The 97,414-nt window shown below is 58.8% G+C and carries 87 protein-coding genes and 8 pseudogenes (1 of these 95 cut by a window edge); 52 read left to right on the top strand and 43 right to left on the bottom strand.

Annotated elements, in window-relative coordinates; all coding sequences use genetic code 11:
- Window positions 1-297: 297 nt before the first annotated feature.
- Window positions 298-1,836: pseudogene (gene tnpC / locus AC2YJX_RS24740) on the top strand (IS66 family transposase); the annotation flags it as partial.
- A gap of 96 nt (window positions 1,837-1,932) precedes the next feature.
- Here tnpC and AC2YJX_RS24735 read toward each other — a convergent pair.
- Complete coding sequence (locus tag AC2YJX_RS24735) at window positions 1,933-2,388, bottom strand: GNAT family N-acetyltransferase (protein WP_487257567.1); 456 nt, start codon at window positions 2,386-2,388, stop codon at window positions 1,933-1,935.
- A gap of 103 nt (window positions 2,389-2,491) precedes the next feature.
- Between AC2YJX_RS24735 and istB the strand changes: the two genes are divergently transcribed.
- A complete protein-coding gene (gene istB / locus AC2YJX_RS24730) occupies window positions 2,492-3,259 on the top strand; it encodes an IS21-like element ISThsp10 family helper ATPase IstB (protein WP_487257576.1) in 768 nt (255 codons plus the stop codon).
- A gap of 9 nt (window positions 3,260-3,268) precedes the next feature.
- Here the strand turns inward: istB and AC2YJX_RS24725 are convergent, their stop codons facing one another.
- The 15 genes from AC2YJX_RS24725 to AC2YJX_RS24655 form a co-directional block, all read right to left on the bottom strand.
- A complete protein-coding gene (locus tag AC2YJX_RS24725; RefSeq protein WP_487257566.1) occupies window positions 3,269-3,511 on the bottom strand; it encodes a transposase in 243 nt (80 codons plus the stop codon).
- A 163-nt stretch (window positions 3,512-3,674) separates the two neighbouring features.
- Window positions 3,675-4,406, bottom strand: coding sequence for a 4'-phosphopantetheinyl transferase family protein (locus tag AC2YJX_RS24720; RefSeq protein WP_487257565.1), 732 nt, complete (start codon window positions 4,404-4,406; stop codon window positions 3,675-3,677).
- 9 nt (window positions 4,407-4,415) lie between these two features.
- On the bottom strand, window positions 4,416-5,714 hold the full coding sequence (gene ectB / locus AC2YJX_RS24715) for a diaminobutyrate--2-oxoglutarate transaminase (protein WP_487257564.1): 1,299 nt from the start codon (window positions 5,712-5,714) through the stop codon (window positions 4,416-4,418).
- A 17-nt stretch (window positions 5,715-5,731) separates the two neighbouring features.
- On the bottom strand, window positions 5,732-6,958 hold the full coding sequence (locus AC2YJX_RS24710; protein ID WP_487257563.1) for a pyridoxal-dependent decarboxylase, exosortase A system-associated: 1,227 nt from the start codon (window positions 6,956-6,958) through the stop codon (window positions 5,732-5,734).
- Window positions 6,955-8,562, bottom strand: coding sequence for an acyl-CoA ligase (AMP-forming), exosortase A system-associated (locus tag AC2YJX_RS24705; RefSeq protein WP_487257562.1), 1,608 nt, complete (start codon window positions 8,560-8,562; stop codon window positions 6,955-6,957). Before AC2YJX_RS24705 ends, AC2YJX_RS24710 begins: the two co-directional genes overlap by 4 nt.
- Before the next feature lies 1 nt (window position 8,563).
- Entirely contained in the window at window positions 8,564-9,520 is a 957-nt protein-coding gene (locus tag AC2YJX_RS24700) for an acyl-CoA dehydrogenase family protein (RefSeq protein ID WP_487257561.1), read from the bottom strand.
- A complete protein-coding gene (locus AC2YJX_RS24695) occupies window positions 9,520-10,641 on the bottom strand; it encodes an acyl-CoA dehydrogenase family protein (RefSeq protein WP_487257560.1) in 1,122 nt (373 codons plus the stop codon). The genes AC2YJX_RS24700 and AC2YJX_RS24695 overlap by 1 nt, the downstream gene beginning before the upstream one ends.
- Window positions 10,642-10,730: 89 nt before the next feature.
- Complete coding sequence (locus AC2YJX_RS24690; protein WP_487257559.1) at window positions 10,731-11,033, bottom strand: pentapeptide repeat-containing protein; 303 nt, start codon at window positions 11,031-11,033, stop codon at window positions 10,731-10,733.
- 10 nt (window positions 11,034-11,043) lie between these two features.
- Window positions 11,044-12,432: an MATE family efflux transporter gene (locus tag AC2YJX_RS24685; RefSeq protein WP_487257558.1), complete on the bottom strand. Its 1,389-nt coding sequence runs from the start codon at window positions 12,430-12,432 to the stop codon at window positions 11,044-11,046.
- Complete coding sequence (locus AC2YJX_RS24680) at window positions 12,392-13,351, bottom strand: hypothetical protein (protein WP_487257557.1); 960 nt, start codon at window positions 13,349-13,351, stop codon at window positions 12,392-12,394. The genes AC2YJX_RS24685 and AC2YJX_RS24680 overlap by 41 nt, the downstream gene beginning before the upstream one ends.
- A gap of 73 nt (window positions 13,352-13,424) precedes the next feature.
- A complete protein-coding gene (locus tag AC2YJX_RS24675) occupies window positions 13,425-13,712 on the bottom strand; it encodes an acyl carrier protein (RefSeq protein ID WP_487257556.1) in 288 nt (95 codons plus the stop codon).
- 28 nt (window positions 13,713-13,740) lie between these two features.
- On the bottom strand, window positions 13,741-14,964 hold the full coding sequence (locus AC2YJX_RS24670; protein ID WP_487257555.1) for an ATP-grasp domain-containing protein: 1,224 nt from the start codon (window positions 14,962-14,964) through the stop codon (window positions 13,741-13,743).
- 7 nt (window positions 14,965-14,971) lie between these two features.
- A complete protein-coding gene (locus tag AC2YJX_RS24665; RefSeq protein WP_487257554.1) occupies window positions 14,972-15,877 on the bottom strand; it encodes a hypothetical protein in 906 nt (301 codons plus the stop codon).
- Between the two features lie 137 nt (window positions 15,878-16,014).
- Window positions 16,015-16,962 carry a beta-ketoacyl-[acyl-carrier-protein] synthase family protein gene (locus tag AC2YJX_RS24660; RefSeq protein ID WP_487257553.1) on the bottom strand — a complete coding sequence of 316 codons (948 nt, stop codon included), beginning with the start codon at window positions 16,960-16,962 and terminating at the stop codon, window positions 16,015-16,017.
- Between the two features lie 617 nt (window positions 16,963-17,579).
- Window positions 17,580-18,497 (bottom strand): 3-oxoacyl-[acyl-carrier-protein] synthase III C-terminal domain-containing protein, encoded by a 918-nt coding sequence (locus tag AC2YJX_RS24655; protein WP_487257552.1) that lies wholly within the window; start codon window positions 18,495-18,497, stop codon window positions 17,580-17,582.
- Between the two features lie 391 nt (window positions 18,498-18,888).
- Here AC2YJX_RS24655 and AC2YJX_RS24650 point away from each other — a divergent pair.
- Window positions 18,889-20,004, top strand: a pseudogene (locus tag AC2YJX_RS24650) (IS5 family transposase).
- A 117-nt stretch (window positions 20,005-20,121) separates the two neighbouring features.
- On the opposite strand, the pseudogene AC2YJX_RS24645 reads toward AC2YJX_RS24650, so the two are convergent.
- Window positions 20,122-20,658 (bottom strand): annotated as a pseudogene (locus tag AC2YJX_RS24645) (DUF4158 domain-containing protein); the annotation flags it as partial.
- 94 nt (window positions 20,659-20,752) lie between these two features.
- Entirely contained in the window at window positions 20,753-21,178 is a 426-nt protein-coding gene (locus AC2YJX_RS24640) for a recombinase family protein (protein WP_487257575.1), read from the bottom strand.
- A 314-nt stretch (window positions 21,179-21,492) separates the two neighbouring features.
- Here AC2YJX_RS24640 and AC2YJX_RS24635 point away from each other — a divergent pair, with 314 nt between their 5' ends.
- The 10 genes from AC2YJX_RS24635 (at window position 21,493) to AC2YJX_RS24590 (ending at window position 30,352) form a co-directional block, all read left to right on the top strand.
- Window positions 21,493-21,729, top strand: a complete 237-nt coding sequence (locus AC2YJX_RS24635) for a hypothetical protein (RefSeq protein WP_487257551.1) — start codon at window positions 21,493-21,495, stop codon at window positions 21,727-21,729.
- Window positions 21,730-21,934: 205 nt separating this feature from the next.
- The gene (locus AC2YJX_RS24630) at window positions 21,935-22,444 is read left to right on the top strand and encodes a hypothetical protein (RefSeq protein WP_487257550.1); all 510 of its coding nucleotides are present in this window, start codon (window positions 21,935-21,937) and stop codon (window positions 22,442-22,444) included.
- The gene (locus AC2YJX_RS24625) at window positions 22,441-23,037 is read left to right on the top strand and encodes a CDP-archaeol synthase (protein WP_487257549.1); all 597 of its coding nucleotides are present in this window, start codon (window positions 22,441-22,443) and stop codon (window positions 23,035-23,037) included. The genes AC2YJX_RS24630 and AC2YJX_RS24625 overlap by 4 nt, the downstream gene beginning before the upstream one ends.
- The gene (locus AC2YJX_RS24620; protein ID WP_487257548.1) at window positions 23,037-25,625 is read left to right on the top strand and encodes a PEP/pyruvate-binding domain-containing protein; all 2,589 of its coding nucleotides are present in this window, start codon (window positions 23,037-23,039) and stop codon (window positions 25,623-25,625) included. Before AC2YJX_RS24625 ends, AC2YJX_RS24620 begins: the two co-directional genes overlap by 1 nt.
- Window positions 25,603-26,238, top strand: a complete 636-nt coding sequence (locus tag AC2YJX_RS24615) for a hypothetical protein (RefSeq protein ID WP_487257547.1) — start codon at window positions 25,603-25,605, stop codon at window positions 26,236-26,238. The genes AC2YJX_RS24620 and AC2YJX_RS24615 overlap by 23 nt, the downstream gene beginning before the upstream one ends.
- Window positions 26,239-26,242: 4 nt before the next feature.
- Window positions 26,243-26,701, top strand: a complete 459-nt coding sequence (locus tag AC2YJX_RS24610; RefSeq protein WP_487257546.1) for an SAM-dependent methyltransferase — start codon at window positions 26,243-26,245, stop codon at window positions 26,699-26,701.
- 21 nt (window positions 26,702-26,722) lie between these two features.
- A complete protein-coding gene (locus AC2YJX_RS24605; protein ID WP_487257545.1) occupies window positions 26,723-26,965 on the top strand; it encodes a methyltransferase domain-containing protein in 243 nt (80 codons plus the stop codon).
- Window positions 26,965-27,198 (top strand): hypothetical protein, encoded by a 234-nt coding sequence (locus AC2YJX_RS24600; RefSeq protein ID WP_487257544.1) that lies wholly within the window; start codon window positions 26,965-26,967, stop codon window positions 27,196-27,198. Before AC2YJX_RS24605 ends, AC2YJX_RS24600 begins: the two co-directional genes overlap by 1 nt.
- Window positions 27,180-27,911, top strand: coding sequence for a lysophospholipid acyltransferase family protein (locus tag AC2YJX_RS24595; protein WP_487257543.1), 732 nt, complete (start codon window positions 27,180-27,182; stop codon window positions 27,909-27,911). The genes AC2YJX_RS24600 and AC2YJX_RS24595 overlap by 19 nt, the downstream gene beginning before the upstream one ends.
- The gene (locus AC2YJX_RS24590; RefSeq protein WP_487257542.1) at window positions 27,908-30,352 is read left to right on the top strand and encodes a thioester reductase domain-containing protein; all 2,445 of its coding nucleotides are present in this window, start codon (window positions 27,908-27,910) and stop codon (window positions 30,350-30,352) included. Before AC2YJX_RS24595 ends, AC2YJX_RS24590 begins: the two co-directional genes overlap by 4 nt.
- Window positions 30,353-30,628: 276 nt before the next feature.
- On the opposite strand, the gene AC2YJX_RS24585 is transcribed toward AC2YJX_RS24590, so the two are convergent.
- Complete coding sequence (locus tag AC2YJX_RS24585) at window positions 30,629-31,126, bottom strand: Lrp/AsnC family transcriptional regulator (RefSeq protein WP_487257541.1); 498 nt, start codon at window positions 31,124-31,126, stop codon at window positions 30,629-30,631.
- A gap of 98 nt (window positions 31,127-31,224) precedes the next feature.
- On the bottom strand, window positions 31,225-31,341 hold the full coding sequence (locus tag AC2YJX_RS24580; protein WP_487257574.1) for an integrase: 117 nt from the start codon (window positions 31,339-31,341) through the stop codon (window positions 31,225-31,227).
- A 247-nt stretch (window positions 31,342-31,588) separates the two neighbouring features.
- On the opposite strand from AC2YJX_RS24580, the pseudogene AC2YJX_RS24575 reads away from it, so the two are divergent.
- The 3 genes and pseudogenes from AC2YJX_RS24575 to AC2YJX_RS24565 form a co-directional block, all read left to right on the top strand.
- Window positions 31,589-32,083 (top strand): annotated as a pseudogene (locus tag AC2YJX_RS24575) (ATP-binding protein); the annotation flags it as partial.
- Window positions 32,084-32,137: 54 nt separating this feature from the next.
- Window positions 32,138-32,458, top strand: a pseudogene (locus AC2YJX_RS24570) (transposase); the annotation flags it as partial.
- A 327-nt stretch (window positions 32,459-32,785) separates the two neighbouring features.
- Window positions 32,786-33,829: a CHAT domain-containing protein gene (locus AC2YJX_RS24565; protein ID WP_487257540.1), complete on the top strand. Its 1,044-nt coding sequence runs from the start codon at window positions 32,786-32,788 to the stop codon at window positions 33,827-33,829.
- Window positions 33,830-33,835: 6 nt separating this feature from the next.
- Here AC2YJX_RS24565 and cap4 read toward each other — a convergent pair whose 3' ends face one another.
- The 4 genes from cap4 to AC2YJX_RS24545 are packed head-to-tail and all read right to left on the bottom strand — an operon-like array spanning window position 33,836 to window position 38,427.
- The gene (gene cap4 / locus AC2YJX_RS24560) at window positions 33,836-35,233 is read right to left on the bottom strand and encodes a CD-NTase-associated endodeoxyribonuclease Cap4 (protein WP_487257539.1); all 1,398 of its coding nucleotides are present in this window, start codon (window positions 35,231-35,233) and stop codon (window positions 33,836-33,838) included.
- Entirely contained in the window at window positions 35,230-35,673 is a 444-nt protein-coding gene (locus AC2YJX_RS24555) for a Mov34/MPN/PAD-1 family protein (RefSeq protein ID WP_487257538.1), read from the bottom strand. Before AC2YJX_RS24555 ends, cap4 begins: the two co-directional genes overlap by 4 nt.
- A gap of 1 nt (window position 35,674) precedes the next feature.
- Window positions 35,675-37,435 (bottom strand): ThiF family adenylyltransferase, encoded by a 1,761-nt coding sequence (locus AC2YJX_RS24550; RefSeq protein ID WP_487257537.1) that lies wholly within the window; start codon window positions 37,433-37,435, stop codon window positions 35,675-35,677.
- On the bottom strand, window positions 37,432-38,427 hold the full coding sequence (locus AC2YJX_RS24545; RefSeq protein ID WP_487257536.1) for an SMODS domain-containing nucleotidyltransferase: 996 nt from the start codon (window positions 38,425-38,427) through the stop codon (window positions 37,432-37,434). The genes AC2YJX_RS24550 and AC2YJX_RS24545 overlap by 4 nt, the downstream gene beginning before the upstream one ends.
- A gap of 282 nt (window positions 38,428-38,709) precedes the next feature.
- Here AC2YJX_RS24545 and AC2YJX_RS24540 point away from each other — a divergent pair, with 282 nt between their 5' ends.
- From AC2YJX_RS24540 to AC2YJX_RS24530, 3 genes are read left to right on the top strand one after another with little or no spacing between them, the layout of a single operon-like run.
- Complete coding sequence (locus AC2YJX_RS24540) at window positions 38,710-39,096, top strand: helix-turn-helix domain-containing protein (protein WP_106447559.1); 387 nt, start codon at window positions 38,710-38,712, stop codon at window positions 39,094-39,096.
- Window positions 39,097-39,966 carry an ImmA/IrrE family metallo-endopeptidase gene (locus AC2YJX_RS24535; RefSeq protein ID WP_487257535.1) on the top strand — a complete coding sequence of 290 codons (870 nt, stop codon included), beginning with the start codon at window positions 39,097-39,099 and terminating at the stop codon, window positions 39,964-39,966.
- A 43-nt stretch (window positions 39,967-40,009) separates the two neighbouring features.
- The gene (locus AC2YJX_RS24530; protein WP_487257534.1) at window positions 40,010-40,657 is read left to right on the top strand and encodes a hypothetical protein; all 648 of its coding nucleotides are present in this window, start codon (window positions 40,010-40,012) and stop codon (window positions 40,655-40,657) included.
- Between the two features lie 206 nt (window positions 40,658-40,863).
- On the opposite strand, the gene AC2YJX_RS24525 is transcribed toward AC2YJX_RS24530, so the two are convergent.
- Window positions 40,864-45,444, bottom strand: a complete 4,581-nt coding sequence (locus AC2YJX_RS24525; RefSeq protein ID WP_487257533.1) for an NACHT domain-containing protein — start codon at window positions 45,442-45,444, stop codon at window positions 40,864-40,866.
- A 39-nt stretch (window positions 45,445-45,483) separates the two neighbouring features.
- Between AC2YJX_RS24525 and AC2YJX_RS24520 the strand changes: the two genes are divergently transcribed.
- On the top strand, window positions 45,484-47,055 hold the full coding sequence (locus AC2YJX_RS24520; RefSeq protein WP_487257532.1) for an argininosuccinate lyase: 1,572 nt from the start codon (window positions 45,484-45,486) through the stop codon (window positions 47,053-47,055).
- Window positions 47,056-47,208: 153 nt separating this feature from the next.
- Here the strand turns inward: AC2YJX_RS24520 and AC2YJX_RS24515 are convergent, their stop codons facing one another.
- The 3 genes from AC2YJX_RS24515 to AC2YJX_RS24505 all read right to left on the bottom strand — a co-directional run bounded on the left by AC2YJX_RS24515 (window position 47,209) and on the right by AC2YJX_RS24505 (window position 52,023).
- Entirely contained in the window at window positions 47,209-47,640 is a 432-nt protein-coding gene (locus tag AC2YJX_RS24515) for an H-NS histone family protein (protein ID WP_487257531.1), read from the bottom strand.
- A 193-nt stretch (window positions 47,641-47,833) separates the two neighbouring features.
- Window positions 47,834-48,409, bottom strand: coding sequence for a hypothetical protein (locus AC2YJX_RS24510; protein WP_487257530.1), 576 nt, complete (start codon window positions 48,407-48,409; stop codon window positions 47,834-47,836).
- Between the two features lie 77 nt (window positions 48,410-48,486).
- A complete protein-coding gene (locus AC2YJX_RS24505) occupies window positions 48,487-52,023 on the bottom strand; it encodes a P-loop NTPase fold protein (protein WP_487257529.1) in 3,537 nt (1,178 codons plus the stop codon).
- 325 nt (window positions 52,024-52,348) lie between these two features.
- On the opposite strand from AC2YJX_RS24505, the gene AC2YJX_RS24500 reads away from it, so the two are divergent.
- The 6 genes from AC2YJX_RS24500 to AC2YJX_RS24475 all read left to right on the top strand — a co-directional run bounded on the left by AC2YJX_RS24500 (window position 52,349) and on the right by AC2YJX_RS24475 (window position 58,840).
- Entirely contained in the window at window positions 52,349-53,950 is a 1,602-nt protein-coding gene (locus AC2YJX_RS24500) for an esterase/lipase family protein (protein ID WP_487257528.1), read from the top strand.
- A gap of 29 nt (window positions 53,951-53,979) precedes the next feature.
- Window positions 53,980-55,686: a hypothetical protein gene (locus AC2YJX_RS24495; RefSeq protein ID WP_487257527.1), complete on the top strand. Its 1,707-nt coding sequence runs from the start codon at window positions 53,980-53,982 to the stop codon at window positions 55,684-55,686.
- Between the two features lie 255 nt (window positions 55,687-55,941).
- Window positions 55,942-56,586 (top strand): hypothetical protein, encoded by a 645-nt coding sequence (locus AC2YJX_RS24490; RefSeq protein WP_487257526.1) that lies wholly within the window; start codon window positions 55,942-55,944, stop codon window positions 56,584-56,586.
- A 304-nt stretch (window positions 56,587-56,890) separates the two neighbouring features.
- Window positions 56,891-58,255: a hypothetical protein gene (locus AC2YJX_RS24485; RefSeq protein WP_487257525.1), complete on the top strand. Its 1,365-nt coding sequence runs from the start codon at window positions 56,891-56,893 to the stop codon at window positions 58,253-58,255.
- Window positions 58,248-58,451, top strand: coding sequence for a hypothetical protein (locus AC2YJX_RS24480; protein ID WP_487257524.1), 204 nt, complete (start codon window positions 58,248-58,250; stop codon window positions 58,449-58,451). Before AC2YJX_RS24485 ends, AC2YJX_RS24480 begins: the two co-directional genes overlap by 8 nt.
- A 191-nt stretch (window positions 58,452-58,642) precedes the next feature.
- On the top strand, window positions 58,643-58,840 hold the full coding sequence (locus tag AC2YJX_RS24475) for a hypothetical protein (RefSeq protein WP_487257578.1): 198 nt from the start codon (window positions 58,643-58,645) through the stop codon (window positions 58,838-58,840).
- Window positions 58,841-59,136: 296 nt separating this feature from the next.
- Here AC2YJX_RS24475 and AC2YJX_RS24470 read toward each other — a convergent pair.
- Window positions 59,137-59,477, bottom strand: a pseudogene (locus AC2YJX_RS24470) (IS110 family transposase); the annotation flags it as partial.
- A gap of 153 nt (window positions 59,478-59,630) precedes the next feature.
- On the opposite strand from AC2YJX_RS24470, the gene AC2YJX_RS24465 reads away from it, so the two are divergent.
- Together AC2YJX_RS24465 and AC2YJX_RS24460 are read left to right on the top strand one after the other, a co-directional pair.
- Window positions 59,631-60,611: a 5'-nucleotidase C-terminal domain-containing protein gene (locus AC2YJX_RS24465; protein ID WP_487257523.1), complete on the top strand. Its 981-nt coding sequence runs from the start codon at window positions 59,631-59,633 to the stop codon at window positions 60,609-60,611.
- An 87-nt stretch (window positions 60,612-60,698) separates the two neighbouring features.
- Window positions 60,699-60,857, top strand: a pseudogene (locus AC2YJX_RS24460) (HU family DNA-binding protein); the annotation flags it as partial.
- Window positions 60,858-60,981: 124 nt separating this feature from the next.
- Here AC2YJX_RS24460 and AC2YJX_RS24455 read toward each other — a convergent pair.
- Window positions 60,982-61,251, bottom strand: a complete 270-nt coding sequence (locus AC2YJX_RS24455) for a hypothetical protein (protein WP_487257522.1) — start codon at window positions 61,249-61,251, stop codon at window positions 60,982-60,984.
- Between the two features lie 78 nt (window positions 61,252-61,329).
- Here AC2YJX_RS24455 and AC2YJX_RS24450 point away from each other — a divergent pair, with 78 nt between their 5' ends.
- The gene (locus AC2YJX_RS24450) at window positions 61,330-61,791 is read left to right on the top strand and encodes a helix-turn-helix domain-containing protein (protein WP_487257521.1); all 462 of its coding nucleotides are present in this window, start codon (window positions 61,330-61,332) and stop codon (window positions 61,789-61,791) included.
- 42 nt (window positions 61,792-61,833) lie between these two features.
- Here the strand turns inward: AC2YJX_RS24450 and AC2YJX_RS24445 are convergent, their stop codons facing one another.
- Window positions 61,834-62,070 (bottom strand): MbcA/ParS/Xre antitoxin family protein, encoded by a 237-nt coding sequence (locus AC2YJX_RS24445; RefSeq protein ID WP_487257520.1) that lies wholly within the window; start codon window positions 62,068-62,070, stop codon window positions 61,834-61,836.
- Window positions 62,071-62,530: 460 nt separating this feature from the next.
- Here AC2YJX_RS24445 and AC2YJX_RS24440 point away from each other — a divergent pair, with 460 nt between their 5' ends.
- On the top strand, window positions 62,531-62,665 hold the full coding sequence (locus tag AC2YJX_RS24440; protein WP_487257577.1) for a hypothetical protein: 135 nt from the start codon (window positions 62,531-62,533) through the stop codon (window positions 62,663-62,665).
- Here the strand turns inward: AC2YJX_RS24440 and AC2YJX_RS24435 are convergent.
- Both AC2YJX_RS24435 and AC2YJX_RS24430 read right to left on the bottom strand, forming a co-directional pair.
- Complete coding sequence (locus tag AC2YJX_RS24435; RefSeq protein WP_487257573.1) at window positions 62,624-63,133, bottom strand: HAD domain-containing protein; 510 nt, start codon at window positions 63,131-63,133, stop codon at window positions 62,624-62,626. The genes AC2YJX_RS24440 and AC2YJX_RS24435 overlap by 42 nt on opposite strands.
- Before the next feature lie 13 nt (window positions 63,134-63,146).
- Window positions 63,147-63,668 carry a hypothetical protein gene (locus tag AC2YJX_RS24430; protein WP_487257519.1) on the bottom strand — a complete coding sequence of 174 codons (522 nt, stop codon included), beginning with the start codon at window positions 63,666-63,668 and terminating at the stop codon, window positions 63,147-63,149.
- A gap of 66 nt (window positions 63,669-63,734) precedes the next feature.
- On the opposite strand from AC2YJX_RS24430, the gene AC2YJX_RS24425 reads away from it, so the two are divergent.
- Window positions 63,735-64,037: a helix-turn-helix domain-containing protein gene (locus AC2YJX_RS24425; protein ID WP_487257518.1), complete on the top strand. Its 303-nt coding sequence runs from the start codon at window positions 63,735-63,737 to the stop codon at window positions 64,035-64,037.
- A gap of 439 nt (window positions 64,038-64,476) precedes the next feature.
- Here the strand turns inward: AC2YJX_RS24425 and AC2YJX_RS24420 are convergent.
- Window positions 64,477-65,307, bottom strand: a pseudogene (locus tag AC2YJX_RS24420) (MFS transporter); the annotation flags it as partial.
- 583 nt (window positions 65,308-65,890) lie between these two features.
- On the opposite strand from AC2YJX_RS24420, the gene hsdR reads away from it, so the two are divergent.
- The 8 genes from hsdR to AC2YJX_RS24380 all read left to right on the top strand — a co-directional run bounded on the left by hsdR (window position 65,891) and on the right by AC2YJX_RS24380 (window position 78,582).
- On the top strand, window positions 65,891-69,295 hold the full coding sequence (gene hsdR, locus AC2YJX_RS24415; protein WP_487257517.1) for a type I restriction-modification system endonuclease: 3,405 nt from the start codon (window positions 65,891-65,893) through the stop codon (window positions 69,293-69,295).
- A 23-nt stretch (window positions 69,296-69,318) separates the two neighbouring features.
- A complete protein-coding gene (locus AC2YJX_RS24410) occupies window positions 69,319-70,902 on the top strand; it encodes a class I SAM-dependent DNA methyltransferase (protein ID WP_487257516.1) in 1,584 nt (527 codons plus the stop codon).
- Window positions 70,899-71,978, top strand: coding sequence for a PDDEXK nuclease domain-containing protein (locus AC2YJX_RS24405; RefSeq protein WP_487257515.1), 1,080 nt, complete (start codon window positions 70,899-70,901; stop codon window positions 71,976-71,978). The genes AC2YJX_RS24410 and AC2YJX_RS24405 overlap by 4 nt, the downstream gene beginning before the upstream one ends.
- The gene (locus tag AC2YJX_RS24400; protein ID WP_487257514.1) at window positions 71,971-73,545 is read left to right on the top strand and encodes a restriction endonuclease subunit S; all 1,575 of its coding nucleotides are present in this window, start codon (window positions 71,971-71,973) and stop codon (window positions 73,543-73,545) included. Before AC2YJX_RS24405 ends, AC2YJX_RS24400 begins: the two co-directional genes overlap by 8 nt.
- Window positions 73,532-75,142, top strand: a complete 1,611-nt coding sequence (locus tag AC2YJX_RS24395; protein ID WP_487257513.1) for an AAA family ATPase — start codon at window positions 73,532-73,534, stop codon at window positions 75,140-75,142. The genes AC2YJX_RS24400 and AC2YJX_RS24395 overlap by 14 nt, the downstream gene beginning before the upstream one ends.
- Entirely contained in the window at window positions 75,126-75,980 is an 855-nt protein-coding gene (locus AC2YJX_RS24390; RefSeq protein ID WP_487257512.1) for an HNH endonuclease family protein, read from the top strand. The genes AC2YJX_RS24395 and AC2YJX_RS24390 overlap by 17 nt, the downstream gene beginning before the upstream one ends.
- 4 nt (window positions 75,981-75,984) lie before the next feature.
- Window positions 75,985-76,989: a DUF5655 domain-containing protein gene (locus AC2YJX_RS24385; RefSeq protein ID WP_487257511.1), complete on the top strand. Its 1,005-nt coding sequence runs from the start codon at window positions 75,985-75,987 to the stop codon at window positions 76,987-76,989.
- 336 nt (window positions 76,990-77,325) lie between these two features.
- A complete protein-coding gene (locus AC2YJX_RS24380; RefSeq protein WP_487257510.1) occupies window positions 77,326-78,582 on the top strand; it encodes a Fic family protein in 1,257 nt (418 codons plus the stop codon).
- A 132-nt stretch (window positions 78,583-78,714) separates the two neighbouring features.
- On the opposite strand, the gene AC2YJX_RS24375 is transcribed toward AC2YJX_RS24380, so the two are convergent.
- Both AC2YJX_RS24375 and AC2YJX_RS24370 read right to left on the bottom strand, forming a co-directional pair.
- Window positions 78,715-79,359, bottom strand: a complete 645-nt coding sequence (locus tag AC2YJX_RS24375; protein ID WP_487257509.1) for an NADPH-dependent F420 reductase — start codon at window positions 79,357-79,359, stop codon at window positions 78,715-78,717.
- Window positions 79,360-79,474: 115 nt separating this feature from the next.
- A complete protein-coding gene (locus AC2YJX_RS24370; RefSeq protein ID WP_487257508.1) occupies window positions 79,475-80,311 on the bottom strand; it encodes a pirin family protein in 837 nt (278 codons plus the stop codon).
- 116 nt (window positions 80,312-80,427) lie between these two features.
- Between AC2YJX_RS24370 and AC2YJX_RS24365 the strand changes: the two genes are divergently transcribed.
- Window positions 80,428-81,348 (top strand): LysR family transcriptional regulator, encoded by a 921-nt coding sequence (locus tag AC2YJX_RS24365; RefSeq protein WP_487257572.1) that lies wholly within the window; start codon window positions 80,428-80,430, stop codon window positions 81,346-81,348.
- 140 nt (window positions 81,349-81,488) lie between these two features.
- The gene (locus tag AC2YJX_RS24360; protein ID WP_487257571.1) at window positions 81,489-82,898 is read left to right on the top strand and encodes a DUF2130 domain-containing protein; all 1,410 of its coding nucleotides are present in this window, start codon (window positions 81,489-81,491) and stop codon (window positions 82,896-82,898) included.
- Window positions 82,899-83,007: 109 nt separating this feature from the next.
- On the opposite strand, the gene AC2YJX_RS24355 is transcribed toward AC2YJX_RS24360, so the two are convergent.
- Window positions 83,008-83,607, bottom strand: coding sequence for a flavin reductase family protein (locus tag AC2YJX_RS24355; RefSeq protein WP_487257570.1), 600 nt, complete (start codon window positions 83,605-83,607; stop codon window positions 83,008-83,010).
- A gap of 172 nt (window positions 83,608-83,779) precedes the next feature.
- Here AC2YJX_RS24355 and AC2YJX_RS24350 point away from each other — a divergent pair, with 172 nt between their 5' ends.
- Window positions 83,780-84,169 carry a VOC family protein gene (locus AC2YJX_RS24350; RefSeq protein WP_055401124.1) on the top strand — a complete coding sequence of 130 codons (390 nt, stop codon included), beginning with the start codon at window positions 83,780-83,782 and terminating at the stop codon, window positions 84,167-84,169.
- Between the two features lie 40 nt (window positions 84,170-84,209).
- Here the strand turns inward: AC2YJX_RS24350 and AC2YJX_RS24345 are convergent, their stop codons facing one another.
- Both AC2YJX_RS24345 and AC2YJX_RS24340 read right to left on the bottom strand, forming a co-directional pair.
- Window positions 84,210-84,896, bottom strand: coding sequence for a Vgb family protein (locus AC2YJX_RS24345; protein ID WP_121508925.1), 687 nt, complete (start codon window positions 84,894-84,896; stop codon window positions 84,210-84,212).
- Between the two features lie 120 nt (window positions 84,897-85,016).
- A complete protein-coding gene (locus AC2YJX_RS24340) occupies window positions 85,017-86,252 on the bottom strand; it encodes a helix-turn-helix domain-containing protein (protein WP_487257507.1) in 1,236 nt (411 codons plus the stop codon).
- A gap of 124 nt (window positions 86,253-86,376) precedes the next feature.
- Here AC2YJX_RS24340 and AC2YJX_RS24335 point away from each other — a divergent pair, with 124 nt between their 5' ends.
- The 3 genes from AC2YJX_RS24335 (at window position 86,377) to AC2YJX_RS24325 (ending at window position 88,550) form a co-directional block, all read left to right on the top strand.
- The gene (locus AC2YJX_RS24335) at window positions 86,377-86,985 is read left to right on the top strand and encodes a methyltransferase domain-containing protein (RefSeq protein WP_487257506.1); all 609 of its coding nucleotides are present in this window, start codon (window positions 86,377-86,379) and stop codon (window positions 86,983-86,985) included.
- Window positions 86,982-87,761 (top strand): tRNA-uridine aminocarboxypropyltransferase, encoded by a 780-nt coding sequence (locus tag AC2YJX_RS24330; RefSeq protein WP_487257505.1) that lies wholly within the window; start codon window positions 86,982-86,984, stop codon window positions 87,759-87,761. The genes AC2YJX_RS24335 and AC2YJX_RS24330 overlap by 4 nt, the downstream gene beginning before the upstream one ends.
- 366 nt (window positions 87,762-88,127) lie before the next feature.
- Window positions 88,128-88,550, top strand: coding sequence for a hypothetical protein (locus AC2YJX_RS24325; RefSeq protein WP_055401120.1), 423 nt, complete (start codon window positions 88,128-88,130; stop codon window positions 88,548-88,550).
- 156 nt (window positions 88,551-88,706) lie between these two features.
- Here the strand turns inward: AC2YJX_RS24325 and AC2YJX_RS24320 are convergent, their stop codons facing one another.
- On the bottom strand, window positions 88,707-89,555 hold the full coding sequence (locus AC2YJX_RS24320) for a hypothetical protein (protein WP_487257504.1): 849 nt from the start codon (window positions 89,553-89,555) through the stop codon (window positions 88,707-88,709).
- 191 nt (window positions 89,556-89,746) lie between these two features.
- Here AC2YJX_RS24320 and AC2YJX_RS24315 point away from each other — a divergent pair, with 191 nt between their 5' ends.
- The 4 genes from AC2YJX_RS24315 to AC2YJX_RS24300 all read left to right on the top strand — a co-directional run bounded on the left by AC2YJX_RS24315 (window position 89,747) and on the right by AC2YJX_RS24300 (window position 92,345).
- On the top strand, window positions 89,747-90,625 hold the full coding sequence (locus AC2YJX_RS24315; protein ID WP_055401116.1) for a PA4780 family RIO1-like protein kinase: 879 nt from the start codon (window positions 89,747-89,749) through the stop codon (window positions 90,623-90,625).
- A 63-nt stretch (window positions 90,626-90,688) separates the two neighbouring features.
- Window positions 90,689-91,171: a GNAT family N-acetyltransferase gene (locus AC2YJX_RS24310; protein ID WP_487257503.1), complete on the top strand. Its 483-nt coding sequence runs from the start codon at window positions 90,689-90,691 to the stop codon at window positions 91,169-91,171.
- A gap of 162 nt (window positions 91,172-91,333) precedes the next feature.
- Window positions 91,334-91,585: a hypothetical protein gene (locus AC2YJX_RS24305; RefSeq protein ID WP_055401112.1), complete on the top strand. Its 252-nt coding sequence runs from the start codon at window positions 91,334-91,336 to the stop codon at window positions 91,583-91,585.
- Between the two features lie 184 nt (window positions 91,586-91,769).
- Complete coding sequence (locus AC2YJX_RS24300; RefSeq protein WP_055401110.1) at window positions 91,770-92,345, top strand: hypothetical protein; 576 nt, start codon at window positions 91,770-91,772, stop codon at window positions 92,343-92,345.
- 191 nt (window positions 92,346-92,536) lie between these two features.
- Here the strand turns inward: AC2YJX_RS24300 and AC2YJX_RS24295 are convergent, their stop codons facing one another.
- On the bottom strand, window positions 92,537-93,460 hold the full coding sequence (locus AC2YJX_RS24295) for a LysR family transcriptional regulator (protein WP_487257569.1): 924 nt from the start codon (window positions 93,458-93,460) through the stop codon (window positions 92,537-92,539).
- Window positions 93,461-93,598: 138 nt separating this feature from the next.
- On the opposite strand from AC2YJX_RS24295, the gene AC2YJX_RS24290 reads away from it, so the two are divergent.
- Both AC2YJX_RS24290 and AC2YJX_RS24285 read left to right on the top strand, forming a co-directional pair.
- Complete coding sequence (locus AC2YJX_RS24290) at window positions 93,599-94,399, top strand: SDR family oxidoreductase (RefSeq protein ID WP_487257502.1); 801 nt, start codon at window positions 93,599-93,601, stop codon at window positions 94,397-94,399.
- A 108-nt stretch (window positions 94,400-94,507) separates the two neighbouring features.
- Window positions 94,508-95,383, top strand: a complete 876-nt coding sequence (locus tag AC2YJX_RS24285) for a hypothetical protein (RefSeq protein WP_487257501.1) — start codon at window positions 94,508-94,510, stop codon at window positions 95,381-95,383.
- A 38-nt stretch (window positions 95,384-95,421) separates the two neighbouring features.
- Here the strand turns inward: AC2YJX_RS24285 and AC2YJX_RS24280 are convergent, their stop codons facing one another.
- Window positions 95,422-95,934, bottom strand: coding sequence for an SRPBCC family protein (locus tag AC2YJX_RS24280; RefSeq protein ID WP_055401106.1), 513 nt, complete (start codon window positions 95,932-95,934; stop codon window positions 95,422-95,424).
- Window positions 95,935-96,125: 191 nt separating this feature from the next.
- Window positions 96,126-97,100: a LysR family transcriptional regulator gene (locus tag AC2YJX_RS24275; protein WP_487257500.1), complete on the bottom strand. Its 975-nt coding sequence runs from the start codon at window positions 97,098-97,100 to the stop codon at window positions 96,126-96,128.
- 171 nt (window positions 97,101-97,271) lie between these two features.
- Between AC2YJX_RS24275 and AC2YJX_RS24270 the strand changes: the two genes are divergently transcribed.
- Window positions 97,272-97,414 carry the beginning of an oxidoreductase gene (locus AC2YJX_RS24270; RefSeq protein ID WP_487257499.1) on the top strand. Its footprint extends 757 nt past the window's final position, so the window shows 143 of its 900 coding nt (coding positions 1-143); it begins with the start codon at window positions 97,272-97,274; its stop codon lies beyond the right edge, outside the window.

Raw genomic sequence — 97,414 nt, 5'->3', positions numbered from 1 at the left:
ATAGGCATAGGCATAGGCATAGGCATAGGCATAGGCATAGGCATAGGCATAGGCATAGGCATATGGCTGGCAACACGACGGCTGCACCAAGGCCGCTTAGTCTGGCCCCGGGGGCGGGTGTGGCGAACCGCAGTCACTTACCCGTGAGCAGCTTGATGCGCTTGTCCTGGGCCTGCCGTGGCATCGCCTGGGAGAGGCCGGCGTGATCAGCGTGGTGTAGACCCGGGAGGGAAGGCTTCGAGCAATCCGTAAATCTGCCAATGGCTGGTAAGCCGACGTGCGGCAATACTGGCGTCGATGCTTGGTGCCTCGCAGATCGATTCCTCACAGCTGAGCGCCTTGGGCGAGAGCCAACTGCGTGAACTTGCGACCAGGCTGCTGGAGCAGGTGCCGCGCAGCGAGCAAGAGATCGACTGGCGTGACGCAAAGATCGAGAAGCTCGCCTACGAGATGGCGCAGTTGCGGCGCATGAAGTTCAGTGCCAGCAGCGAGCAGCTCAATGCGCAGCAGAAGGCGTTGTTCGACGAGTCGGTGGATGGCGACATTGCGGCGCTCGAAGCCGAGCTCGAAACACTCAAGACACCACCGCCTGTCGACAAGAAGCAAGCACATCCAAAGCGCGTGGCGCTCCTGCAAGATCTGCCTCACGTCGAGATCAACCACGAACCGGCCTGTACGACGTGCGTCTGCGGTTGTGCATTGCAACGTGTGGGAGACGATGTGACTCAGAAGCTCGACTACACACCCGGGGCATTCACCGTGCACAACCATGTGCGAGGCAAGTGGGCGTGCCGCGGCTGTCGTACGCTGACACAGGCCCCCGTTCCTGCCGAGATCATCGACAAGGGCATTCCCACTGGCGGCCTGTTGGCGCATGTGCTGGTGGCCAAGCACTCGGATCATCTGCCGCTTTACCGGCAAGACGCGATCTTCGGTCGTGCTGGTCTGGCCATCCCGCGCTCGACACTGGCGGCATGGGTTGGCGTATGCGGCGTTCGCCTGCAGCCGTTGGTGGATGCACTGAAGCTTCATGTGTTGGCCTGCCCTGTGGTCCACGCAGACGAGACGCCGGTGGCGATGCTGGCCCCTGGCAAGGGCAAGACGCATCGCGCCTACCTCTGGGCCTATGCAGCAGGGGCCTTCGAGCCACTACGGGCGGGTGGTCTACGACTTCACAATCAGCCGCGCTGGCGAGCACGCCAGGCAATTCCTGGGGGACTGGAGGGGCAGCTTGGTCTGTGACGACTACGGCGGGTACAAGGCGCTGCGGGAACGCGGGGTCACCGAAGCGGGTTGCGTGGCGCACGCGCGTCGGTACTTCGTCGATCTGGTGAAGACCGACAAGAGCATGATCGCCGCGGCAGCGGTGGAGTTCATCGGCCAGCCGTACGGCATCGAACGCGAAGTGCAAGGCATGACCCCTGCACAGCGGCTCGAACAGCGCCAATTGCGTGCGCGGCCGATCACGCTGGCGTTGCACGCCTGGCTTACCGCTCAGCGCACGAAGGTTGTGGATGGCGGTGCAACGGCCGGGCGACCGACTACAGGCTCAAGCGCTGGGTGGCCTTGACGCGGTACCTGGACGATCCGGCGCTGCCCATCGACAACAACCATGATGAGCAGCAGATCAGGACCTGGGCCTCGGTACGGCGCAACTGGCTGTTCGCCGGGACGCTATTAGCTGGCCAGCGTGTGGCCGCGATCACCAGCTTGGTCCAATCGGCAAAGCTTAACGGTCACGATCCTTACGCCTATCTGAAGGACGTGCTCACGCGCCTGCCAACTCACAAAGCGCGCGACATCGACCAACTGCTGCCCCACATCTGGCGGCCAGAAAACACTGAGGCTGGACTGCTTGCGCTTTCCCCCCCCGCACTAGCGGCGAACGCAATTGGCTTACTCAAACCTACCGAAGGCCATTGTGTGTAGCGATCAGGAGCTCAAGGACTTGCTCATATAGACTGTGACTCCGCCCATGAACGGCTCCTTACGGTCAATGGAAAAGCCATGTTGTAGATACAAATCTACGTTTGACTCGAACAAGCTATTTGTAAAGAGTCGTAGCCCTTGAAGTCCCAGTGCAAACGCCGTTTCCTGCGCTCGCTCTAAAAGAACTCGAGCGTATCCTCGGCGCTGGAACGCCGGTGCGACTGCAAGGTTTTGGATCAGCAACCATTCCGATTCGGGGATCATTTCGATCAGAGCCGCGAGTTTGCGGTTGACCTCCAACAGATCAACCAGATGCTCCCTGACCGCCACTTCGTAGTCGGCCTTCATTGGGAGAGGCTCACGCCCGATCACCGGTACCCACTTTGCGTATGCGGCGCGCGTCAACAGCCCTACGGCGTCTGCATCCTCCAGTGTCGCACGTAGGAATTGAGTGGTCATGGCTCAAGAGTCTATTCGGAAGCTTGCTTCCGGTATCTACGTGTCAAGTGCGTGTTCGCGGGCCCCTTAGCGTCATGGCCCCGCCATCGCTTCCATCGTGATCATGCTGCGCGAGCTCAAGATGCACGGCATGGCCCAGGCAGTTGCGGAGCTGGCCGAGCAAGGTGCACCGGCCTTTGATGCAGCACAGCCCATCCTGTCCCAGCTGCTCAAGGCCGAGACCGCCGAGCGGGAGGTGCGCTCGGTGGCCTACCAATTGAAGGTGGCCAGGTTCCCGGCGTACCGGGACCTGGCTGGGTTTAACTTCGGCCACAGTGAGGTGAACGAGGCGCTGGTGCGCCAGCTGCACCGCTGTGAATTCTTGGAGGACGCCAACAACGTGGTGCTGTTGGGTGGACCGGGGACGGGCAAGACCCACATCGCCACAGCCCTCGGGGTGCAAGCCATCGAGCACCATCACCGCAGGGTGCGGCTCTTCTCCACGGTGGAACTGGTCAATGCGTTGGAGGAGGAGAAGGCCAACGGCAAGCCCGGACAGTTGGCCCACCGGTTGGCCTATGCCGATCTGGTGATCCTGGATGAGCTGGGCTACCTGCCATTCAGTGCCTCTGGAGGAGCCTTGCTGTTCCACCTGCTGTCCAAGCTGTACGAGCGCACGAGCGTCGTGATCACCACCAACCTGAGCTTTAGCGAGTGGGCCAATGTGTTCGGCGATGCCAAGATGACCACGGCGCTGCTGGACCGGCTCACGCATCACTGCCATATTCTGGAAACTGGTAACGACAGCTACCGGTTCAAGAACAGCTCCGCACAGCAACCACCACAGACCACCAAGAAGGAGAAGGCGACCAAGAACTTATCCACAACGTGAGCGTGAAGCTCACGAATCAGGGTGGGTCAGATCGAGATGGAAATGGTGGCTTACGGTTGCATGGAAATCAACACGCCGTGCCAAGCGCTGCACACGCAACCAGCGGTGCACCATGTTCGGATGCAGGCCATGACTCAAGGCCACGCCGCGTACTGAGGCCACGGGCTCACGGGTCTGAGCCAGAACCGACGCCTTGAAGGCCATGCCGTACTTGCACCGCAGCCGGCGCTCTGCATCGATCAATCGTTCCATCGTCTCCACGATCTCCTTCGTGGGAACGACCTCGATTACCCCTATCGATTCAAGATAGGTTCACCGGACGCATACCGATAAGCGGATGGACGCACTAGACAGTTTTTTTCCGCACAAATCTAAGTGAGCGGACCAAACAAACCTGAAGCTAACTCGGTGCTAATTACGACTCAAGCGCAACAGGTAGAAAATACGGCTTCTCATTTACCAATGGAAATACTTCAACTGCCTCAAAGCAACTGAGGGGTACAGGGTTATCAGTACAGACTGCAACACTGAAACCTTCATTCAAGTCGAATTGTTTGAAGTGCCGTCGCCCAATATGATTGCCGCCGGACGAGACTATCCGGCCGGTTGACATATCGAAGTAGACCGAATCAACTGCCGAGAAAATACCGAGTCCATAAGCCTTAACAAACGCTTCCTTTAAAGTCCAACTTCTGATAAAGACTTGTGATGAAAGTGGCGGCGGGCGAGGGTGGCGATGCAAACCCATCATTCGTACTTGACTAGTGTGCGAGGGTAACGCTCGGTCAAAAGACTCAACATCAACACCTATTTTGCCATCGAGGTTTAATCCGAGCAAAATGAGTCCTGAGGCATGCGACAGATTGAAATCGAAGCCGCTAGGCATTATATTAGGTGCCTCTAGCTCCGGCTTGCCTAAAGCACCAGAAGAAAAACGCCACTCAGAAGGACTGCGATTGCCAAGTTTGGATAACGACGTACGAACCAGCGCGCGGCTGACTAAGTAACGCAATCGATCATCTTGATTGACCAACCGGTGAAATCTATGCCTCTCGGCTGCATCTAGAAGATGAAAGTATTGACGAAGAACATCATGGCCTTCAAGCTTTCTATAAAAACACAGGCGCAGCGCAACAGCGATGTCCAAAATAGATGCCTAAGAGGGTGAACAATCTCTAATAATATCAAGTCCTTCCTCGAGAAGGTTAATGGGAATGTTCAATGCTGGCAAAAACTTAAGTACTTCGTCTTTCGGACCGCATGTTTCTGATATCACCTTCTCGGAAAGTAAGCGTATGCGCATTAGTTCCGCCTGTGCCGGCTCGGTAAACTTAATGCCTTTCATCAACCCCTTTCCAACAACAGTGGCTTTGCCATTGAGCGTTGAAGCAACGATATTCCGCAAGCAATCATCAAGACGTTGAGCGCGCTGCTCGATACCTGACTGAAAATGGCCATCACCCCAATAGCGCAACGCCGCACTCGCGCCAACAAACGCTAGGTTATTGCCTCTAAAGGTACCAGTGTGCTCACCCGGATCCCATAAATCAAACTGAGGTTTAATTAAATTTATCGCCATCGGCAGGCCAGATCCGCTTATAGACTTAGATAGGCAGATAATGTCTGGCGCGATGCCTAGGGATTCGAAACTAAAAAAACTGCCAGTTCGGCCACAGCCAGCCTGTATATCGTCGACAATAACTAAAGCACCAATATCAGCTGCAAGTTGTGCAATCGCTTGCAACCAGCTTGCGCTTGCGACGTTAAGTCCTCCTTCGCCTTGTACGGTTTCAACTATAAATGCTGCAGGAAGATCAAAGCCACTGCTAGAATCCTCGAAGTAGCTTCTTGCAAGGGCTGCCGTATCAAAACTGGGACCCGCATAACCGTCGAAAGGAAGGCGGATCACATCATTGAGCGATACCCCCGCGACCTTCCGCTTTGATTTATTTCCGGTGAGCGAAAGAGCACCCAAAGATAATCCATGATATGCATTGGTGAAAGCTACAATCCCGCTCCGGCCAGTGATTTTACGGGCGAGCTTGATAGCAGCCTCAACAGCATTGGCGCCGGTCGGCCCAGTGAACTGTGTTTTGTATGTAAGCTTACGCGGCTTTAAGATTATTCGATCAAAATCGCGTAGAAATGCAACTTTAGCAGTTGTTACTAGGTCGAGCGACTGAAGAATGCCGTCTTTCCTAATGTGGTCAACTATATCGCCCATGATCTGGGGATCATTATGCCCGTAGTTTAGAGACCCGGCAGAAGATAAGAAATCTAAGTACTTTCCCCCTGCGGAATCAAACATCAGACTCCCACTAGCTTTCGAAAATACTATTGGGGTAGAGCGGCAGTATATTCGTACTTCGGACTCGTTGCTTGATATGACCGAGAGATCGGGATGCTGCCGCGATGATTCTTGGCTGCTAAGCGGCTTTTCCAGTATTGCTGTCATAATTTTATCTAAAATGACTAAATTAGCGCTTCGAGGGGCTCTGGATGTCCTAAAAACCGAAGTGGGCTTGCGGACTTGCCATATGCTCCAGAGGCAAACACTACGACTAGGTCATCATGCTCAAGGCTTGGGAGCGTGCCGGTGAAGATCGTGTCAAGTGGTGTGCACAGTGGACCAACTAAGCGAACTTGATCGGTGGAACCGTCGCGACCATTAACTGCAATTGGATAGTTTTTCCGAATCACTTGGCCGAAATTGCCAGATGCGGCCAAATGATGGTGCATTCCGCCATCAAGAACAGCGAAATTTTCTCCACGCGAAGTCTTGCGATCGAGTACCTTGCAAACGTACACGCCTGCCTCGCCCACAATGTAACGACCCAGCTCGATAACAATGTGTGCGCTTGGAAATTCTCGACTTTGAAGTTCGGCGAGAGTATTCAGGCCTGAGATAACTCGATCAATGTCGAGTGGCCGATCTTGATCCGTATACGGAATCCCAAACCCACCCCCCAAATTAAAGATCTTGACAGGTGACGGAGCAAACTGAGCCCATTCACGTGCGCATTCGTAACTTAGTTTTTGAGCTTCGAGAATAGCTTCAGCGCGCAAATTTTGAGAGCCTGCAAAGAGATGGAAGCCTTCAAACGCAAGGTCACGATTGCGGATCTCTGTCAACATTTCAGGAACCAACTCGGAATCTATTCCAAATGGCTTTGCACCCCCGCTCATCTGCATGCCTGCAGAGCGCAACTCAAAGGGCAGGTTGGCGCGAACTGCGACACGCGCTCTGACGCCGAACTCGTTGCTGGCCTTCTCAAGAGTCCTCAACTCTCTAAACGACTCTACATTTACCAAGACACCAGCAGCAACTGCACTGCGAAGTTCCAATTCACTTTTTCCAGGTCCGGCAAAACTGATATCTTCAGCGGCAACACCGCTGTCAAGTGCAATTCTCATCTCATTAGAAGATGCAACGTCTAAGCCCTCGACAAAGCTGCCTACATAGTTTACCAAAGCTGGCATCGGATTGGCCTTAATTGCATAGTGCAGCTTAATACGCTCATCAAGTAGCGACTTCAACAACAAAAGCCTCTTCGAGATCTGAGTTCGATCGTATAAATAGCAGGGCGTTCCCCCTACTGCCCCAACTACACGTGATAGTGGCAAACCACCGATAGCGAATTCGCCTCCCGCGGTTCTAGGCCAAGAGCCAATTAAAGGTGAGTTGCCATGAACTGTCATATAGCCTCTACTGAGTTACCTTGTCTTTTCGCGTACTGTTCAGCAAGTATCAAGCGGTCGATTTTTCCGTTCGCGTTTCTGGGAAGCGCACTGTCACATATAACGATCTCAGTGGGGCGCATGTATGGCGGCAGATCGCTAGCGAGGAGAGATCGAAACCCTTCAAGAGAAAAATCCTGCTCTGACCTGGGCCAACAAAACAGTACGATTGATTGACCAAGTAACGCATCCGGTACGCCAATTGCAGCAGCTTCATATACCAGCTTTGTCTCGTAGGCAACTTCTTCGATCTCTGTTGGGCTTATTCGATATCCAGACGATTTAATCATATCATCGCGTCGGCCTATGAAATATATGAATCCCTCTTCGTCTTTCTTCACCAAGTCGCCAGAAAAGACTGCAAATTCAGGAAGCGGTAGCTCATCGCCAGTGCGCGGCAGCGGTCGAAACCTCTCACCCGTACGTATAGGGTCACCCCAATATCCAAGTGCTACAGTCGAACCTCTATGGACTAATTCGCCAGGCTCGTGTGGATCGCATGGAGCACCGTCCGGACGAAGGATGAGAATTTCCTGATCGGGTATTGCTTTGCCTATAGAATGTGGGCGCCTGTCTATTTCTTCGGGGGCTAAATATGTGGATCTAAAAGCTTCCGTCAGCCCGTACATTAGGAACGGCTTTGCATTAGGAACCTTTGATCGTAAAGCCATGAGGGTTTCTAACGGCATTTTCCCTCCGGTATTGGCAAAATAGCGGAGATTATCTGATACTGACGCAGGCCAGATTGCTTTTGATAGTTGAATCCAAAGCGGCGCTACTGCAGTGAAGCCAGTTATTCTATGAGACGCAAGAGCTGCGATTACAGTTTCTGGTAATAAATAATCGATGAGTACCGAACATGCTCCGACTGTAAAGGCTGTGGTAATCTGCGAGAAGCCTGCATCAAATGAAAGTGGAAGGGCTGCTAGTAATCGATCATCTTTGTTGTTTTCAAGGTAAGTGGCAACGCTTCTCGCCCCGGTAACTAAGTTGCGATGACTGATCACAACTCCTTTAGGCGATCCTGTACTTCCAGATGTATAAAGTATTCCCGCCATATCGATATCGAGCTGACCATTGCCCTGCGGGTGATCAGAACTTGCAACGAATTGGCTCCAAAGCATGACGTTAAAATCGGAGTTTGAGAGCGCGTTTGGAGTATTAGCTCCGACTACAATGACGTGCTTAACACTTGACATCCCATGAATGTGGGGTTCTAGTGTTTCAAAACGTTCTCTTGATGTCACCAGCACTTGCATATCGCAGTCTGCGGCGATATGCGCAACTTGGCGCGGTCTGGATGCTGGATTAATAGGAACAAACGTCAACCCGGCCTTGCTGCATCCAAAGGGGGCAATAGCCGACTCGATGCATTTCGACAAATAGATTCCAACCCGAGCTCCTCTTGGGAGGCCAATCGAATGGAGGCCATTCGCAAAAGAAGTTTGTAGGTCAGCAACTTGTTGATAATTCAGAGTTGTACGACCAAATGTTAAAGCCGGAGCGTCTGGTCTTACAGATTCCTGCAGTTCTACCAGTTCATGTAAAAGGCGTGGATGGTGCATATCAATCAACCCTGTCAACCAGAAAAAATTTCTTTGAATGGCTTAAGAGGCCACATATGCTGTGTACTTGCTCATGAAGTCGCCTGAACGACAATCCTTCGACATACCCATGTGCAGCAGCGACTTGGAGTGCTTCACGAACTACCACTCGCGCCATACTTGAAATCGTGTCAAGGTATTCAAGATGCTGACACCATAGACTGGAAATGCTTAGCTTTTCGCACATAAGCGATAGCAAGGTACTTTGCGTCGCAATTTCAGAAAGCCGTAGGGCAACAGCTTGATGTAAACCTATGGGCTTGCCGGCGGACATCCGGGTCTGCGAATACAGCATAGATTCTTTAGCTGCCGATTGGCAGGCGCCCACTACCAAGCCTGCTAATGTAGAATAATATGCGTTGCAAAGAACTTGCATAGTTGACTTCGATAAATCGAGCGTCTCTAAAGGACTTTTCTTTGAAAAACTGCATATCCGTCCTCCATGAAGGTTCTGGAGCTTAAGCCCCTCAGCCCAACTTCCACGAACCTCATGAGCTTCTGGCTGCCAGGTATAGAGTTGTCCTGCAGACCAATCAATTCCATGTAAAAAGGGTTTGGTGGGCTCGCAGTCAGTAATGAGGTGCCAGATTGCAGGGAAGTTTGGATCTTCGTAGGATTCTAGGAAGGCGACTGGCAAAAGTGAATGACCTACCAAGCCAAATGCAGCATCATGAAGTCCCGCCCAACCGGCTCCAGCATCCACTTGACCAAATTCTTTACCAATATTGAACAGCAAAGCACAGGCATCTGAAGTATTTAGGGTGGATAGCGTACTTCGTACTTCCAGGCCTCGAATACTGGTAGCTCGCTGTTCTACGGAGATCTGCGAGAGCCTCTGGGCAAGCGACTTCGAGTGACTAATCAGTGAAACTAGATCATCAGACGCGGTAATTTCGAATAGATCTGTGTCGCGGAACATCATTTAAGCTCCGAAAAACTTCGCGTAGCCCAGCGAGCAGTCATTATTCTCTGCATATCACCAGTACCTTCCAAAATGTCGAATCCCTTCGCGTCACGGACAAACTTTTCGAAGCGGTTCCCGCGGCATGCTATTTGTAACGGAAAAGTACTCGCAAGCCATTCTGCAATCGTGATTGCCAAGTGGGATGAATATGCTTTTGCCATTGAAGCTTCACCCGATACCGACCTGCCTGAGTCGTAGTTATAGGCTACGCGTAAAAGCAGCAGCCTAGCGGCATCCAGCCGAGCGCGAAATGCCGCTAGCTGTTCCAACGCGGCAGGTTTTTTGAATACCGATATGCCGCATTGGCCTTTTCTAATCAGGCTGAGACTTTCGCTAAGTATTCCAGCACATGACCCAATCATTACGGCAGCAAGCCCTGGTCTCATAAAGTCCCAAGCGCTCTGTGCGCCAGCTAAAGCATCAATAAGAGGCCCTCTATGACCGTTAAATCCCAGCAGCCTATCGGCCGCAACGTGACAGCCTTCAAGTCTCAAAGATGCCAACTTGCTAGCGCGCAAGCCCAGCATGTCTTCACACCGCTCCACACTGAAACCAACATCATCGCGATTTACTAAAAACGCGCGTACGCCAAAACGTCCTTTGGCTGGGTCCAATGTTGCGAAAACCACAAACCACTCAGCGCGATCCCCGTTAGTAATAAAACACTTTTCGCCGGTTAAAACATACTCGCCACCCGATGTTCTAACTGCCGCCGTTTTCATTGCAACCGCATCGGATCCAGCGTGCGGTTCGGTTATAGCAAACGCCCCCCAAGCCGCTTGCTCAGTCAAAAACCGCTGGAAGAATTTCCTCTTCTGAACATCTGTACCAAGTGAATTGACTGGTGGCCCTGACAAACCAGGCCCAGGCATTCCAATGGGCAGGCCTGGACAATGTCTTGCAACGTGTTCAAAGACGGTTACTCTTCGAAGCGCAGTTGCGGTGATTGGAGATCCGCCAAAAGAAACAGGAACGTTGATTCTGTTTAATACACCGCAATTGTAATTTTGCCATACGTCTTTGTTGAGGCTTCCAGATTCGTCCGCTTCCTCTGCGAGCGTTGAAGCGTCGTGCATGAAAGCCTCGAGAGCGCGCCAGTCGTCAGGCGCATCCAGCTGAACTCTGCTGAGCAGAGCCTGTTGTTGCGAGTTCATTTTTCTAACAACTATTTAGTGTTCGGCAGTAAATCCTGTTGTGCTAATTTTTTGTAAACGAGCAACATTGACTGTACTTCGACTCCGTCGATCGTCATGCCGCTGATGTCGCAGTCGCTAATCTCAACATCTATTAGAGAGCAGTGTTGCAAGCGTGCACGATCTAGACGCACTTCCTTAAAACTTGACTGCTCGAAGGTCACATAATTAAAGTTGGAGTCTGCTAGCGAAACTTCGCTAAACCTACTGGTTGACAAATTTGCATCATTTGCATCGATTGCGTTCTGGCAATCGTGAAGTTTAAGTGCTTTCAATCAAAACTCCTTAATTAATGGATAAATTTTGAGGTGGGGCTAGGCTAAATATTTTAAGTGCGGTAAAGCAGTGAGCTGTTAAAACAAGAGCTGCTATGCTAAAACCAAATGCCGTGCCCCACCAAAGACCAACTGCACCCAGATCGAAAACAAATGCCAGAACATACTGGCCTCCGATTCCGCAAAATATGTAACCAATCAACGCCTGAACCAGTAGAGCCCGAGTTAGGCCAATACTTCGTAGTATGGCCGCAGCAATGACAATAACCCCTTCCGCTGCAAGCGCGATGCTCCCGGGAAGCACAAATTGCTTAAGCTTTGTCAACTGAGGCTCTATGAATGCGCTGTTACCCAGTACGAGAGATCCAGCTTCAGCCGCGAAGACGTTTAGAAGCGTAGCCGCCACTAACCCATAGCACACAGCGAATCCCAATGCACCAACGGCGGCTGCATTTCGGTGCATAAAGTTTCCGCGAGCGTTTTCAATTGAAACTGTTTGTGCGGCTGCTTGGGATATGCCAAGGGGGATAATTAAGCCTGCGGCAAGCCACAGCACGACGGCAGAATGCAGTGGCACGGACTCAATCCACCACCGTCCCATAGCTAAAGTGCTGGATAAACGAAACGAGCTGTCCATTAAAACTACGACACCGATAGGCCAGCCATATCGCCAAAATTCGCGCCAAGTAGATTTGACAGTTTCAGCCTGTTGGATTGATGTGGTGGTGCTAAAGGGTCTCTTTATTGATGGGAGACTAAGCCACGCCGCAAAGACCATCAGCCAACTCACAATCGCCATCATCGCCAGGATGGAGCTCACAATGAATATTGAATCCTGACGACTCAGCGCCGCGATCGACTTTCCGCTCAGCCCAGCTACGATGGAACCAATAATCGCAATAGAAGCAATTCGGCCTGACATATGATTTAACGATGCGTGGACTCGGTAAACAACAAATAAAAGTGCTGGTATCGTCCCGATCGCGGTGAAGGGTCCAAACCATTGGACTGCCGCAACTACTTGGCTATTAAAGCCTAGGCCGTTGGCGATCGGACCGGCGAATAGTCCTATCAACCCCGTGACGATTCCCATCAACACTGCGCCCGAAAAACCGGTGTGGATGGTGTGGCAGTAAACGTGTTGGTTTTCTTGGCCGAGCGCCCTACCACCTAAAAAATACAAGACTTGCAAAACGCTCGAGGTGACGACAAAAAAAGCGGTATTTGCAAATGTGACGATCGAGTAGCTTGAGAAGGTATTGGGGCCTTGCGCAGCGACCAAACGAGCAATATATATACTCATAAGTACAGGTGCTAGCATGGTGAGGGAAAGTTTCAGTCCGAGCACGACGATGTCGTTAAGCAATCGTAGCTGTATTGATTTCATCTCTGTTTTCAACCTGTATTTTCCAGATGGATGCGCTGATTGTTCCTGACAAACTAACGTTCCAACTTAGCCACAGCTGTCCATGTAGCATGGTGTTCCATTTGAGTTCAGCCAAAAGGCCTGCCAATAGAGTGGGACCAGCAGCCGCTTGAGGATCGCCGTCAAGTGGATCTATGCAGCGAATCTCGAGCGCATTGTTTATCAAGGTGGTTCGGATGATTGAATCTGCCACTGGATCAATTGAGGCTGACAGCCAACCCCCCAATGCACTGACCTTAAGTTTAGATCGATCGAGTAGATGTTGAATCGTGCGGCATGCGGCACTTACGATCTTGTCGCGTACCTCCGAGATTTGAAAGTTTGGATTCTCAGCGTATATAAAGGCGTCGAATCCTACGCAAACTGTATCGATAAGTTGGAGGCCAGGGTGATTGCCGTATGCAAACTCTAAGGCTGCCGCCCCGTCCGAGAGCGGAATGAAACCCCAACTTCTGGGGTATGGTTGTGGCCACCTCTCCGAAGCGACGAACCAAAAGCGTTCGTCTGCCATCCCACTGGGCATAAGCTGAAGCGCGATGTCAAGGGCCGTACCCTGGGCCTGACTTATGCAAAAGTGTGGTTTTGAGCTGATGCCCACTTGTACTGCAATATTGGCCACGGATGATCTAAATAAATTTTCGTCGACCGAGTTTGTTGCATATACAAGGGTAGAGATTTTCTCCGAGGTCTCATTAGAATTAGGTGCGAGCCGAGCAACTGCTTTCTGAGCAAGCGAAAGTTGCGTTTCCCCGTCTAATAACTGTGCATGTGTGCTGGGGATCGAATCATCAGTCTTACTCCTAGTATAAAAAGCTCTATTCAGCGATGAAAACATTGAGACGCAAGCGTCTTCATAGGTAAATGCGGCTCCATGCGGATCGAGACGTTGCACTCTTGGCTGCCTCGTCCCAAAAGGTGTGCTCACACCGAGCACACATGCTGCATTTACAAGCGTCCAGCCAGGTTCAATTCCTGGCATTTAGCTTGGCTTCAACAAAGCGTTTTAGACTTCCGAAACTCTCGAATACGTCTGCGCTAAGCTCTTCAATATCAAATGAAACACTGTACTCTTGCTCAACTGCTGATAATAGCTCTACAACGTTGAACGACTCTAAACCTAGCTCGTTGAGGCTTGTATTTTCGTTTATGGAGGAGCTTGGTGCTGATGATCCTAAGGCCTTGAGAAGGATTGCTTTTAATTGCTCTCCGAGCTGGTCGTCCTGAACTGAAATAGTATTTGAAGCTGAATTCATGTTTATGACATTAATCTAGAATCTAAGGTTACAGTGGTGCAAGCTCAAGCTCGCTATCAAAACGTGATCTTAAGAGTGAAAGATTTTCATTGAACTCCTCAATATTCCGACCGGAAAATACAAAAAAAGCGATATAGTCGCTACAGTGAGCCGCGCATGATATTAAATCTCCCTGTTCGAACTCTATTCGTTGATATTTGATCCAAGGCTCATTGAAACTCTTCGCTGATGCAATTCGTACGATTTCCGCCGGATTAGCTGTCCGGAATGCAATCATTCCGATTGAATCGGGCGTTATCTTTTTTGGCATTACGTCATCTGCAGTTGCACCAATTGAAAGCATCACAGCTGTTCGGCCAAAGTTCACTCCTGAGTGCGCTTCGTGCATCTGAAGCGCACCTCCGCCGGCAGGGCGCGCCGCGATTTCGCAGAATACAGCTTCCCCTTCCGGCGTGACGAAACACTCTAAGTGAGTGACGCCGTTTTGTAACTCTAGCGCGGAAATGACCGACTTCGAGTAATCTTCGAGTAAATCTCTTAGTGCGCTGGGTCCCAATATCATTCGTGCTAATGGGGCCCCCGTACTAAAGTCGATACATCCTAATCCCGGTAAATAGTGCGCAACTGAAGTGTAGATCACGCTTCCATCGCAGACGGTTGCGTCGACCTGATACATCTCGCCTTGCACAAATTCTTCGGCTTCGAATTCGGCAAGTTTTGTTGCCTTTTCCTCGTACCAAGAACGGAGTTCGTTGTGAGTCCGCACAAAGGTAACGTCAGCAGAGCCGACACCATCAATTGGTTTCAGCACTATATGACGATGACGTTCAAGCAGGGTCTCAACGGCATGTCGTTCGGTACAGCGAGCAAAGTTTGGAACTTTAACGCCCCTGCCTTTTAGTGCTTCTTTCATCGCGATTTTGTCCCGGTAGCGTGGAACTTGCTCTGTGCGTAATCCGGGCAGGTCAAAAACTGAGCGCAAGTGTCCAGCGAATTCCATCAGTCGCTCGTCAATGGTCGCGATAGCGGTAAAAGACTGTTTAGCATGCAGCTCCCGAACAAGCTTCTCGACAGAATCTGTGTCGTGCCATCGTACAGTCAGTACTTCATACGCGGTTTCTTTAAAGCAGTTTGAGATCGCTGCATTTGCTAGAACTGTTACCGGCCCCGGCACGCTATCTAATATTGAACGTCCATTTAGATCAGTGTATGCGTAATCTTGCCCGGCGGCTAAAAATAACAATCTACTCATTTCATTCTCACACAGTTGAATTGGTGTTAGGCATCCAAGTAGTTCCGCTTAATGCGGCACTGGGATAGCAAAGTGCCCTTATAGCGCCTGCGTGGCCCGACTGAGACGCCGTCCAGGCCACGATTCGGAGAGGTGTGTTCTGCCGCTTACTCTCTCTCAGTGCTGCATCAAGTGAGAAAAACAAGGATGCCGATGAATAGTGGACGTCGTTACTTCTGTTACCCTGCAACGTTAGCGGGGAAAGTTCAGGAATGCCCGTCAATATGCTCGCAAGGCTTCGTATCTTTGGATGATAGTTGTCTCCAATCAGAAGCAATCCAGGCTCATCTGTCGCGACCTCGCTTATACAGCCCTTAATATTATCCAGCAAGAAGCTCTGCTGTTCTTCGACTGGGGACTTCCACAACCTTTCATCAAAACCGCTAACCGATGTGCTTATCGCCTCAATGTCGGCGATTGCCGCATTGCCAGGCGGCCCAAAGAGACTGGCGGCCGCGCAGTCCGCATAGGTTACTAAGTCCGGAATATGGCGATAGAATGGGGAAAGCCACTTGTCCCCGGCGACAAGGCAAGTTAGGTTTTTACTAGATTTTCCCAAACTTGGTTCGTTCACTGCTAGCTGCATAAGGGTTGCTATACCCGCAGTACCCATTTGACCAAACGTTCTTGCAATGCGTGCGCCTGGAACGTGTTCGTGACAAACTCGAAGACAGGTTGAGGATAGAATTTGTTGGTCAAGTGTGCATTGCGTGACAAAAACATTCAAAATGTCAGACTTGATGCTTGGTTGCTGCTCTAAAAGAACGCCAACCGCATCAGACAGCAATTGGCTGCAGCGATGAGTTTCGTCTGCCGTGGGCGCGGCGTAGGCAGCGAGCAGATTGGTGGAGTGCGTGGCTATGTCAGGTGGCATTGACACCCGGCCCGCATCAGCCAATAAGTGCCTGTATGCCTCTTTTATTTCAGGCCCTTGACAAGAATCGTGGTTTCTAAGTGGAGCAGTCCACGTTGTCAAAGACTGAATAACGCCAATAGGTTGCATTCTTTATATTAGATGGGCAGAAGGTTGATTGATGCGAATGCGCCGATATTCGAAGTCCCAACTGCTAGTAACTTTCGGCCGAGCTGAAGCTGTGTAAAACCCCGATCAGCTAAGTTCATGGCCAAATCTGCGCAACATGCGTGGCCTTTTAAACCTATGTTGTCATAGAATATTTGGTTTCGTGAAAGATTGAGAGCTGCAGATGCTTCTTCCCACGCTTCCATGTCAGCGTTGGTAGGAAGAATTTCATCGATCGCCGTTAGTGGGATATTGCTTTCGGCAACGTGTGCCTCTAGGTGTCCCACTGTATGTCTGCCAAGGAAGTGACCCATCATTGCTGCCAAGATTGGAGTTGAAGGTCCTTCGTGAAGTTGGGTGTAGCTTTTAAAGCTAAAGTGTCCCAGGATGCATTTCAGATCGTCTCGACCTACCAATATTGCGGATGCTCCATCGCTTTGTATGCACGACGCGCCTCGCAATCTGTACGGGGCCCCACCGAAGACCCTATCGGAGGTCACGATCAGAGCAGTTTTGTCCGACCTATCATTTTGAAGACATTTTACTGCTGAGTCGACTGCTGAGATGACGGATGCACATGCGAGATGAGAAATAGAATAAGCTAGCGAGGGCCTTAGGTTCCAGCGATGACATAGTGTTGTAAGGACAGAACCAGGGGGCGCTGGAATGCTAAACGGCTGAGTGTGTGCATGGATCAAATATCCCACTTTCGCCTGCCAATTTGGTGGCGCGTCTAGGTTTTCTAAGGCATTTTCAATGAGGTCGACATCGGATTCGCCGTTTGCCGCATAGAAGAGGCGGCATCCGTTTTTCTTCAAATTATCAATATCTTTGAGCGGCACTTTCTGCTCGACCGCCCATTGATCTATTTCTATCGCAGCACCTGGAAGAAATGCGGCGGCGCTGGCGATGCCTATCTGATGGGGTCTTGAGTTCATCTATTGGGCTGTTGGCGGCGAGTTGTAGGTAGCACATATTGACGGATACAGTGCTGTGAATTCGCTTGCGGTTATGTCGAAGAGCAGCCTGTCGAAAGTATTCCCGTCGGTCACGTGCCGAGATCTTTGACGCCCCATTGCGCGCATTCCAAGCCGTTGAATCATCTGAATGGAGAGCTCATTGCCATCCACCGCCCACGCGTTTATCACAGTTCGGTTAAATTTCAGGAAACCATCGGCCACAATTGAAAGGAACGCTGCTGGTGTTACGTTCGGCAGTTTTGTCTTGTATGATCCTCTTAGCCCCCAAACTTCTGCACTTCCCATTTCGTTACGATAATCGTTTAGGCAAACAAGGCCCAAATATTCTGTCGATCCGGGTAGTGTGAATAGTCGTGCGTAACACCGCTGCCCAATCAGCATTAACAGTAGCTCGCGCGCACCCATTTCCTGCCGGCCGTTGCCTAAATCTAACCATTTCTTTGTCCGCCTATGCGCTATCCATTCGCTTATCATTTCGGCATGACGTCCTTCAACATGATGCAGATCTACGGCTGGCAGCGAAGTGCCAGGTATCAAACTACCCGACAGCGCCCCATAAGACAAATTAATTGAGTTTAATGACATTTTAGAGAAAATCCACCAAAGGCGCCGCCTACGCCGCTAGTCAGTACCATATGGTATCCCGGCGTGTTCAGCAGGTCCGAGTCTGCGATATTTATCGCGATGTCTGATCCAAAAACGTGCCCTGTTCGTGGAAAGTTGGCTGAGAATAGTTTGTGAGGCGGAATGCGTAAAGCTTTTAACGCTTGGTTCCAGGCCGGCAGGTTCACGTTGTGTGGAAGGATGCTGGTAAAGTCTTCGGGTCTTATACCGGTTTTCTTCGCAATGTTTCGAATTAACGTGATTAGGGCCCATAGGTAATTCGGATCGTTTTCATATTCGCCGCTCGGCAGAATGCCTTGCGTTGGCTTGGCGTGGTTATAAGTATGAATCGCTGCGACAGGGCTTCCACGTCCGCGTTGTAACATAATTGCCGATGCGCCATCCGACTGGATTCCAGCGTCGCCGATAGGCCGTAGCGCTTCGCGATTTAGTGTGTCGGCGCAGAGAATTACCGCAGCGTGTATCTCCGGTCGGCTTTGGAACAATACGTTCGCTGTATATAGCGCATGTACTGATGAGACGCACTGTTGCTGGCCTATCGAAAAGCCAAGCGCCCTATTCGCTCCGATGCGATGCTTGATTTCGCCGACAAACGAAAGTGGTGCGGGCAACGTATTTGTTGGCGAAGTATGGCACACGATCAGAAGATCAATTGCTGAGGGTTTCAGATCGGCTTGTTTTAGTAATGACGAAACGGCTAGGCTGGCCAAGTCCAGTTGGCTAGTTTCCTGAGAGCGCCATACGTTCAAAGATCCGTTGCGTCGGAGAGCATCAGCAAGCCCCTCGGTTTGTTGATGACTTTCGCACCACGCATATATTGTTTCTCTGATGTCTCCCAAGGCATAGGCCGTTGTCGTCAGGCCGAACATGATGCCTTGTCATGCCATACCTTCCTAGAGAGCGTATGGTTGTTCCTATTGGCCAAGCCTGACTTAGATCCCTCGCTAAAAATCAGTGCACGCATATTACTTATATCTTTTAGCTCTATCATTTCGATGCCGGTGAATATTTCAACTTACAGGCGATTGCATGGCAGACCGATTGACTGCTAAATTCTGCCCGAGACAACACATGATCGCTATCAAAGTTCCTTGACCATCGTAATTTTTTTGTAATCGATTGAAACGTTTAGTTTGTGTTGATAAAATATGCTATGAAGCACTGGGAGCTGGGCTAAGGCGGCTTTGACCGCATCGTCCAGTACTTCCGGGAACCTCCAAAAACCTCCCCCAGCCCGAGACCACCCCTGGCGACGCGACAATCACCGCATGCAAACCCAAAGCGCCAACGCGCAGCGCCATCAAGCTGGATCTCTTCGCCGATGCTGCGCGCAAGCAAGAGATCGAGACCTTGGGCGATCCGCTGCAGGTCATTGCCCCGTACATCGACTTTGACCACCTCACGCAGGTCATTGATGAACTGCTGCCCAGAGGGGATGCTAAGCGGGGCGGGCGCCCGCCGTACCCCACTGCGGTCATGGTGCGCATCCTGGTCTTGACGTTTCTCTACAACCTCAGCGACGAGCAGATGGCGTACCAACTGCTCGATCGCATGAGCTACCAGCGCTTTTGCCTGCTCGCCGACAGCGCCAACGGTCCTGATCGAAACACCCTGTGGCACTACCAGCAGCGCCTGGGCGTCGAGGGCGTGACGGCTCTGTTTCGAACGGTAGACGCCCAACTGTTGCAGCGCGGCTACGTTGCACGGTGCGGTCAGATCATCGACGCCACCTTGGTGCTCGCACCCATCCAGCACTTCACCAAAGAAGACAGGGCTCAGCTGGAGCAGGCAATATCCCTGCCGACTGGAACGAGGCCAAGCGGAGGCAGAAATACCTGGATGCCACCCACACCAAGAAACACGGCAAGGGCTGCCACGGTTACAAGCTGAACAACAGTGTGGACGTCTAACACAAGTTAATCCGCAAGATCACCCCCGGCACGGCCAGCGAGCACGACAGCACGCATTTTGATGAAGTGCTCGATGAGCACACCAGCAGCCGCGATGCCTATGCCGACAGGGGGCTTCCCCAGCGCCCAGCGCAGCCAGATGCTCAAGGCCCTCGGCTATCGAGCGCACATCCAGCGCAAGGCCAAGGCGGGCCAAGCTCTGAGCGAATGCCAAAAGGGGTGCAAGAAGTGCATAGCCAAGACCCGAGCCCCGGTGGAGCACCCGTGTGCGCAGATGCGCCACATGCGGGGCAAGCTCATTCGTACCATTGGTCAGGCCCGCGCTACAGCGGCGATGACCATGATGGCGGCCTGCTACAACATCAACCGCTTGGCCAAGTTCCTGGATGACGGGGTGGATGTGTTCTACAAGTACAAGGGCATGCCATCAAAGACCGAGGTGCGCCAGCAAAGGGCCGGTGCGTAGGAAATGGGGGCAGAAATGCCCTCAAAGAGGCGAATTTGCCGAAAAAATGGGCAGGCCTGCCGGTCTCAAGAGGCTTGCCTAGGGGCGGCGTTGAAAACAGGGCTTTTAGAGGTTCCCTTTCGCCAGCACTCCGCCCAATCGCCGACGCTCGGTTGACCGTATTTTGCTGATCAGCGCTTGCAGGGTGGTATAGCCGGGCCGGATGATTTTGTGCTTGTTGAGCCAAACGATCAGCTCGGTGGCCATGAATCCCGGCGTCATGTCGGGCCGCGCGGTCGTGTGGCTTGCTCCCCTAGCCGGAGCAAGAAGTCTGCCGCCCACAGTTGTTATGCAAAAAGTCGGCGATTCGCTCGCGTTGCGTGTAATGCTCATTTTTAGGGAGAGGTTTGCGCTCGAACGCCTCACCATGGAAATAGCGGCTCAGCACAAAGGCGCACTCGTCCTCGAACTTGCTTCAGTCTAAGCGTAAGAATACATTTTTTGGCCTTGAAGTAGCCAATCTTCAAGAGGTAGTAGATCTGCGGGCAGGCCGGGACGGCTGCTGGCGAGCGCCAGTTCTACTTCCATCAATGCCAAGCACTCCAGTCGCTGCGCATCGTCGAAGTCCAACAGGCCATACAGGGCTTTCTGCTCGGCGTCGGACAGGACAGCCAGTCAGTCGTTTGCTCGTCATCGTTGCGAGATTGGCGCCAGACCAACCGATTCGAGCGAGCGTTTCGATCAACGTGGTGGGCTTGACGCCGTAGTTTCAGCATAGAACCGCCTTGGGCATGCCGCCCTTCAATGCATCGATAGTCGTGTCCAATTTCTCTCCGGAAATCGCGGGCGGTCGACCGCCAAGCCGACCGCGCCGCTTGGCTGCGGCCCGGCCCGCGACAACGCACTCGCGGATGAGTGCGCGCTCATCTTGCGCAAGTGCACCGAACAAGTGAAGCAATGATTCGCCTGATGCCGTTGTGGTATCCATACCTTCGGTGAGTGAACGGATGGCGACCTGCAGTTCCCGCAATGTATTGACGATGGTGTGCAAGTGCGGCAGCGAGCGGCCGAGCCGATCCAGTTTCCAGACAACGAGGACATCGCGAAGTTGCACGAACTCCAGCGCATTGGTCAGCTCAGGGCGATGATCCTTGGCGTCGGACGCGTGATCCTCGAATGAATGGCGAACATCAATGCCCGCCGTCGGCAGCGCGTCGCGTCGCAGATTCGTGGTCTGCCGATCGGCAGTCGGAAGATACGCGCAGGCAGCCGATCAACATGTAGATGGGCGATTCTACGAGCCATATACTAACTACTAACGAAGTACACCTAGGCGCCACCAAGAGCACGGAATCCGCACCGTCACATATACTGGCAAATATCGTGCGAGAGCGTGCAACACTCCTCATCAACTTTAGCTTTCGTGCACGCCTGACGGTGCAAGTTGTTGTTGAAAGCCACGTTTCAGCTCCCGGAGCAACCTATGTGCTCACCGCGACAACTTCATCAATGACCACTGCCGACACCGCAACCGATGCTACCGAAACCACACTCGCGCCATCCAATGCGCGCGGACTGATGTACTTCGTGCTAGCGATCGCGCTAACCGGCATCGGTTTGCTGCTCTCCGGGCAGGGCGACGCGCGGACTTGGATTGTCGGCCAGATCATGCTCGCGCCGGCGTTTGTCCTCTGTTTTGTCTTGTTGCATGAATGCGGCCACCGCACCTTGTTCGCCAGCGCTTAGATGACCCGAGCCGCAGCGATCGTGTCAGCCTTCATGGCGCTGGTTCCGCCGACCAGTTTGCGTCATGTGCATGCCGACCATCACACCCGGATCGGGTGGCAAGACCGCGACCTAACCACCATGGCATTGGTGCTGCGCCGGCTGGCGCTGGGAACGATGGATAATCAATGGTGCTTGGCGCAGCGGCTGGCCTTTGTTCTCCGTCATGTACCGTTTACAAAATTACTGGGACACAGCGCGCCTGGCGCGCTATTTCAACCCGGCGGCTATGCGCCGAATCCGCCTCGAAAACGCCGCCTTCCTGCTGGCCTATTGCACACTGCTTGCATGGCTCGGCTCCGGCGTTGTTTTGCGACTGGGTGGCGTCGGCTTGTTGCTGGCGCTGGCATGTGAGGACTTGCTTCTGCTTAGCCAGCACACCCACATGCCGAGCCGGCTCGCCGGAGTGGAGCGCGTCGCCCCGTTTTCCGGACTTCAGCAGCAGGACAGCACGCGTTCGCTACGCTTGCCCGCTTGGCTGTCGTGGCTGTTGCTGCGTATCGGCGCGCTTGAATTGCATCATATGCATGTGCGCGTTCCCGGATACCGTTTGCGGGCCTTCCACCAAACGACGCCGAACGAAGTCCACTGCGGGACTTGGCTATGTGCCGTTAAGCGCCTGTCGGGCGTCGATTCCCTATTCGGTGCTCGCGAGCGTACCGGGATGATGCTATGAACGCGCAGCCGATGCCGCCCGCGTTGGCCTGCGCCGTTTTCGTTTCGCTGGCGCTGTCCGTTGCGGGCATCGCCCATGTCACATGGTTGCGCAGTTCATGGTCGCGCCGCTATGCGGTACCGCTGGACGGCGGCGTTACTTGGCGCGGCCGATCCATCTTCGGCGCCAACAAGACCTGGCGCGGGCTGATGGTGATGCCGCTGGCCGCTGCGCTGGCCTTCGGGTTGGCCGCGCTCCTGCGCGATTTTTTGCCCACTTGGTTGGCAGCCGGCATCTGGATCCGTCCGGCTCCCCAGCTTGCCTTGGTGGGCCTACTGTGCGGCTTGGCATTCATGCTCGCAGAATTGCCCAACTCCTTTCTCAAGCGCCAGTTCGGGATCAATCCCGGGCAGGCGGCGCGCCACCCACTGCTGCGCGCCTGGTGCCTTTTGATCGACCGTATCGATTCGACTATGGGCGCCCTGATCGCGCTGAACTTGCTGTTGCCGTTACCTGTAATGGCTTGGGTCTGGGTACCGCTATTCGGTATCAGCCTGCATTGGGCGTTTAGCTACGCGATGTACTTGTTGAAACTGAAGCCGAGGCCATCGTGATGCCGGCGATTGCCCTTGCCGGCCTGATTCCTCTGGCGGACGCTCACGATGCCAGCGTGCATGGAGGCAAAGCCGCCTCCTTGGCGCGCATGCTGGCCCATGGATTTCGGGTGCCGGCCGGCGTGGTCGTCACAGACGAGCTGTTTCAGTCCCACCTGCGGCAAATCGAATCGGATGACGCGCAGCAAATTGGCGCACAGATTTGCTCCCGCCCGCTCGCGCCCGCGTTGCGCGTTGCACTCGGTGCGTGTGTCGACGGCGCCGCCTTGTATGCAGTGCGCAGCTCGGCCGTCGGCGAGGATTCGGCGAGCCATTCGTGGGCAGGACAGCTCGATACCGTGCTCGGGGTGGCCGATGGCGGCATGCTGGAAGATGCGCTGCGCACCGTGTGGGCATCGGCTTGGTCCGCTCGCAGTTTGGCGTACCAAGCGCGCCGGCAAGTCCGGTTGACCCGAATGGGTGTGATCGTCCAGCGCCAAGTCAACGCCCGCCATGCCGGCGTATTGTTTACCCATGCGCCAGCCGGCTGCGGCGAACTGCCGGTGATGCTGGTCGAGTACTGCGCTGGCTTGGGCGACTCGTTGGTGTCGGGCGCGATCGACCCAGCTCGGGTCATGGTCGCGCGCGACGGCGGCGCCATCGTCGAGCATGTCATGCCGGACGATGCGCCCACACCTTTGAGCGTACATGAAATCAACAATCTCGCGAGCCAGGCTGCGAGCCTGGAGACCCTGTTCGGCTGTCCGCTTGATATCGAATGGGCTATCGACCAAGCCGGTGAACTGTGGCTGTTGCAGGCTCGTCCGATCAGCACTCCTGTGGCAGCGACCAACGATGGGCGTGGCGCGCTTTGGAGCAACGCCAATATTGCAGAGAACTTTCCAGAGCCAGTGTCGCCACTGCTGTATTCGGTGGTGCGCGCCGGATACACTGCTTACTTCCGCAATCTGGGACTGGGCTTCGGCATCTCGCCGACCCGCATCGCGGCGATGCAACCGGTGCTGGAGAATCTGGTAGGTGTGCACGGTGGCCGTCTATACTACAAACTGAGCAATATTCACGCTTTGCTGCAACTGGCTCCGGCGGGCCTGTGGTTGGCGCGCGCCTTCAATACCTTCGTCGGGGCCGCCGAGGTTCCCGCGCCGCGCCATCCGTTGCCCGACCAAAGATGGCTCGACCGTGTCGCTGAAGCGGTCCGTATCCCATTTAAGACAGCCTGGCAATATCTGCACGTCCAGTCACGCGTGGCCCGTTTCGAGCGCAACGTCACCCAATTTTGCGAGCGCACACGTCGGCCCACGCTGGCCCACATGACGCCGGCGGCCCTAGTCGAGGCGCTGGACGGCTTCTTGGAAATACGCCTGCGCCGCTGGAACGACGCCGCACTGGCCGATACCGGTGCCATGGTCTGCTATGCCTTGCTGCAACGCACCTTGCGCATGGCTTGGCCGCAAGCCGGCGAGAGCGTGCACAACAATCTCTTGGTCGGGTTGCCCGGGCTTGCCAGCCATGAGCCTGTGGAGCGGTTGTGGGACTTGTCGCGCATAGTACGCGCCGATGCCAGCCTGTACCGGCTGTTCGAGCACGCAGATGTGGCGACGATCGAAGCTACTCTGGCCATCGACCCCAAATTGGCCTCATTTCGTGCCCAGTTCGACGATTACCTGGAGCGGTGGGGCTTTCGCAGTTCCGGCGAGCTGATGCTGACCTATCCGAGCGCGGAAGAAAACCCGCGCCAAGCGCTGAACCTGCTCAAGACCTACGTCGACCTGGACTCCGATTCTCCGGCGCAGCTGTTGGCGCGCCAGGTGAACGCGCGCCTGACAGCGACCCGCGCCGCTTGCCTGCATCTGAGCCCGTTGGCCTTAGTACGTGCCTTGCCGCTCGTTGGGCGCGCAGGGCGCTTTCGATTGCTGCTGGCAGCCACGCAAGGCGCGATTGGCCTGCGCGAACGGGTCCGCATGCAACAGGCGCGCCTGTATGTGCATTTGCGCTACATCGTGCTCGCTTGCGGGCGTCATCTTGTCGCGTGCGGGCACCTTGATGCGCCCGAGGATGCGTTCATGTTGAGCATGGACGAATTAAAGGACCTGCTGGCGGGACAATCGATGTTTCCCTACTCGGCTGGCCAGTGGGTGCGCCAGCGAAGCGAGGCACACGCGCAATTGGCGCGTATGAGCCCACCCGACAGCTTCTCCTTGGCCGAAGGCGCTTACCTGGCATATAGCGTCGCCCCGTCCGCGTCGGGCACTGGACCGTCTGAGGGCGAGCCGCTGCAAGGCACGGGCGCTTGCGGCGGGCGCATCAGCGCAACCGCCGCTGTACTGGCCGACGCGACCGAAGTGGGGCTAATGCGCGAAGGCGATATCGTCGTGACCCGCCAGACCGACCCCGGCTGGGCCTGCGTCTTTTTCCTGGCGCGCGGCCTCGTGGTCGAGCGCGGCGGCATGTTGTCGCATGGCGCGATTATCGCGCGCGAATTTGGCATTCCGGCGGTCGTGGGCGTACGCGCCGCCACCACTCGCATACGCAGCGGCGACCGCTTGATACTCGATGGAGACCGCGGTGTCGTCCAGATCCTGGCCTGAAGACTTACGAGCTTGGCTGGCCACGCGCCTGCTGCGCACTCGCATCGTGGTTCTGTGGCTGGCCCTGTCGGGCAGCATGCTGGCGGTGGCGCCCTGGCGCGGTCCGGCACGTACGGCGACCGGCGCGTTGCTGGTCGCGTTGTTAATTGCTCAGTTCCGGCTATGGGATGACTTGGCCGATCGCTCATACGATGCTCACCATCACACGCAGCGGGTGTTGACTACGAGCGCACACGGCACTCACTTCGGCCTGCTTTGCGTGGGCGTTGCGCTTCCGGTCCTGGGGCTGTTGTTGACTTTGGGCGAGCCCGGTCGGCCGGTCGCCTACATGCTGCTGTGTGCGGCCGTGGCGTGTTTGTACCTGGCCAGCCCGGCTTGGCCGCGTTTGCTGCGTGCGCAGCTAGTGTTGCTCAAGTACCCGTTCTGCGTCTGGCTGGCGGCATCCGGACTCTCGCTCGCGGCCGGTATGGCCTTGTGGCTGGCGCTTGCGGCGTACGAACTTCTCACCGATAAGGCACTACAGACCGGAAAATACTGGCGTGCATTGGCTGCGATCGAATGCCTTTCCTTGTTTGCGCTGGCTGCGCGCGGTGTCGCTCTTTTTACCTATTGACCCCATGAACCTTGCCGACATGCCCACGACCGACGCTTTCGAGTCGTGCACCTGCTACCTGTGCGGTGTGGAGGCGGCCGATCCGCTGGTGATCGGCAAGGATGACCTGACCGGCAAACCGGGCCGCTTTACATTCGTGCAGTGTCGGCAATACGGACTGGCGTATCAATGTCCGCGTCTGACGTTGGAATGGGCCAAATGCTATTACGGTGATGAATACATCGCCCACCGCAAGAAGACCGACTGGGGTTGGCTCACGCCGTTCTACGAACGCGCGATGCGCAAGCACGATCTGGTCAAGCTGGCCACTACTGACCGCGCCGCGCGGCTCTCGCCCGGACAGGCTATGCTCGATATCGGCTGTGGTGCAGGCACCTTCCTGCTCGAACTTACAGAGCGCGACCAGGTAGCCGCCACCGGGGTCGATTTCAAAGACCTGTCCCATTTGCCGGCGGTTCAGTAGATCGACTTTCGCTGTGGTTTCTTGGCCGAGCAAACCTTGCTCGAGCGTGGTTACTCGCTCATCACCATGTGGCATTTCCTCGAACACGATTACAACCCGAATGCGACCCTGGCCCGCTGCCGCGACTTACTGGGAGCCGATGTCCGACTGGTGATCGAGGTGCCGCGTCTGCACAGCCTCAGCTATCAGCCGTATCGCGAGCACTGGCCGGGGCTGCAAGCGCACCAGCATCCGCGCTCTACAGCCGCTCAAGCTTGTTGGTAATGGCGAAAAAGCATGGCCTGGTGGTGGAGGAACATCTGCCGTGGGGCGCGTTCCCATCCTATTTCTATCTGTTTGCCGGGTTTGCCTTCAAGCTGCTGCGCGGACGCGGGCTCAACCTCGACCGCGCGATCCTGCCGTACTTCCTGGGCCAGATCTTGCTGTCCCCGGTGCTCCTATTCGAGAGCCGCCTCAATCGGGCGATGCAAACCATCATATGTCGCCGCGCGCCGTAACCATTCAGCTCGTGTTTGTGCTGCGCGCGGTCGTCACGCTGCTGTTGATCACTGCCTGCGCGTTGAGGATGCTGCTGGTCGCGTGCCTGACCGGCTTCGCGCTGCGCCGTTACCACAGCGAGCGCATTCTTGTGCCCATGGGTCAGCTGGTGCTGAGGCTGTGGGGCATTCGTTTGCGAGTGCACCGGCCACTTCCATTTCCGGCCGGGCAAGCCGTCTACATTGCCAACCATACCTCGACATTGGACATGTTCGTGCTGATCGCGCTCGGCATGCTGAATACGCGCTTCTTCCTCAGCGGATATCTGCGCAAGTTGGTCCCGCTGGGCATCATCGGCTATCTGACCGGGATATTCTGGACCATGCTACAAACGCTCCCGGAACAGCGCCGCAGTGGTGAGTCGGTGTTCCTCAGTCCCGAAGGGGCGCGCATCTCGAACGGGCAGATGGGCCATTTCAACAAGGGCGCTTTTCATCTGGCAACCAGCCTACAGGCGCCGATGGTGCCACTGTTCATCGTGATTCCTGCCACTATCGATCCAAGGCTCGGTTTTCATGCCCGTGCCATCGAGATCGACATCTATGTACGAGCGCCGACCTCGACCAGTGACTGGCGTATCGACGACCTTACGGAAAAATCCAGCTCACGTGCGCAATTTGTATGTGCACTGGAACACTGCCTTTCGCAACAGCCGAGAATAGGAATGCCGTGAACACATTGCAGGATTCGCAAATGATATTGGATGCGCAATTGAGCGCCGACATCTATCCGGCATCGGCGCCGGCGTTGTCGATACGCCGCGTGTTTGTGACCGGCGCCACGGGCTTTCTTGGCGCGCAAGTGCTCGGCGAATTGCTACGCGCGACCGACTGGCACATCGTTTGCTTGGTACGCGCGGACGACCACGCCCATGCCGAGCGGCGCATGGCCGACGCAGTGCGCCGCGCCCGCCTGAGCGAGGCGGAAACGCAGGCGGCGAGGGGGCGCGTAAGCTGCATGCGCGGCAATGTCGCCGAGCCGAATTACGGTTTGAGCGAGGCGCGGTTCGACGCGCTGGCCGCCGACGTCGATGCAGTGATCCATGGCGCGGCAGAAGTGAGCTGGATAAAGCCCTATATGCGCCTGCGTGGCAGCCATGTGAGCGGCACGCTCAACGCGATCCGGCTTGCCTGCCGGTTGCGTGGCAAGGCGTTGTATGTGGTGTCGACGCTGGCCGTGTGCTATGTGCCGAACGGACCGGATGCTGTCGATGAGAGCACTGACATGGCGCCGTACGTGGGCAGCATGTCACTCGGGTACGCCCAGGCAAAATGTGTCGCCGAATCCCTGTTGCGCGCTGCTGCAGCGCGCGGACTGGCCGTGGGCATACTTCGCTCGGGCCTAATCTGCGGCCACAGCCGGAGCGGCGAATCGAACCAGCAAGACTTGATTTCGCGGGCGATACGCGGCAGTACCCAGAGCAATATCGCCGCCGATATCGACTGGCAAATTGATTGCGTGCCGGTCGATACGGCCGCGCAGGTACTGTGCGCGATGGCCACTTCCGGGTTCGTACACGGTGCCGCGCCGGGCGTGGTGCGCGTCTTGCATTTGCAGCACGATGCGCCGCGCAGCTGGCGCGAGCTGGTTCTGTCGCTACGCCTGCGTGGCTATCCGCTGCAACTGGTGCCGCTGGACGACTGGCTTGCACAGGTGGAAAACATGGGCAAGCACGACGCATCCGACCTGCGCGTGTTGCGTCCATTTTTCCTGGCGCGGCCGCAGAGTCTAGGCGGGCGCCGCCAGCTCGAATTGTTCCTGGAGCCGACCCGTAGCCGCATCCATTCACGTGCGTCTCAACAATGGTTGGAGCAACAAGTCATCACGATACCGAGGCTGGACGCGCGCTTGCTCAATCGCTACTTCGCCAATTATTTGGAGACCGCCTTCCTGCCGCCGAGCGAGCTGCCAGCTGTGGCTGAACCGGGCACGGCGCGACTGCACGCCATGCTGGAGGGGACGCTGCGCGCCGCGCCCGGCCAGGCAGGCTTGAAGCTGAACAACTTCAGTGCTACGCCGATGGGCGGCGACACCAGCATCCTGAGCGAGCTGGCGGCCATCCGCAGCGGCGGGCGCACCGGCCTGTGGCACTGTCAGGGAGATTTGGAGACAGCCTCGGGCGCGGGCGCGACGATTCTGAACGCTGTGCTCAAGCTCAAGCCCGCCGACGGCGAACAGGATGCGCTGATGCTCGCCACCGCAGCGCTGTGCAGCGCCGACCTGGCGCTTGCGTTCGGCGAACATTTACACCGCATGCCATACCAACGCTCGGTGGCGCGCGAGCGCGCCATCGGACTGATGCACGACGCGCGCATCGCGCGCCACATGCCAGCCACACTCGCCATCTTGCCCGATGCGCAAGACGGCATCAGCGGCATGCTGTACGCCTACCTGCACGACGCGCAACTCTCGGACGAGCACACGCATAGTGTGCCGTGGAGCGCGGCACGTCTCGATGCGGCGGTACGCGGCCTGGGCGACATCCATGCAGTATGGCTGGGGCGAGAGCAGGAATTGCTGGCAACTGGCTGGATTGCCTACCAGGCTTGCGGACCCGACTTACTGGCGATGCAGTCACTCTGGCGCGCGCTGGCCGAGTATGTGGGCGGGCGCCTCGCGCAGCTGTTGGGGCGCGACACTGGAAGCGCGCAGCTTGGGTGGATCGACAGCATGGCGCAATGGCTGCCGACTACATTCGACATGCCACGTACCCTGATACACCACGATTTCAATCCCCGGAACCTAGCGTTTTGGTCGACCGCGGGCGGGTTAGAACTGTGCGCCTACGACTGGGAGCTGGCCACGGTAGGGCTGCCCCAATACGATCTTGCCGAATTGTTGTGCCACGTGCTGCCAGAACAGGAAAAGGGACCGATTGCCGCAGGTGCAATGGAAGAGCATCGGCTGGCCTTGCAGGCAGCATCGGGGCAGCAACTGTGCCCGACAGAATGGCGCGCGGGGATGGCGATTGCCTTGCGCTGCTTCATCATCTGCCGCTTGCCAATGTACCTGATCATCAACCGCTTCCGGCCACAATCGTTTTTGCTTCGGGTGGTGCGCAATGCTTGGTGGCTGACCGATTGGCTCGAAAACGGTGTGGGCTGTAACCAATAAAAGGCTACTGTTGATTTCGGCGGTTTCCACCGATAAAATGCCGCCCCGGGGTACGCTTTCGCAGAGGTCACACCGGGTGCTTGCTTTCGGTGGATGAACGCAATGACATTCAGCGTCTGGTGCGAGGCCCTTTGGCTGGAGTCTGCGTACCACGCGCATGATCAACAACATGCGCGTGTTAGTTTCGAACTCGCGCGGCGCTTTAGCTGCTGCCAATGAACGGCGTTAAGGCAGCGGGTGCCGCCCCAATATTTCATAAAGCCGGGCTCAACCGACCTACGGGCTACCGTCTGCCAGTGCAACGTCCAGCGGCACGCGCAGCCCGGTCTTCAAGCTGGCCAGCGCGACCGATGCTCTGAACCGCTTGATGTTGTCATCCCCCTCAAACAACCGCCGCGTCAGCGCGTCATAGTCGTCCATCGACGCCACGGTGACCACCAGAAGATAGTCGGCCTCGCCCGCCACGCTGTAGCACTGCTGCACGGCGTCTTCGCCGGCAATGCGCGCGCGCAGCGGGGCGGTGCGGTCGGCGCGCTCGTTTTCCAGGTGCACCTCCAGCACGATGGTCAGCGGTTTGCCCACTTTCACCGGGTCCAGCACGGCTACGTTGGCGCGGATCACGCCGCTGTCTTTCAGCCGCTGAATGCGCCGCTGCACAGCGGGTGCCGACAGGTTGACTGCCTGCGCAATCACACGCTGCGGCGTGATGTTGTCGGTCTGCAGGATGTCCAGGATGGCGATATCAAAGCGGTCGAGTGCTGGGATGGATGGCATGGGGCGCCTTGTGATCGTGAGCGAAAGTTGCACTCAGGCCCTGAAATTAGAGCAAAAGGCACACGTGGGCGTTTGTCCGCGAACCTCAATGCGGACACTCAATGCCCCGGGCAGAGGGCATCCAGCGGGGTTGCCGTCCCGCCCACCGCCACCTTCCGCGCATGGGTATATATCATCGCTGTCGAAACTTCTAAATGCCCCAACAACTCTTGCACGGTTCGGATCTCGGTGCCTGCTTTCAGCAAATGAGAGGCGCAGGGTGTGAACGGAAACCGGTTTGCAAATTCGCGCCAGCGGTATCACTTTCTTCAGCGCTCGCTGCACGCGGTATTCACACAACTGGTGGCGCCGCTCTACGCCGCTTCGCGGATCGAAGGACAGCGTGGGTGACGGAAACATCCAGAACCAAGCCCACGAATATCCTACCTTGGGGCATTATCGGGTCTGGATGGCTCGCGCTTGCTGATCGAGCATCTGCTGCAGGCCGAGACCACGGATCGGGCGATGCGATCGGTTCAGTACCAGATGGCATCGGCGCGCTTCCCCGTGCACCGCGATCTGGCGAGCTTCGACTTCGCTGCCTCGGTGGTCGACCAGAAGCTGATCCAACAGCTGGCGACGCTGGAGTTCACCGAAGCCGCCCACAACGCCGTGCTGGTTGGCGGACCGGGCACGGGCAAGACGCATCTGGCGACTGCGCTGGGCGTCTCAGGCATCACGCGCCAAGGCAAGCGTGTGCGGTTCTACTCGACGGTCGACCTGGTCAATGCGCTGGAGCAGGAGAAGGCTCAAGGCAAGGCTGGGCGCATCGCCAATGGCCTGTTGCGCATGGACTTGGTGATGCTGGACTAGTTGGGCTACCTGCCGTTCAGTCAAGCCAGCGGAGCGCTGCTGTTCCACCTGCTCTCCAAGCTGTACGAACACACGAGCGTGGTGATCACCACCAACCTGGACTTCGGAGCCTGTCAGAAGTTTTGTGTGTGAGGCATAGCATGTCAACAAGGAGCATGAATGCCACGCAAGACGAAGACAACCGCAGCAGCGGACAAGGCGGCGCAGCCACAATTCTCAGCCGCAGCGCTTGAGCAACTGATCCCCGGGCCGGTGACGCCAGCCGAGCTTGAGGGCATCTTCCAGCAGTTCAAGAAGGCCGTATTGGAGCGCGCACTGGGCGCCGAGATGAGTCACCACCTGGGCTACGCGCCCGGTCAGGCCAAACCCGAAGGGGCTGCCACCAATCACCGCAATGGCAGGAGCGCCAAGACCGTTCTCACCGATGTCGGCGCTTTGCGCATCGACGTCCCCCGCGATCGCGAGGGCATAGTCCCTCCATTTCGACTGCATGAACTTATGAAGAAACGTTACAACAGGGGGGAGATGCAGGCAAGAAAATTGTTACCTGAACACCCTTGTCTTCGTCTTGGTGAAGAAAGATGCTTAGTGAGAGCGATGCTTGTTATTGCGGAACCTGCAGCTTGGGATCCTTTGCAGCGGTTGCAGTCTGTCATGCTTCCATCGTGACCGACCGATCACTGCGGCAAAGCGGCCGATCGCAGAGCTTGATACATATAAGATCTTCAGTGCTATGAGATAGGAATGATTAGCCGATTCAACTTTGAATTGATTCGGTGCCATAGAGGAGAGTAAATGAGTGTGGATATGTACCGACGCCAGGTAGCCCAGGTTCGGGACGGCATTGCAAAAGCAATGGAACAAAAGGCAAGAGAGGTGCAAAAGGCTGCCGACGCAGGTAAAAAATCTCTTAGCGCACGATCTGCTGCGAGCAAAACCAGCACTACCTCAACCCTTCAAAGTAAATTGCGCGAGGCAAGTCTATATGCTGAAGAGCAAGCAAAACATGAGCGTGAGGTGGCTAAGCTAGAGAAGAAGATCGCGGACGAGCAGAAAAAGCTTGGGGCGGCTCAAGGGCGGTTGGACAGCGAAGAGACGAAAGCGCTGAAAAAAAGAAATGAGGAGCAAAAGCGCCAGCAGGCTGCTCAGCAGATGCAGTTGCGAACGATGAAATCGAGTCTGATGCAGCACGAGGTACTTCATCGCGAGACCATTGCACGCGTTGATCTGTTAAGTGCATTGCCCGAGCAAATCGTGGTCGCGTTCTTCGCTACTGATCCGGCAACAGCGTCCGACCGCAGGCTTCTTTTGGACGAAGAGGTACGAGAGATTCAGCAAAAAATCCGTCTCTCAGATCACCGCGATGCCGTCAAACTAGAGTCACGCTGGGCTTTGCGGTCTGGAGACATTCTTCAGTACATGAATGAGCTGGGACCTACTGTTGTCCACTTTAGTGGGCATGGCACGAACCAAGACGAGTTGGTTCTGCAGGACCGTAACGGTGATGCAGTCTTCGTTTCTCTAGCAAGCCTAGTGGGTACATTTGAGCTTTTTGACTCTGTTCGGCTGGTGTTCTTTAACACATGCCATTCGTACAACCAAGCAGCCGCCTGCACTCAATACGTAGATGCTGCCATCGGTATGAATCAGGAAATTGGCGACACAGCAGCACGTGTATTTGCCTCACAGTTCTATTCCGCTATTGGTTTTGGCAAGTCAATTCCCAATGCGTTCAGGCAAGCTAAAAATGCTTTGATGCTCGAGGGAATACCAGAAGAGTCGACGCCGGAACTCCATCTGCGTAGCGGGATTGAGGAGTCTGATTTAATCTTGGTCAAGCCCAAGGTCTGAGGGCGTTTATCGAAGCCGGACCGTGGGTATGTACTTTCCCTGGTCCCAGTCGTACAGCTGAATGGCACCGATTCCGTTGAGCCGGTGGCCAAGCGCCATCGCAAAAACGGAGGGCGCCTTGATGAAGAGGTGAATGCAGCTCAACTGATGCTGACCACGGAACTCGGCCAACTTCACCTTGGCTTCGTGCACTGCCCGGTTCAGGGTAGCGATGTCCGAGACAACGGAACTGGAGGTCAGCGACAGCTTTGGCGATGTGTCCAGGCCGAATGCCTCAGCCTGAGCGTCGACATCCGCATTCGAGCCGTTAGGGAAGCTGATGGAGACCACCCCCTCCAGCCCAGTCGAGGTGAAAGCACTCTCATAGTCAGCAAAGAACTGCTCTTTTGCCTGCGTGTGAACCGACGTGTCAAAGAACTGGCCGTTGTGTTCCATTGTGAGCGTGAAGTTGCATGTTGCCGAGAAGGTGTGCCCCAACAGGCAAGCCGTCGACATACGATGCTTGGCTGTGAGGCTAATACCGCGGCGCGGCCGACTGGTCAGCACGAACTTCCCCATTTCCGCCAGACTGCGCTGTAGTTGCTCCCAAGCCGTTTGACCAGCAGTTCCTCTGTTGGGGCCGTTGAAGGCCGACACGTCCAGGCCAATGGGGCCGAGAGCAAAGCCCAGATCTGATAGCTGCAAGGCGGATGGCTTGGCTCGCCAACGTTCTGCCACCCCTGGCACGCTGTCCATGAGGGCTTGTTCGATGTCCTTACGATAGACAACGCCCTTCACTGACTGGGCCACGAGCTCCTTGCATTTAGCACGGAAGGCGTCCTCCTCTTGGCGACGCAGGTCCAGTTCAGGGAGGTATTTGCCCATGGTCGCACCAAAGCCAGCCCCAACCTGGGCGTCACTGTATTGAACGAAGGCCACGCGCTCCAGAACGAACGTGGCAAGCTCCGACGTCTGACCCAGCTTGACAATGGAATCCACGATATCCGCTGCAGCAGCGATGCGGATAGAGGAGTCTTGATTCAGGGCCTCAGCGGGGCCACGGTAGCGCGCAAGCTTGTTGAACAGCGGCGCGAACTCAGCGACAAAGCCGCCACACAGAAGCACAAACTGCACATACTCGTCCTGAGCTGTATCGTGCAATTCCTTGAAGTGGGCGACCTCACTCCAGAACTCTACTTTGCTGAGCTGATGTCGCTTAGCCTCGTACGTGATGCAGTAAGTCCCGCCGCCGGGTCGGAAGTAGCGGAACTCAATGTCACCAAGAAGCTCGCTGACTGCATGGCTGAAGGCGGTCTCTGCCAGAAGGCGTGGAATGCTCTCCAGCAGGTAGGCGTCTTGGTACTCGAATCCGCTTCGAGCGACCACGCCGCCAAGTGCCTGCGGCTGGAAAAGTGGTGAATTCATCTGCAGCTTTCGAACACAAGAGTTGAGCGGCCGAATCTTCCGTCTGGAAGGTAGGTGTGCGCACTACCCTCGAGTTGCCCAGATGTGTTCAGCTTCAATATCAACAAGACCACGAAGTTCGCTTGCACTTGGCGGTTGGTGACGATGTCTAACATTGAGCCGTGATCTGTCGAGCTCGGTTGCACTGAGAAACTCGGATGTGAATGCCATTCGCCCAGGTAGTTGAACCGCCGGAAGTCGTTGCCCTGCTTGGCGCAGAAGCGCTTGATCGAGGCTGCGACGCCAGAAAGGCTCCGCACGAAGCTTGCGACGGTTCCAGGCCGCTGCACGGTGACCATCCGGACTGCGAACTGGTCAATGCCCACATGCTCACCCAGAAGCACGCCGCCGCATTCTCGTACCCCCGCGTGCGTCAAAGCTCGGATTAGCGTGGTTTGCACATCAGCTGGCAGTATCAGCTGCAACACCAGGGCTGCCCTCCATCGCCGACTGCAACACCTCGAGGATTTGCGCGTCTTCAGGACAAAGCAACTGCACCTTCTCGGGCGTGAGCAGGGTGGCCGAGCAATCGATGGGTATCGTGTCGAATGGCTGCTTGAACTCCCAGAACTTGCGGTAGCCCATCAAGTAAGCTGCGACCGGATATTCAGACTGTTCTCCGGCGCACAGCGTGTCGATGGCGAATTGCGTCATTGAGGCGGCTAGGGCCGACACATCTGCATCGCTACCGACGAGCACCTGACCATCAACGGCCGTGGCATAGCGCCGAGCATCATGCGCTTCTTGGCCTGGCACGGGTTCGAGCTGCGCCATGTAGGCGTGAATGCATGCGCGTATGGACGCCGCGTCTCCATCCAGGCCTGGCCGACTGCGCGCCATTTGACTGCCAAAACCACCCGCAAAGACTTCCCCCCAGACCATGGGCAACTTCGCCGACTTGCATAGTGCCGACAGCGTCAGGAATGCGTGGGGATTGGCAGTTGCATCAATCACGAGGCTGCATTCGGTCAGAGCGTCGTACAACCGTGCCATGACCCCGGGGTTCTCTTGTGCGCCGATGTTCAATTGAGTGGCTTCCACCATCACGCCCGGAGCCACCAACTCAATGTCGCGCTTGAGTGCATCTACTTTGTTGAAGCCCACAGACCGCCAATCCAGAGCGTTGCGCACAAGGTTCGCAGCACCCAAAATGTCCTCGTCCACCAAGGTGAATCTCCTAGCACCTGCACGCGCCATGGATACTGCAATCTTTCCTCCCAGAGACCCAGCACCCACGATAGCGACATGAGCGTCTGCGAGCGGGCGAAAGCTGTCGGGCAGTCGGCCACCCTTGTCGTTGGAAAAATCTAGCAGGTGATACTCCGTGAGGCGCTCGGAAGCATCCACCTGAAACGCTCGGAGCTTATTCGTAGGGCTGTGCACCACGATGAAGTATTCGTGAGCAAGGTTGGCATCGCGCGCACCGATGGGCCAGAGTTCTCCGAGTTGGGCCCTTAACGCCTGCAGATTGAGATCAACCGAGTGCAGAGCTTCACCCTGAGCAATGACAAGCCAACCGGCTTGAACACAGGCGCCTGGCCAGCCACTAGCAGGCACTTCCGCCACCTGCATTTTTGATACGTCGCCGATGCAGGTTGGAACTGCGACCCGGACGCCGTCTAATGAGGAGAGATGTATTTCGAGTGGATACAGGCCAGGGGCAGCGCGTGCTCGCAGCAGTTCCTGAAACCCGGTCGACAGGACGAAGCGGTACGGTTTGAACCGCGCTTCTTGCGCTGCGTTCTGTTCGTGGCGCGACAGCGGCGCCTTGAGCCGTCGAGGTGAGGTGTAGCTGATGAGCTCGCTCCAAAGGAGCTTATGTGCGCTGCGAACCAGATCGGCACCAGTAAATGTCGAAACCCAGTTGTCTGGGCCGTACTCCAGACATAGCACCCCATCGCCACCAAACTGGTGCCGGCTCACCCGATTCTCAGCATGCCGTGGACGGATGAAGGCGGGCACGTCAGGGAACAGGGATGGATACACCAGTACCCCATCGAAGATCCAGTCGCCAACCCTGAACTGAACGTACGCACACAGGTTCCCAGTTCGGGTCTTACCCCAGCCGTTCAGTTTGAAGGTGTCAATTTCGGATGGGAGAGCCTGCAGAAGGCGCGCCTCGCGCACCATCCGACTGGGCTGGGCCTGCAACGGCGACATCATGCGAACCCGCTCGGCTTGTTGGGGACTGCGGCCACTGCCGGGAACGAAAGCCCCACACCGACAACCGGGCGCACCAGCGACGACGCGGCAGAGCGGGAAGAGGCAGCTGCGGGGAAGCAGGACCCCAGGACCTCGCGCCACTTCTTTAGTGCCTTGTCGTCGTCCGTCTCGTTCTTGGCATCCCGGGCCAGCTTTGCATGCTCCTTGACCTTGTCATAGAAGGTTTGAAACTCGTCGGCCGTCACATGAGAGAACACGTTGTTGCCGGCCACCCCTGGGTCTTCCAAGAACGGCACCAGGCCTGCCGCGGCGTAGCCAGCGTAATCGTCGCGAATGGACTCCAGCAGATCCACAAATAATGTCTCGTAGTTGGATTGTGTCGTGCTCATGAACTTCGAAACCACGCACTCCAGGATGAACCCCTTCGGGCGGCGCAGGTCGGCGAGATTGACGCGGCGCCACCACTTGAAGAGCTTAACCAGCGGCTTGAAACGGCCGCCCGTGCGACTGTTCTCGTCAATCGTCCACTGTGTATGCGCAGGAGGGTTGGTGGTCAGCCATTGGCCGAGCTGTTTGTCCGGGATAAGGTAAGACAGCCCGTTCTCGATGATGGGCACCACGTCCATATCAACCGTGGACAGCGTTACGGCGATAGAGCGGCGGTTGACATTGACGTTTTTGTAGCCTGCGTCGCGCAGAGCCTTCTCCAGGGTGGTGAGTACGTCGTCGGGGTCATCGTCCTTGCTGTGCTTCGTCACCACGATGATGTCCACGTCGGGACGCTGAAGTACGCCGTCGATTTTCTGGGGACGGATCGCGGTGTCCCGCTTGTACGAACCAGACAGGAAGTCGGTCTTATGAACCTTGGCGAACTCATCATCCGATTTCAGGGCGGCACGCAGCGTCGTATGTGCGCTGGAACAGGCGTTAACGGTGGAGGTCGAGGGCTCAATCTCGTAGAGGAGGTCTGTAAATTGCTTTTGTGTAGTCATTGGTGCACCCGTAGGTTGGCATTGCGAACGCGATGACGTTGTGGCAAAGTCTGTTGTCCAGACGGAACAACGGTCATCAACCTTGCCAATACAATGTGCCCCGTTAAACGCTTGAGCCGTGTTGTCTGGCTGGACAACAGTATATCGAAATCATCTTTGCCTGCAAGAGGGCTACCGCTTTTCTATGTCCATTGATTCTTGAGTCGACAACATCTGACATCCGCCAATTCGTATTGGCTGCACACTGGGAATCTGGCCCCTACTTTGAATTCAGGAAAACACATGCCACAAACCGGCCTGGGAACGGCGCTACGCGAGCTCCGAGAACGGCGCACCCTCTCATTGCGGGAGTTGGGCCAACTGGCAACCATCGACCACGCCTACGTTCATCGACTGGAAAGCGGAGAGAAGGCAAGCCCATCACAAGAGCTGCTCGAAAAGCTCTTGAAAGTCTTGAAGCCAAGTGACCGAGACGCCGAAGTCATCTCCTGGCTGGTGGAACACCCTGATACAGATGTCGACTTGGTGAGGTATGTTCTGGCCGACGACTCTATTGCCACGGACATATTCACGGCGGCAGCTGGCGTTCGTCATCGCGGCACAGCCCGGCCGGACCCCGCCACCTTAATCGCTCGAATCAGGAGAGCTTTTGAAGAGGACGACGAATAGATGGATGAAGCAGACGTCTTGCAACGAGCTCGAGCCTTTGTGGCGGGCGTCGATACCTCCAACATTCAGACTGATCTCTCCACGTATCTGGTGGCCGCCAATGCCAAGGTCATCAAAGAAGAGATGGGAAAGGGGGAGTCAGGCTCCACCATCACAACACCCAAAGGCAAGCACATCATCCATGTGAACTCGCTGGAGAGCGAGAGACGGCAGCGGTTCACCGTGTGCCATGAGCTTGCCCATATCGTGCTTGGACTGCCATCAACTCATGACGAAGTTCCGTCCTGGTCGTTCTCAAAGCGGGACTCTAATGAGGTGATGTGCGATCTGTTCGCTGCCGAGCTGCTGATGCCGTACCAGCAGTGGTTGAACAAGGTGCCCGATGGCGATCCTTCGCTCGAGGTCATTGAATTCATGGCTGCTGAGTTCCAGACCTCATTTCCTGCCGCAGCATCCCGCTACGCGAATCTTGCGAGCATTCCCTGCGCGTTCGTCACTATGGACAGGGGTATGGTTAGGTATGCCGCTCGGTCCACAACCCTGCGCCACGCAAACGCCCGCATTCCTGCTCGGACGCCGGTTCCACCTGGTTCGGTGGCGTACGACATAAGGGCGGGCGGTGTTAGTGGAACCCGTGTGGATGAGGTCGCTCAGAACGTATGGTTTGAGAACTGGGAGAAGGGTCTCGACATGTTCGAGCTATCCAGGCACTACCAACCCACCGACACTACGCTATCCCTCTTATGGTTTGACGAAGAGGATCTGCCAGAAGTCGAGGTCACCCGCTTCGGCGTACGCCTTGTGGATGACGGTGGTCTTGCCGAACTGACCGGAGAGCTTCCCTGGCCGAGTGGGAAAAAGCGTCGGTAGATAGCTCTGTGTTGAATGATGTTCTAACGAAGGACTTAGAGCGATGCTGAACTTTCCTCAGCGGGTACGCGACAACATCCTTCCGCTCTCCGAAAATCAGACGCTCGCCGAGGCTTTCGATGAGTGGAGATTTGCCGAGGAAACAATTGACCATGAGCAGCGCGGCGAAGTTTGCCAACTGTGCGAACAAGAGGATCTTCGATACCACTTCCTCATTGAGAACGAGCTGAACGGGAATCAGCTCTGGGTGGGCTCCCAGTGCATCCTGAGGTTCGAAGTGGGTGTGTTCGAAAAGGGCCGAAAGCTCTCGCCGAAGGATGCGAAAAGAAAGATCAATCGCATCTTTCAGCAGATGCGTTTCGACGTCTGCATCAAGGCGTTGGAGCGCGTGGTGGCGGCTGAGAACAATGAAATTCTCACGAATGCATGGGCTTACTATCGCAAGAACGGAAATCTCACTCCCAAATATGCGTTCGTGGTTCTGTGGCGCTTGCAGGTACACAAGATCGACCACAGTCCAACCTTCTTCAAAATATCGTTGAAGACTGCCCGCCATAAGGCGAACCTGGCTGACATGGATCCTTCGCGGGTCCACCTCATCTGGCCGGCGCTTACATCCGGTCAGCGCGTGATTGCCCAGAAATTCGGACACACACCGCCGCCAGCGCGAGAAACCGCCGCCTCTTCATAAACCAATCCGGATAGATTGTTAGTCGAATTCCGGGCTGCTTGGCGCTCGCTCAATCCTTGTCATCAACGAATCCGAATGCATCCGGTGTCTTACCCACTCTGAAGTCCGAGACCGATTTCAGGTAGTCGAGGAGTTCGGTCTTCTCAACAGGCGCGGAGATTACCTTGGGCATGATTCTGGCAGTCAGTTCGGTTGCGCGGCTCGCGTCAGGCATCTGGGCGCTCAGCCGCACGCAGCCATTCGCTAAGAACCGAGGTCGGCATAGACAGGAACACATCCTGAAGAGCCACGACTCGCCGCAGGAATTCGCCGTTGTCAGAGGCTTCGCGTTCCTCGCCCTCACTGAATAGCAAAGTCAGCAGCGTACCGAGCGGCTGGTGGTCATAGAACGGAGTACTGTCCTTGGCCTTGCAGATCCCCGCGACGATTTCGGAGATTTCCAGCGCCTGCTCGGGATCGGCCTCGGCAAGACGACTGAGCCATTCGTCTACGCGAGCCGGCAGATTGTCGCCTCCCTCTGTGCCCATATTGCCGTAAACGTAGAGGGCACGGAACAGGCTCAGCGGTACTCGCGGTGTCGGCGTTTGGCGCTGGAACAGCGAACTCATGCGACGCATCAGCGAGGGTTGCGCCACCAAATGACTGGCGGCCGCGGTCAGTCCGGCAAAGCAGTCTGAAGCGAACTGGGCGGTACCGGCGTTTGCGACCCAAACTGAGATGGCGCCATCCCAGGCCGACTCCTCCGCGCGCTCGGCTAACTTTTTCAGCAAAACCTGCAACGGAATCTGCCCCTCAAGCACCGCCAGCGCAGACAGGCGTCCCCAAGGCTTGAGCACGACCGGCAGCTGCGATTTCTCCATGCGGTCGAGATACTGCTTCGCGCGCGCGAACAGCTTCCCCGTGGCGTAGTACAGCGTCGGCGCCGCATACTTCCACACGCGTTGGTCCTCATCAGTGAACGCCGCATCAAACAGTTCCCAACCCAGTTCGGTCTTCGTCTGGATGTACGCGAGATCCTGGATGATTGCGGCCCGCACAGCGGGATGGCAGTCCTGAGCCAGGCGCTTGAGCGCTGGGACCATGAGCGGTGGCAGTTCCCGCTCAGCCGCGAGAAGGTTCTTCGCCAGCGAGAGCAGCCCCTCGGCAAGTTCCCCGCGTGAACTGTTGATGGCCGTGGAGATCAGGTCGTCATCCTGGCGCTCACCGCAAGCCGGATCCTCTGCCTTGACGTGAGCAGGCGCCATGAACAACACGCGGGCCACGTCGGCGTCTTCTGTGACTTGCGATGCGCAGCCAGCCAGAGCCGTTGCGCCTTCGCGGCTTCCGGCCCAGTGTTGCGGATGCCGCTCCAGCTCTGAGAGCAGCAATTCCAGAATTTCCGGGCGTTCAAGATCCTCCTCGGCCTTCCATGCGGCGTTCTGAACGTTGCCATACCGGTATAGAAGGTAGTTGGCAGCGCCGCCGAACATCGCGGATTTGGAGCGTTCGGGCAGATCAACCCAGCGCTTTACGAGCAATCCGAGGAAGCGGCGCGGCGCATTGCTTGCGACGGCACTCAGAAGTGCATTGACCGATTCGAAGCCACCACTGAATCCACGGAATGCCCGTGGGCCGTCACCGAGGGATTGGCTGCTGATCACCAATGTGACCAGGGCATCGTCGCTGAGAGCGACCACCTGGTCCGCAGAGTACGGTGCACTGACGAAGCCGCTGGATGAGTAGATTTCGGGCTGTTCAACAGGAGGCGGCAACTCGACCGCCATCCGCGCGATGGTTGCTTTCACGGCCTCGGAGCGCAGCAGCACCGGGATCCGACTCATCAGGCCATAGCGTTCGGCCTCCACCCAGGGCTTAGCATCGTCTTCATGCTCAGCCAGGCGGCGGAAGATGTGCCGCTCAACAAGTTCCAGCGCGTCTTCAAGATAGGGGGCCGTCGCAGAGATCAAACGTCCCAACTCATAGCGATCTGTCAGAGCCGCGCGACGATCATCGGCGAAGAACTGCTTGGCAGCTTCGGCATTCCGCTCGGGAGACTCGGTCATCGCCAGCGTCCCGATGTAGCGAAGTGCTCCACAGTCGTTCAGGCAGATACCGAGACCGTTGGACTGCCACCAGGCGTCGTGGGCCTTCGCGCGACGCAGGATCGCAGCCTCCACGCATTGCACCAACCTCGCAATGGACGATACATGCCGCAGTTGATGGTTCGAGTGCGTGACCGAGTAGCTAGTCTCATCGCGCAGCTCATCGTTGGGGCCGTCAGCCACTTCGCCAGGCGCGGCACGAGGTCCGAGGGCCAAAGTCCTGCTCCACGTTTCTAGGGTGGACACGGCCAAGCCCAGCAGCACATCAGAATCGACCAGACGCTGGATCAGATCCTTTCCCACCTGGAAACGCGACTCGTCGAACTGAAGCTTCTCCTCAATCTCGCGGTCCCGTGCGGGATGCCGCGGCACTTCGCCGGTGATATAGCGCCAGAGGAGTGCGTCGCCCCGAGGATCGTGTCGGGCCCATCGCAGCAGGATATTGCCGAGTAGGTCGTAGTCCGTGGCCGGGGTTTCAATTAGTGATTCAAGGAGCGGCTGGGCATCCACCTTCTCCAGATGCGCAAAGCCACGCACTGCGAAGCCAAAGTGCGCGCGCAGGTTCTTGTCCTTTGCGTGGCTGGATGCTGCGAAGCGTGTCCAGAAGGCAAAGACGCCTTCAGGGTCGTCATTCGCCCAGCTCTGTAGCTTCAAGAAGTGAAGCCCCAGCCAGTTGGCGTCGCCCTCGCTTTCCAGCATGGGCACCAAGTTGCGCATCCAAAAGTAGTGCCACGCGACTTCTCGACCGCCATCGTAAATCGACCGAAAGTGCTCTTGATGCCTGCGAAAGAGGTGCCTGATGAGGCTCCAGTCATCATCGTCCGGGTCGCATACGGCGTAGGACTCAGCGATCAGACGCTTGATGTGGAATGCGACGTCACTGTCGAAGACGGCTCGCAACTGCCCGCCGAAGCTTGACCTGTCGCTCAGCCGGAGGTGAATGAAGAACGCGCGGATCGCCGGCCGAATGAACGGGACCGGCTGCAAGGACCGGATGAACGCCAGCAGATTCAGTCCACGACGGACGGCGTCCCGCACAGCCAGCGCATCAAGCAACGTCTGGTGGCCGAACCCGACGTCACCCCGATCGCTTTCGAACAGCACATTGGCACTTCGCAGGCGTCGCAGTACGTCGTCATCAGCTATCACCCTGCTGCGTCGCAGCTGATGACGGCGCTGGGTCAACATTTCCTTGGCCATCGTCTCAATAGCGACCATCGCCGGGGTGCCCAGATCTGGGTCTCCAGCGACCAAGACGTCGAGATAGTTGTCGGTCAGTTCCTGTGCGCTGGACACGTTCTTGCGTGTGGACTTGGACGCGATATCGGTAAAGAGAGCAAGATTGCGCGGATTGCGTACCAGTTCCTGTGTCACTGCATCGAGCCCAGCCGTATTCACGCCCAGCTCGCGCAGTAACGGATCGACCACAGCGTCCCAGTCAAGCAGACCGATCTCGACCGTTTGATCCCAGCGTCTGTCGGCCAGCTTTCGGTTGTATTGCAGATCGAAGCTGCGGCATGCCACCACCACGCAGACGTTCGGAATCGCCCTCAGACGATCAATGAGGTTCAGGAAAAAGGTGAGGCCTTGCGTCTCGCGGTTCAATGAGAGCACATCCAGAGAGTCCACGACGACAATGACACGCTTCCACTGCGACATAGCCGACACTAGTGCCGGGATGTCAGGGTCCAAACCGAGGGCCACCCGGCCATCATGATCAGTGGCATCAGCGAAATCTCGTGCCTGCAGGAAGAGCGTTGCTATATCGGTGCGCGCTTCCAGGAGATCGACGAGATGCAAAAGCACGCAGGTCTTTCCTGCACCCGGCCCATCGGTCAGCAAGATGCTGCCGCTGGTGGCCGTGGCCTTCATCAAGTCCGTGACCGCCTTGCGCTCGACACGCTTGCCGGAAATCTCGCGTCGCCATTCTCGACCAATCTTCGACATGCCCTTGAGCTTGCCCTCGATCTCGACTTGAGCACGTGGGGGCGCGATGGCGCAACCCTTGTCTTGGAGGAGTTGGAGCAACTCGCTCCGCGTGATTCGATGTTTCTCTGCAACCAGTGACGGATCGGCGGTGCGTGCACCTAACCCATCGAGCACAGTCCATAACGCGTTGTAGGCGTCGGTAACTCGTGTGACATGCTGGCCGAGATCCAGCTTGAGATGTTCCTCGAAGTCCCCCAGCCCACGGGTCAAATCGAACCTGATCCGTCTGAGCAAGGCATGGATGTCGTGCGTGCCTTTCCCGAGCGCGCTTTTCCACGCCGCCTCCAGCTTGGCCAGCTCCGGCTTCAGCGTCTTCGGAAAGCCACTTTGGAATGCCGCAAGGTCCGGCGTTTGCTGTGCGCGCTCGACCATCCGCGCCAGATCCCCAAAATCCGCACGGGAGTAGAACCGAACGTTCGCGTTCGGTTCTGCCATCAAATGCTCAGCCGCCTTTCTGAGATCGTCTTCAATCTCGGCGACCTTCCAGGCCGTGAAGCCGGGCTCGTTCTTCTTGCACTGGCAGCAGGTCTCTTGACCTGTAATCCAGCCAAGAATGAGGTCATCGACCGGCGCTGGAATGCCCCCGGAGATGACACGTGTCGAGTCGAGTTCCATCCAGTTCAGGGTCGGGTCCTTGATCATTCGAATCGCCCAGTCCATGGCGACACAGACTTGGTAGATATCGCCGCGACTGGAGCGCGTGCCTGCAAGACTCATGCTGGTTCTCCCAAGTGCTATTGATACGTGTTCTTCAAGATGTACTTGCCATGGACTCTAGGGGATCCGGCGGCACTCGACGATAACCTCGACACCGCGTGCAAGACCACGGCCGAGTGCCAGGCGCAGGTGGCCAAGATTCAGGGGGTGGTCAAAGGGGACGCCACCAGCGCCTTGTCCAAATCGCAAGACACGTTCTACTGGTTCGGTCGCATCAACATGGCATCGACGGTGGTGAATGCCGAGCAGGGCATCATCCCCAAGGCCCAGGCGGGTCGCATCGCGCGCGGTGTTGAGCTGTCGATCACCCAGGCCACCACACCCGGTGGCAAGCGCCCCACCGACGTGCTGCAGGTCGAAAAAATTATCACGGATGCAGTGGGCCCGGAGGCAACGCTGATCCACACCGGGCGCAGCCGCCAGGACATCCACTCCACCTTGAATGCCGCGCAGCTGCGCCTGGAAATGCTGGACTTTGCCGATGCGCTGGACCAGGTGCGCGCACGGCTCATCAACACGGCGCAGGCCCACACCGCTACCTTTGTGCCCGCATACACCAATGGCGTGCAGGCCATGCCCATCAGCTATGGGCACTACCTGATGGCCTGGGCCGACTCGTTCGCGCGCGATTCGGCGCGCATTCGCGAGGCCTATGCCCGCATCAACCTCAGCCCCATGGGCACGGCGGTGCTGTCCAACTCCAGCTGGGGCATCAACCGGCAGCGCCTGGCGCAGTTGCTGGGTTTTGACGGGCTCATCGTGAACTCGCTGGACGCGGGGCAGATCAGCACGTACGACATTCCCATCGAGGCCACATCCATCGCCAGCTCCACCGCCATCCGCGTGGGCGCATTCATGCAGGACGTGCACACCCAGTACCACCAGACCCGGCCCTGGTTGCTATTGGCCAGCGGCAAGACCTACACCAGCAGCGCCATGCCCCAGAAAGCGAACCCGGGCATCATCCAGAACACCCGCGCCAAGGCCAGCGATGTGGTGGCTTCGGCCCAGGCATCGCTGTGGCGCGCCCATAACGTCACGCCCGGCATGATCGACTACAAGAACACCTGGAGCCCCGGTAGTGCCAAGACCTTTGTGCAAGGCGTGGAGATGCTGCAGCAGTTTGCCGATGTGCTGGACGCGCTGCGGATCGACCCCGCACGCGCACTGGACGAACTCGAATCCGAGTGGACCACCTCGATGGAATTGGCCGAGGCGTTGCAACGCAGCCATGGCGTGCCGTTCCGGGTGGGTCACCACTTTGCGTCGGACGTGGTGGTGTTTGCCAAGGCGCGCAACATCCGCCCCAAGGATTTTCCGTACGCCGAAGCCGTGCGCATCTACCGCGAAGCGGGCAAGAAATACGACCTCAAGGACCAGCGCCTGCCGCTGGGTGAAGCCGCATTCCGCCGCGCTTTGTCGCCCGCAGACATGGTGACCACACGCACCGGCACAGGCGGGCCGCAGCCGCAGGAGGTCACGCGCATGGCGACCGTTGCCAAGGACACTCTGGCCAAAGACCGCGTGTGGTCGGGCGAAGCGCGGCAGCGGCTGCTGGCGGCTGAGGCTGCGTTGAATGCGGCTTTTGAGGGCGTGAAGTCCTTGCCCTGAGCGGGCACCTCGGAGACAAAAGAGAGGCGCTGCGAGCGCCGCCCTTGAAGCTCTTGGGATCGCAAACGTGCTCGAGCGGCTGAGCCGCCCGCCGATACTTCAACCGACTGTTACTTGGGGGTTAGTGGGTCACTTCTACGCGGAAATCAACAGTCAGTCCTGCCTTCTCGCGGACTCAGCTGCCATCTCCGCTAGGAATGGGCCCTCTTGAGTCCTTGGGCGCTCTATCAGGAAATCGTCGCGGTTCTTCCCGGCAATCCAGGCGGGCGCTCTACCTCGTCCTGTCCAAGTCGCGCCGCTTTTTTCGTCACGATATTTTTGGGCTACCTTTTTGACGACGGGCTTCCAAGGGAAGACTTGCTGGGCAGTGAATCCAAACTCAGCCACCAGCTCGTGTACTTTCCTCAGCGCATCCTCAGATGCCTCTTTCCGGGCCTCTGAAATCGCGGCATCCAGCTGCGTTCGTTGTGCCAAAAGTTCCTTCAGTGTTGTTGTCATCGCTTTGAGTTTTTCGCGGAATCCCGCCTGTGGCTGAATTATCCTGTCTCCGCTTTGGAATGTGTTCGATGGGAAGGTCAACGTCAAGGCTGTTGGCGGCAGCGTCAAACTGAGCAGAAGGGGGTGCGGATAAAAACTTGGAATGGTTTTATCCGCACCCCCAGCTGGTCAAGATTGCATCGGCACCAACACCTATGGATCAAATTTGATGGGTCAGGCATCCAACGCCCTGATATGCCGGGAAGTACAAAATCGTTGCGGGTTGAAAACTCTTCTGCTTTCAATTCAGAGCAGGCGCCACCGCGAGTTGACCAAGTAGATCTGAATGGCGGCGCTTCAAGGACTGAAATGTAGCAATCGTTTGCCTCTCGAATTCCTCTGGCCACTCGACCGTTGACCGCCAGTTATATTTCTCCTGCTGATCCTTCCATCGCTTATGGCGCACTGCCCACGAGTTGCAGTGATCCAGAAAAATCACGAACGTATCAGGGAAAATTGCACCCTCAATTAAGTGAGCCTTAGCTTTTATTAGATTCTTGATGTACTCGTTTCTTGGCAAAAAGTCGGCCTCCGCCCAGTACAACCAAATGCGAAGCTCTTCCTCAGGAAGCTCTTCGTCATCCAAGAAAACATACTCTCGACCCAAACACTCCAAAAGATCCCGAAACGTCCTTCGCCCCTCATAAAGAGAAGCTGCGAGAGGCCCGTAGAACTCTTCAATTTGTCGTTCGATAAACTTCAGCTGCGATTGCAGTTGATGATTGCGCCGGTCTTTACGCAATGACAGTTGGTGGGTGACAAGCCAACCAGTTACCGCCCCCACGCTACCGATCGCAATAGAGATAAAATCCATCATAACACCCTCCTTCTCAGCACCGAATTCAGATCAGTCGATTAATAGGGAATTGAGCACCTCTGCCATGCGCTTCAGCACTAGATGGAGGCAACTTCGTCAGCCCGCATTCCAAAACTGAAGCGTTTGGTCAACATTGCTGACGCACTTAAACCCTCTAAGGTCGCCGATGGACTCCTAGCTATTAATGCACTGAGTATTCCAAAAATACGTTGATTGCTCGAATTCGCATCACTAGGACTGTCGATCCGGCTTCCTAAATCAGCGACTAATTCCGAAAGCTTCTCGTATCGGTTTAGGATTCCCGAAGTCGAAAACCACTCTTCGTGCGCCTGTAAGTTAGCGGTTGCTACCGCCACCAATGCCATCAACTCATGGAAATTCCCACTATTCAGCCTTTCTGCCTCCTCGGGTGGCAAACTAGCCTTTAAGACTTGGTACACATTCATAAAGCGAAGTAGCCTCCGGGGGGAATCGCCTGCCCAGCAAGCAAGCTCAACCATAAAATCCTCTTCAAGCTTGCTGAGACGAACATGTGGCACTTCGAGTCGTGGTATCGAGCTATTCATTTTGCGCCGGCCGTCATTGATCTTTAAATCGCCAAAGGCATCTGCATCAAGCACGATATCAGCTGGGCTTTCATCGCTTCCGAAATCTAAAGAGCCATTCTCACGCTCATCGGCAGATTTTTTTGCTTCAAAATCCGCAAGTGCGTTGCTCTGGTAGCTCAGCCTGTCTGCCACAAACTTGCGGCTACTCTGAGCGGTCATGTCCCTCACCCAGTACGGTATCTGAAATATTTTCTCAAGATAATCATGAGCGGTTGCTCCTGCGGCGTCATTGCTGTCCTCATCTGATCGCATCAAGAGCGTCGGATAGTTAGTCCTGAGCGCGCGGGACACCCATCTAACGTCCACGGCGACGTAAACCACGAAGAGCTTGAAGGATAGAAGCAGGTGTACTGCCTGCAGAACATCCGCAACAGTCTCGGGCTGGCAACGGTCCAAGTCATCGATATACAGGACGATTCGATTTAGTGGCGGCAAATTCTCCATTTCTTGTACCCTGATGCTCGCACGCAGCTTTTCCGCCTCCTCCAATGTCAGCAGATCGTCTTCGCCGGACTTTGCGGATTCAAGCAATGCTTCAACCCTGAGTTTATAGGCGGCCCTTTCACTCGCTAACGAGGCTTCTTTTTCCGGGCGTTCAGATGACGTAGCGCTCGCAATGAGGTCCGAGAGTTCCTCGAAGTCTTTTCTAATGGACGCCACGAGTCCGAGATGTTTCGCGTAGTCCTTATTGGCAGCTCGAGCTCGCACAAAGCTAAGCAGCCTGCCTCTCCCAGTACCAGCGTTGTAATCGCGTGCAGCCTCACTAAGTTTTTCAGTGCTCAGCGCAAGCCTTGCGCGCCCCTCCGCGACTTCTGCAGCTAGTCGGGCTAATTCGTCCTGTTCCTTCTTCACGGCATCGGAAGGCGCTTCAAGCGCCTTTTTGGCAGCCTCGTCAAATTTATCGCGGAAACTCTGAAGTGATTCGAGCCCCTTTTTGACCCTGCGACTTGCGATCGTAAAAACGGACGCCAACGCAGTGACTAGGCTAGACGTTGTTATGAGGGATTGACTCCAGATCTGCCTGAAATCCTCACTCTTTATAACAAGGCTGCTGAGAAAATGAAGGCCAGCGAATAGGAGCCCAACACCAAGGCTCGCGCCCAAAAAGGCTGCCACGCTCCGCCACGACCCCAGTTGGCTGCGCAGTCCAGTGGCAATCAAGTTTGCGCGCCCACGCTGCTCTTCCAACTGCTGAACTGCATCGCTCAGTGCTTTGCCGTCCTCGATCAATCCGGGAATCCCCAGCTGTTCCGCTGCCTTCTTTAGTTGCCCCTCCTCTTTCTCGTCTAGCAAAGCCCAAAAGTGCTTTTTGACGGCAGACCAATAGATATCTGGGGAGGTCTCAAGACTAGCCTTTTTTGTCAGAAGCTTGCGCTCTGCCTCAGCGACCGTCCTCGCGGCAATGTCTTGCTCTCTGCGCCGCTGAATGAGACGTTCTGCCGATTCGATCGTGAGTTGGCGCGCAGTGGTAAGTTGTTCGAACAAGGCCTCCGAAGACGCCCGTGAACTCTTGTTCGTTGCATTATCGAGCTCGGTGAAGATGTGGTCGACCAGGCTGGCCCACAGGTTCGTGTCCATGTAGTGCCAAGCGTTGAAGCGAATCTGCACTACGTCGCTCAGCAGTTCTCTAGGACCTGTTGCTTTGCTGGCTTCCTCACTGAGCCGTTGAATGTGCTCATGAACCAGGCGCAAGAAGAACGATTTCCCAGCACCCCAATCGCCAAACACGCCAACAGCCAATGGCGGAACGAAGTGCCTGGACAAAGTCAGCGCGGCGAAGGCCAGAGCTTCGCGCTCCACTCCCAGAGAATCTCTCTGGCCGGAGCTCCAAGCGTTATCGTTTCCGACGACTGCAACCGATGTACGACTGACCTGCTCCAACATATCGACCCCACCCCGGGCACCTAAAGCCTTCTCCCAGAACGAAGCGAGATGAGGACTGGTGTCTGAAACAGACCTGAGCAGACTCTGCCGCAAGTCCGCAAGTGAGAGGCCGACATCCTTCAGTCGGTCCAGAACAACACCTTCGTCCAATGTTAGTAGGGCTGCAGCCAATAGATGAAGTGCAAGTCCATCTTGGAGCTCTTCCTGCGACGCCAAACCACGTGCTCGCTCGAAGACGCGGTCTACATTTTCTGTGGTCTCTAACCTGCCTGTAGCGGATCCTGGCGACTGCTCTGCAAGGTACCTCTGGCGAAGGCTCACAATGGACTTCTTGAATTCCAGAGAGACTCTATGTAGGGCTGCCACCGCTACGCTCTCATGCGCGCTCAGCGCGACTCCTTCTGGCCACGCATCCAGGTCTAGCGCAGCCAGTAAAAGCCGTGTTGTGGAGAGTGGTCCAGCAATGTTCCGTTTTCTATAGTCCGCTTGCCCAACAATCCACGTTGTAGCTGGTGTAAGACGAAGATCAGAACCATCCGCTCGGATGCGCGCCTGACCTTCCGCATTGGTCGGCGAAACGCCCTCATCGCCTGAAAACGGCTCATCCACATCGGCCGGATCAAGCGCCGAGCCAGCCAAACGCTGCAGCGCCGAGGGTACACCGGGTGGATGATGCGACACATCGGAGACGCTGGCCACCTCGGCTTCTTCAGGCATGAGAGATAGCAGGCTGGTGACCTCTTCGGGCTCCAGTGGGAAATTCGCACCTTGAGTCATGCTCAAGTACAGATTTCCCTCCAAGAACGAACGCTGATCAATCACCTGCCGTCTAGGCACTACTCTGGCCATCCAGAACATCACGCGGACGGGAACACGCCAGATCCTGCGGCCGTTTGGCAGGGGCTCTGACCGCAAGTGGCCGCTTACAACCCCATAGCCGCGCAGCCCACCAGCCTTTCCTGACTCCCAGAAGAGCACCAAGTCACCGATGCTCGTATTGCTTGCCCACCTCGAGATGCGCCAGTCGACGGCTCGATCCGTGCGAAGTTTGCGAAGCCATTCCGCATCTCTAGATGGCTTGTATTGATAGAGCCATGCGTGCCGCCCACTGGATTGCTCCATGTGTCCATCCTCCCTCTAACGTTCTTTTAGTTCACTCTCAAGAACAGAGTATCAGAGAGCTCCCTCAAAGTTTCCATATATTTAGCTCCCGGCCCCTGACGCTTTCAGGCAGTTTCTTTCTTGACACCCCAATCTCTCGCCTTGAAGCATAGCTTCTGGCAAAGCTCAAAACGTCGCATGCGTTACCGCATTTCAGGAGATAGGTGCGTCAAAAGGTACTGCTCCCGCACTTCACCATTCAACCCAGATATAGCTCCGATACTGCTCATCCCGTGCTTGCAGCGACCCAGCATGCGTGCGACACTGGATAGAGGAGGGAATAACGATGCTATACCCCATCATCTACGTGCGCGGCTACGCCATGACGAAGGGTGAACGAGACGACACGGCCAGCGATCCCTTCTGCGGCTTTAATGTTGGGTCGACCGTTTTTCGGGCAACGCCCAACAAGACATCGAAGGCGGATAAATTTGTCTTTGAGTCACCCGTACTTCGTTTGGTGACCGATTTCGGATACCGGCACGTGTACGAGAATGGCGCGGACATCATGGACCCAGACTGGTCACCTCCACGCGACTCTGCAGGTAAGCCGCGTAATGGGATCCCTCCGCAGTCCATCGTGGTCTATCGCTACTACGATGACGGCTCAAGTTTGCTTGGTACCGGACAAGCGAGCGATATCACAACATATGCCAATGGCTTAAGCGAACTGATCCTTCGCGTGAAGTCTTTGGTGTGCGACTGGAAAGCAGCCGACGGGGAACAGGTTGCACCGGAGAATTTCCGCGTGTACTTGGTCGCTCATTCCATGGGTGGACTTGTATGCCGTACGTTCCTGCAAAACCCTCAGTTTGGCAGTGAAGAAGCGCGGAAAGCGGTAGATAAGCTGTTTACCTTTGCCACTCCACACAACGGCATAGACGTGGCCGGCTTCAACGTGCCTCAGTGGTTGTCAAAGAATGAGGCAAACACGTTCAACCGGGAGGAGATGGCTCGCTACTTGGCCATTCAGGATGTCGCACAAGCCAATAACGGAAGAGTCGATCTGATTCCCGAGGACGTGTTGCCCGCTGAGCGCATTTTTACCATGGTGGGATCCAACCGTGGCGACTATGAAGTGGCCATGGGAGCAGTTCGCGCATTCGTTGGCCACGGGAGCGATGGGTTGGTACGGATCGCCAATGCCACGTTATGGGGTGTAGATCGTTCAACTGGGCGCCTTACGCGCCCCGCAGCGGCTGCCTACTGCTACAGGTCCCATTCAGGTCCCTTCGGCATCGTCAACTCCGAAGAGGCATATCAGAACCTGAGCCGCTTCCTGTTCGGCGACATCAGGGTTGATATTTGGCTGGAAGTCACATCGGTCACTCTGCCAAATGAGCTTCAAGACAACAAGAAGGGAAATGTTGAGGCGCTTTACCAGTTTGAACTTCAGGCTTCACCACGCGGCAAACGCTGGTATCTCACTCGTCGTACTTCGGAAGAGGACTCACCAGCTTGCCGAACGCATAGCGAGCTGAGCAATCCCAAGACTGCACGCGACAACAACATGTATATGTCGACGGTGTTTCTGATGAATCGAGCGCGGGTAAACATGGAGAAGCCAGGATTAGCCTATGCAATGACGCTGGGGGTTCGCGTACCTGACTACCAAGTGGAGCGTCGGTTCTGGGCTGATCAGCACTATGAAGGCGGTCATCTTTTCAGGGATACCGCTATTGTTGAAATGGTACCGCCAAGCCAAGGGGATGACGATTGGACAGTGAAATATGGCTGGATGAGCAAAGCTGATGGCATCGCTACCAAGCCTCTGAAATACAAGGTGTTGAAGGACGAAGGCAGCGTGGCCGTTGACATTCCATTCGCAGACAACAACGCCCCCGGAATCAAGGGAAAAATCAAGCTCGTTGTCAGTGCTTGGAACTGATGGCCCTGTGCTGTTGTTGAGGAGTTGCAATGCCCAATGGTGCAGACATCCTATGGTTCAAAAGCCAGTTCCAAGATCGAATTGAAGCGGCGATCTCGGGAACCCCGCTTTCGGTGGATTTCCTTGCGGCACTTGCGTGTCAAGAAACGGGTGAGGTGTGGCCACTGCTGCGAAGGAAGAATCTCCCCGTTGATCGAGTGCTCGCACTATGTGTCGGAGATACGCTGGATTCAGACAAGGGCAGATCTGCCTTTCCTCGCACTAAAGCGGATCTGACCGCCGCGCCGAGGGGGCAAGAGATGTTCGATATCGCGCGCAAGTGCCTGGTCGACATGGCCGCGCATGTACCCGCATATGCCGCAGCAGCGAGGCGACCGAACAAGTTTTGTCATGGGTTTGGCTTGTTCCAGCGCGACCTGCAGTTTTTCCTGGATGACCCGGACTTCTTCCTGGAACGCCGCTTTGAGAGTTTCGAGGCAACGCTTGACCACTGCCTTAGAGAGTTGCGAAGAGCCTTGAAGAAGCTCGGATTCGAGGACCGTACGGCTTTGAGCGATCACGAACTTGCGGCAGTGGGCATCGTCTACAACACAGGTGGCTTCAAACCCAACAAGGGACTTCAGCAGGGGCATTTCAACGGGACGCAGTTCTACGGCGAAGCGCTACTGGACTTTATCCGGATGGCCCATACGGTGGCCCACCCTGGAGGCACGGCGTTGTTGCCTCAGCCCATTCCGGGCGAGGCGACAGTGGCTCAGCCTGCCCAGGTCATCGCGAGCGGACCGGCTATGCGTGTCGATACGCGTGAAGGAATGTTGCGGCTTCGGCGTGAACCACATGTCAGTGAGCCGGCCCAGGCAAATGTAGTCGCCCACCTACCCGACGGCCATGCGGTGCGTGCGCTGAGCGGAAAGAAGATTGGCGGTTTCATCGAAGTCGAAACGAGCTTGAGCGGCGCGCTGCTGCGAGGATTTGTTTCTGCGAAATTTTTGAAAGCCGACGAGGAAGCGTCTGGAATTTTGGAGATTCGTCCTTTAGCGACACTGCCAGCTAAGGGCATCGTTGCGGTGAGCATGCCGCGTAAGCCTGGCACCATCACACGGCGGACCGGTCTTGCCAATGCTCACTCCCTGAATGAAAAGGGTCAGCCCGGACGGTCTGGCAAGACTGCTGAGGAACTGAGAGCTGAGCTAGCTGCCATCGGCGATTGGTTAGCGGTGGACGATGCGGAACACCTACGCTACCAGCCGCGGAGCGGCTTGACCTTCTGCAACATTTACGCGCATGACTATTGCCACCTTGCCGGCGTCTTCCTGCCGCGAGTATGGTGGTCATCGCCGGCTCTGCTAAAGCTAGCCGAAGGCAAGGAAGTCACACCAATGATCGGCGACACCATCTTTGAGGTGAGAGCAAACGATCTGTTTCGCTGGCTGCGTGACTTTGGCCCACAGTTTGGCTGGCGCCGCACTGGCACGTTGACCAAGCTGCAGAACGAGGTCAACCAAGGCGCACTTGGTGTGATTGTGGCCCGCCGAAAAGAGGACGGGCGCTCCGGCCACATTGCGATGGTGGTGCCGGAGACCGTGGAACAGCAGGCGCGACGCAGCGCTGCTGGGGAGATTTCTGCGCCATTGCAAAGCCAAGCCGGCGCGCGCAATTTTCGATACGGTCACGGTAAAGCGAACTGGTGGAATGGCGAAGAGTTCGCCGAGAGTGCTTTCTGGATTCACGCTTGAAGCAAGCCATCGCATTAAGTCCACCGCCTCCAGAACGTCCGCCAGAAGCTTGCCCCCTGGAATCACCGACATGCATGTGCGGGAATGTTCCGCAGAAATCCGTCTGGCGCTTTCATGGACCCGGGTGGACTCAAGCAAGCGTCACGGCGCTTGATTCCCGACACTTAGTTTGAACTCGATGTAGTGGGCATTAGCCTTGTCCAGATTTTCATTCGACAACTGGGAGTACGTAACGTGATTGTTTGTGGTACCAACGTGAGCTTTTGGGTTCTCTGCTTCGGAACCTTTTTTGCTATACAGCTAGCCTCGCTTTCTTATTGCAAGAGGATTGTTTCTAAAAGGGGAGCAAAACTTGAGGATGAGATTAAACTCGTAGATGATCACATACGCTTTCCAGAGAGTGCCACCGAGGGATCTAAGTCGGTGCTTGCCACCCTATCCTCTGAAATCGTGACCCGCGGGAATTCGAGCCTTTCGTTGGTCGCAACGTTTACTGAGTATCACTACATCGCGTTGATTGCGTCCCTGGCTTCGGCGACCCTGGGTGGTGTATCTACTTTCGCGATTAGCTCAATTGGCTGGAATCATTCAACGCCAGCGCTCCAAGGCTTCTTTTTAGGATGTGCAGGTTCGCTTTCGTTTTGGCTTACTGCCATTCAAGTTTTCAAGTTCCAGGACACGATTGCAAAACACGAGGCGATCTACACCACTTGTGCCAACCTACTGAGTGAGCTTCGACTGAACGTACTGTGTTTGCCATGCGTGGGGGACGGCGCCAAGAAGCTTGATGAATGCGAACTCCTCGGGGTCTTTGGGAAGAAGATTGCGGATCTCCGAGGCATCGGCATATCGTTCGATGGAAGCCCTATCAGTATGGCCAAGTTTGACTCGCCGCGCTAATTACGATACGAGGGACGACGAGCCTGCAGGGATCAAAAGTGCTCGGGAGTGCATCCGAAACTAGGAGAAGGAAGACGAGAGGTTTGACAGGCTAGTTCTTTGGAAATGAGTAGCCACCAGTAGGCGTACCCAAGAATGAGGAGCGGCGTAAGCGCTCCCTTGCAGCCGCTTCGAGCGACTCGCACATTCCGAATACCCCTGGCTTTGCCGGGGATGGCACTGCCTCTTTGGACTGTCCTACATTTTGCGGACGAAACTGCCGCCCCTCGTGGTATGGTCATGTCCAAAGCATGGGGGGAGCAAGATGAGCAAATTGGTTGTCCACGCCATCGTGATTGCCTTGGTAGCACTGACGGGATGCAGCGCCAACTATCACTCGATCTACCGACACGAACAGGTCGACAAGAGTCCCAGTATCACGTTGATTGATGCCAAGCAGAGAGCCATCCTCGCAGCGAAACACGAGCTCGCAGACAAGTCTAATGTGACTCGGTTCTGCGCTGAGCCAAGTCCGGATGTGTTCGCCGTCATCGCGCAGGCGCTATCGGGAGGAGCCAGCTTCGGACAAAGCGGCGACCCGAAGACCATCCAGGCTGCGCTCAATGCCGCCTTCAGCAGTTCCGAGCAAGGCTCTACTATTCCCCGAACACAGACCACCAACACGTTGCGCGAGGTCATGTTCCGAACGTGCGAACGATATCTGAGTGGCGGCATCTCCGATGTCGAACTTTCGATCCAGGCTGTCAGGGACCAGAGGTTGATCGTCTCTATCCTTGCGATTGAGGGGCTAACGGGTGCTGTTTCGGCCAAGCCCGTAGTCATCGGAACGTCGGCGAGTGGTAGCAGCGGTGCGTCCGGTGCAGATGCGGCCGTCCGTCTGGACGACCAGAGCAAGTTGATTGGAAAAAGGTCAGAGGCGGTCACGCAAAAGCAGACGGCGTTTGATGACTTGAACGGCGGTGCGAACAAGGACTGCGAGGCCATCGCCAAAGCAGTGGCAGACAAGAAGGAAGCCAACCTGTCGCAAGCGCTCAAGGACAAGAAGTCGAAATGCGAAACCGCCACTTTGGAGCTGGAGGTCGCCAAGAAAGTGAAAGCAGAGGCTGACGCGCACTACAAGGCACTGGTAGCGATTTCAAGTGGTAGTGGTATCCCAGTTACGGCCGGAGGAACGCTGATGACGCCTATTGCGGGCGGGGGCTTGGATAGCGTAGCGCGTTCAGATATCGGCGAAGTGGCCGCTGCGGTAAAGGAGATCGTGGCGGGAACATTCAACCAGGATGAATACCTTTTCCTATGCCTGAAGGTGCTGCAGGGCGCACCTGAGAAGCTTGGAGGAGCGACCGCAAACTGCTTGGACTATATCAAGTCACAAGTGGAGCTGGAGCGAGCCAAGAACGTCAATGCCATCGCCAAAATTCAGGCCGCCACGGCGGAGATAGAGAAACGGACGGAGCCCCTGTTCGACAGTTTCTGGGCGCTCGTGAGCACCGGTGATCAAGTGGACGCAGGCAAACTTGCCGCAGTGCAAGCGAGCATCCGGACTAGAGACTGGCCGAAGTGCTTTGCTGGTGCCACAACGAAGGCCGAATATCGAAGCTGCTTCTACAGCAACGCCGTTGTCACCGGAGTGAAGCAAGATCTAGCAAGGGGAAAGAGCAATGGCTGATCGCGACTACAGGATACTTGTGGCGAAGGATCGGGACGGAATCGCTGCACTCGCAGTGCCAGACTGGACCGTCCTTGAGAGCACCGTGCGTGAGTTCAACAGCCTTGACACGCATCATGATCTCTTCTTTGGAGATCTTGGGCGCGTTGTAGTTGATCGCTCGGGGGTTGTGGCTTTGGCGTACAAGAAAGTTTAATGCCGAGCCGTGTGCACTTAGGCGCCGATTGAAGTGACCACGCTTCGGTGGTCACTGGGTGAAGCCGCAGCAGTGAGGACGAAGACGACGTAAAGAACAATAATCTGATGCTCGGATCCGCACGCATACTGCTGTGAATCGTCCCGGTTTTGAACTGACCCCCAGAAGTTGGACAAACTTCAAGGGGTTACATGAAGAAGTACAAAACGGAGTTCAAGCTGGAAGTGGTCCGAAGCTTCCTGGCAGCAGGCTTGGCGCGCAGCACGTTCTACTACCAATGCCAGGCGAGCCAGCGCGCCGACCAGCAAAGCGCCTTGGAGGCCAGGATCCGCACTATCTATGACGAGCACAAAGGACGCTACGGCTACCGGCTGAGACACACCGCCTGATTGGCGGCGAAGCAACCGTCCAACTTCTGGGGGTCAGTTCATTTTTGAGGAGGCTCAACACTCTGAGCGGATTGAGCCATGAAGAAGACGAACAAGTTCTCGCCCGAGGTGCGTGAGCGCGCAGTGAGAATGGTGCAGGAGCAGCGCGGGGAGTACCCATCAGCAACCCATGGAGTTCAGCCTTGTTCTGGTACGCCAGATCCGCAATGGATGCGGGCAGGCAAGGTGCGAGGCAGCTTCACGGGCTGCATCTTGGCCATCAGCTCAATGCGCCCCAGCGTGATGTCAGAGAAGAACTTCAGCCCGGTGAGAGTGGCGTTGAGCGACACGGGGGATGAGCCCGTGGCCGCTACATCGGCGGCATCGTTCTTGCCGCGTTTGCCGGACAACCGGTAGGACGCCACGAACATGGGCGCCATCAGGCGCACGGTGTGGCCGAACCTCTGGAATTCGCGAGCGCAGTGGTGAGCGCCAGAGCACGCTCCCATACTAATGCGCCATGTTGGCAGCGCGGCGATGAGTTCGATCAGCTTGGCACGCTGGGACGCAAAAGTACCGGTTTGCCTGTGGCATCAACGCCATGCATAGCAAAGACATTCTTTGCCAGATTGATTCCGATGGTGACAATGTCAGTCATGGACTTCCCCTTACAACAAGCGAGTGAGTTGATGAGAGATCGGACTTCCCATCGTGGCACCTGGATGCCTTATCCCACAACTGCACGGTTCACTCGGGACGGGGAAGTCCATTTCATTCGTTAGGCGTCAACATAACCGAACGAGGACACTCAATGTCACCACCCGCGCAGTTGAGCAAGAGGGGTTCAGAAAGACTGGCTCGCCGGATGGAGGCAGCTCAGGCAGAGGCTAATAGGCAGCGGTGGGAAAAGTGGAAAGCGATCGCAGGCTGGATTGCTGCCATCGGCATTCCTCTGGGGCTGGGCGTCGGCGGCTGGTTCATAAGCCTCGCACTTAAGGAACGAGAATCCCAGGCCAAGTTCATTGAGCTATCGGTATCCATCCTCTCCTCGGAGCCAAAACCTCTAGACGACTACAGAGCCCTAAGGCGATGGGCAGTCGACACACTCGCCAAGTACTCTGAAGTTCAATTGCCAGATCTGGCCAAGTCAGGGCTAGCCAATTCTCTACAGTTGACGGGGAAGGGGCTAGCAGCTGAAGTTGGCACTACTCTCACGACTCTTGATAGTCGTCGCGGGCCAGGCCTTCCAATCGAAATGAGCTTTGGCAACCTGGTCACCGACGCACTACGCGCGGCCTTCGTCGGATCACCGGCCGCTGACTTTGCAGTAGTTACCTCCAACTCTTTCCGCGGCAAGAAGCTATACCAACCAGGGACAAAGCTCACTCGAGGAGACTTCCTCATCGAGATGCCATTTTCGAACACCGTTACGCTCATCGCAATCAGTGGCGATCAACTTCGTACCGCGATAGAAGAAACCGCAAATCAGAGCGGTGGCGGTGGCATCCCTCAAGTTTCTGGCCTGTCGCTTAAGTATTCGGAAAGCAACGGAAAGTTCAGAGTTGAGTCATTGAGTATCGGGGGCACTGAGATCTCACCAAACCAGAAGTACCGTGTTGCAACCACGGATTTTGATGCGTCGGGGCACATAAGAGTCTTCAAAGACATGGAGCGCATCAAACATCCAAGTGCAGGTCGTCACATATACGACATCGTCCTACTCCACATGTATGACGAGCGCACGGTTGCGCCCTCGATCGAAGGCCGAATCACTAGGGTAGCCAAACCTTGACGCCTAACCCCTCGTATATGGACTCCCCCGCAACAGCAAGAGCCTGACTGATTGGGGACCAGTGGGTAAAAAACCTGCAGTCGTATATCCGGCAAGCGTGCAGCACGCACGGGCAAGAATCCATCGACTGGTGCTGCTCTGAAGATTCCTGCGAGCACGGTGCCCAAGTTTGTGGCGGGTGCGAAGTTCAAGGCCGTGGTGGATCCCAAGGCTGCCAAGCGCAAGGCGGACAAGGCCGGCAAGTAAGCGCGGCGCTCTCGGTCACCGCCAAAGCAAACCGCCACGGGCCTGGACCTCTGACGGTTTTTGTTTTTGAGACCCTGGCCGATGGGCTTTCGATTGATGGCAGGCAGATGGATCGAAACAGCTGTCAGACGATCTTCCACCCCATCGCTCGGCTGAGTTGCACCGCAGCAGCCTTGGTGGGCACGGCGTCCATCCAGAAGGAGGGATCGTCCAGTACACGGATGACCCATTGTGGCTCACCTGTCTCGGTAGTGTTATCGATGATCACCTCTAGCTTGGTCTCCAGTGCATAGCGGATGGCAGTGGCATAGCTGACAGGCGCTTCCTTCTTGAACTCCTTCGCCCATGGCGTTTGTTCGAGGGTTTCCTGCGTCCAGGTAGGTTTGGTGGTCATGGTGCGGAATCTTACGAGGTGGGGGTGTCGATTTGGTGCTCTGGGTGGGAGGCAGGGGCATCCCGTACCATCAGGACCATGAATACATTTTCCAATGCCTTTCGCGCTGAAATCGTTCGCATGGCGCGCAAGGAGCTCAAACCTGAACTCCAGGGTATGCGCAAGGCGATCACCGGCCATCGCTCCGAGATCGCGGCACTGAAGCGGGAAGTGAAGAGCCTCACCTCGCAGCTGAAGTCGGCTCAGCGCCAGACCAAGGTTGGGAGCGTGGCTGCGCCATCTGATCAACCCATAGTTTCGAAACGCGCCGCGCGCGAGGATTTCGTGTTCGCGCCGGAGATGCTGACCCAGATGCGCCAAGCACTGGGCGCTACCCAACTTCAGATGGCAGCCTTGTTGGCCGTCTCTCCACTCTCGTACTCGCGGTGGGAGAAGGGGCAGGCCCAGCCCCGGACCAAACAGCTGGCAAAGATTGAGGAACTGGTGAACATGGGGCCAGCCAAGGCTGCGAAGAAGATACGCCAGGCTACGAAGGCCTGAGGTCCAGCAGCGCTGCATGCGCGGTGGGCCGCCACGAAGGACCTAGGCGAAGCTGCCTTTCTGGATTTGCAAAAGCGTTGCTTGGACCAACGCCAGCCCTTCGGGTTCTTGCAGGACATCCCACGGGCGGCGGTTTCCGAAAGCGGGGAGTGGCGCCGCTAGCCACTCCTGCAGCCAAGCCTCAGCGTTGAATCCTTCAGGATTGCCAGACTCCATCACGATCTGCCGGACCAGGTCCGTCAGAACTTGTGGGGGGTGCATGTCGTTGGGGTGGGCCATGTCGCATTCTGGTCTTGTGCCCCGGCACTCGCAACCATCGGGATGGGCGTCCACATGAAGACGCCACCTGCGTGTTTGCCTACCACGCGCGTGTTAGATAACATGGCCGTGTTACTGCCATTGCCGCCATGCCCTCTCCCAAGACATCCCAGCGAACTGCACAAGCAGTGCAGCGCGTGGCTGGGCTGTTCGAATCCAAGGGCTGGAAGATTCAGGCCAGTCAACCCGGCAGCACCGGGCCGGACCTCGTCGTTCGGCGGCGGGGTAAGCGCTACGGGGCGGTACTCAAAGCCACATCCGAGGGGCGGGCGGACCGGGTGATTCCGCTGTTGTCCCAAGCCGTGCTTGAGGCTCGGGCATATGCCCTTCAGTCGCGTGGATCCATAAGCGACATCAACCTTCAGGTCTTTGCGCAGCAATTGCTCTCAGCGCACGGAGAAATGGTGACTGGGCCAAATACGTGAACGTATCTACCGTAGATGCTTTTTTGGCTGCGGCGGAACATCTCAGCCTGAATGGCAATTGGGTGCAATGCGATTTGCTTGCAGCATGGCTACAAGCTGCGGAGCCGCTCAATCAGTTTCTCGGCTACTGATGTAGTTATGCCTGTCTTGCCATCCACAAGGAACAATGAGGGATTGAATGGCCGGAAAAGCCATGAGCGGTCGTCCAGCGCTAGCCACGGAAAGATTGCACGGTCATTCGCTCGCAACCATGCGCTGCACTCTGCTTCGCGCTCATAGCTCAGCATTGAACTTGGGACGTCTGCGAGACTACTAAACTTTTCAGTTACACCGACAATTCGGTGAGCGACGTTCGACGAGAACTGCGAGCGTAAGTCATCGAGCGGCACATTGAGGCGCCAAGTGCTTGTGATCACGACATCGCAATCTGAAACTTGGTGCAACACTTTCTCAAAAGCGGGTAGGCAACAAAAGTGCAGGGATTCGTGGCAATGCTCTGGGTGCAATACCCCGTCGAAATCCAAAAACAATGTGCGCAACGGGCATCCCCATCTTCTTAGCCGTTGGTTGAGCGATCGGATAATGTTTACGGATACCACATCCACAACCCGATCAAAGACTACCCTTTTGCTTCAGTGGGACAACTCCGGATCGATTTGTCGATGGCATCTTGAGCACACGGCTGTCTCGACCACCCGAGGAGAAGGGCTCGACAGGAAACTCAACAAGACAGCTTAGGCAACCCAATTCCGCGAGAGAAGTATCGAACTGCGAATGCGCGTAGTGTTTCCCAGACGCTGTCTCATACACAAAGGCTTTGTAGCGGGGTGACTCTGGCTCCTCTGCCTCCCAAATAGCGGCAAGTTCATCGAGCATCCAGACACCTGTCTTGTTTATTTCTCCTGGTGTCATGACCCGGGCCGATGCAACGAAGTGCTCATGCTTGGTGCAGAAATTCACCAGCTCAGTGACATCGTGAACCGAACTGAGCATGCAAGTAGTTCGACCATTGAAAACTGGAACAGCTAACTCCACCAGAACGTACAACGTTCTATCTTCCAACGTACTGATTGGAATGGGCAGGCCCTGGGTGCTTTCAATGACGCCCTTGACCGAGGCATAAACGGAAATCATGTAAAAACTATCAAATGAACACTATAGATTGTAGTCCTATGGTGTTCATTTGACGGTAATCGGGAGATGTCCTCCCGACGTGCTCCTTCAAACCACCTGCCGATAGCGCTCAGGTCGGTTCGTACTGCGCGCGGGCTTACACAAGAGGACTTTGGCGTTGTCTCCAGCCGCACATACATGAGCGGGCTGGAGAGGGGGGTAAAGAATCCCACATTGAAGAAAGTCGATGAGATCGCTTCCGTGATGGAAGTGCATCCACTCACGCTCTTGACTTTGGCCTACTCAGATTCGATCGAAGGAAAAGATGTGCGCGAACTCCTCCAAGTGGTTCAGCAGCAGTTGACGGATCTACGAAAAAAAGGCATTTAGAAGGCGCAATAGTGCGCCCGCAAAACTGTTGACGACGACGTGCCTCCTGACCCGATGCCACTCACCCACAATCACCTTGTAGTGGGTAGTTTCCAATGTGGATCACCGTTCATTGGCCGCTGAAACCTACTTCCAAGCTTGAAGGGTCGTTGTCCAGGGAATACGAGTCTGGAAATCTGTTGCGATCGTCTTTCTCGAAGATCAGCAATTGAACTCATCCAGTAGTCGGCACCGCCCCATCAGGCGCGATCGGGATAAGGACCGCAAAGCAAGCTTGAGCACCACATTGCCCTGTACGGCGGCTCACGGGCTTAGTTTGGAGGGGCAAGTTGGGCACACAAAACGGGCCATCCGGTAAAAGTACTATCGCCGAAAGTACTCGACGGATCCTAGGAGAGAATTTTCTTCAAATACCATTGACACGTTCTATAACGCCATGCGGCATCGCCATGGCCACACAGCACGCCACGCCCGCCACACACAGCAGTAACTGCGCATGCACCGGGCGCAGGCCAAACGGGCGGCTGCGGTCCAGTGCCAAGGGGACCAAAGGTGCGAACGCAGTCGCTGGTGAAGCAGCAGCACCCAACGCAGCACCCTCTGCCGAAGGTGACGACGACGCAGGCGCCGCAGCCGCAGCTACATCCATCAACACCATCGGCGCCCGCTGGCGCATGCGCAGCGCCAACATCAGCATGCCCGCGCCACACACCAGCCCCATCAGCACATAGGTCTGGCGCCAACCAATGGCTTCGATGCCGTGCTGCACGATGGGCGGCCACAGCGCACCCGCGATGTAGTTGCCACTGGCGCAGATCGCCACCGCAATGCCGCGCCGCTTGTTCCACCACAGCGCCGTGTCGGCCATCAACGGCGCAAACGTGGCCGAACTGCCCACCAGCCCCATCAGCCCATGGGCCAGCCCAAAGATCCAGATGCTGCCCGACAGCCCCGCCCACACAAAGCCGCCACACACCGCCACCGCCCCCACGCACAGCACCGGCATCAGCCCATGGCGGTCCGCCATCCGCCCCGTCCACAGCCCGCCCAGCCCCAGGCACACCATCATCAGCGTGTAGGGCAGCGATGCGTCCGCGCGGCCTACGCCGAACTCGGCCTGCACGGCGGGCAGCACCACCGACACCACATACATGCTGCTGTTGCCCAGCACGACCAGGCCCAGGGTGGTCAGCAGGCGCCAGGCGGCAGTGGGGGAATCGATAAGGGATGCCGGGGCGGCGGTTGAGGGGGACGAAGAGGTGTTCGGCATGCGGGGCAATTTACCCCACGGGGCTGCACGGGGGCGGGCGGGGGGGAGCGCCTGAGTCGGCGGGTTGTGGCGCTGCATGACGCGGGTCGATATGGTTTTGATAGCTGCTAGCGCTTTGTAGATATGCGCTAGAGGCCAATTCAGCTTGATATTTCTGTTGCGAAACTTGCAGCACATCAGTGGCCCAGCGCACCGGCTGAATCCAACGACTTAGGTATTCAAAGGTTGCTCCCTGCCCGGTCACCACCTACAGTGCATTAACAAATGCACACATGCTTGAGCATGCGGGCGACAACGACGACAAATCCGGGAGGCAACAGACGGCATGGCGACATTGATACCAGCACTGGGCACATGCGTGTCGCGCACGACAGGTGGCGAGCGACGTATGGCAGAGGGCGAAGTGGTGTTTGCCTGGAGCTACGGCGTGGTGCTGTTGTATGCGGCGGCTACCAGAGCGACACAGAGGTTGGTTTTGGCGCGCAACGCAATACCGGGGCAGTAGACGATTTCTCAATTACCCTCTTTGGTGAAAATCGGCCTTGGCGCGCGTAGCGCGAAGTTGCCACTGACCCCAGCACCTATGCCTCAAAGTATTCAATCCAACTTCTACATGCTGCACCCCTATGAGGAGCAGTTGTGGCGCTTAGGGGCTTTGGCTGAGCGGTACTTTGCAGAAGACCCCAACACCAGCTTGCTCAAGCTGAGGCAGTTCTCAGAAATCTTGGCGCAATCTCTGGCCGCCCGGGTGGGGCTTCTGACGAATCCTGTCGAAACCCAGTATGAACTGATCCGGCGCCTGCACAACGAGGGCGCGTTGCCCAGAGAGGTCAAGCAGGTTTTCGACCAAATCCGCGTCAACGGCAACGCCGCGAACCATGCTTTGGCAGGCAATCATGCAGGAGCCCTGTCCACACTCAAGCTGTGCTGGCAACTCGCGCTGTGGTTCCATCGCACGTTCAAAGATGCCAACTACCGATCTGGCCCCTTTGTTCCGCCTCAGCCCCCTGTCAACGAAGCCGCAGAGCTGCAAGCCGAACTGGCACGGCTGAAGCAAGCGGTCGCAAGCTACCAAGCCCAACATGAGCAAACGGGTGCAGAGCTTGCGCAGACCCGAACACAGCTATCGTCGTTGAGTGAAGAGCGTGCCGTTTGGGAGCAGTTGGCCACAGAGGCTGATGCAGCCAAAGCCCGTCTGGCAGACCAACTATCTGCCCTGCAAGCCGCCGCTGTGTCTGCTCCCGCAACGCAATACGCTTCCTTGGTGCAGTCTGCCAACGTGGCTGCCACCAAAGTCCAGCTGGACGAGGCCGAAACCCGCCGCATCATCGACGCCCAGCTGCGCCAAGCTGGGTGGGAGGCCGACAGCGACACCCTGCGCTACAGCAAAGGGGCCCGCCCCGTGCGTGGCCGCAACATTGCCATCGCTGAATGGCCCTGTGACGGCTACTCCGCCGACTACGTGCTTTTTCAGGGGCTTACGCCGATCGCGGTGGTCGAGGCCAAGCGGAAGAACATCGATGTGTCAGGGGCCCTGCAGCAAGCCAAGCGCTACAGCCGCACCTTCACTGCGGGTGCGGAGGTACAACTCCACGATCGCAACTGGGGTGCGCAGTCTGAATACCGCATTCCATTCGTCTTCTCTGCCAACGGGCGCCCCTACTTGCGCCAGTTGTCTACCAAAAGCGGCATCTGGTTCTGCGACTTGCGCCACCCAGAAAACCGCAGCCAGGCGCTCGATGGTTGGTACAGCCCCGATGGGCTCAAGCATCTGCTGGCGGCAGATGAGGTCAAAGCCCACCAGCAGCTGGACAACGCCGAGTTCAACTTCGGATTTCCGCTGCGCCTGTATCAGCAAAAAGCCATCCGCGAGACCGAGAAACGCATCAGCCAGGGCCAGCGCGACATCCTGTTGGCCATGGCCACAGGCACTGGCAAAACCAAAACCTGCATTGCGCTCATCTACCGCCTGCTCAAAGCGCAGCGCTTCAAGCGCATCCTGTTTTTGGTGGACCGATCGGCATTGGGCGAGCAAGCGGCCAACGCCTTCAAAGACACCCGCATGGAGCGGCTGCAAACCTTTGCCGAAGCCTTTGGCATCAAAGAGCTGGATGCCCAGGCACCAGACGCTGACACCGCCGTCCACATTGCCACTGTGCAGGGCATGATGCGGCGCGTGCTGTTTCCTGCCGATGGCGTGGCACCACCTACGGTAGACCAATACGACTGCGTGGTGATCGACGAATGCCATCGCGGCTACACGCTGGATCGCGAGCTGTCCGACACCGAACTCAGCTTTCGCGGCTTTGAAGACTACATCTCCAAGTACCGCCGGGTGCTCGACTACTTTGATGCCGTCAAGATTGGCCTGACCGCCACCCCCGCCCTGCACACCACCGAGATCTTTGGTGCCCCGGTGTTCACCTACAGCTACCGCGAGGCCGTGGTGGATGGCTTCCTGGTGGACTACGAACCGCCCATTCAGATCTACACCGAGCTTTCTAAAGGCGGCATGCACTGGAAGGCGGGCGAAGAGGTCAAGGTCTACGACGCGCAGCGCAACCAGATCGAGCTTTTCAAAGCCCCCGACGCCATCGACCTCAACGTCGAAGACTTCAACCGCAAGGTCATCACCCGATCTTTCAATGAGGTGGTGTGCAATCACCTCGCCCAAGAGATCGACCCCACGGGCAAGCGCAAAACCCTCATCTTCTGCGTCAACACCGACCACGCCGACTTGGTGGTGGATGTGCTGAAAGCCGCTTTTGAAGTCCAGTACGGCAGCGTAGAGGACGACGCCGTCATCAAAATTACCGGCAATGCCGACAAGCCGCTGGAGCTGATTCGCCGCTTCAAAAACGAACGCCTGCCCAATGTGGCCGTGACGGTGGACCTGCTCACCACCGGGATAGACGTGCCTGAAATCTGCAACCTGGTCTTCCTGCGCCAGGTCAACAGCCGCATCTTGTTTGACCAGATGCTGGGCCGCGCTACCCGCCTGTGCGACTTTGACGGCGACCCCAAAGACAGCTTCCGCGTGTTTGACGCGGTGCGTATTTTTGAAACCATCGGCAACATGACCGCCATGCGCCCCGTGGTGGTCAACCTCAGCATCAGCTTTGCGCAGCTGGAGCAAGAAATGGTGGCCGTGCAAGACCCCGCCGCCCGCGAACTGGTGCGTGAACAGTTCCTGGCCAAGCTGCAAGTCAAAAAGCGCCACCTCGACGCTGGGGCCACGCAAGACTTTGAAACCAAGGCAGGCATGACGCCCGATGCCTTCATCCAAAAGCTGCGCACCCTGTCGGTGGATGAAATCGCCAACTGGTTCATTCAAAACCCAAGGCTGGGCGAAATACTCGACCGCAAGCGCGAAGGGCGTGGAGAGCCTGTTTTTGTCTCCGACCACCCCGATGCCCTCGCAGGCATCGAGCGCGGCTACGGCACCGCCCGCAAGCCCGAAGACTATTTGAAGGAGTTCAAGGACTTCATCACCAGCCACGGCAACGAGTTGCCCGCACTCATCACCGTGCTCACCCGCCCGCGCGACCTCACGCGCAAGCAGCTCAAAGAACTGGTGCTGGCGCTCGACCAGGCTGGCTTTACCGAAACCCGCCTAGCCACCGCCTGGCGCGAGCTCAGCAACCAGGACATTGCCGCTCGCATTATTGGCTACATCCGCCAGGCTGCCATGGGCGATGCCCTGCTGCCCTACGCCGAGCGCGTAGACCATGCCCTGCAAGACCTGCTGGCCAAACCGTTGGCAGGCAAGCCCTGGACGCAGCCCCAGCGCGACTGGCTCAAACGCATTGCCGCGCAAACCAAGGCCAACATGTTGGTAGACCGCGAAGCCCTGGACGACCCAGACCTTATATTCAAGCGCGACGGCGGGGGCTTTACCCGCCTGGACAAACTCTTCAACGGCCAGCTCCAGCCCGTGCTGGAAGCCTTTAACGATGCACTGTGGGCCGACGACCAAAAGTCCGCCTGATCGCTATTCCCCCATTCCCCTACATGACTGCAATCAACCCAGCGGCGTCAGACATCGTCGCCAAGCTTTGGAACCTGTGCAACCTGCTGCGCGACGACGGAGTGACCTACCACCAGTACGTGAGCGAGCTCACCTACCTGTTGTTCTTGCGCATGATGCAAGAGACCGGCCAGGAAGATGGCTTGGTCATCTACAAGTCCCCCAAGAAAGGCGAGCCCGCTGAAAGAATGGAAGGCACCCGCTGGGCCGACCTGATGGCCGCATCGGCCCCCGACCGGCTGGACATGTACAAAGAACTGCTACTGGACTACGGCTTGCACGGCAGTGGCAGCGTGCAGCAGATTTACGCCAACGCCAGCACCTTCATCACCAAGCCCGCCACCTTGTCCAAGCTGGTGGTAGAGATCGACAAGCTCGACTGGTACAGCGTTCAGCGCGACGACCTGGGCGACCTGTACGAAGGCCTGCTGGAGCGCAACGCCAGCGAAAAGAAAAGCGGCGCAGGCCAGTACTTCACCCCCCGCGATTTGATCGACAGCATCGTGGCTGTGATGCAGCCCACGCTGGACGACGTGATCCAGGACCCCGCCTCGGGCACCGGCGGCTTCTTGATTGCTGCCAACAACTACCTGCGCGACAAGTACCCGGTGGATGACCGCACCGAAGCCCAGCAGCGCAAATACCGCCACAGCACCTTTTACGGCATGGAGCTGGTGCAAGACACCCACCGCCTGGCCCTCATGAACATGCTGCTGCACGGCATTGAAGGCGGCATACAGTTTGGCGACACCCTGGGCGAAGAGGGCACCCACCTGCCCCAGGCCACGCTCAACCTCAGCAACCCGCCCTTTGGCACCAAAAAAGGCGGCGGCCTGCCCACCCGCACCGACTTCACCTACCCCACCACCAACAAGCAATTCTGCTTTTTGCAGCACATCTACCGCAACCTGGCCCCCGGTGGCCGCGCCGCTGTGGTGCTGCCCGACAACGTGCTGTTTGAAAGCAACGTGGGCGCAGACATACGCCGCGACCTGATGGACAAGTGCAACCTGCACACCATATTGCGCCTGCCCACCGGCATCTTCTACGCCCAGGGCGTCAAGACCAACGTGCTGTTCTTCACCCGTGGCACCACCGACAAGGGCAACACCAAAGAAGTGTGGGTGTACGACATGCGCGCCAACATGCCCCAGTTTGGCAAGCGCACCCCCTTCACCCGCGACTACTTTCGTACCGCGCCCGATGCGCCAAGCAGCACGCCCCGCGACAAGTTTGAAGACGTGTTTGGCAACGACCCCTGCGGTGGCCCCGCAGCCTTGGCGCAGCGCGTGGACACGGGCGAAGCAGGCCGCTGGCGCAAGTTCACCCGCGAGCACATCAAGGCCCGTGGCGACAACCTGGACATCAGCTGGCTCAAAGACGACAACGCCGAAACGGCTGAAGCCCAGCGTGACGAACCCGCACTGGTAGCCCGCCTGGTGATGCGTGAGCTGAGCGGTGCCATGGCCGACCTGCGCAGCCTGCTGGAAGAGCTGGGCGAAGACCCCGACGCGGCGCTGGACGACCTGCTGGCCGACGACGCCACGGCCGACGAGGCCCAGCCATGAGCCAACTGGTTACCGCAGCGGCAGCAGACGGCCTGCCCACCAACCTGCACGCCGAGCTGCGCACCCTGATCGCCAGCAGCCGCCAGCGCCTGGCCGGTGCGGTCAATGCCGAACTCACCCGCCTGTACTGGGCGGTGGGCCAACGCCTGGCCACCGAAGTGCTGGGCGGCGAACGTGCCCAGTACGGTAGCCAGCTGCTGGAGCAACTGGGCCAACAGCTCTCGCAAGAGTTTGGCCGGGGTTTTGAAGCCCGCAACCTGCGCCGCATGGTCAAGTTTGCGCAGGCATTCCCCAGTGCAGAGATTGTGTCGACACTGTCGACCAAATTGAGCTGGAGCCACATGGTCGCCATCGTTGCGCTCAAAAACCCGCAAGCCCGCCAGTTTTACGCCCAGCAAGCCGCGCAAGACAGCTGGAGCGTGCGCGAGCTGACCCACCAGATCGAGCGCAAGGCGTTTGAACGCACCGAGCTGGCGGCACTGCAAGCCCCGCTCCCCGTTTTCCCCGTTCAGGCTGAGCCTGTGGAAGCCCCGAGCCTTCCCGCCCAAGTCTTCAAAGACCCGTACTTCCTCGACTTTCTGGGCCTGCGCCAGGGCCATGACGAGGCCGACCTGGAAGCCGCCATCCTGCGCCAGCTCGAAGCGTTCATCCTGGAGCTGGGCCGGGGCTTTGCGTTTGTAGAGCGGCAAAAACGCATGGTCATCGACGGGGAGGACTTCTACCTCGACCTGCTTTTCTACCACCGCCGCCTGCGCCGCCTGGTGGCCATCGAGCTGAAGCTGGGCCGCTTCAAGGCCGCGCACAAAGGCCAGATGGAGCTGTATTTGAAATGGCTGGACCAGCACGAACGCCAGAGCGGGGAGGAGGCCCCCATCGGCCTCATCCTGTGCGCCGAATCCAGCCGCGAACAGGTGGAGCTGCTGCAAATGCACAAAGACGGCATCACCGTGGCCGAATACTGGACCGAGCTGCCACCCAAGGCCGAGTTGGAACAGCACCTGCATCAAGCCCTTCTGGAAGCGCGCGAGCGGCTGGCGCGGCGGGGGGTGTTGTTGGGAGGGGGTGAGGATGAGTGATATTCCGTCCACTTGGCAATGGTCAACGATAGGCGATGTATCCGCATATATCCAGCGAGGTAAGTCGCCGAAGTACATCGATAAAAGTGATTTGCCCGTCATTAACCAGAAGTGCATCCGCTGGGAAGAGCTCCAGCTTCAGCATCTGAAATACATACATCCCGATCAATTCAGCGCATGGGATGAAGCGCGGTTCATCAAGGCAGGCGACGTTCTCTGGAACAGCACGGGCACTGGAACGGTTGGGCGTGCCTACCATGTGAAGGAGGCCGATCGCACGCCCCCTAAGGTGGTGGATTCGCATGTCACCATAGTGCGGGCAGCACCGGAATTGGATGCACGCTATTTGTTCAATTGGATTAAAGGCCCTGCGGTTCAAAGCAAGATCGAGGAAATGTGCGATGGCACAACCAATCAGATCGAACTGAGTAGAACAGCCATAGCCGCAACGGCTATTCCGATTGCGCCACGCGAAGAGCAAACCCGCATCGCCAACCAACTCGACACCCTGCTCACTCGCATCCAGTCCTGCAACGACCGCTTCGACGCCATCCCCGCCTTGCTCAAGCGGTTTCGGCAGGCGATATGCGCAGCGGCCACCATAGGCCCATGGGAGCCCTCCACAATTGGAGCCATCAGCGTAGACCTTCGCTACGGCACGTCAAAAAAATGCGACTACATCCCCACGGGAACTGGTGTGCTGCGCATTCCGAATATTGCCGATCAAGGCCGTATTGATGTCACGGATCTAAAGCGTGCCGAGTTCGATGCCAATGAGCTTCAGAAGTTGGCATTGATGGAAGGGGATCTGCTGGTCATCCGTTCGAACGGAAGTGTCGAATTGGTGGGCAAGACGGGCTTGGTAACAGAAAAGGAATCAGGCCTTCTATTTGCAGGCTACCTCATGCGGCTGAGAGTTGATCGCACGATGGCTGTCCCTGCGTTCATTCAACTTTGTTTATCCGCTCCATTGCAAAGGGAATACATCGAGCGGACCGCTAAATCCACAAGCGGAGTGAACAACCTCAATGCTGAGGAGTTGCGGTCGTTGCCGCTGCTGTTGCCGCCGCTGAGTGAGCAAACCGAAATCGTTCGCCGTGCGAAGGCCCTGCTTGCCCTGGCCGACCGTATCGAAGCCCGCGCCAACGCAGCCCGAACCCAAGCCCAACGCTTGAGCCCTTTGGTGCTGGCCAAGGCCTTTCGTGGTGAGCTGGTGCAACAAGACCCGCAAGACGAGCCCGCCAGCGCGCTGCTTGAACGCATCGTCTCGCAGCGCACTGCGCCAACCGCAAAGAAGCAACCAAAGACCCCGCGCCAAACTCGCGCCTCTCGCGCCCCCAAGGAAGCCGCAGCCGTGACCAAAAGCCGCCAAGACGAAGACGTAAAAGGCAAGCCCTACCTTGCAGACCACCTGCGCCGCTTGGGTGCGCCCACCACCGCAGAGGCGCTGTTCAGAGCGTCTGAACTGCCAATAGCCGATTTCTACAAACAACTGGCCTGGGAGGTAGCGCAAGGCCATATTGCAGACGGTGGCACCACATTGGAGGCACGCCATGCGGTTGGATAAGGTTTACATCGACGGCTTCAAGAATTTGAAGCAGTTGGAGGTGGACTTTGACGAGACCAAGCTCACCACAGTGCTCATTGGTCAAAACGGAGCGGGCAAGTCCAACCTGATTGAGGCACTGGCGCAGGTATTTGCGCATGTTGATCTGCGCAGCGCACCACTGCGCTTTAAGTTCCGCGTGACTTACCGGATACAGGCTCGAAAGGCCAAACCAGGTGAGCTGACTCAGGTGGTATTGAGCAACATGCCTGATGAGGCGGCGATTCTCATCGATGGCAAATCTGTGTCTCGGGCGGAGTTTGAACGCAACAAGTCTGAATGGTTTCCGGACTTGGTGCTTGGCTACTGCTCAGGAACTGAAAAGCGGCTTGAACAAGTGTTCGACCGTCACCAGAGTAATTACTACAAGGCTGTTGCGCGCAACAATGATGAAGAAGCGTGCTATCAGGCGCTTCTGGTACGTCGGCTTTTTTACTGCCGTCATGTTCATGGGGTGATGGCCCTGCTGGCGCAATTTGCCTTCCCGGATCAAGCAGCGGATGTGTTGCTCAAAGATATTGTTCGCATTACCGGGTTTCACTCTGCATTGGCGGTGTTTCGGGAGCCATGGTATGCAAAGGGTGGACGCAGCAAGAAGCAAGAGGATGCTGAGAACTTTTGGGGCGCTGATGGTCCCGCCGGAAGAGCCGCACGGCTGCTGCGGTCCATGGCTTTTCATCCCTTTGGACTGACGGGTAACGCTGTTGACGACTATCGCGACAAGCGCCAGGAAGAAGCGCAGTTCGCCACGTTCTTGCCGAACCAATCCGTCATTCCGCTTTTGCGAGAGGCCTACAGCGATGACGCTGATATGTTCTACGCGTTGGAGTCCTTGGACGTTTCTGATCTAGTGCGAAGTTTGAATGTGTGGGTGACACGGGATAACGATGCCAGCGGAGACATCGAGTACAGCGACCTTTCAGACGGCGAGCGTCAACTGCTCATGGTGATGGGCTTGTTGCGTATCGCTCGGGGCAAGCGAGTGCTCTTTTTGCTGGATGAGCCGGACACTCACTTGAATCCGCATTGGCAGCTCAGGTACTTGCGCCTCATTGAGCAATGGACTGGTACTGCGGCGGATGCGGAGAACTGCCACATTTTGTTGACTTCGCATAACCCGCTAACTATCGCGGGTCTGGAACGGAGTGAGGTTCGCGTTCTGCATACTGACAAGGCAACGAATCAAGTATTGGCTTCACCACCATTCGTTGACCCCAAAGGTTTAGGTATTGGCGGGGTGCTTACAGATATTTTTGGCATGCCGAGCACTTTGGACGAGCCGACCCAAGTACTTATCGACAAACGCAATAAGTTGGCCCGGCTTAAGCAGTTGAGTACGGCTCAGGCCCAGCAACTGGAGAGGATCAGCGAAGAATTGAGCAAGCTTGGCTTCATGTACGAAGAGCGAGACGAGCTATATCGAGAGTTCTTGCGCAAGTTGGATGATGTTGAATTGGCAGATACAGAACCTCTCACCCCCGAACAGCTGGCGCAGCGCGATGAAACCACTCGTGAGTTGGTTGAGCAACTTCTGAAAAGCGATGATCTACGTTTATAGGAATTGGGCACTGATCCCGCAGCAGATCAAAGACGACCTCAAGCAAGCTGCTGCCGATCTAGACGCCATTGAGGGCGTGGAGGCCCGTAAGGCTTACATCAAGGCAAATCAAGCTAGGTGGTCTGCGGTACGTGATTATTTGGGCCAAATGTCTCACCGTAAGTGTTGGTACTCTGAGGCGCCGGAGAGCGTATCGCGCTACCAAGTCGACCACTTCCGACCTCATGGTCGAGCAAAGCAAGCATTGAGAGATCTTTGCGATGGATATTCTTGGTTGGCATTTGACATCGAGAATTTCCGGTTGGCTGGCATGCTGTGCAATACGTTGAATCAGGAGTATTCCGAGGAAACGGTGGGCAAGGGAGACTGGTTTCCGCTCCTTGATCCGGAAAAGCGGGCTCATTTGAAAAATCGAGACTGCAGTGTGGAAACCCCTTTACTTCTGGACCCATCAGACCCGGACGATCCAAGCAAACTTCTGTTCAAGGACGACGGAACTGTTTGGCCGAACGATGAGTTGTCGGAAGAGGATCAAAAGTACGTAACGCTCGCGATCGAATGCTTAGGGCTGAGGCAGAGCCAACTCAATCGTGCGCGCAAGCGGGTTTGGGTCGCTTGCAACAAGCGCGCGAGACAATACAGCCGTATTGCCGCTAAGCCAAGGGGGCAACGAACGCAGGAGGAGGCGGAAATGCTTCAAGAACTAGCGGGCGAGTTGATAGCTATGGGCAAGTCCAACAGCCCATTCGCGGCGGTTGCCCGTACCTGCCTGATCGCAAACCGATTGGCTAGGTTCATCGTCGCGGACGAACTGCTGCACTTAGCTGATCAAGAGTAGAGGCATGAGCGACATCAAACTCTTCCGCCTCACCAACGGCACCGCCACCGAGCTGCAAGGCAGCGCCTCCGATCTGGAAAAGCCCCTGCAAACGCTGATTGAAGCCAACCTGCAGCCCTTGCTCAACATTCGCTTTATCGCCACCGAGCATTCCACCGGCAAAACGCACGGCGGGCGCATTGATTCGTTGGGCTTGGATGAAAACAACTGCCCCGTGATCCTGGAATACAAGCGGTCGGTGGGCGAGAACGTCATCAACCAGGGCCTGTTCTACCTGGACTGGCTGCTGGACCATAAGGCCGAGTTCAAGCTGCTCGTGCTGGACAAGCTGGGCGCTGCTGCCGCCGATGCCATTGACTGGAGCGCGCCCCGCGTGGTGTGCATTGCGGCGGACTTCACCAAGTACGACGGCCACGCGGTGCAGCAGATTGGCCGCAACATTGAGCTGATTCGCTACCGGCAGTTTGGCGGCGACCTGCTGCTGCTGGAATCGGTCAATGCGGGCAGCGACGCGGGCAGCAAGGCCACCACGGCCAAACCGCCCAAGGCCACGCTCAGCAAGCCCGATATGGCGGCTACTGTGGCGGCCACGGCGGTGCCTGCTGTGGCCGACCTCATCGGCACCAAAGGCACGGGGCCTGACAAGTCGTTTGCCGAGCTGCTGGTGAATTTGCCAGAGCCCATGCAGTTGCTGCTGGCTTCGTTAGAGGGCTACACGCTGTCGCTGGGCGACGATGTGCAGCGCAAAGAACTGCGCTTGTACCTGGCCTTCAAGCGCCTCAAAAACTTTGCCACGGTGGTGTTGCACCGCAAAAACTGCCTGGTGCTGTACCTGCATGTAGACCCCGCCACCGCCTTGCCGGTGCTGCCCAACGCGCGCGACGTGACGAACATCGGGCACTGGGGCACAGGCAACCTGGAAGTGACGCTCTCGACCCAGGCTGATCTGGATGCGGCGAAGCCGTTCATCATGGCGGCGTATGAGGGGCGGGGCGCTGCGGGGCAATGATTTGCTTCTGTTTTGATAGCTGGTTGCGCTTGTCTATCAAGCGCTAGCGGCTAATTTCATCCCAAGCCCGTGTGTTTCTCGCTACCTATTGAGCGAATCGGCTCCTATCCTCGGCCTCTGCCACCTCACCTTTACCGCCGGCAACGGGCCTGGGCGCGCTAGACGCGCGGTCGGTCTACGACAGCCAGGGCTGCAACGTTCTCCCTCTCACCCGACAAGTTTGTGCTGCTGGGTGGGCTGTGGCGGGCCTTGAAACGCATTTGGATGGTTTGCTGTTGAGCCGTATTTTCGGAAATACGCCTCATTTTTTGATTCGTATCGCGCAAAATACGCGTCATGCCTTCTTCTCCAAAGCCCGCATCCCCTCGCTATATCTGGCAGCACCGCGCATGGCCGCAGCTCACGTTGGATGCCGCCGCGCTGGCCCCCGCGTTGGAGCAAGCCCGGCTGGAGCAGGGGCGGTTGCTGGGGCTGCTGAGCGCCATTGGGTTGGAGCAGGCCAACGTGGTGCAGCGCGAGTTGTGGGTGCAAGAGGCGCTGGCCACGGCCGCCATTGAGGGCGAGCAGCTCAATGTCGAATCGCTGCGCTCGTCGGTGGCGCACCGGCTGGCGTTGGCCGATGCGCCGGGGGCGGACCGGTCTGCCGACGGCTTGGTGCAGGTAATGCAAGACGCCTTGACCAACCACGGTGCCGTGTTGGATTTGGACCGGCTGTGCCGCTGGCAGTCGGCGCTGTTTCCGGGTGGCACGTCGGGCATCACACGCATTGCGGTGGGGCGGGTGCGCGACCATGCCGATGCCATGCAGATCGTGAGCGGCGCCTTGGGGCGCGAGGTGGTGCATTACGAGGCGTCGCCCTCTGCGCAGGTCACTGCCGAGATGGAGCGCTTTTTGGCCTGGTTTGAAGATATGCGCCCCGCTGGCACCGCCACTGCAGGCGTGGCCACAACGGGCTCCGCAAATGGCATTGCCCGCGCGGCGCTGGTGCATTTGTGGTTTGAGTCGATCCACCCTTTTGAGGATGGCAATGGCCGCCTGGGTCGCGCTTTGGCCGACATGGCGCTGGCGCAAGACATGGTGGCGCAAGACCCCCAGGCCAGCCCGGCGCTGGTGCGGGTGTATGGCCTGGCGCACCAGATGCTGAAAACCCGCGCTGCCTATTACGACGCGCTGAACCATGTGCAGCGCTTGCGCGGTGTGGCACCGGATGCCGATGCGATAGACGCCACGCTCTGGGTGCAGTGGTTTGTGCAAGCGTTTACCCGCGCCTGCGTGGCCAGCCAAGCCGTGGTGCGGGATGCGGCCGACAAAGCACAGTTTCGCCTGCGGGCGGCGCAGTGCCAGACCAATGAGCGCCAGCGCAAGGTGCTGGAGCGCCTGCTGGAGGCAGGGCACGTAGGCACGGGTGGCGGATTTCTGGGTGGCATGACCAATGAGAAGTACGCCAAGATCACCGGCGCATCCAAAGCCACCGCCACGCGCGACCTGAGCGATCTGCTGGCCTACGGCTTGCTGCGCGTAGAGGGGGTGGGCAAGGCCACGCGCTACGCGGTGAACGTGCCGGGCTGGGAGCAGCCTGCGCTGAAGTCCTGAGAAGCTGAGTGCCGGGGGCATTCCTGGAATTGGTCGTTGTTCCGGAATTTCGGACTGCCGCAGACCCCAGGCACTCTGCGTTTGGCAAGGTGAGTCTGGAGCTCTGAAAGTGCCTTGTCAGGCACCCTTGGCTCAGATCTTGATGAACTGCGTGCTCGACAGCGCGCCAAACGGCAGCTCTGACAACCGCCCGCCCACGGCCAGCGTGCCCAGGTCTACCGGGAAGTAGCCGATGGCGTCCAGCACCTTGCGCACTTCGGCCTTGGCGGCGGCATCGTCGCCCGCATAGAACATGGCGCGCTGGCCGCCAGACACTTGGGGCTGCGCCAGCACGTTCACGTCCAGGTGGTTGAACGCCTTGACCACGCGGGCGCCCGGCACGAATTCGCTGAACACTTCGCTGGACGAGCGCCCGCCCAGGTCGATGGCCTTGATGCCGTAGGCCGCCAGCGGGTTGGTGGGGTCTTGGGCGTCGGGCGAGTTGGGGTCCAGAAACGCCACAGGGTTGGTGCCGTCGATGACGATGCGGCCGTTCCACGCGGGCAGGCCGCCCAGGGCCTGGCCCAGGTCTTCCCAGCGGACGGCGATGAGCACGATGTCTGCGGCGGCAGCTTCTGCCACAGTGCCCGCCTTGATGGTGGGGCCCAGTTCGGCCACCAGCGCGGCCAATGATTCCGGACCGCGCCGGGTGGAGAGGGTGGCCGACAGGCCTTTGCTGGCCAATGCGCGCGCCACGTTAGAGCCGAGTGCGCCTGAGCCGATGATGCCGATGTTCATGGTGTTTTCCTTGGTCAATGAGTGAAGTGGGTGGTGGGAAAGGGAACAGGGAGAGGAAAGTGGCAAGGGGTAAAACGAAAGCGTTTCTGCCTGCAGGTGGCGCGGGTGGAGGGGGTTAGCCCAGCCGCCCGGCCTGGCGCAGTTGCGTGGCAATGCGCCGGATTTCTGTGGTGCCCTGCCGCAGTGCTGCCTGGCTGGTGTGCACGGAGTAAGTCCCCATGACCAGCTCATGCGGGTGCGGCACGGCAGAGCCCAGCACGAAGCTGGTGGCTTCGGTGGCCACAAAGTCGATGCTTTGGTGGGTGGGCTCAAACGCCACCAGCTCGCCTGCCGCAATGGGTTCGCCCGCCGTCAGTGCGCCAGTGGCCACTGCCGCCCACGCCACGGTGTGGCCTGGGGGCGGGGTGTAGGTCCAGAGTTCGCCCTGGGCCAACTGCACGGCCAGATAGGTCATCCCCTCGGGCGCCGCAACGGGGCTGTGCGCTGCGCCGTACTCGCCCAGCAGCACCCGCACCGGGCCCACCTGGGGCACCAGTTCGGGGGCCAGGTACTGGCTGTGGGCGGGGGCGTTCTCCAGCGCGGCGGGCAGGGCCACCCACAGCTGAAAGCCCCGGCCCGGTGTGTCGCCCACGGGGGCGCCGGTGTGCCACACGCCGTTGCCCGCCCGCATCCATTCCACACCGCCCGCAGGCAGCAGGCCCGCTTGGCCGGTGCTGTCTTCGTAGCGCACATCGCCTTCCGACAAGAACGTGACGGTCGCGATGCCCGAGTGGGGGTGCACGCCAAAGCCCTGTGGGGCTGCACCGGGCTGAAAGTGGACCAGGTCCAAAAAGATGAAGGGCTTGAGCACCTGGCCCAGGTCCCCGGGGCTCATGAGACGGGTGATGGGGCCGTGCGCGGTGCCACGGGTGCGGTGGGCGATGGCGCGGGGGGCTGTGGCGGGTGCAGACATCAAGAGAACCTTGGAGGTGTTGAACTGATGCCTGTAGCTTAAAAATTCATCGATTGATTGACTAGATGGTGCAATATGATTGAACTCGTCCATTAATTGAATGAATGAGCACGACCATGCTGGATCTGAACGACGTGGCCATCTTTGTGCAGGTGGTGCGCTGTGGCAGCTTTGCCGAGGCCGCGCGCCGCCTGGGCGTGCCGCCCAACACCCTGAGCCGCCGGGTGCAGCAGCTGGAAGCGCAGCTGGGCACCCGGCTGATGCAGCGCTCTACCCGCCATCTCACGCTTACCAGCGCGGGCCAGGTGTTTCTGGAGCGCTGCAGCGGCGCGGTAGAGGGGCTGATGGATGCGGGCGAGGAGTTGCTGGCGGTGAACCAGGAGCCCAGTGGCCTGGTGCGGGTGGCGGCACCGGCCGATTTTTTTGATTTCTTTGCGATGGAGTGGCTGACCGAGTTTCTGACAGCGCACCCCAAGGTGCGGGTGGACTTTGTACTGAGCGACGGGCGCGCCGACCTGATTGCAGACCGGATTGATGTGGCCCTTCGGGGCGGCATCCTGGAGGACTCAAGCCTCTTTGCCCGCAAGGTGCTGGATGCGGGCAACGACGGCCTGGTGGCCAGCCCGGCCTACGTGGCCCGCCAGGGCGTGCCGGACACGCTGCAAGACCTGGCAGACCACGACTGCCTGGTGTTCAGCCACCCCAGCGGCAAGGCCACCTGGCGCGTGACGGGACCGGATGGAGCGCAGGCCGAGGTGCAGGTGGCGGGCCGTTTCAGTGGCAACACGGCGCAGGCCCTGCGCAAGGCCGCGCTGGCGGGCTTGGGCATTGCACTGCTGCCCTCCACGCTAACCCAGCGCGATCTGCGCGCTGGCCTGCTGGTGCCCGTGCTCCCGCAGTACCACCGGCAGGGCCACGGCGTGCACATGGTCTACCCCAGCCGGCGCTACCTGCCCTTGGCGGTGTCTGCCTTCATGGACCTGGTGATCAGCAAGATGGGCGCGATGCAAGAACTGCCGCCGCAGACCTGCGGCTGATGCAGCATGAATCCGCTGGAGCCGTTCACGCTGAGCCTGCTGAAGCGCTGCGCGAGGCTGCGACAGGCTCCGTCTGCGCACGCTCCTGCCCGCTATGCTCCCCTACCCACTAAACACGAACAAGACACACGGTGACCGCCATGCACGACATCATCTGCCCCCACTGCAACAAGGCCTTCAAGGTGGACGAGACCGGCTACGCCGACATCCTCAAGCAGGTGCGCGACGCAGATTTCCATGCGCAGTTGCACGAGCGGCTGGAGCTGGCCGAGCAGGACAAACGCAATGCGGTGGCGCTGGCGCAGGCCCAGGTGGCCAATGAGCTGCAGAAGTCGGCAGCGGCCAAAGATGCCGAGATTCAGGCCCTGAAGGCGCAGCTGGGCGCGGGCGCGGTGGAGCGTGACCTGGCGGTGGCGCAGGCCCTGGGCGCGGTGGAGAAGCAGCGCGACGCGCTGGCCAATGAGCTGGAGCGTGCGCGGCAGGCGCAGCAGGCAGCGGACCAGTTGGCCCAAGCACGGCTGGCGCAGCAGCTGCAGGGCGTGGCCGCCCAAAAGGACGCCGAGATACAGCAGCTCAAATCACAGCTGGACGCTGCCGAGGTGGCGCGCAGGCTGGCGGTGTCCGAGGCAGTCACCGTGGTGGCGCGAGAGCGCGACGAACTCAAGAACGACCTGAACCTGGTGGTGGTGAAAAAGCAGCTGGAGGAAAACGCCATCAAGGAGCAGTACGCCTTGCAGCTGCGCGACCGTGACGGCGAGATTGCGCGGCTGCGGGACATGAAGGCGCGCCTGTCGACCAAGATGGTGGGCGAGACGCTGGAACAGCACTGCGAGACGGAGTTCAACCGCATCCGCGCCACGGCGTTTCCCCGCGCCTACTTTGAGAAGGACAACGACGCGCGCAGCGGCAGCAAGGGCGACTACATCTTTCGCGATGCGGACGAGGCGGGCAACGAGATCGTCTCGATCATGTTCGAGATGAAGAACGAGAGCGACGAGACGGCCACGAAGAAGCGCAATGAAGATTTCTTGAAAGAGCTGGACAAGGACCGCACTGAAAAGGGCTGCGAGTACGCGGTGCTGGTGTCGCTGCTGGAGCCTGAGAGCGAGCTGTACAACACCGGCATCGTGGACATGTTCTACCGCTACCCCAAGATGTACGTGGTGCGCCCGCAGTTCTTTATCCCCATCATCACGCTGCTGCGCAACGCTGCGATGAAGTCGCTGCAGTACAAGTCGGAGCTGGCGCTGGTGAAGGCGCAGAACCTGGACATCACCAAGTTCGAATCGCAACTGGAGGAGTTCAAGGGCGCGTTTGGGCGCAACTGGCGCCTGGCGTCAGATGGGTTTGAGGAGGCCGTGCGGCGCATTGACGAGGCCATCAAGGACCTGGAGAAGACCAAGGAGGCGCTGCACAAGTCGGCCAACAATTTGCGCCTGGCCAACGACAAGGCCGAAGACCTCACGATCAAGAAGCTCACACGCGGCAACCCGACGATGGCGGCCAAGTTTGCAGAGCTCAAGCAGGTGGGGCTTTTGGACGGGGAGTAATGTGGAGCAAGGCGGGAGCTGAGATCGCAACCCAGTAGAAACAATGCTCGTGTTTCTCAAACCAGCCGCCGCCCTCTCCCACGATGGGCGACGCGCACGGGCACCAGGCTCATACCGTCACCGAAGCCCCCGTCGCATAAAACTGCCCACCCGCCACGTAATGCAGCGTGCGCAGCGCATCGGGCGCGGTGTCGAACTTCCAGTGCCCGTTGCGGAACACGCGCTCGTCCGCCCAGGCGGCCACCACCTCGCCGATGAACAGGTCGTAGGTCTGCTGGTTGTGGGGCTCGGGGATGACGCGGCACAGCAGCCAGGCGGCGCAGCCCTGTACCAGCGGGGTGGCATGGCCAGGGGCGTGGAACAGCTCCACGCCGTGCTGCTGCAGTTTGTGGGGGTGGGTCTTGGCGCTGTCGGTGCCAAGGGCTACGGTCATCGCCGCCATGGGCAGGGTGGGCAACTGCAATGCGAACTCGCCACTGGCTTCCACCAGCTCGCGCGTGCGCGTCGCTTTGTCGAGCACCACTGTCACCTTGGGCGGTGCAAAGTCCAGCGCACAGGCCCACGATGCGGCCATCACGTTGTGCAGGCCTGCATGCTCTGCCGACACCAGCACCGTGGGGCCGTGGTTGAGCAGGCGGTAGGCTTTGTCGAGGGGGACGGGGGCGATGTGGGGGCTCAGGGGCGAATGTTGTGGTCCGGGGTTGCTCATGATTTCATAGCTGGTGGCGCTTGTTGGATAAGCGGTAGATGGCATTTTGATCTGAAACCAGACTGCCGTGTGTGGCCGTGTCGCCAGCGTGCGCGCCGGGTGGGTGCAGGGCCGGTAACATCCCCGGGCCTATCAACCACTGCCCCCGGGGGCACTACGGAGACAAGAAGCTATGTTCAGTCATGTGATGGTCGGTGTGAACGATCTGGAGGTGTCCCGGAAGTTCTACGACGCGCTGCTCGGCACCATCGGTGTGCCCCCGGGTGTCGCCAACAAAAACCGGTATTTCTACCGGGGCCCCACCGGCACCTTCTGCATCAGCACCCCCATCAATGGCGAGCCCGCCACCTTTGCCAATGGCGGCACCATCGGCTTTGCCATGCAGTCGCCCGAGCAGGCCGATGCTTTCCACGCGGCCGGTGTGGCCAACGGTGGCACCACCTGCGAAGACCCACCGGGCTACCGTGAAGGCCCTGGCGGCAAGCTCTACCTGGCATACCTGCGCGACCCGGACGGCAACAAGATCTGCGCGTTGCACCGCCCACCCAAGCCAGCGGCGTGACGGCCGGGCCGACCGGCTCAGCGCATCGGTTTTCTGATCTTCAAGCGGGCGTGTGTGCGCCGGGCCGACGCACGGCGCGCACCTTGCCGCTGCCGCCACCACCGCAGTAGAACAGCCCGGCCCCATCCGATTCGAGCCCGCTCACACCCACGCCTTGCGGCATATCGAGCTGCTGCAGCACGGCGCCGCTCGTGGGGTCGATGTGGCGCAGGGTGCTTTCTTCGCCCTCCCAGGTGCCGTGCCACAACTCGCCGTCCACCCAGGTCACACCGGTCACAAACCGGTTGGATTCGATGGTGCGGCGGATCGCACCCGTGGACGGGTCGATCTGGTGGATCTTGCGGTCACGGTACTGGCCTACCCACAGGCTGCCTTCGGCCCAGGTCAGGCCTGAATCGTTGCCGCCGCCCGGTGCGGGGATGGTGGCCACCACCTGGCCCGTGGCGGGGTCGATCTTGTCGATGCGTGATTCGGCGATCTGGTACAGGTGCGTGCCGTCAAACGCGGTGCCTGCGTCGCACACCACGTTGAGCGTGCGGGTGGTGGCGCCGCTGGCCGGGTCAAAACCCACCAGGTGTTCGCCCGTGGCGGCCCACACCCGCTGGCCATCGTGCGTCACGCCGTGGATGGTGCTGGCGCCGCCAAACGGGCCGTATTCGCGCACCACCTCGGCGGGCTGGCGGGCCGCAATGGGCAGGTGTTTGGTGGACGGCGGGGTGCCCGCCATGTCGCTGCTGCAGGCGGTGTCGTGGGTGGCGGTAGGGGTGGCTGTGGTCATCGCGGTAGCTCCTAAGGGTAGGTACCCGGTGCACGGCAAGGGCGCTGTGCGTTGGGCGGTGAAGCCACTTTAGGCAATCGGCTGCGCGGTGGGGAGTAACAAGATCGTCGTGAATCCCACCAGGGGCGCGGCCAGCCAGCGGCGTGCGCGCCCCTGGCCGATGGCGCGCACGCGGCCGGTAGCTTCCAGTTCAGCCAGCGCGCGCTGCACGGTGCGCTGGCTGTCGCCCAGGGCCAGCGCCAGGGCGGATGTGGACCATGCCGCGCCGTCGGCCAGCAGCGCCACCAGCGCGCCTTGCTCGCCCTCCACCGGCGGGGCCAGCACGGCCACAGTGCGTCCGCCGTGGGGCCGGAGCACAAAGCCGCGCGGCGTGGCCTCCACCCCGGCCAGCGGAGCGATGAGGGCGCGCAGGCGGCCGATTTCCACCCGCAGGCGGGCGCGGTGGGTTTCGTCGGGGTGGCGGGTGCGGAACACGTTGGCGATCAAGGCTTCGCGGTCCACGCCGCCCGGCCACGCGGTAGCCAGCGCGCGCACCAGCGCAAACAGCACAGGGCGGCGTGCCAGCGGGTGCCACACCTCGCCCGCGCGCACGCCGTGGCGACAGGCGTCCACGACCCACAGCGTGGGGGACGCCAGCAGCGCGGCCACGTCGTCCAGCCGCAGCGTGTGCTCGGCGCCATTCGCAAGGCAGCGCGCAGCGGGCTGTTGGAGCAACGCATGGGCCTGTGCCACCTCGGTCAGCAGCGCGGGCACGCCGGATTGGGCGGCAGCCTGTTGCGCGCGTTGCAGGGCGGTGCGCGCTGCGCCGATGTGCAGTGACCGCAGGGCCAGCTCTGCGGCGGCAAGTTCGGCCACCGCGACAAGGGAAGGGGGCAGTCGCGTTGTGGCGTCGGTGGTGGGAGCGCCTGCCAGCGCAGCCGATGCTTCGTCCAGCTTGCCCAGCAGGATCAGCGTGCGCGCTGCCACCAACCGTGCCTGCAGCGCATTGGCGATGTCGTCGTGGGCCTGCAGCGTAGCCCCTGCCGACATCAGCGCCTGCGCTCGCCCGCCCAGGTCGCGTTGGGCCAGGGCCACTTCAGCCTCGGCCACCACACAGCGGGCGCGGGCCACGGGCTCGCGCGTGCCAAAGCCGCGTGCGGCGCGGCGCAGCAGATCGCGGGCGCGCGGGTGCTCGCCCAGCTGGGCCATGGCAATGCCGCGCAGGGCCAGGGCCGGTGGGTCGTCGCGCAGGGCCACGCGCTGCAGGGCGGCCAGGGCGTCGCCTGCGGCCAGCGCGCGGGCGGCGGCGGAGATCAGCGAATCCATGGCGACAGACTACCGCAGCGTGCTGCTGCGATGGCACGCCAGCATGCGTGGGGGATACTTGGCCGCTTCGCTGTGCCGCCCGCCGGGTGGTGCAAATCCCCCCAAAAGACCCAAGGACCCGCCATTGAAATCCGCCAGCGCCACCACTTTTGACGAGGCCTACTACCAGCGCTTTTACTTCGACAAAAAAACGAGCGTGGTGGACCCGGCGCACATGGAGCGCCTGGGCACCTTTGTGTGCAGCTACCTCAAGTACCTGCGCGTGCCGGTGTCGCGCGTGCTGGACGTGGGTTGTGGCATTGGCCTGTGGAAGGGCATCGTGGCGCAGCATTTTCCGCAGGCCAGCTACCAGGGCGTGGAGTTCAGCCCCTACCTGTGCGAGCGTTTTGGGTGGCAGCAGGGCTCGGTGGTGGACTATGTGGCTGATAAGCCGTTTGACCTGGTCATCTGCCAGGGCGTGCTGCCCTACCTGAGCCCGCCGGACCTGAAGGCTGCGCTGCTCAACCTGGGCCGTTTGACCCAAGGCGCGCTCTATGTCGAGGCCGTGTCGCGCGAGGATTTTGAGCGCGACATCATCGACGAAGAGATCACCGACAACCGCGTGTTCCGCCACCGTGCCGAGCTGTACCGGCGCGGCCTGCGCGAAGGCGCCATCGAACTGGGTGGCGGCGTGTGGCTCAGCCGCCGGGCCGAGTTGCCGCTGTTTGCGCTGGAGCAGGCGGGCGGGCAGTGACGGCGACCCCTGTGCCGCCGCCCCAGCCTCAGGCGGTGCCGCACCCGCCCCATGCGGTATCGCGCCTGCGCACCGAGCGCCTGGCCCGCAGCGCCAAGCCCTTCCTGGCCCGGGGCGGCCCCAAGGGCGAGCGCTGCGCGGGCTGCCGCCTGGTGCCCAGCCACTGCATCTGCGCACTGCGCCCCGTGCTGCCCACGCGCGCGGGCATGTGCCTGCTGATGGCCGACATCGAGCCGCTCAAGCCCAGTAATACCGGCTGGCTGATTGCCGATGTGGTGGCCGACACCTACGCGTTTGGCTGGGCGCGCACCGAGGTGCACCCCGACCTGCTGGCGCTGCTGGCTGACCCCCAGTGGCAGCCGTATGTGGTGTTTCCGGGTGAGTTTGTGGAGCCTGGGCGCGTAGTCACGCAGGTGGGCCGCACCGAGCCGACGGGCAAGCGCCCGCTGTTCATCCTGCTCGATGCCACCTGGCCCGAGGCGCGCAAGATGTTCCGCAAGAGCCCGTACCTGGACCGCCTGCCCGTGCTGAGCCTGCAGCCCGAGCAGCTCTCACGCTACCACCTGCGCCGCTCCACGCGCACGGACCATTTCTGCACTTCCGAGGTGGGCGCGCTGTGCCTGGAGCTGGCGGGCGAGCTGCAGGCCGCACAGGCGCTGGAGGCGTACCTGGACGTGTTCACCCACCACTACCTGCAGGCCAAGCACCAGCTGCCGCCGGACGTGAACGGGGCGGCGCACGCACGGCTCCGGCTTCTAGCGCAGGGCCGCGGCTGAGAGTCTGAGAGTCTGAGAGTCTTTTATCTATGCTCGCCTTGCACGCCGAAACGCCCCGGCTCGCCGTTGCAAATGCTCGCCATAGCCCGAGCTATGGCTGTGCTTTGCGCCTAGATCCGAGACGTTTTTGCGCGCCTTTCGGGCTCGGCAAAAAAACTCTCAGCCTCTGAGCCATCGCCCCTCGGACTGCCGGGCCGCGTGCGTGCATGACCTGTTGCCCAAAAAGCATGCGCTGTTACCGCGTTGTTACAAGCGCTGCACCTGGCCCCCCGCAAAATTCGGCGCTGGCGCCACCACCTCTGGCGCGGCCCGTCTGTCCGGGAGGGGCAGGGGCCTGCACACCCAAAGCCAACCCGTTGGAGAACCATGAAAAACAAGATCCCCCTGTTGCTCGTCGCAACCCTCAGCCTGGCTGTCGCATCGCTGGCCCATGCCGGCAAGGCCGAGCGCGACTTTTTTGCTGCCGAGGTGGCCCCCGCGCTGAAAACCGCCGCCAGCACCCTCAAGCAATCGTGCGGCTGCGATGTGAAGATGGATGTGAAGCAGGACAGCTTTCAGACCGTGGACCACCTGCGCCAGGTGCGCTACGCGGCCGGCACCATCGTGGACAACGCCCCGCGCTACTGCAACGATGCCCCTTCCAAGGCCGCGGTGTGCCAACTCAAGACCCTGGAATTTGCCCGCACCGGCACCACCGCTTTCAAGTTTGCCGCAGGCAAGGGTGCGATCACTCTCGATGAAAGCTCGTACCCCAGCTGGGACATGCTGGCCGCCGAGCTGGACAAATAAGCGCAGACTCCTAGATCCAAGCCCAAGCAGCGCCCCGACACCACTGTGCGTGGTGCGGGGCGTTGGTGTTTGTAGGCGCCGTGAGGTGCCTGGAACAGGGTGCGGCAGTTGCGAACGAATCGCCGTTCTACGTGCCGGATAGCGTGCAATACCTCACTAGCGTGGGGGGGCACCCGCTGCCACGCGGCTTTGTACCGCCTTGGTGATGCCGTCTGGTTCCAGATACGGGCTGCAGGTCTGGTACAGCGCAAACTTCTTTTCTGCCGACGTACCAACCAGTTCGGCCGACACTTCGGGCGCCGATTTCTTGAGCGCGTCGATGTGGAAGTCGCCCTCGCCCGGGTGCAGCTCCACCGCTGCTTCCAGCATGGCCGCCGCAGCGGCGCGCATGCCTTCTTGCCGGGCTTTTGCCACGCTGAGCGACAGGCCGTTGAACACATTGCCGCAGCGGATCAGGTCGATGGCGACCGCCTTGCGTGCATCGGCCTGCGCAGGTGTTTCCATGCCGTGCGTGCCATCCAGGTAGGCCCACACGTCCAGGGGTGGGGTGCCGGGCGCACACGCCCCCTGGTAGGTGCCGAAAAAGGCCTTCTTCATCATCTGCCGGCCCGCCGAAGTCTGCATGCCGCTGTCGATGACAAGCCGCTCGCCATCGGCGTGCACGGTGAACTGGTACAGGTGCGCGGCGCTGGCGCCTGCGGCCTGGGCAGGGGCGACGCAATGGGCCTTCCAGGTCTCATGGCCGGGCATGGGTTGGTCAGACTCGCTGACCGTGCAGTCCATGCCGCGCTGCTGCATGGCGTTCTTCCAGGCGGGGGCCGTCAGGCTTGCCATGTGCTGCGCTGTCACGCACACCACGGCGGTGCTGCCCAAGGAGTCCGCATAGGCACCCTCGCGGAACCCGGCAGCCGCCGCAGGCTGCGAAACCGCAACGCCCCCGATCAGAAGCCCCACCAACGCAGCAGCGCGCGGGGCGGTGGCGGGGGGCGCAATGGCGAAGGGCATGGGGGGGTCTCCGGGCGGCAGCGCCTGGTACGGCGCAAGAAAAAGAGAAGGCGGTGGAACGGCGGCGTGCCTGGGGGCGGCCCGTCATCACACTGAAAAGCCGTCGGATTGTCGTTCAAGGCCCTGGGCACGCCGTCCTCTTGTGGCCTTGCAACGACAATGGACCATTCCCCCTCTACCGCACTGACCCGATGAAAGCTCCCCCCCGCCTGCAGTCCCTCATTGAGGAAGGCCTGATCGACACCGTGGTCCGGCAGCTCATGAGCGGCAAGGAGGCCATGGTCTATGTGGTGCGCTGTGGTGATGAAACGCGCTGCGCCAAGATCTACAAAGAGGCCAACAACCGCAGCTTTCGGCAGGCGGTGGACTACACCGAAAACCGCAAGGTCAAGAACTCACGCTCGGCCCGCGCCATGGCCAAGGGCAGCAAGTTTGGCCGGCAAGAACAAGAGGCCGCCTGGCAAAGCGCCGAGGTCGATGCGCTCTACCGCCTGGCCGCTGCCGGCGTGCGCGTGCCGCAGCCCTACAACTTTCATGACGGCGTGCTGCTCATGGAGCTGGTGACCGACGCCCACGGTGACGCCGCCCCGCGCCTGAACGATGTGAGCTTTACGCCCGAAGACGCGCGCACCCACCACGCCACGCTGGTGGCCGAGGTGGTGCGCATGCTGTGTGCGGGCGTGGTGCATGGTGACTTGTCGGAGTTCAACATCCTGCTGGCCCACCTGCCGGGCGCAGAAGGTGGAGAAGCCGGCCACGATGGCCCCGTCATCATCGACCTGCCCCAGGCCGTGGACGCTGCGGGCAACAACCACGCCCAGCGCATGCTGCTGCGCGACGTCGCCAACCTGCGCGACTTCTTCGGCCAGTTTGCCCCCGAGCTGCGCGCCACCCAATACGGCCCCGAGATCTGGAGCCTGTACCAGAGCGGGCTGCTGAGCAACGAGACGCCGCTCACCGGCATCTATGCGCCCACGCATGCCGATGTGGACATGCAGGCCGTGCTGCGCGAGATTGACGACGCACGCGATGAAGATGCAGCGCGCAGGCTGCGCATGGCGGCGGGCTGAGATTTCTTCACCGCGCTGCGCTGTGGCACCATCGCGCCCCTTTTTCTCTGCAGTTCGCTCGCCATGCCTTCCTTCCAAATCCGCAACTTCTGCCCTGGCGACGAACCCGCGTTGCGCGCCGTGTTTCATGCCTCGGTGCATGGCCTGGCTTGCAAGGACTACACCGGCGAACAGCTGGCCGCCTGGGCGCCGTTGCACCATGACGCTGCGCAGTGGGCCGAGCGCATGCGGGCCAACCAGCCCTTCATCGCGCAAGCAATAGACGGCGGGGCGATAGCTGGGTTTGCCGATCTGCAGGCCAGCGGCACCATCGACATGTTTTTTGTGGCCCCGGCGTTTGCAGGCCAGGGCGTGGCCCGGGCGCTGATGGCACACCTCCACGCGCAGGCGGTGCAGTGCGGCATCACCCGCTTGAACGCCCACGTGAGCCTGACCGCCGAGCCTTTTTTCGCCGCGCAGGGCTTCGCGGTGGAAGCGCGCCAGCAGGTGGAGCGTGCGGGCGTGGTGCTGCACAACGCCCGCATGGCCAAGGCGCTGAAGAAGTGACTCCTGATTTGATAGCTGGTTACGCTTGCCTATCAAGCGCTAGATGCTAATTTGCCATGTGATTCAGCCACCAGGCTGTGTCTTTGCCCCCGCAGGTGCCTTACAGTAGCCGCCCCGCAGCAGACAAACCCACCCACACCGGCCCACGATGGCTGACACCCCATGACCAAAGACCTGGCCCGACAGAACGAACTCAAACCCATGGCGCTGTGCGAGCCCTGCCAGGGCATCCAGCGCAACTGGCGCAAGGCGCCGGGCCACGCCGAGCTGGTGCAGCGCGGCAACCGCAAGGAAGACCGCGAGACGGGCTCCGTCACCATCACCCGCTATGTGTGCGACCGCTGCGGCACGGCGTGGGAGTATGAGAACGACAAGGGCAACCAGAAGGCAGGCTGGTCGGTGGTGGGGCGATAAGCAATCGCATCTCCATGGAGAGAGGTCAGCGCTTGTTGGATAAGCGCCAGCGGTCATTTTGGGTTCCAACCCATGGCTGGGAACGGCTTGCAGGGCTGTGCGAACGGATACACAGCCATGGCCCACAAATGGGGCACCTTTTCATCTCGTGCGTGTCACACAGGCCTATCAAGGAGATAGCCTCATGCTGCACCGCAGACGATTTCTGAGAACCACCGGCAGCGGCCTGGCCCTGGGCGGCGCCGCGTTGCTGCTGGCAGGGCGTGCCGCGTGGGCCCAGCCCAGCTACACCGTGCCGCTCGCGCAGCTGCAGGAGATGGTGGCCACGAAGTTCCCGCGCAGTGTGCCGGTGCAAGGCCTGTTCGATCTCACCCTGCAACCCCCGCGCCTGCGCCTGCTGCCTGAGGTCAATCGCCTGGGCGCCGTCATGGCGGTGGACGCGGCGGGCGCTGCGCTGCGGCGCAGCCACGCGGGCACGTTCGATGTGGAGTTTGCGTTGCGCTATGAAGCCAGTGACCGCACGCTGCGCGCCCACCAGATCCGGCTGGGGCGGCTGGATTTCCCCACGCTCAAACCGGCCGTCACCGAACTGATCAATGCCTATGCCCCCGTGCTGGCCGAACAATCCCTGCGCGAAGTCACCTTGCACCAGCTGCGCCCGCAGGACACGGCCATGTTCGACGGCTTGGGGCTGCAGCCCGGGCCCATCACGGTGACGGCCAAGGGGCTCACCGTGGCGTTTGTGGGCAAGCAGCCATGACGCCCGCTGGGCACGGCCGCCTTCCATCGCCGCAGCGCCGGGGTTAACTCCCTTTCCCCTCGTGGGAGCGGGTGGGGGAGACGGGGCTTCGGGGGCGCCGCGCTTGTTCTCCCTCTCCCCGCCCTCTCCCACCAAGGCTGGGCCGAGAGTGGCGCAGGTTGCGCAGGTCAGTCTCGCGCAGGGGCTTGCGCTCAATCGCCCCGCACCCGCTGCGCAAACCCGCGCAGCGCGAACTGCTCCACCACAAAATCCACAAACACCCGCGTGCGCGCTGGCAGCAGCTTTTTGCTGGGGTAGTACAGCGATGTCGGCCCTGCATCCGCCCACCAGCCCGGCAGCACCCGCACCAGATCGCCGCGTGCCAGCCAGGGCTGCGCGAACGGCATGGGCAGCACGGCCAGGCCCAGGCCCATCAGCGCGGCCTGGCACATGGCCTCGGGGTCGTCGAACACGATGCGAGGGCGGAACACTGCCGCTGCAGCGTCGCCCGCCTTGTTGCGCAGCGTGGTCACCGGCACGCGCCCCGTGCGGATGGCGCGGCGCGCAATGCCGTCCCACTGCGCCAGGTCTGCCGGGTGGCGCGGCGCCTTGCGGCCCTGCAGCAGCGCGGGGGCGGCCACCACCACCAGGTGGATCGGCCCCAGCGTGCGCGCCACCATGTCGGGGTTCAGGTTCAGGCCGCCGCCAATGCCGGCGTCAAAACCCTCGCCGATCAGATCCACCTGGCGGTTCTCAAAGCGCCAGTCGGGCTGGATGGCCGGGTAACGCTGCAAAAACTCGGTGAGCAGCGGCACGATGTAGGCACGGCCAAAAGCCTGGCCCATGCTCACCTTGAGCGTGCCCGCAGGCTGCTGCTCGGCCTCGGCCGCGTGGTCCACCGCATCGGCCAGCGCGGTCAGCGGCGGGCTGATCTGCGCCAGCAGGCGCTGCCCGCCTTCGGTGAGCATGAGGCGCCGCGTGCTGCGCTGGAACAGCCGCACGCCCAGGCCTGCCTCCAGCCGCGCGACGTTCTTGCTCACGGCGGCAGGCGTCAGGCCCATGAGCCGCGCGGCGGCCGAGAAGCTGCCGCACTCGGCGGATTTGACGAACGATTCGAGGTGGCTCAGGGGTTGCATGGTTTGCATTTTCAACTGGAGGTTGAAATAGATCCAGCCTATTCATGGCTACCCGCAAAGCAATGTTTTTCTGAAACTGCAGGTGTTCCTGGTTCCGTGAAGAACCTTTTCAACCATCTGATTTTTTAGGAAAAAACCATGTCTTCTGTGCCCGATACATCCGTCCCCACCACGCTGCCTGCCAGCGCGTCACGCCTGCTGGCGGGCAAGGTTGCCTTTGTCACCGGCGGCGCGCGTGGCATCGGCGCCGCCATCGTCCAGCGCCTGGCGCGCGACGGAGCGGCCGTGGCCTTCACCTACAGCAGCTCCGAAGCCCCGGCGCAGGCGCTGGTGGCTGCCATTGAAGCGGGCGGTGGCAAGGCCCTGGCGCTGCGTGCCGACAGTGCAGACGCCGCCGCCCTCACGCAAGCCATCGACAGCGCTGCACGAACGCTGGGCCGCCTGGACATCCTCGTCAATAACGCAGGCGTGGCGGTGGCGGGTGAGCTGGACAGCTATGCGCTGGCCGACTTTGACCACACGCTCAACGTGAACGTGCGCGCGGTGTTTGTGGCCACGCAGGCTGCCGTGCGCCACATGGGCCAGGGCGGTGCCTATGGCCGCGTCATCACCATCGGCAGCACCAACTCCGACCGTGTGCCATGGGCAGGCTTCAGCGTCTATGGCATGAGCAAGGCCGCCATCGTGGGCCTCACCAAAGGCCTGGCGCGCGACCTGGGGCCGCGTGGCATCACGGTGAACAACGTGCAACCCGGCCCAGTCAACACCGACATGAACCCCGCCGACGGCCCCCTGGCCAGCAACATGCACGGCATGATGGCGCTCGGCCGCCATGCCCACCCCGACGAGATCGCGGGCATGGTGGCCTATCTGGCGGGGCCGGAGTCGGGGATGGTGACCGGGGCCAGCCTGCTCATCGATGGCGGGTTTGCTGCCTGAGCCAAGGTAGCTCGGGGCTCTTTGGGCTTTGTGCGGGTGGGAGGCGTTGCGCGCGCGGGTTGCGCCCAGGGCGATATAGTGGCCCACCCTTCCACCTGGGACCCTTTTGTGAACCTCACCCTCCGCACTTTGCGCAATGCCTGCGCCCCTGCAGCAGCGTTCGCCGCGCTGACGGTCAGCGTCTCCCTGCACGCCGCCACGCCCGCCGAGTTGGGCTATGTGGGCGAATACCGGGGGCGTTCTGTGGACACCATCACGCAACTGGCGCTGCTGGACGACAACACCTTTTGTTTTGCGGTGACGGGTGGGGTGCTGGACATGCTGATGGCGGGCCGCTGGAAGGCGGAAGGCAGCGGAGTCCGGCTACAGCAGGTGCGGCAGGACCAGACCTTGTTCCCGGCCTACGCCCGCAAGGTGGCAGCGCTGGGCGCCATGGTGGAGTTCGACTTCCACGGCCCCACGCTGTCCAGTGCCCGCGCGCCGGTGTTTGCGGTGTCGGCGGATGACAAGGCCCCGGCCACGCTGCGCCCGCTGTTTGGCCCGGACCACAGCAGCTGGTCTGAAAACTACCCGCTGCCCCCACTGCCTGCAGAGGCCGTGCGCTACTTTTACCTGGGCGACGTGGTGGAGGAAGCCCCGGGAAAGCCAGCGGTCGTGAAGGTGGTGCAGTACCGGCTGGACGGTGCCAATTCAGTGCGTGTGGGGTTTGATCCGCTGCAGGCCTTGCCGCTGATGAGCCAGCGGGCCGAGCTGAAAGGAGACATGCTGTTTCTGTCGGGCAGCCGTCTGGGCAAACGCCGGGCGCTGGACCCTGAAGTGGTGCAAACAGTGCGTACGGGTTGCATAGCCCCCGCGCTGAATTCTGGCGCCCCGCGCCCTGCGCCGAAACCAGGCGAGACCCCGCCCCTGGAGCCCCTGAGAACGTTTACCGTCAGCCCGTCGGCCATTCAGGGCCCGCCATTCTTCGAAGCCAAAAGCAACTGAGCTGTGGTGGGCCGCCGTCGGCTCGGATGAGGGCCGCCTCAGGCTGAAATCGCTGGGCCTCCGGGCGCACGCAGTGGGGTCTCGATCTGCATCTTGGCCAGCCGCAGCGCCTTGCGCATGTAGCCGCGCCACAGCACGTTGGCCAGCAGCCAGAGCACCGGTGCGGCCCACTTCGAGCGGGGGTGGAATGCATGGCGCCAGCGCACGGTGGTCTGCGTGCCACCCGCCTGCGGGTCAAACCACCAGGCCCCGTTGGCGCCGGTGGCCAGCCAGCGCAGTGCCCCCGTGAAGCCGCTGACGGTGTAGCTGAAGTACTGCGCCGGGTGGTAGTGCTTGAGCCGTTCTTCGGCCACGCTGCCGTCGGACAGCGCCACGGTGCGCGTCTGCCCCGGCGTGTCCCAGGCGCCCGTCTGGTCGCGCGTGCCGATCACTGCGGGCAAAGGCCCGTAGCCGGTGAACAGGGCGCGCGGGTCAATGGGCGCGATGTGCTGGAACGCCAGTGCCGGGGAGGCCTTGATGTGTGTCTGGACCGTGGCAGAGAAGGTGGTCATGGGTGAATCCGGTGCGTTGCTTCCGCCTCTCGGGCAGTCCAGTCACTGTAGGGCGTGCGACCACACCGATAAATACCCTTCTCCGCAACGGACTGTTTGCCAAATGACCCGCAATCGCCCCTTTCACGGGCGAAAACGCTGTGCGCCGACGCGGCGGGCGCACACGGCAGCCATCGGCGGCTTGCGCCCGTTCAGGTGGCCGATGCTTTGCGCCGCCGGGGCTTTGGAGCCGGGCTCCGCAGCTCCTGCACGCTCAGTCCGAACGCCGGGTTGTCGGCCAGCATCTCCACCGCCAGATCGATAAAGGCGCGCGCGCGGGCTGGCTGCGCCGCCCGGCTGCCGTAGTACACGTACAGGCCCAGGTGCTGGGGCACGAATTCGGTCAGCACGGGCACCAGTTGCCCGCTGCGCACCAGTGGCGCCGCCGTCACGCCGACAAGCTGGCCGATGGCGTGGCCGCCCAGCACGGCGCGCGCTTCCAGCTCGATGTCGTTGACGCAGAACGCTGGCGGTATGGCATGGGCCACGATGTCATCGCCTACCTGAAACTCCCACGGCATGGGCTTGCCGGTGGTGGGGTGGCGAAACCCGCTGCAGCGGTGCTGTGCCAGGTCTTCGATGCGGGTGGGTGTGCCATGGCGGGCCAAGTAGTCCGGCGTGGCGCACACCACCAGCTGCAGCGCCATCAGGCGCCGCGCAATCACTCCGCCCTCGGGCGGGTAGCCCGAGCGGAAACCCACGTCCACCCGGTCCTCCACCCAGTTGCCGATGCGGTCGTCCAGCTGTACATCGGGCTCCACCAGCGGGTAGCGGCGGCAGAACACGTCGAGCACGGGCCAGACCACCTCCAGCATGATGGAGCGTGGTGCCACGATGCGCAGCGGCCCCGCAATCTCCTCGCGCCCGCGCCGCGCGCCGTGTACCGCCCGCTGCAGGGTCGCGAGGCCCGGCTGCGCGGCCTCCAGAAACTGGCGCCCCTCCTCGGTCAGGCTCAGGCTGCGCGTGGTGCGGTGGAACAGCCGCACGCCCAGGTGCGATTCGAGCTGCCCCAGCGCCAGGCTGGCGGCCTGCGGGGTGATGCCCTGGGCCGAGGCCGCCTGCCGCAGGCTGCCCAGTTCGGCGGCCTTGGCAAACGTGGCAATGGCACGCAGTTCATTGATGGCCATGGTGTCCGTTCCGAGGTATTGGCAAGTTTTACTTGTGAATGAAGTCAGCAATTATGGGCTAGTGCGATGGCAATGGTCTGCCTACAGTTCACCTCCATGGCCGCGCCGCTGCATCTCAGCGTGCTGCGTTTGCCAGAACCCCGCTTTCAATCCCTTTCAAGGACTTCCGCCATGACGGCTTCGACTGCTCTCCCTTCCTCCTTCCCCCGCGTCTGGATGATTACCGGCGCCTCGCGCGGCATTGGCGCCCGCATTGCCGAGGCGGCGCTCGCCCAGGGCGACGCCGTGGTCGCCACGGCCCGCGATGCCGCGTC

The sequence above is a fragment of the Acidovorax sp. SRI_002 genome (genome assembly GCF_057586455.1).
This window is presented reverse-complemented; position numbering and strand designations above follow the sequence as displayed.

What these genes read in the sequence shown, in the direction of transcription:
- AC2YJX_RS24600 (WP_487257544.1), top strand. Translation starts at nt 26,965, where the DNA reads ATGGCGAAAAAGCATGGCCTGGTGGTGGAGGAACATCTGCCGTGGGGC.
- AC2YJX_RS24450 (WP_487257521.1), top strand. Translation starts at nt 61,330, where the DNA reads ATGAATACATTTTCCAATGCCTTTCGCGCTGAAATCGTTCGCATGGCG.
- AC2YJX_RS24385 (WP_487257511.1), top strand. Translation starts at nt 75,985, where the DNA reads ATGAGCGACATCAAACTCTTCCGCCTCACCAACGGCACCGCCACCGAG.
- AC2YJX_RS24665 (WP_487257554.1), bottom strand. Translation starts at nt 15,877, where the DNA reads ATGCCACCTGACATAGCCACGCACTCCACCAATCTGCTCGCTGCCTAC.
- AC2YJX_RS24380 (WP_487257510.1), top strand. Translation starts at nt 77,326, where the DNA reads ATGCCTTCTTCTCCAAAGCCCGCATCCCCTCGCTATATCTGGCAGCAC.
- AC2YJX_RS24565 (WP_487257540.1), top strand. Translation starts at nt 32,786, where the DNA reads ATGTACCGACGCCAGGTAGCCCAGGTTCGGGACGGCATTGCAAAAGCA.
- AC2YJX_RS24635 (WP_487257551.1), top strand. Translation starts at nt 21,493, where the DNA reads ATGACCACTGCCGACACCGCAACCGATGCTACCGAAACCACACTCGCG.
- AC2YJX_RS24395 (WP_487257513.1), top strand. Translation starts at nt 73,532, where the DNA reads ATGCGGTTGGATAAGGTTTACATCGACGGCTTCAAGAATTTGAAGCAG.
- AC2YJX_RS24315 (WP_055401116.1), top strand. Translation starts at nt 89,747, where the DNA reads ATGAAAGCTCCCCCCCGCCTGCAGTCCCTCATTGAGGAAGGCCTGATC.
- AC2YJX_RS24295 (WP_487257569.1), bottom strand. Translation starts at nt 93,460, where the DNA reads ATGCAACCCCTGAGCCACCTCGAATCGTTCGTCAAATCCGCCGAGTGC.
- AC2YJX_RS24325 (WP_055401120.1), top strand. Translation starts at nt 88,128, where the DNA reads ATGAAAAACAAGATCCCCCTGTTGCTCGTCGCAACCCTCAGCCTGGCT.
- AC2YJX_RS24475 (WP_487257578.1), top strand. Translation starts at nt 58,643, where the DNA reads ATGAAGAAGTACAAAACGGAGTTCAAGCTGGAAGTGGTCCGAAGCTTC.
- AC2YJX_RS24410 (WP_487257516.1), top strand. Translation starts at nt 69,319, where the DNA reads ATGACTGCAATCAACCCAGCGGCGTCAGACATCGTCGCCAAGCTTTGG.
- AC2YJX_RS24595 (WP_487257543.1), top strand. Translation starts at nt 27,180, where the DNA reads ATGTCGCCGCGCGCCGTAACCATTCAGCTCGTGTTTGTGCTGCGCGCG.
- AC2YJX_RS24550 (WP_487257537.1), bottom strand. Translation starts at nt 37,435, where the DNA reads ATGATGTCGCCGTTGCAGGCCCAGCCCAGTCGGATGGTGCGCGAGGCG.
- AC2YJX_RS24430 (WP_487257519.1), bottom strand. Translation starts at nt 63,668, where the DNA reads ATGATTTCCGTTTATGCCTCGGTCAAGGGCGTCATTGAAAGCACCCAG.
- AC2YJX_RS24670 (WP_487257555.1), bottom strand. Translation starts at nt 14,964, where the DNA reads ATGAGTAGATTGTTATTTTTAGCCGCCGGGCAAGATTACGCATACACT.
- AC2YJX_RS24480 (WP_487257524.1), top strand. Translation starts at nt 58,248, where the DNA reads ATGGCTGATCGCGACTACAGGATACTTGTGGCGAAGGATCGGGACGGA.
- AC2YJX_RS24355 (WP_487257570.1), bottom strand. Translation starts at nt 83,607, where the DNA reads ATGAGCAACCCCGGACCACAACATTCGCCCCTGAGCCCCCACATCGCC.
- AC2YJX_RS24305 (WP_055401112.1), top strand. Translation starts at nt 91,334, where the DNA reads ATGACCAAAGACCTGGCCCGACAGAACGAACTCAAACCCATGGCGCTG.
- AC2YJX_RS24350 (WP_055401124.1), top strand. Translation starts at nt 83,780, where the DNA reads ATGTTCAGTCATGTGATGGTCGGTGTGAACGATCTGGAGGTGTCCCGG.
- AC2YJX_RS24345 (WP_121508925.1), bottom strand. Translation starts at nt 84,896, where the DNA reads ATGGCGGGCACCCCGCCGTCCACCAAACACCTGCCCATTGCGGCCCGC.
- istB (WP_487257576.1), top strand. Translation starts at nt 2,492, where the DNA reads ATGCTGCGCGAGCTCAAGATGCACGGCATGGCCCAGGCAGTTGCGGAG.
- AC2YJX_RS24465 (WP_487257523.1), top strand. Translation starts at nt 59,631, where the DNA reads ATGTCACCACCCGCGCAGTTGAGCAAGAGGGGTTCAGAAAGACTGGCT.
- AC2YJX_RS24505 (WP_487257529.1), bottom strand. Translation starts at nt 52,023, where the DNA reads ATGGAGCAATCCAGTGGGCGGCACGCATGGCTCTATCAATACAAGCCA.
- AC2YJX_RS24405 (WP_487257515.1), top strand. Translation starts at nt 70,899, where the DNA reads ATGAGCCAACTGGTTACCGCAGCGGCAGCAGACGGCCTGCCCACCAAC.
- hsdR (WP_487257517.1), top strand. Translation starts at nt 65,891, where the DNA reads ATGCCTCAAAGTATTCAATCCAACTTCTACATGCTGCACCCCTATGAG.
- AC2YJX_RS24655 (WP_487257552.1), bottom strand. Translation starts at nt 18,497, where the DNA reads ATGTTCGGCCTGACGACAACGGCCTATGCCTTGGGAGACATCAGAGAA.
- AC2YJX_RS24520 (WP_487257532.1), top strand. Translation starts at nt 45,484, where the DNA reads ATGTACTTGCCATGGACTCTAGGGGATCCGGCGGCACTCGACGATAAC.
- AC2YJX_RS24545 (WP_487257536.1), bottom strand. Translation starts at nt 38,427, where the DNA reads ATGACTACACAAAAGCAATTTACAGACCTCCTCTACGAGATTGAGCCC.
- AC2YJX_RS24445 (WP_487257520.1), bottom strand. Translation starts at nt 62,070, where the DNA reads ATGGCCCACCCCAACGACATGCACCCCCCACAAGTTCTGACGGACCTG.
- AC2YJX_RS24725 (WP_487257566.1), bottom strand. Translation starts at nt 3,511, where the DNA reads ATGGAACGATTGATCGATGCAGAGCGCCGGCTGCGGTGCAAGTACGGC.
- AC2YJX_RS24280 (WP_055401106.1), bottom strand. Translation starts at nt 95,934, where the DNA reads ATGACCACCTTCTCTGCCACGGTCCAGACACACATCAAGGCCTCCCCG.
- AC2YJX_RS24700 (WP_487257561.1), bottom strand. Translation starts at nt 9,520, where the DNA reads ATGTTCCGCGACACAGATCTATTCGAAATTACCGCGTCTGATGATCTA.
- AC2YJX_RS24400 (WP_487257514.1), top strand. Translation starts at nt 71,971, where the DNA reads ATGAGTGATATTCCGTCCACTTGGCAATGGTCAACGATAGGCGATGTA.
- AC2YJX_RS24500 (WP_487257528.1), top strand. Translation starts at nt 52,349, where the DNA reads ATGCTATACCCCATCATCTACGTGCGCGGCTACGCCATGACGAAGGGT.
- AC2YJX_RS24525 (WP_487257533.1), bottom strand. Translation starts at nt 45,444, where the DNA reads ATGAGTCTTGCAGGCACGCGCTCCAGTCGCGGCGATATCTACCAAGTC.
- AC2YJX_RS24485 (WP_487257525.1), top strand. Translation starts at nt 56,891, where the DNA reads ATGAGCAAATTGGTTGTCCACGCCATCGTGATTGCCTTGGTAGCACTG.
- AC2YJX_RS24455 (WP_487257522.1), bottom strand. Translation starts at nt 61,251, where the DNA reads ATGACCACCAAACCTACCTGGACGCAGGAAACCCTCGAACAAACGCCA.
- AC2YJX_RS24310 (WP_487257503.1), top strand. Translation starts at nt 90,689, where the DNA reads ATGCCTTCCTTCCAAATCCGCAACTTCTGCCCTGGCGACGAACCCGCG.
- AC2YJX_RS24340 (WP_487257507.1), bottom strand. Translation starts at nt 86,252, where the DNA reads ATGGATTCGCTGATCTCCGCCGCCGCCCGCGCGCTGGCCGCAGGCGAC.
- AC2YJX_RS24530 (WP_487257534.1), top strand. Translation starts at nt 40,010, where the DNA reads ATGCTGAACTTTCCTCAGCGGGTACGCGACAACATCCTTCCGCTCTCC.
- AC2YJX_RS24320 (WP_487257504.1), bottom strand. Translation starts at nt 89,555, where the DNA reads ATGCCCTTCGCCATTGCGCCCCCCGCCACCGCCCCGCGCGCTGCTGCG.
- AC2YJX_RS24365 (WP_487257572.1), top strand. Translation starts at nt 80,428, where the DNA reads ATGCTGGATCTGAACGACGTGGCCATCTTTGTGCAGGTGGTGCGCTGT.
- AC2YJX_RS24620 (WP_487257548.1), top strand. Translation starts at nt 23,037, where the DNA reads ATGCCGGCGATTGCCCTTGCCGGCCTGATTCCTCTGGCGGACGCTCAC.
- AC2YJX_RS24495 (WP_487257527.1), top strand. Translation starts at nt 53,980, where the DNA reads ATGCCCAATGGTGCAGACATCCTATGGTTCAAAAGCCAGTTCCAAGAT.
- AC2YJX_RS24735 (WP_487257567.1), bottom strand. Translation starts at nt 2,388, where the DNA reads ATGACCACTCAATTCCTACGTGCGACACTGGAGGATGCAGACGCCGTA.
- AC2YJX_RS24695 (WP_487257560.1), bottom strand. Translation starts at nt 10,641, where the DNA reads ATGCACGACGCTTCAACGCTCGCAGAGGAAGCGGACGAATCTGGAAGC.
- AC2YJX_RS24425 (WP_487257518.1), top strand. Translation starts at nt 63,735, where the DNA reads ATGTCCTCCCGACGTGCTCCTTCAAACCACCTGCCGATAGCGCTCAGG.
- AC2YJX_RS24705 (WP_487257562.1), bottom strand. Translation starts at nt 8,562, where the DNA reads ATGCACCATCCACGCCTTTTACATGAACTGGTAGAACTGCAGGAATCT.
- AC2YJX_RS24610 (WP_487257546.1), top strand. Translation starts at nt 26,243, where the DNA reads ATGAACCTTGCCGACATGCCCACGACCGACGCTTTCGAGTCGTGCACC.
- AC2YJX_RS24375 (WP_487257509.1), bottom strand. Translation starts at nt 79,359, where the DNA reads ATGAACATCGGCATCATCGGCTCAGGCGCACTCGGCTCTAACGTGGCG.
- AC2YJX_RS24625 (WP_487257549.1), top strand. Translation starts at nt 22,441, where the DNA reads ATGAACGCGCAGCCGATGCCGCCCGCGTTGGCCTGCGCCGTTTTCGTT.
- AC2YJX_RS24510 (WP_487257530.1), bottom strand. Translation starts at nt 48,409, where the DNA reads ATGATGGATTTTATCTCTATTGCGATCGGTAGCGTGGGGGCGGTAACT.
- AC2YJX_RS24275 (WP_487257500.1), bottom strand. Translation starts at nt 97,100, where the DNA reads ATGGCCATCAATGAACTGCGTGCCATTGCCACGTTTGCCAAGGCCGCC.
- AC2YJX_RS24370 (WP_487257508.1), bottom strand. Translation starts at nt 80,311, where the DNA reads ATGTCTGCACCCGCCACAGCCCCCCGCGCCATCGCCCACCGCACCCGT.
- AC2YJX_RS24360 (WP_487257571.1), top strand. Translation starts at nt 81,489, where the DNA reads ATGCACGACATCATCTGCCCCCACTGCAACAAGGCCTTCAAGGTGGAC.
- AC2YJX_RS24540 (WP_106447559.1), top strand. Translation starts at nt 38,710, where the DNA reads ATGCCACAAACCGGCCTGGGAACGGCGCTACGCGAGCTCCGAGAACGG.
- AC2YJX_RS24390 (WP_487257512.1), top strand. Translation starts at nt 75,126, where the DNA reads ATGATCTACGTTTATAGGAATTGGGCACTGATCCCGCAGCAGATCAAA.
- AC2YJX_RS24300 (WP_055401110.1), top strand. Translation starts at nt 91,770, where the DNA reads ATGCTGCACCGCAGACGATTTCTGAGAACCACCGGCAGCGGCCTGGCC.
- AC2YJX_RS24710 (WP_487257563.1), bottom strand. Translation starts at nt 6,958, where the DNA reads ATGACAGTTCATGGCAACTCACCTTTAATTGGCTCTTGGCCTAGAACC.
- AC2YJX_RS24290 (WP_487257502.1), top strand. Translation starts at nt 93,599, where the DNA reads ATGTCTTCTGTGCCCGATACATCCGTCCCCACCACGCTGCCTGCCAGC.
- AC2YJX_RS24675 (WP_487257556.1), bottom strand. Translation starts at nt 13,712, where the DNA reads ATGAATTCAGCTTCAAATACTATTTCAGTTCAGGACGACCAGCTCGGA.
- AC2YJX_RS24660 (WP_487257553.1), bottom strand. Translation starts at nt 16,962, where the DNA reads ATGAACTCAAGACCCCATCAGATAGGCATCGCCAGCGCCGCCGCATTT.
- ectB (WP_487257564.1), bottom strand. Translation starts at nt 5,714, where the DNA reads ATGACAGCAATACTGGAAAAGCCGCTTAGCAGCCAAGAATCATCGCGG.
- AC2YJX_RS24535 (WP_487257535.1), top strand. Translation starts at nt 39,097, where the DNA reads ATGGATGAAGCAGACGTCTTGCAACGAGCTCGAGCCTTTGTGGCGGGC.
- AC2YJX_RS24585 (WP_487257541.1), bottom strand. Translation starts at nt 31,126, where the DNA reads ATGCCATCCATCCCAGCACTCGACCGCTTTGATATCGCCATCCTGGAC.
- AC2YJX_RS24630 (WP_487257550.1), top strand. Translation starts at nt 21,935, where the DNA reads ATGTACCGTTTACAAAATTACTGGGACACAGCGCGCCTGGCGCGCTAT.
- cap4 (WP_487257539.1), bottom strand. Translation starts at nt 35,233, where the DNA reads ATGAATTCACCACTTTTCCAGCCGCAGGCACTTGGCGGCGTGGTCGCT.